Below are 114,112 nucleotides of genomic sequence, written 5' to 3'. Positions count from 1 at the left end.
TACATGTCAAGCAAAAGGAACCCATGTGAAGAAGCCCCGTATGGGCCGTGTGGTCGCGGCCTCGGCCGTGCTGATCAGCAGCGGCGCCATCGTGTTCGTTCCCGCGTCGGCGGCCTCGGCCACCGAGGCCGACTGCGACGGCATTGCCGTCATCGGCCGCTTCAGGGCTGTCGAGTCCGGAGCCTCGTTCGACTTCAGGGGCCGCCGGGTCGAGTTGCAGAACGAGTCGGCGCTCGACCGCTACAGCCGCGCGGAGATCAAGTCCGGCCGCAAGGCCGGCGACCGGCTGTGGGTCGACCGCAGCTTCCACTCGTTCCCCAACACCAAGGGCATCGTCAGCGACCAGCAGGCGAAGAGCGAGGGCTGGAAGATGTGCGGTCCCTACACCGGCAGCCGCACGCAGTCCGTCTTCAACTCCAACTTCGCCGCGCGCGCCTGTGCCGAGATCGAGGGCGTCACCAAGTGCGGCAAGTGGTACGTGGACTGACGTGTCCCGGCGGCAGGACATCTGAGCGGTGCCCCGCCGTGTGACCGCGCCCGGCAAGGCCGTCGCCCCTCCCCCTGTGGACGGGCGGCGGCCTTGCCGGCTGTGCGGGCGCGTTCGCGACGACCGGACGCCCGCGTGGCGGGCGGCCGGGGCACCGGTGGCCCGCAGGGATCTGCCGTGCGGGCCACCGGGCGAGCGGGAGGTTCGATCAGGCCCAGGGGCTGACCGCCGTGAAGGAACTGTCGGCGCGGAAGGTGGCGTTGTCCTGGTAGGGGTCGATGCGCAGCTCGTAGTTGTAGTGGCGGATGTAGCGGCCGGGGTAGTTGTACGACTCCAGGCCGACCGAGCCGGCGACCGAGCCGGGCCGGGCGCAGTAGGTGGCGTCCTTGTTGAAGAGCTGTGTGCCGTTGCTCGCGTCGAAGCGGACCCGGTAGTCGGCGTGGCGCAGGTAGCGGCCGGACGAGTCACGGAACGAGTAGCACTTGGAATCGGCCAGGCCGGGGACGATCGTGAAGGTGGCGCTCTGCTTGACCGCCGTCGTGCTGGAGGACGTCACCGGATCGAGGTAGCCGAGGCTGTCGGACCGCACGACGGCGTAGCGGCCGGGGAAGTTGACGGACTGGAGCGAGCGGGTGGTGTTCGTCGGCAGGGCGACGCCGCCGGAGACCGGGTCGATGCTGCTCAGGGTGGGGACGACCTTCTTGATCAGGCCGTCGGCGTCGAACTCCATCTTGTCGATGGTGGTTTCGCGGTGGGTGCCGTCGCCGCCGGGGATGGCGAAGCGGTGGTAGGCGATGTACCAGTCGTCGGTGCCCGGTACCTGCACCACTGAGTGGTGTCCGGGGCCCTTGATGCCGAGCGAGAGGTCCTTCTCCAGGATCACGCCGCGCTTGGTCCAGGGACCGGTGGGCGAGGAGCCGGTGGCGTAGGCGACCCGGTAGTTCTCGTCCCGGGTGTCGTTCTCCGACCACATCAAGTAGTAGGTGCCCTTGCGCTTGATGACGAAGGTGCCCTCGCGGTAGCCGCTGGGGGTGATGTTGGTGACCTTGGAGGCGTCGAAGGAGACCATGTCGGCGTTGAGGGGGGCGACGTACGCCTGGCCGTTCCCCCAGTAGAGATACGACTGCCCGTCGTCGTCGGTGAAGACGGCCGGGTCGATCATCTGGCCCGAGTAGTCACCGGCCTTCAGCAGCGGCTTGCCCAGCGCGTCCTTGAACGGGCCGGTCGGCGAGTCGGAGACCGCGACACCGATGTTGCCGTTGGCGCAGAAGTAGAAGTAGTACTTGCCGTTCTTCTCCTCGATCGTGGGCGCCCACGCCTTGTTGTCGGCCCAGCTGACGTCCGGTCCCAGGTCGAGGATGACACCGTGGTCGGTCCAGTGGACCAGGTCCTTGGACGAGTACGCCTTGAACTGCGTACCGCTCCAGTTCGCGAAGCCGTCGGTGGTCGGGTAGATGTAATACGTGTCGCCGAAGCGGACGATGTTCGGGTCGGCGGTGAGCCCCGGCAGGACCGGGCTCCTCATGACCAGCGCCTCCACCGTCCAGGTGCGCTTCGTTCCGTCGGAGCCGGTCACCTCGTACGTGACGGGCCTGGTGAAGTCGCGCGGGGTGCCGGAGGCGGGGCTGATGGACGAGCCGTCGGCGAGGGTGAACTGCGGGGCGAGCGCGGTGAGGTCGGTCCCTTCGACCAGCGGGAGGGTGATCTTGCTGTTGGCGTCGTCGATGATGGCGTCGGTCTTCAGCGCGGGATGGGTGACCTTCGCGATGCCCGTGGTGTTGCCGCTGATGTCGAGGACCTCTGCGGGCGCCAGCGCGCGGTTGTAGACCCGGAAGTCCCGGATCTTGCCCTTGAAGAGCTTGTCACTGGTGAAGACCGACTTGCCCACGTAGTTGGCGGTGGTGGTGCCGGACCCGATGGAACCGGGGGTGACGGTGACCGACGTGTTGCGGGCCACCTCCACTCCGTCCCTGTAGAGGACGCCCGTGTTTCCGGTCTGGGTGTAGGTGACGTGCTTCCAGACCCCGCGCTGCAACGTGCCGCCCGCCTGGGTGTTCTGCTCGGTGGACGGGCCCCCGGAGGCGATGGCGGTCCGGAACGAGTTACCGGTGGTGAAGAGGTACCCGTTGCCGCTGCCGTTGCTGGTGTTGCCGAAGCCGTAGATGAAGTACGGCGTGGTCTGGGCGGGGTCGATCTGCACGTCCATCGAGACGGTGATCGCGTTCATGCCGCTCATGATGTTGTCCGGCACCTTGACATAGGTGCCCGACCCGTCGAACGTGAGCCCTTCTCCGGCCCCCGACCAGCCCGCGGTGCCGTTGACGATTCCGTTTCGGCCGTTGCCCGAGGAGTCCACCGCCACGGTGCCCGAGGTGGCGTCGAGTTTGTACCAGAGGGCCAGGCCGTCCGTGATCTCCGCCGCCTGGGCGGGTACGGCCAGCCCGGCGAAGCCCCCCAGGAGCGAGGCGGCGGCCACGAAGGCCAGAGCGCCCGGCAGGAATCTCCGGCGACCGCGAGGTCTCACGCTGTGCATGGGTTCACATCCCTGAAGAAGGCATCGCTGTGGCAGGGTGCGCGAGGACTCGGCCGAGGTGCTGCCGTTCGGCCCGCATGACATCGCGTTGGCGAGTTTGTTGGGGGACACGATCAACGTCAATAGTTTTCGAACAATGTCCGACATGCCGAACAGTTCGCTTTCGCTTTCTTGCAACCGCGCGCCTGAGGAGCAGTGGCAGATCATCGCCGTCTGACGATCCCGGCGCCACCTCCCGACAACGGGCTGCCGCCCGCACCCGCGACATCAACGCCCGGCTGCGCATCCCCCGCCGGACTGGTCCGGCGTGCGGGCGGCGAGCGGATACCTCCGTGCGCCTCGTCTCCGGACGCGCTCGGGGGACGTCCGGCCGCGCTCCGGCGATGGGCCGGCCACGGCCCGGAAGTCGATGAACATGCCCTCTGTCCACTCGCGCCGTGGCCCCCGTCCTTCGGGAGTGTCGTCGCCGGCGTCCGCCCGGCGGGTGGAAAAGGATTCGGGGCGAGGAGTAAACGCGGTGCGCCGCCGCGGGTGTTCAGCGGTGTCGCAGTCGGCAGGGCATCTGCCGACGTTACGTGGTTGCCAGGGGATGGTGGTCGAGTATGTGGGAATCGATCGTGGTCGCGGGGTTGGCCGCTACGGTCAGAATCGCCGTCCAGGTGGTGGCCTGGCGGCGGGAGCTGACGCGAGAACGTGAACGTCGCCGGCTGATTCTTGCTGCGTTGCGCCTGGCGGGACACGGTGTCCGGCTCGAGGAACGCCGCCCGGACGGCGGCGTTCTGACCGTGCGGGGCGAGGGCCTCGCCGCGTCCCGCGGGCAGGAAGGGGAAGAGGGATGAGCGCTGGGACGGGCGGTGCCCGCTTCGACGCGCAGGAGCCCGCACCGGCCGGTGGTGAGGAGTCAGGGCAGGACGGACGCCTTCCCGTCGACTTCGCGTCGTTCTTCACAGACCACCGCCCGGCCCTGCTGGCCCGGGCGGTGATGCTGTGCGGCAACCGTCAGGACGCGGAGGACGCCGTCCAGGACGCCTTCCTCGCGGCGCTGGAGAACTGGGGCCGGGTCAGCGGCTACGACCAGCCCAACGCGTGGGTGAGTCTGGTGATGCGGAGAAAGCTGTGGCGCGCCCTGCGTCTACGCCTCAGGGCCAAGCGCGCGGCGTTGGACGTGGCCGTACCCAGTCAGGCGCTGCCGGACGAGACGGCGCAGGCCCGCCGGGTGCTGACCGCGATGGCCGCACTGCCGCCGCGTCAGCGGATGGTGCTGGTCATGTACAGCCTCTACGCCATGACCCATCAGGAGATCGCCGACGACCTGAACATCGCCGCCTCCACGGCACGGGTGAACCTGCACAAGGGGCGCGCCAATCTCCGGCGCATGCTCGGCCTCGGCCCGGATACCGACCCTCTGCGGGACGTGCTGCTGCTGGCTGTCGGCGACCGGCCGCCGAAGGAGCGGCTCGCCGCGGCCCTCGACGCCACCGAGTCCTGGCTGTGCTCTGCCTTCGAGGCGGAGGAACAGGCGCCGTCGCAGGCCCGAACGGACCTCGCAGGCCGACACCGCCGAGGCACGGGGCGCAGGTGACAGCGAACAAAACGGCGACCACCACAGTGCGCGCCCTCCTCGGCTGCGCCCTGCTGGGCGGCGTCCATCTGCTCGGCCTCGCCGTGCTGGCCGCCCAGCTCCTGCTGCTCGTAGCCATCCTGACCACAGACAGCTGGCAGGTCGCCGTACCGGGCTCCTTCACCCTGGCCGCCGTCTGCACCCTGGGTTACGGACTGCTCTCCGGGAAGTCCGCCGACGTGCCCGAAGGCCCCCGCATCGTGCTCACCGCGCAGCAGCAGCCCGAGCTGTGGGCCTTGATCCGGCAACTCGCGGACGAACTGGACACAGCCCCACCCGCGACACTGCGCCTGGCCGACACCGTGAACGCCTGCGCCGGTGAGCGCAGCAGGCTGTGGGGTCTCTTCCCCGGCCCTCGCACCCTGGACCTCGGCCTGCCTCTGCTCATCGGTCTCACCGGGGACCAGCTACGCGCCGTCCTGTGCCACGAACTGGGCCACTACGCGGGCCGGCACACCGCGTTGGCCGCCGTCAGTCATCGCGGCAGTGTCGCTCTGGAACGCACGATCCGCCATCTGGAGGTCCTGGCGACCGACCAGCTCAGCGTCACACCTCCGCCGCGACTGCTGCTCAGGATCCTCAGGGCCTACAACGGCCTGTACCTGCGCCTGACGTTGTCCGTCCGGCGCGGCCAGGAGCTCGAAGCGGACGCCGCGGCGGCGCGGATGACGGGACCACACACGCTGGCGCAGGCCTTGCTGACGGTGCACAACCTGGTGCCGCTCTGGAACGAGACCACCGGGAACCGGGCCCGGTCGCAGGGGCCGTCGGCGCCGGCACCGGCGTCAACGACCGGAGGAGACGATGTCCGTTCCCTGTCGCCGCCGTCGCTTCCCGAGGGCGTCTTCCGGGACTTCGCGCACCGGATCGCCGAGCCGGCCGGGCGGCCCTTCGCGGACGGCAGGGGTCTCTCGGCACTCGACGACCCCTCCCATGACGGGCTCGGCAGTCACCCGCCGCTGACGGTCCGGCTGGCGGCCCTGCGCCGCGACGACGAGCCCGTCGACGCCCACCCAGCGAGCCTGAGCGCGCACCCTCGTGCCGCGAGTCTTGTGCGAAACCTCCCCGAGGCGGCCGAGGCATTGCAGCGCGCCATGAGCCCGCTCCGCGGAGCGCCCCCTGGGCAGGCCGGACAGGCCGGCGCCACCGTAGCGGTGCCACCGCCTCGGCTGGACAGGGCGGTGGTGCGGTTCCGGGTCAAGGTCATGCTGGTCGGCTGGTTCCTGATCCTGGCGGCGAGCGCTGTCGTCCACAGCGTCGTCTCCCCGCCCCGCACCGATCCGCCGCCCATCAACCCGCCACCCGCCACGCACCACGTCCCGCCCGCGGTGCCACCCCCGCCGCTGACCTTTCCGACGTTCACCCTCCCCCCGCTCCCGTCGCCCGGCCGGCTCACCACTTCGCCGCTCGTACCGCTGAAGTAGCCGGAGCCCGTTCCGGATGATCAGCCGCGGCCGAGAGCCGCTGTCGCTACCGACCCAGGTCCGCGGCGGCGCCCGCGGTCTCTGCGTGCCGCGCCTCGACCGCGCCGATCACCCGCTGCCGGGCCAGCCGCCGGGCCTGCCTCAGCTTCGCGTCGGCCAGCAGCAGGGGCGCGTACCAGATCCAGCCCCACGCGCTGTAGGAAACGGTCCCGCTCAGCACCAGCGCCCTGTTGGTGGCGACGACCAGGACGAAGGCGGCGGCGTACGCGGCCACCCGGTAGCGGACCAGGAGCCGGAGCGGGGCCCGCCACGGGCCGGCCAGCAGTTCCAGCGCGGCCGCCACCTCGGCGGCCCGCAGGTCCTCGGGATGGGCGGACGCCCGGCCCCCCTTCTCCAGCGCTTCGGCGACCTCGGCGCTGTGGGAGGTCAGAGCCGCCCGCTCCGCCCGCACGGAGGCCGTCCTCTCCCGTAGTTCCTGCCAGTACCCCCGCCCGGCGCGCCCGAGCGCGTCCTCCACCTGTGCAGCCTCGGGCGACCCCGGCGGAGCCAGCACGGCGATCCGCTCCTTCAGCGAGCCCGCCCGAGCGCTGCGCCCCGGGTACGTCCACGCGTCGGCCCGCAGGCACAGCTCCAGGTAGGACACGAGCAGTCCGAGGTCGTCGGGCCACTCGGCGAGTCCGGCCCTGTAGGCCTTCTCCGCCTCGGCGTCGTGGTCGTCCTCGTCCTCCGCCGCGTGAGCGAGGCCTAGCCACCGGTAGAGCACCGGATCGGGTCCGAGTTCCACCAGGCCGGATTGGCCAACTTCCGGACCTTCGTGAACCCGCCCACCGCGAAGAGTTCCTCGCAGTGGGCGGCGTATTCCTCGTGTGTCATGCTTCCCGCCCCAGTCGATCAGTAGGGCCACTTTCTGCCACACGAACCCGCTGGTCAAGGCGGTTCAGCGGGCACCCGGTCGTGAGACGGGCGTGAGCCGGAGCACCGTGGACCGCGCAACCGGGCACTCGCTGAACGGGACAACCGGGTCAGCCGATCCGCGCGACGGACTTCCCCGTCGGAGTGAAGGACTCGCCCGCTCAGGAGCACGTGAACGAGCCCCGGGCCGACGGTGACCGAGCATTTCAGCGAGCGGGTTTCGTGCTGTCGAATGCTCAGTCGGCAACGCTGTACGCGCTGTTGCGCGTGTGGGATGATCGGACTCATGATCGAAGCTCCAGCACGGAAGGGCGACCTCCGCCCCGCCCGATGACGTGGCCGGACGAGGCCGTGGCCGACGGCACCGCCACGACACTCGCCCACCCTTCCCGTATCGCGCTCTTCGAGGCGATACGCGCCGACCGCACCGGCCCCGTCGCCACCCGGCTGCTCCGGCTCGCACACGGCGACACCCCCGTCGTCCGCAGGGAGGCCTTGGACCTCCTACACAGCCTGGCCCGCGAACGGCCCTGGCCAGAGGCGGTCGACGCCGCTGTGGCCCGGCTCAGCGACCCCGACGAGGAAGTACGGCGCCGAGCCGCGTACCTCTTCGGCTACCGCGGGGAGCCCGGCCTGGTTCTCGCGGCCCTCGTCGAACCAACCGACCCTGCCGTGCGCGCCGATCCGGTCGTGCGCACCGTCCTGGCCAGGGCGCTCGGCCCGGCCGCCGCCCACCTGACCGGCGACGACCTCGCGCCGGTCCGCTTCCTCGCGCACCTGGAGACGCTGCGGGCAGCGCCACCCCCGCGGTGGCGCTCCCTGGACGCCGCACTCCTCGACGACGCCCGGGAGGCCGCGCGCCACCTGGACGACATCGGGCACCTCTGGGGCGCGGCCCTGTGCGCACTCGGGCGCGAGCACGACACGTACGCCCTCGTGGCCCGCCTCCTCGCCGACCCGGCCACCCGCGACATCGGCGCCGACCTGGCCCGTGAGGCGTGCCACGACTGGCGGGTCGCCCCGGTCAGGCTGCTGCCGCTGCTCGTCCACCACCACAGCCAGGGGACCACCCCCGCTCTTGATGCGGCGCTCGCGACGGCCTCGATCTCCGAGGCGGCGGTGCGGACTCACGGAGTCCTCCTCGCCGGACTCCCCTGCACGCCGACCGCGAGGGCCCGCCGGATCCCTTCCACCGCGACGTCGTACGACAGCGCATCCGCCGCCGCACTCCTCGCCGCCAGGCCTGTGGGCATCACCCGCCTCGCTCACGCCTGCGAGATCTTCGAGGCCCTGCTGGACGCCGGCCCGCTGACCTTCCGTCAGGCGGCCCAGCTCTACAACCTGACGTTCCATCGCCCCTGCCGCTCACAGGCGGAGTGCGCCCCGCTGTGGCTCCGGCACGCCGGTCCCTCCGCACTGCCCCGGCTGCTCGCCCTCGTGACACCCCACCTGGCCGACTACGCGTTCGGCGAGTACTACCTGGCGGGCCTCGCCCGGATGGGCGGCCACGCGCGGCCCGCGCTGCCGGCCGTGACGGCCCTGATCGACAGACGTACCCGCATCCCTGTCAACGACTCCACCCGCGACGCCGAGATGAGGCTGGACGAAAACCTTCTGGCCGCCGCTCGCAGCGCCCGCCGAGCGATCCTGGCGCACACCGGCCCACCGCTTCCCGCCCGGCTGTCTCCCCCGTAGACCGACCGCGTTCGTCGGAGCCCTGGTTCGGCAGCCCGCAGCCGACGACCACCCATCGGGGGGAGGCTGCGCGGAGGCCGTTCGTCACGGAGCCGGATGAACTCCTCGCTCGAACCGGTTCGGGGCTGCCGCGAGGCGCGGGGGGCTGTCCCACCTGAATCGGAGCGCCTCCCCCGACAGCGGGAGAATCCGCGCGATCCTCGGCCCTCGCCGATGCTCCTTGCGTCGGGGGTATTGCTGCGGGATTTCCCCGGTGTTAGCTTCCTGCGAACCGATTCGATGGAGTGATCCTTCCGACGACCCGAGCCAGCCCCTCCCCCCACCCGTTGCCATGCCGGGCACCGACCCCGTTCTCCGGGCACACCCCTCCCCCCTCCGGATGCCCGATGTCGAACCGATTCGATGTCGCGTGTCCCCGGATCCTCCTCACCGGCCCGGCATACGGCCCGGCAGTCACGGGCCGGGCCCGGGCCGACCGGGAGCCGTAACTCACAGGATCGAGGACGCAGTCCATGTCATCCGCGTCATCCGCCGACAGTTCAGCCCGCCGCCGGGCCTCCGCCGCCGCGGCCCTGGCCCTCGGCGCGGGCCTGCTGGCCGCACCGGCCGTCCCCGCGCAGGCGGCCGACACACCCCGGCCCACGGCCCGCTACACCTTCAACGAGGACGACCTCACCTCCGGAAAGATCACCGACAGTTCCGGCAACGGCCTGACGGCGAGTCTGGTCAACGGCTCCACCGCACGGTCCGTCGAAGGAACGGACGGCGGCAAGGCGCTCGCCCTGCCCGGCGGGGCGCCCGCCTCCGACGGCGCCTACGTGCGCCTGCCCCGGGAAGTGGTCGGCGACGCGACCGACCTGACGGTGTCCGCCCGCGTGAAGTGGGGCGACGACACATCGTCCTGGCAGCGGATCTTCGACCTGGGATCCGGCACCACGAAGTACCTCTTCACCACCCCGTCCAACAACGGCGGCGTGCTGCGCACCGCCGTGACGACGGGCGGAGGCGGCGCGGAGTCCCAGGTCTCCGGATACGCGGCGCTCCCCGCCGGCGCCTGGCGCACCGTCACGGTCACCCTCGACACCGCCGCCGGACAGGTCACCACCTACCTCGACGGCGTGGCGGTCTCGTCCTCGGCGACGACCGTCAAGGCCCGAGACCTGCTGGACGCCTCGGCCACGGCCGCCGGCTACATCGGAAAGTCCTTCTACCCGGATCCGCTCCTCAAGGGCGTGATCGACGACTTCACGGTGTGGCACTCGGCGCTCAGCGCCGAGCAGGTGGCGGGTGTGGTCGGCGACGTCCCCACCCTTCAGGCCCTGTCGAGGACGTCCTTCGAGGTGCGGACCACCACCGGAACGGCCCCGTCCCTCCCCTCAGCGGTCCGCTCCACCTACTCCGACGGCTACGACCGCGACACCCCGATCGTCTGGGACGCCATACCCTCGGACGCGTACGCCCGGCCCGGCACGTTCACGACGGCAGGCACGGCGGCCGGGCGCCGGGTGACGGCGACCGTCACCGTGGTCCGCGAAGGCGAACTCACCGTCGACCTCGGCTCGGACACCGGCGCCTTCCACGGCGGCGCCTCCGGCACCCTCTACGGCGTGTACGGACCCGACGTCCCCACCAACAACCTCATCGAGGGCATGGGTCTGCGCACCGTCTCCACCAAGGCGCAGGACGGTCCCCAGCATCCGGGAGCCGACGCCCTGGAGGTGGTCGGACCCCTGGCCGACTCCACCGACGGTGACGTGTACATCTACATGACCGACATCCACCGCGGGTTCCCGTACGAGTGGCCGGGCGCCACCCCGGCGGAGAAGGTCAAGCTGTACGAGGAGAAGATCGCCAAGCAGGTCGACCAGGTGCTGCGCCTGCCGAAGCGGTATCAGGACAACATCGTCTTCGTGCCGTTCAACGAGCCCGAGGGCAACATGTTCGGCACCGGTGAGTGGAGTTACGACAAGGTCAGCTGGCTGAACTCCCCCGACGCCTTCTTCGCCGCCTGGGACTCCGCGTACCAGCTCATCAAGGGCAGGATGCCCGACGCCCGCATCGCCGGCCCCAACACCAGCATCCTGTACGACCAGGTGAAGGGCTTCCTCACGCACACCCTCGCCGCCGGCACCCTCCCGGACGTGATCACCTGGCACGAACTGAGCCACCCGGAGGCCGTGCGCGTCGGCGTCACCAAGTACCGGACGTGGGAGAAGGACCTGTTCAGCGGAACCAGCCGTGAGGGCACCGAACTCCCCGTCAACATCAACGAGTACGCCTTCAACTACCACACCTCCGTCCCGGGCCAGATGATCCAGTGGGTCTCCGCGATCGAGGAGTCCAAGGTGGACGCCGACATCGCGTACTGGAACATCGACGGCAACCTCTCCGACTCCGCCGTCCAGTCCAACCGCGGCAACGGCCAGTGGTGGCTTCTGCACTCCTACGCCTCCATGAGCGGACACACCGTCACGGTCAGCCCGCCGTTCCCCGGCCAGAACTACACCATGCAGGGCGTTGCCACCTTCGACGAGAAGAAGAAGCAGGCCCGACTGCTCTTCGGCGGCTCCACCGGCAAGGGCCACATCACCTTCGCGGGCATTCCGAAGAAGGTCTTCGGCAAGAGCGTCCACGCCTGGATCCGCGAGATCGAGTGGAGCGGGCAGGTCGGCGACAGCCCCGGCCCGAAGCTGCTCGCGGAGACGAATCTCGCGGTCGGCGCCGACGGCACCGTATCCGCCGACTTCGGCGAGGGCACACTGCCGGCGCTCAAGGAGTCCTCGGCCTACGAGATCGTCCTCAGCCCGGCCGGGAAGGCGAAGGCCACACAGTCCGCGCCCGTGCGCTGGCAGGGCTCGTACGAGGCCGAGGACGCCGCGCACACCGGCTCCGGCTACTCGAAGAAGGGCCCCGAGGGCTCCACGAGCGACGTGTCGAAGTTCTACACGTCCGGCGGCTACGACGTGGGCGGCCTGCGCACCGGCTCGGACGTCACGCTCGACTTCACCGTGGACGTGCCCGAAGACGGCAGCTACGACCTGAGCGTCTTCGCCAACTCCCTCAACACCTTCGACAAGGTCCGGGAGCAGGGTCCCACCAACGTGTTCCTGCGGGTGGACGGCACAGCCGTCAGCGAGCAGGAGCTGCACCTGCCGCTCGGCTACAAGTGGGTGGTGTGGGACCACAGCGACACCGAGGTCAGGCTCACCAAGGGCAAGCACACCCTGACGCTCGCCGCGAAGAGCCTCGACGGCAGGCGCGCCACCCAGGGCGACGCCATCGTGGACCGGCTGACCCTGTCCCTGCCGGACGCCTCCGCCCGCACACAGGTGTACGAGGGTGAACTGGCCTGGCTCGGCGGCGGATCGCGCCCCGTCTACGACCTGCCCGAGCGGGCCGCCACCGGCTCGGGCGCCGCACGGCTGCCGAAGAAGGGAACCGCCACCTTCTGGGTCTACTCCCCCGCCGACCGCGAGGCGACCCTCACGATCGACGTCCTCGCCGGCACGGACGGCCGCGTCTCCGTCAACGGCCAGGACGTCCTGCGTCTGGGCAAGCGCAGGAACAGCGCCGCCGTCTCCCTCTCCGGCGGCGTCAACAAGGTGACGGTGACCGGCGGTTCGGGCAACACCCTGGTCGACCGCCTCACGGTCACCCCGACCGAGGGCGCTCTCAGGACGCGCACGTACGAGGCCCGCGACGCCGCGCTCACCGGCTCGGCCACCCTCAGTCCCCTCTCCCTGGCCACCGACGGCACCGCGATCAGCGGCATCGGCGGCGACCCGGGCAACGGCAACACCGCCACGTTCACCGTCACCGCGGACAAGGCGGGCCTGCACGCACTGCGCATCCGCTACTCCAACCCCGAACAGTCCCCGGCCACCCACTACAACCCGGACCCGCTCGCCCGTCACGCCGACCTCACCGTCAACGGCGGCGAGACCCGGCGGATCTTCTTCCCGCACACCTTCCACCAGAACAACTTCTGGGAGCTGACCGTCCCCGTCCAGCTCAAGAAGGGACCGAACACACTCACCTTCCGCTCCGAGGAACTCCCGAACTTCGACGGCACCACCTACGCCTCGGACACCTTCCCCGGCGTGCTGCTCCGTTCCCGGTACGCGCCGTTGATCGACCGGATCGCCGTCGCGCCGTATGCGAAAGAGGTGCGATGAGAGGAGCGGCGTAGCGGCAAGGCGACGCGTGCGATCGCCGGGCGGCGGGGCGACGCCCCCCGCCCCGCCCCGCCGCCCGCCGGATCGCGCCGACCGCGTCGCTGATGCCGTCGGCAGGCGCCCGGGGCCGTCAGTCCGCCGGACCGACGGCCCCGGGCGCTTCGGCGTGCGAAAGTCCCCTCCGGTACGAGCGACGGCTCGACCGCATGGCCGCCGGACGGGACGACCCGGCGCTGCCCTCATCCCGCCACGTCTGCACGCTCGGGACCACGACCGCGGTGTCAGTGTGCTGACGTATTCTTCCCGCCACTGCTCACCGACCTGGAGGACCAAGAGAATTGTCTGGCCTGTCTGCTTTTCCGCTGCCCTTTCATGCTTCTCGTTCCCTGTCGTACGCGACACCTCGAACGCTGCGAGAACTCGAGATGATGCGGTGCAGCGCGCTCATTCGGGCCAAGCCTGAGTGGTTCAACAAGTTGAACGACGCCGGCATCGTCGCCAGATGGACTCAGGAGGCGGTCGCCCAGGGCCTCACCGAGGCGCAGGTTCACTACGTGCTTGCCGAACTCCGGCATTACGCCGCACTGCGGGACGGACGAACCGGCGTCGAGGTGTCCGCCGTCGACGGGGTGTGGCAGTCGGACGCGCTGGTCGACGACAAGCTGAGGTCCCGGCTGCGCGAAGCGGTTCAGGTGCTGGAGCAGGTCCCCGAGGCGGAACAGGACTGGCATCCCGGCTCCGACGGTCAGGTACTGGATCTCGTGCATCCCTCACTGTTCTGCCTGGTGCGGGAAGTGAGCGGGGCGCACGAGAGGGCCTGGGAGAACCCGACGGACCGCTACTCGGCGTACGAGTTCTCGGAGAAGTTCCAGTGGCTGCCCACGGACGTGGACATAAGTGACGACGGTGATGTCTCCTTCCGGTCGTACGTCAACAACGTCCACCCCGAAACGCATCGCGAACTGGCCGCCGTCCTGCCGGACTTGTTCGCGCGCCTGCGGCCCCTGTTCGAGAACGTGCTCACCGATCTACGTCACCCGCGGCCCCCGCGGATCGACGTCGACCCCTACGGGTGGTACGACTCGCAGCCGGAATACCCGGACCGGTCCTCCTACAGCGATGACACGTCGTACGCGGAAGCCCGCCAGGCGTGGGAAGAGGCCCAGGACGCATGGTGGGAGAACCGTCGCCCGGTCGTCCCGGACGCGCCGGCCTTCACCGCGCCCGAGTCACCCGACGAATCCGCCCGGGTCGACCTGCGCGGCCGGCGTCTTCAGGTCATCGTCAAGCTAGCCACCATTCACCTCACTCCGGACAAGCCCGCATACCCGGGCGGTTCCTGGCATGTCGAGGGGATGATGAACGAGCGGATCGTCTCGACCGGCATCTACTACTGGGACAGTGAGAACATCACCGAGAGCCGGCTCGCTTTCCGGGCGGTTCTCGACGATCCCCACTACGAACAGAACGACGACAACGGCCTTCGCGAGGTCTACGGCCTGGAGGACGAAGACGCGCTGAACCAGACGCTGGGATCGACGTCGACGCCGGCGGGCCGCTGTCTGGCGTTCCCGAACATCCTGCAACACCGCGTCGGCCCGTTCGGCCTCACGGACCCCACGCGCCCGGGATACCGCAAGATTCTCGCGTTCTTCCTGGTCGACCCGTCACAGACCATCGTCTCGACATCCGATGTGCCGCCGCAACAGCCGTGGTCCGACACCTCGACCATGACACTCGAGCAGGCCGAGGACTTCCGCGAACAACTCATGCGGGAGCGCAAGTTCTTCGTCGACGAACACAACGAGCAGCTCTACGAACGAGAATTCTCCCTCTGCGAGCACTGACCGCGTCCCCTCGGCATTGAGGGCCGGACGGAACGCGACGATACTGGCGCCCACAGGGGATCGAGGGAGAACACATGAGCCAGGTCGTCACCGGGACCATGGTGCGCGTCGAGAACGTCCACAAGTCGTACGGCCAGGGGGCCGCCGCCGTCCATGCCCTGCGCGGTGTGTCGTTCGACATCCCGCGCGGGGAGATCGTCGCCCTCAAGGGGCGGTCGGGCTCCGGGAAGACCACTCTGCTGAACATCGTCGGAGGGCTCGACACGCCGGACGGGGGGCGCGTCACCGTGGACGGCCTCGATCTGTCGGAGCTCGGCGAGGACGGCCTGCTGGCACTGCGCCGGGACCGGATCGGTTTCGTGTTCCAGTCCTTCGGCCTCATCCCGATCCTGACGGCGGCGGAGAACGTGGGTGTGCCGATGCGCATGCGCCGGGCCGGCGTACGGGAGCGTGAGGAGCGGGTCGAGCTGCTGCTGTCCCTGGTGGGCCTCGCCGACCACGCGGCCCAGCGGCCCGGCGAGCTCTCCGGTGGCCAGCAGCAGCGGGTCGCCATCGCCCGGGCGCTGGCCAACAACCCCTCGTTGCTGATCGCCGACGAGCCCACCGGCCAGCTGGACGCGGAGACCGGCCATGCGGTGATGGAGCTGCTGCGGGCGGTCGTGCGCAGCGAGCAGGTCACCGCTCTGGTGGCCACGCACGACGCGACGCTGCTCGGCCTGGCCGACCGGGTGCTGGAACTGCGCGACGGGGAGATACGGGACGCGACGAGGGAGCAGGCCGAGCCGTCACCTGTCACGTGACGGGTTGACCGCTGTCGTCCCGCCGCCGCCGGCGCGGTGCTGTGGCGAGCCGCCGGCGTCCGCTGTCCGGTCACGACCGGCGATCAGCTGTGCCCGCTGTCGTCCGGCCATACGGTGATGTGGTCCTCCTCCAGGTCCAGCGCCACCCGGTCGCGCATGCCGAGGGTCCTCGTGTACTCGGCGGGCAACTGGAGGCGGCCGGCCCGGTCGAGCATCGCGTACTCGCGGGCCACCAGCGTCTCGTGGCCGGTGGTCTCGTCGACCTCGCTGCGGCGCAGGACCTCCGTGGAGGTGCGGCCGTCGCGGATGGCGACCGTGCGGCGGACCTCGGTGGCCACGGCGCGGTCGTGGGTGACGATGACGATCGTGGTGCCCAGCTCCTCGTTGGCCGTGCGGAACGCGGCGAAGATCTGCTCGGCGGTGTGGGAGTCCAGCTCGCCGGTGGGTTCGTCGGCGAGCAGTACCGCCGGGTCGCAGGCGAGGGCCACGGCGATCGCGACGCGCTGCTGCTGGCCGCCGGACATCTCCTGCGGGCGGCGGTCCCGGCAGTCGGCGACCTGGAGCAACTCCAGCAGCGCCAGGGCACGTTCGGCGTGGGCCCGGGAGCGGCGCCGCCCGCCCGCCAGCTGGAGGGGCAGGGCCACGTTCTGGGCCGCGGTGAGATACGGGAGCAGGTTGCGGGAGGTCTGCTGCCAGATGAAGCCGACCACCTTGCGCCGGTAGTGCAGGCGGTCCTTCCCGGTCATGGCCAGCAGGTCGTGGCCGGCCACCCGGGCCACCCCGGCGGTCGGGGTGTCCAGGCCGGCCAGGATGTTCATGAGGGTGGACTTGCCGCTGCCCGAGGCGCCGACCAGGGCCATGAGTTCGCCCTCGCGGACCAGCAGGTCGAGACCCTGGAGGGCCTGCACCTCCATGCCGTCCGCCGAGAAGATACGCACCAGACGGTCGCAGGTGATGAGGGCGTCGTGGCCGTAGGCGGGCCGATCGCGGGTGGCGGTCGCCTTGTCGGTCAGTTCGGCGAGGGTGGGATTCGTCGTCATCGGGCTCCTTGGTCGAGGGGGCCGCGGCCCGCCGGGTGCGCGCGCCGGGCAGCCGCGTGGCGGCGACGGCCGGCGCAGTGGCGGCCCGGGCCGCCGGGTCCGCGGGGGTCGGGCGCCGGGGCCCCGCGGACCCCGGCCGGACGCGGGGCTCGGGGCCGCCGGGTCCGACCGGCGTCCCGGGCCGGGGGCGCCTGGTACCTCGAGGCCCGGCGCCGCGGTCGCCGGGCTCCGTGGCCGTGGCCGTGGCCGGGGCCGCCGGAGACGGGGTGGGGCGCCCTTCTCACCTGGTGTCACCCGCTCTCAACTCCCGCACCGCTCCTCTCCTCCCCGCCCACCACGCCTGTACGCCGGCGATGCTTACCGTCAGCGCCACCACGCTCAGCGTCGGCACCGTCAGCGACCAGGGGTCGGGGTACAGCGGGATCTGCTCCAGGGGAGCGGCCGAGGGCGGTAGGGCGACCGCGGTCAGATCCATGCCCGGGGCGAGCAGGCGGATCGCGCACCAGCCGGTCAGGACCCCGCCTGCCGCGGCGAGCGCGGCCTGGGGCAGGGACTCCAGGACGAGCAGGCGGCGGCCCTGCGCACGGGTGAGGCCCATGGTGCGGAGGCGGGCGAGCAGCGCGACGCGTTCGGGCGCGGCGCGCAGGAGTGACAGGAGCAGTGTGAGCACGGCGTAGCCGGCGCCTGCCGCCACCGCGGCCGTGTAGAGGTGCTCCGCTCCGGACTGGAGGGGCGAGTCGATGTAGCGGGCCCTCTCGTCGGCGCGGAGCCGGACCGACACCTCGCCGCCGGCTGCCTGGCGCAGGGCGCGGCCGTCCGCTTCCGGGCCTGTCACCAGCAGCGTCGTCGGCTTGGCCGGCGTGGCGCCCAGGCCTGCGCGGTCCACCACCAGGAAGTCGGCGCCCGGCACGGCCGGAGTGGCGTCCCGGACGAGGACGATGCGGACGGTGACGCTGCTGCCGTCCTCCATGGTGACGGGGAACGGGGACGAGCCGTGGGCGTCCGCCACACGTGGGGAGGCCACGGCGGGCAGCACGGCGCCGGCCCCCGAGTCGCCCCGGCCCTTCTCGATCGCCGCTTCGGAGAAGGCGCCGAGCCCCGTCCGCCTCGTCAGCTCCGCATAGCCGCCGGGATCCACGCCCACCACCGGCACGGCCTGGCGCCCGTCGTCCGGCTTCGCCCGGTACGCGATGCTCACCGCGGCCACGTCCCGCACGCCGGGGACCCGGCGCACCCGGTCGGCCAGCTTGGCGGGCAGGGGATCGACGGTCGACTCCACCCGGGCGTCGGCCCCGACGGTGAGGAGCGCCGCGTGGTCCCTGGTCGCGCCGATGCCGGCCAGGACCGAGCCGCCGAACGAGGCCGTGGTCAGTGCGGTGAGCAGGGCGAGCAGCGGCAGCACGGCGGACGCGGAACCGCGGCCGGCCCGGGCCAGCGCCAGATGGCCCACCACCCCGCGCAGCCGCCCGGCCGGGCCTGCCAGGCCGCGCAGCGGTAGGGGGTAGAGGCGGACCAGCAGCAGCGCGGCGATCACTCCCACCAGCACGGGTGCCGCCGAGATCAGCTGATCGCCGGACCCGCCGGACGTTCCCTGCCGGCGCAGGGTCACCACCGCGCCGACGGCCACCGCCACCAGCGTCAGCTCCGCGACCGTGCGCCGCCGGGACGGTCGTACGGACGTCACGTCCTCGCGGAGGGCGGGGATGCGGACGAGCCGGTGGGCGGCCGCCGCGCGCAGGGGGAGGGCGGCGCAGGCGAACACGGTGACCGCGAGAGCGGCCAGTACGGCGGGCAGGGCCCGGGCTCCGGGAAGGGCCCGCATCGCCACGGCCAGGCCGAGCGCCCCGGCCGGGACGGCGACCACCGCCGTCTCCGCGAGCAGGCGGGCGGCGAGGCCGGGCAGCGAGGCGCCGCGGGCGCGCAGCAGGGCCAGTTCGGTGCGGCGGCGGTCGGCGGCCAGGCCGCCCGCCAGCGCCAGGACGACGGCGGCGACCGTACCGCCGCCGAACGCCGCGACCGCGACCAGCGGCAAGACGCCGGCGTGCAGGCGGGTGTAGGTGGTGAGCACGTCGTCGAGGCCGGTGTCGGCGTCCGTGAGGGGGTCGGTGGCCGTGCGTATCTGCTGGAGGCCGGGGCCCGACACCAGGGCGGCGAGCGCGGACTGGAACGCGCCCAGGTCACGGTGGCGCAGGGTGTGCGGGTCTGGGGCCAGCCGCCAGTAGCGGTAGGGCCGCCCTTCGGTGCCCAGCAGCGCAGGTGCGGCCTCGGGCGGCAGCAGCAGGGCGCCGAGCCAGTACCGGGGCGACTCGGGGTCGACGGGCGCCACCCGCATCAGGACGGGTGTGCGCAGCAGGGTGTCCGTCGCCCAGTAGGCGCCTTCCCGGTGGCGCGGTTCGACGATGCCGGTGATCCGGACGGCGAGGGCGTCCCGGCCCGCGCCGGGGACGTGCAGGACCGACCCCACCTTGATGCGCAGGCTCTTGGCGGTTTCCGCGGTGACCGCCGCCTCGACCTCGGGCGTCGCCGCGGTGATCGTGGCGGACGCGCGGGGTGGACGGCCCTCGCTCAGCCGGGCGTGGTCGGCCAGGCCGGCCTGCGCGACGAGGGCGACCCGGGCGGGCAGCCCGCTCGGCCGGGGCAGCCAGGGCTCGGGGACCGCCTGGTTGACGGAGGTGACCACGCCGTACGACGACTGGCCGGGGTCGGGGACGAAGGGGCGCCGGACCGTGCCGAGGATGCTGTCGTAGTAGCGCTTCACGGTGGCCGGGCGCAGTGCCTGCTCGCGTTGTTCCTGCGGCAGGTTCGGCAGCGGCGTCGGGGCGGACAGCGTGACGACGCTGCGGAAGTGGGGCACCTGTTCGACGGAGTGGCGCAGGCCCGCGTCCTCGTACCGCTCCAGTGCGCGCGGGAACGCGGCGGCCAGGGAGGCGGTCACCGCCACCAGCAGCGCGAGGGCGAGGGCGGCGCCGGGGGCGGACCGCAGACGGGTGCGGACCCACGGGGCGGCGGCACGCGTCGCACGTCTGAACGGGATCACCATGTTCACTCCCCCTCCCGCAGTACCTGCACAGGATCGGCCTGTCGCACCGCCAGCAGCGCCACGACGACGACCGGGACGGCGGCCACGGCCGCCACCAGGGCGGCCACCCGCAGCGGCGGCAGTACCACGAACAGATCCGGCACGGGGCGGGTGGCCTCGCCGGTCAGGACGATGAGCGGCAGCACCGCACGGGTCAGGGCGAGGCCAAGGCCGGTGCCCACGGCCAGCGCCAGCGCGACCAGGACGCTCTGCTCGCCGGCGACGGCACGGGCCAGCCGGCCACGCGGGGCGCCCAGGGCACGCAGGACCGCGAACTCGGCGTTCCGTTCCCGCAGCGCCCCGGCCGCACTCACCGCGAACCCGAGCGCGGCCAGCACCGCCGCCGCGGCGGCCGCCGCGGTGAACGCGGCCTCAGGGCCCGCGCCGAACGGATCGTCGCGCAGTTCGGCGGCGATCTCGTCGCGCACGACGATCTGCTCGGGATCGAGGTCGGGCCGGGCGCGCAGGGCGGCGGCGACGTCCGCGCCGTCCGAGGGCGAGTCCGGCCGCAGCCACCACTCGGTCGGAGCGAGGGCGAGCCCGTAGCGCGCCTGGAGGACCCGGTTCACGGCGGGCAGATCGACGAGCAGGGCACCGCCGTCGCCTTCTCCCTCTCCTCCCTGTGCCGTCGGCAGCTGCCGTACGGCGCGCACGATCCGCACGGGCACGTTCTGCCCCTCCACGGCGATGTCCATCGTCTGACCGGGGCGGGCGCCGGCGGAGGCGAGGAAGCGGTCGGTGGCGAGGGCGGCCACCGCGGTGGTCCTGGGCTGTGTCACCTGCATGCGCAGCGTCAGTGACGGGCTGAGCCAGGGCTGACCGGCCGGGACGTAGCCCGTGCCGTACACCGCGGTCGGGTGTGCGGCGGGGCGGACGGCCGGGCGGGTCGGCGCGGTTCCGGCATCGGCGGAGGCCTGTCCGTCGGTGCCGGAGACCGCGGTCCAGGGCGCCGCCGGCAGGGGCACCCGCTGTGCCGTGCCGGCGGCGGTCGTCGCGGTCAGGGCGTCGAGGGTCAGGGTGTGCTGTTCCGCTCGGTTCGACGGTACGGGCAGCACGAGTTGTACTGCGGTGAGTGTCAACGGTCCGTGGCCGCTGGGCAGTTCGACCGACAGTGTGTGCGGGCGCGCGTCGGCGGGGAGGCTGCCGGACGGCAGCGGGTAGGGGACGCCGTGGTCGTCCTCCAGCGTCTGGGTCACGGTCGCCGCGCTCTGCGTGCCCCGCACCGAACTGAGCAGGGTCGCCGTCAGCGTCAGCCGGGTCGCCCCGGCGGGTACGCGTGCGCCCGCCGACTCACCCTCCGGGCCCAGCCCCGCCAGCAGCCCCTTCATCGGGGCGGGCGCCAGGTCGGGGCGCATCAGGACGGTGTCCGCCGCGTGCGCGGTGTCCAGCGCCAGCACCGTCGCCGCGCGGTCGCCGGGCAGCGGCAGCGTCGTCCGCACGGCGGGGGCGGCTTCGCCCACATGGGGCACGGCAGCGTACTCCTGGGTGAGGCCGAGCTCGCCGCCGCCGGTGCCCAGGATGCGTACCGGCGCGCCTGCCGCGAAGTCGGCCTGGTCGTCCTGTGAGCGCCCCCAGGAGGAGCCCTGGCCGATCGCCAGCACACCGAGCGCGACGGCCAGCACGAGCAGCAGTACGGGGCCGGCGCCCTGCCCCGGTCGGCGGCTGAGCTGCCAGCCGGCCAGCGCCGCGGCCAGCCCCCGCCCGCCCGTCGCCCGGCGTTCGGCGAGGCGGGCGACCGGCGGCAGCAGACGCAGGGTCAGGACGGCGCCGGCCAGCAGCGCGAGGGCGGGTGCGGTGACTAGCAGCGGGTCGATGCCCAGGGCGCCGGCCGTGTTTGCGCTCACCGCGCCCGACGTACGGCGGCCCAGTTGCCAGAAGGCGACCCCGGCCACCGCCACCAGCCCCAGATCCGCCCCGGCCCGCAGCCAGGCGGGCAGGGCGCGGGCGCGCAACGTGCGGAATCCGGTGGACGCGACGGCCGGCAGGGTCACCGCCAGCGCGCACCCGAGGGCCACGGCGGCCGCTGTCAGCCACACCGCGAGCCGTCCGCCGGCCGGTGCGTCGAGCTCCAGTCCGATCCGGGCCAGCGCCCCGTGCCCGGCGAGCAGCCGGGTCAGCGGGCCCGCCAGCAGCGGGGCGATCAGCAGCGCGGGGCCGGCCAGCAGCAGCGCCTCCAGGGCGGCGAGGCGGGCGAGGGCGGCGCGGGAGGCGCCGCGGGCGCGCAACAGCCGGGTCTCGGCGGTGCGTTCGGCGGCGAGCAGTCGGGCCACGAGCACCAGCGCGCAGGCCGCGAGCAGGGCGAGCTGGAGGGCGACGATCAGGAGGGTGGAGCGGGAGACCAGCAGGGAGCGCTCGACGCGGTCGAGGACCTCGGGGAGAGCGGTGCTCGCGGTCGTCCCGTCTTCGCCGCCGTCCCTGGTGCGCAGCTTGAGCAGGGCGGCCGGCCCGGTGCGCGCGGAGGTGCGCAGGGCGTCGACGCGGTCGGCGGTGAGGTGGCCGAAGTCGGCGGAGGCGACCCACGCGGACGGTCCCTCGCTCACCCGGCCGCCGGTGACGACGGAGGGCGCCGTCAGCAGGGGGCCGTAGGTGGTGAAGTCGGAGGTCCGTCGTACGCCCCGGCCGCCGAGTTCGTCCGTCAGCCAGTAGAGGGAGACCGGGTCGGTGGGCCGGTACACACCGGTGACGGCGATCCGTACGGGCGGCCCGCCGAGCCGGTCGGTGACGGTGAGTTGGGCGCCCGGCGCCAGCCGAAGCCGCCGTGCGGCGGTCTCGGGCAGCGCCACCTCGACGTCCCGCGTGCCCGCGCGCGGGGGCCGTCCTTCGCTGAACCGCACCTGGGTGGAGTCGAGCGTCGCGAAGTGCGTGAGGTCCGGCTTGTCGCCGGGCCGGGCGGCCGCCGTGCTGGTGGTCGCGGGCAGGGCGTACGGGCCGGAGCGCGCCAGCGTCCGCACGGTCACCGGCAGCCCGTCGAAGGTACGGCGGGCTCCGTCGCGCACGGCGGTGTCGGCGGCCCGGCGGTCGTCGGCCGCCACCTCGGCCGTGACGACCAGCGCGGCGTCGGCGGCGTTGCGCGGCCCGGCCAGCGAGTGGCGCAGGGCCGCGTCGCCGATCGCGGCCGAATAGGCGGCCAGGGCCGCCAGCACGGACGTGGTGAGCAGGACGGTGACGAGCGCGGCGGTGATCAGCGTCCGATGCGCGCGTGCCCTCGCCAGGACAAACGCGGCCCGCCCCGGGCGCACCCCGAAACGCCCCCCGTAAGTCGCCACCCGGCTCCCCCAAGCCTCCGTTGACATCACCGAACAGATCTTTCGCGCATTCTCCTGCGCGGATCACGCGTTCTCGCGGTACGCGCGTGGTTACAGGGCGCCCTTCTTCGCGCCGGAGAACGCGGCGAACGCGCCGATGCCGAGGAACAGGAAGGTCATCGCGTCGGCCGTCTCGCTCCAGCCCTCGGTCAGCACGTCGAAGTGCTCGGTGAACAGCGAGGTCGCGGAGACGCCGAGTTCGTCGGCGCCGATCATCGCGATGCCGATGAGCTGGCCGAGGTAGACCGCGCCCAGCGACAACAGGGCACTGAGCACGGGCAGCACCGGGTTGGTGCCACCGATCCTGCCCGCCGCGAAGCCGATGACGAAACCCACACCGACGGCCGCATAGCCGATCTCGTACTCCGTCGCGCCGACGATCGCACCGTAGATCCCGGCGGAGACCAGAGCCACGGCGACGGCGACGACCAGGCCCAGGGCGAGGTTGTTGCGGGCCGGCGCGGCCGGGACCGGGGGCGGCAGAGTCGCACCGGGCTGCTGGGCGAAGGGATTGCCGTCGGTGGGCTGCGGAGCGCCCGGCGCGCCGACGGGAGGCTGCTGGGCGAACGGGTTGCCCTCGGACGGCGGTGGAACTGACTGGGTCATGACAGGATCCCCCCACGGGACTGATGCGACAAGTGGTGTGATGTGTGCGCACGAATGTGCGACAGGACGCCGAAGACTAGCAGGCCCGGTGACCGTCTTCCTCGGGGATTACACGGGGGATTCCGGGAGTGGCCAGACCGGCTGACGAGCTCGCGCCGGGTGAGTGGTGGCGTGTCGAACCCCTTCACATGACCTGTCGCGGGGGTCCCGTGCTTGCCTCGCCGCCCCGGGCGGAGACGGGAGCCGTCGGACAAGCTCTAGCATCTGCGCATGCCCTCACGTCGCAGACATGACAAATTAGCCGGCCTGCCGCGCGATCCCCGAGCCGACCAGTATCCGATGCCGACCGTGCCGTTCGGCTGGTACGCGGTGTTGCGCAGCCGCGAGTTGCGGCCGGGCAAGGTCGTCAGCCTGCACTACTTCGGGCGGGCGCTCATCGCCTTCCGTGGAGCCGACGGCCGGGCAGCCGTACGGGACGCGCACTGCCCGCACTACGGCGCGCATCTCGGCGCGGGCGGGAAGGTCGTGGACGGCACGGTGGAGTGCCCGTTCCACGGGTGGCGATTCGGTGCCGACGGCCGGTGCGTCGAGGCCCCGTTCGCGGTGCGCACCCCCAAGGTCTCCCTCGCCGGGTTCCCGGTCCGCGAGCACAGCGGGCTCGTCTTCGTCCACGCCGGGCCGGGAGAGCCGTCGTGGGAGGTGCCGGAGATCCCCGAGACGGGATCGAAGGAGTTCGCCGCGCCCATCGACGACACCTGCCGGGCACGCGTCCACGTCCAGGAGATGCGCGAGAACATCGTCGACGAGTCCCACTTCCACTTCATCCACGGCCAGAGCGAACCCCCCGTCCAGGACTGGCGGGAGGACGGCCCGTTCGCCGAGGCCCGCGGCCGGATCTCCCGCCGTGTCCTCGGCCGGGTCATCGACAACACCTTCGACGCGTTCATGTACGGGCCCGGCGTCATGGTGGTTCGTACCCACGGCCCCGTGCTGTCGGTGACCGCCGTCGCCCTCAGTACCCCCGTCGACGACCGCACCAGCGAACTGCGGATGCTGTACTACATCCGCAAACCGGCCCGGCTGCCGTTTCTGACCCCCCTGGCCAAGCTCGTCTTCCGCATGGCGGCCCTGGGCGAGGTGCGCGAGGAGGTCGGGATCTGGGACCACAAGATCCACCAGGCACGCCCCGTGCTGCTTCCGCACGAGAAGGGCATCAAGGCGCTGCGCCGCTGGTACGCGCAGTTCTATCCGGCCGACTGACAGATCGGTCGATCGGTCCTGGCCGATGCCGAGCCGGGCGTCGTGAGGTCACCGGCTGTGGGCGGTGGGGTGGTGTGGTTCGTACAGCGGGAGCTCGGCGCCGCTGGGGAGTCGGATCGCGGCCAGTCTGCCCCAGCGCTGTTCGCTGACCGGCCCGATGATCTCGACGCCCTGCGCGCGGAATCCGCTGAGCTGGGAGTCGAGGTCGTCGCACATCAGGAAGAACCCGTGCCGGGGCGGGCCGTCCGTCGGGTGAACGGCCACCTCGGCCGGGGGCAGCCTGAAGACGAGCCAGCCGCCGCCCGCGTCGACGCCGGGCAAGTCGAGGACGTCACGGATGAAGTCCCGGTCCGCCTCGGCGTCCTGGCTGTAGAGGATGACGTGCGCACCACTGATCATGGCCGGCTCCTGCCCGTCGACGTGCTGTCGGTCGCGTCCTCCGACATCCTGCGCTCTCGGACGCGAGAGGCCTTCGACCGCACAGGACGACACGACGGTCGTCCCGCTTCCGGGCGCAGCTCCTGGACCCGGTCAACTCGGGCTCCCGGACCCGGTGGACTCCCCCGTACCGCGCCGTACCGCGCCCCTCGCGCCCCGGCCGTCGGCCGACGACGTCGACATCCGGCTGGTGCGGTTCACCCGCCGCAGCGCGACTCTGGAACCATCCCGGCCTTGTTGACGTGCAGACATGAGGAGCGCCTGGGATGCCGTCCCGGGGCGGGGCATCACTGCACAGGCCGACGGATGGATGCGGGTACGGACCACATGGATGCAATCCACGATGACGTGGTGGAGTTCGCACTACTGCTGACACGTCTGAAAGAGCGCACGGACCGCAGCTACGCGGCGCTGGCCCGCCGTCTCGGCATGAATGCCTCCACGCTGCACCGCTACTGCTCCGGAGAGGCGGTTCCTCTGGACTTCACGAGGATCGAGCGGTTCGCCGCACTCAGCGGAGCCTCCCCCGAGGAACGGGTTGAGTTGCACCGCCGGTGGATCCTGGCAGTCGCGGCACGGCAACGATCACGCCTTTCCGACGGCCGGCGGCCATCGACGCGCAGCGACCCCGCCGACGCGGCCGCTGCGACCGCATCCGTGAGCCACGACGGCCAGGCGGACCAGGCGGACCAGGGAGCCGAGCCCACCTCGTCGGCCGACCCGCGCCCGGACTCGCCCCGACGAGCCGACCGGCGGGGCGAGTCCGGGCGTCCTCGACGGCGGTTCGTGCGATCGGCGGTGCCGGCGGCCTCGCTCGCCGTCGCGTTCGCCGTCGCGTTCGCCGTCCTCACGGCATCCGCCGGCGGGCCCCCCTTCGGCCGCGATGAGCAGTCGGACTCCGCCCGCACCACGCCGAAGCCCTCGGCGCCGGCCGCGCACAGCGGCGGCAGCCCGCAGAAGAACAAGGGGGGCAGGGTTCCGCCGCCGGCCCCGCTCACCTGGACGGCCGACTCCCAGCTCTGGCAGCTCGATTGCGACCATGACTACGTCATCGCCAAGCCGCCGGAGCAGGTCCCGCCGCCGCCGACTCCAGCCGACGCCGCGGTGTGGGCCACGTCCCAGGGGGCGGTGCACGGGCGCACCACCAATCTGCGGATCTCGGTGCAGGGACGCGGCGCCGCCGCCGTCGTCCTGGAGGCACTGCATGTGCGTGTGGTCGACCGCACCATCCCCGCCGACCGCTCGGGCTCCGCCTATTCCATGTACGAAGGATGCGGCGCCATCCTCGTTCCCCGCTATTTCGCCGTGAACCTCGACGCGCCCCGCCCCCTGGCCCGTTCGATGCCCGGCAAGGACCCGGACCGACCGGCCCCGGCGATCGGCTTCCCCTACCAGGTGTCCCTACGGGATCCGGAGGTCCTGCTGGTCGCCGCACGCACCGAGTCCTGCACCTGCGACTGGTACCTCGAGCTGGCCTGGTCCTCACAGGGCCGAACCGGCACGACGCGCATCGACGACCACGGCCGCCCGTTCCGCACCACCGGCATCAAGGGGCTACCGCACTACTGGTACCGCAAGCCCCACGGCTGGGTCCCCATGAGCTGACCGTCCATCACGGCATGGCGGTGGCGAGCGACTGACGACGCAACAGGCGCACAGCCCGCCGTCCGCCGGCAGGACCGGCGGCCGTGCCCCCTGGGAACCTTCAGGCAGCCCTGCCCGTGGCCCGGCGGGCGCGGTCACGCGCGCCCGCCGGGCGTTCCTGCAGACTCAGCACGTGGGGCTGCTGGAGATCCTTATCCCGTTGACGACCGCGGAGTTGGCGAACACGGTCGAGTGATTCGGCGGAAGGCAGATGGAGCCTCCGCCCTGGAGCCGCAGATACACCACGTCGTCGTTCCGGGTGTTCATGACCCCGTAGTGCGGCCGGGGTGTGACGGCCTGATAGCCGCTGGTGACGTCCTTGTACTTCGACAGCGGCGTGCCGGCGAGCAAGGCGTCGTTGTCCACGTAGAAGCAGACCCATGGGTACGGGCACCCCTGGGTGGGTGACTCCGCGTGCGCTGCGGATGCGCCGGTCACGGACATGGCCACGACGGCCATGCCGACCCCCGCGAAAGCGGCGATCTTCCGGACGATGGACTTCATCAAAACCTCCAACAACTCGGCACTACGTACGAATCTGTCCACGCGTGTACGGGTCGTGCACGCCCCTGACCGACGGGGGGAGCAGCCCCGTAGGGAGGTCTCACCTCGACATGATGAAGTCCAGGGCGAATCCGGAGGCAGTCGTCCAGTAGGTGACGAGCTGGCCGTCGTCCGCGTACAACGTGGGGGCGGGCATGGGGACGTCGATCGGCCGGCCCGCGGTGCTGCCGATCTTACGGCCCTGGAGGCCGAGGGTGATGCTCTTCGCCTCGTACTCGTCCCGGGCGCCACCGCTGACGAGCAGGGCGGCGTAGGCCTCTTCACCCGGAGCGAGGGTCACGGGGACGCCCGGGTCCGGGTCGCTCTCCTCGATCACGGGAACCGTGGTCCGGGCGTCGGCGCCGAGCCGCACCAGCGGGTGGCGGTAGAGGTTGCACTTCTTGTCGCCGGCGTTCTGGACGATCAGGAGGAGGTGCCTCGCCTCCTGGCTGTCCGCGGGCTCCTTGACGGCGGAGACCCCGAGAACGTCCTGGGAGCAGGCGGCGACGGCGCCCTTGCCGCCGACTGTCCGGGGCACGGTGGCGGAGGCCTGTACCGACACACCACACCCGAGAGCCAGGACGAGGCCGGCGGCCACGGCCACGCGGCGGCCCCTGAAGGACTTCACGTTCATCTGCGTGCTCCTCTTCGTTCGTTCGCTACGAGGTCGCACGTGCCCACGGTCCGGCACCTCGGATCACCTCGGATCGAGGTGGGTGCCGGTCGGCACCGCCACACCACGCCGTCTCCGGACCCGAAGAGAACGGGCGTTCCCGGGACCAGGCGGGGCGGGGTGGTGCTGTCGGACCGTCGGGCCACGAGGCTGTCGGGCTGTCCGCCGTTTCAGCCGGTGCGACAGCCACAGCCTCGGATGCCCCCTGGGCCTGGGACAACAGCCGCCGCCACCCTGCAACGGTGGGCCGATCCCACCCCCGGTCACCTGCGCGAACAAGAAAGCCTGGGATGCCCGTCCGGGATGCGGATGTCGCGCGGAACCGGCCGAACCCCCGTGCGTGAGGACGCCGGGCGGGCGGAGTCGGGATGTCCTTGATCAGTCGATGGATGATCACTCCGGCGGCCCGAGTCGGGTGGTCAGCGTGCGGGAGTCAGTTCTGCCTCCTGCTGCGGCTGTTCCTCCACCTGCGCCTCAGCCCCGCCGAACCATGCGACCGCGACCGCGCCTGCCACCGCAAGGACGAACCCGAGCATCGCCATCCAGGCGAGACCAGGCCGTGAGGCGTCGCCGAGCCACAGCACGCCGATCGCGCCGGGCAGCACGGTCTCGCCGACGACCAGGGCCGCCGTGGCCCCGTTGACCGAACCGATCTGCAACGCGACGGTGTGCAGGTACATCCCCCCTACGCCGGCCGTCACGATCGCGTACAGGGCAGGATCCGTCAGCATGGCGGCCGGATCGAAGGGAGCGACGCCGTTCAGGACGCGGACGCCCACGCCGAGCGCGCCGAAACCGAGTCCCGACAGCAGGCCGGCGAGGATCGCGGCGCGGGGACCGACGAGGCGTACCGCAAGCGTGCCGCCCGCCATCAGAGCAAGCGAGATCGCCAGAAGCCACCAGTGCGTGGCGATCGGGGTGCCGTGTCCGCTGCCCTCCTCCCCCGCCGCGGTCGCTAGCAGGACGAGCGCCGCGCAGACCACGCCGATGGACGTCCACTCGGCGCGAGTCAGCCGGACCTGGAGGAGCCGGACGCTCAGCACGGCGGTGATGATCAGGTTGGCGCTGATCACGGTCTGCGAGAGGAACAGCGGCAGCAGCCGAGCAGCCAGTGCGCCGAGCGCGAAGCCCACGAAGTCCAGGACCGTACCGACGATGAACTCCCAGGTCATCGCGGCCTTCGCGGTCGAGGACAGACTGGGTCCCCCGTACTGGGTGCGGGCCGTGGTGGCCGCGTCGCTCCGCGCGGACCTGCGGGACCCGACGGCTTGCAGGACCGAGCCCGTGCCGTAACAGACGGACGCCGCAACGGCCGTCACCAAGCCGATCAACACGATTCGCTCCGTTCCTGATGCGCACCGACTCGGCGCCATCTCGGTTGACCAGACGGCATACGGCCACGGAGCGTTGCCTCGCCGTCGACTTCGACGCCCGCGAACGGAGGGCCGGTGCGCCGGATGGAGTGCTGGGCAGTGCGCCGCACGCCCGCCCCGTTCTCTCCCCCGCCGGCGCGCGACCGGCTGACCCGATCCCCCCTGTCCACGTCATGGCTGCTCTGTGTTCGTGGCTGCCGTGCGGTCACCGGACTGCGGTCTCGTCTGAGCGGGGAGGTGAAGGGGAGCGGCCGGTGTGTCGGAGGTGTAGGCGTCGGCGTCGAAGCGGCGCAGGCGGCGCACGAGGCGTCCGGTGGACCACGGCCAGGCGAAGGTGTTCTGCCCGGTGGCCGTGAAGTAGTAGCTGTCGCAGCCGCCCGTGTTGTAGACCGTGCCGGCGAGCGCCTCCTGAACGGCGCTGTTGTGCGCGGCCTGTGCGGCCGGCCGGACGTGCAGGACGCGGCGACCGCCTTGGTCGAGGTGGGCCAACGCGGCGATGAGGTAGGTCAGCTGGGCTTCGAGAACCGTGATCGCGGAGGTGGAGCCTCCGAGCAGGTTGGGGCCCAGCAGCAGGAAGAGGTTGGGAAAACCGCTCACGGTGGTGCCCAGGTACGCCTGCGGTGCACCGCCCCACGCCTCGTGGAGCGTCTGACCGTGCGCGCCGTGCAGGGTCGTGGCCAGTGGCAGCTCACCGACGTGGAAGCCGGTGGCCTCGATGATCACGTCGGTGCGGACGGTGGTGCCGTCGGCACCCATGACCTTGTTTCCGCGTACGGCGCTTACGGCGGTGGGATGCAGGTGCACGTGCGGCTGGGACAGGGCCCGGTAGAAGGTGCTCGACGTCAGCAGACGCTTGCAGCCCAGCCGGTACGGGGGTGTCAGGTGACCGCGTAACTGTCCGTCACGGACCGCGAGGCGTAGGTGTGCGCGGGCACCGGCCTCGAGGAGGCGGGCGGCCTGCGGATGGCGGAAGGCGTAACCGAAGCCCTCCTGCAAGGTGTACTGACCGGCGCGCAGGACGCTGCGCGCGCCGGGGACGTGGTCCACCAGCCGGTTGAGTACCGCGGGTACCGGCAGATCGGGTTTGGGCAGCACCCACTGAGCTGTGCGTTGAAAGAGGTTCACGGCCGCGGTCCGTGACTCGATGGCGGGGACGATCTGGACGGCGGAGGCACCGCCGCCCACCACGGTCACCCGCCGCCCGGTGAGATCGACGCCGTGGTCCCACCGTGCGGAGTGGAACACGGGACCGTCGAAGTCCTCGATCCCGGGAACCTCCAGGCGGCGCGGGACGTGCCATGGGCCGGTGGCCAGGACCAGTACCGCCGCGCGGTAGGGCCCTTCGCTGGTCTCCAGCAGCCAGCGGCCGGCCGCACCGTCCCATCGCGCGCCCAGCACCTGGACGCCACAGCGCAGCAGTTCGCCGAGACGGTACCGCTCGGCCGTCTCCCGCAGATAGGCGAGAATCTCCCGCTGCCCGGCGAAGACCCTGCTCCACCCCGCGTTCGGGGTGAAGGAGTAGCTGTAGAGAGTCGAGGGCACGTCGCAGGCGCAGCCCGGGTAGGTGTTGTCGCGCCAGGTGCCGCCGAGTTGTGTCGCCTTCTCCAGAACGAGGACGTCGTCAAACCCTGCCTCGCGAAGCCGTACGGCGGCCCCGATCCCGGAGATGCCCGCTCCCACGACCACGGCCCGCACGTCCCTGACAGGCCGCGCCCCCTGCGTCGGAATCACAGGGAGGCTCCAGCCGGGCAACGGGCGCACAGACAACGGACCCCGCCGAGTTCGCGCAGCGCCGTTCGGCGGGCGGGATCGCACAACGGCGTATGAGATCCCTCTACTTGGGCGGCAGTGCCGGACGGAGAGTAGGTCGGGGACGAGGCCCGCCTGAGTCGCGTGATCACCTATCGCCAACGATCACGACGCCACATCGTCACCGCACCCGATCAAACAGGTTTCCCTGCGCTTTCACGCCGTCGGGCTCCGGCCGGGCCCGGAGCCCACCGATGCCGAGCACGAGGGACTCACGGTTCCCGCGCACAAGACAGTGGACGCGGAAGACGACGGGTGGGCGTCAGGGCCGCATGTCTTCCAGGTCCTCGAGGAGGCTGGAGTTCCTCGGCCGGCGGGATGTCGAGGTCGGGGCCCCCGGCTGCGGGTGACGGACGACGCCGGAACCCGGCAGATGCTTCACGAACAGCTGAGTGACCACGTGTTTGCACCGGTGCCGATCGGGTGGATGCGGTTGCCCCCGGCGCCGAGACCGCCGGGGGTGACGCGGGCGCCGGAGCTGGCCGGGCCGGACAGCAGCAGCCGCAGCGGCCCGCGCGTCACGTCGGCGAAGGCGGGGGCGGGGTGACTGCGGAGGGTGAAGCCGAGATGGCCGGTGTAGAAGTCGATGGCTTCCTGGACGTCGTCGACGAGGTAGCGGACACCGGCGAACGGACTGGGTGTGTTCACTGCTTCACCTCCTGTGGCGTGGCGACGAGCAGAGGCACCAGGTAGCGGATGCGGGTGTCGATCTCTGCCGCCGTGCGGACGAATGCGGGGTGGCCGGCGGGGCCGGACCCGGTGGTCGCCGTGGGGTCGGGGATGCTCCAGTGGACCAGCCCCGACCGGCCTGCGCCGAACTCGGGGCAGACCTCTCGGACCTTGTCGCACAGGCTGATCACGTAGTCGAACCGGCGGCCGAGCAGCGTCTCCAGGTGGCGTGGACGCTGCCCCGAGATGTCGACGCCGTGCTGCTCGCGCAGAACCTGTACGGCGTCGCCATGGATACCGGGTCTGGGGTGGCTGCCGGCGCTGGTCACGTCGACCTGACCGTCGGTGCGGTGGCGCAGCAGCGCCTCGGCGATCGGTGAGCGGGCGCTGTTGCCGGTGCAGGCGAACAGGACGGCGGGCCGTCTCGCCGTACGCGTCGGGGAGCGCGGCAGCGGTGACGGGACGGGGGCGAGACGCAGCGCCGGGTGCAGGGCGCCACCGGCGTCGGCGAGCCCATGGGCACATCGCTCCAGGTCCAGGTGGTAGTAGCTGTCGCGGGCGTCGAAACTGCTGCGGCGGGCGGTGACGAGCCCTGCGCCGCGCAGCAGCCGCAGATGGTAGGAGACCAGGTTCTGCGGCTGGCCGACCCGTTGCACCAGCTCGCGGACCCGGTAGTCGCTCGCGGCCAGTTCGGCCAGCAGCTTCCACCGCAGCGGGTGGGCGGCCAGCCGCAAGAACGCGGGGGCCGCAGCCTCAGAAGGCCTCATGAATCCAAAATACATCAAACCCCGTTGATGTACCTTGCTGCCCGGGAGTTCCCGCCCCTCCAAGCCGGAAGACGGAGGCACGTCATGAACCAGCCCACCGGGCCCGCGTCACCTCACCTCCAGCGGCGGCTCGGCGTCGCGGACGCCGTCCTCATCGGACTGGGCTCGATGATCGGCGCGGGCATCTTCGCGGCGCTCGCCCCGGCCGCCCGCGCGGCCGGTTCCGGACTGCTGGTCGCGCTGGCGGTGGCCGCTGCGGTGGCGTACTGCAACGCCACGTCCTCCGCCCGGCTGGCCGCCCGCTACCCGGCCTCCGGCGGCACCTACGTCTACGGCCGCGAACGCCTCGGCGACTTCTGGGGCTACCTGGCCGGCTGGGCCTTCGTGATCGGCAAGACCGCCTCCTGTGCGGCGATGGCACTGACCGTCGGTTCGTACGTGTGGCCCGAGCACGCCCACGCGGTGGCGGCCGCCGCGGTGGTGGCGCTCACCGCCGTGAACTACGCCGGGATCCAGAAGTCCGCGTGGCTGACCCGGGCCGTCGTCGCCGTCGTGCTGACGGTGCTGGCAGCGGTCGTGGTCGCCTGCCTCACCTCGTCGGCGGCGAACGCGGGCCGGCTGGACGTCGACGCCGACGCCACCCTCACCGGCGTACTTCAGGCCGCGGGTCTGCTGTTCTTCGCCTTCGCCGGGTACGCCCGCATCGCCACGCTCGGCGAGGAAGTCCGCGATCCGGCGCGCACGATCCCCCGTGCCGTCCCGCTCGCCCTCGGCATCACGCTGGTCGTCTACGCGGCCGTGGCGGTCGCCGTCCTCACGGTGCTCGGCCCCCGTGGGCTGGGCGAGGCGACCGCGCCGCTCTCGGACGCGGTGCGGGCCGCGGGGGCGGACCGGCTGGCGCCCGTCGTCCGGGGCGGGGCGGCCGTCGCCGCACTCGGGTCCCTGCTCGCCCTGATCCTGGGCGTCTCCCGCACCACCCTGGCGATGGCCCGGGACCGGCACCTGCCCCATGTCCTGGCCGCCGTTCATCCGCGCTTCCAGGTGCCGCACCGCGCCGAACTGCTGGTGGGCGCCGTCGTCGTGGTGCTGGCCGCCACCACCGACGTACGCGGCGCGATCGGCTTCTCCTCCTTCGGCGTCCTCGTCTACTACGCCGTGGCCAACGCCTCGGCCTGGACGCTCACAGCGGACGAGAACCGCCCCGCGCGCATCGTCCCCGCAGCCGGCCTGGCCGGCTGCCTGCTGCTCGCCTTCACCCTGCCCGCCGCGTCCATCGCGTGGGGAAGCACGGTCATCGCCGCAGGCATCGCCGCCTACGGAACACGCCGGGCCATCACCGCGCGCCGGGCGTCCTGAACCGCGCGGCACGAGGGCAGGACAGTGAGACCCGGGCCTCAGCACACCGTCCCGGCCGCCCGAGCCCATGACGGAAGCGGCGACCCCGCTGTCCGCAGCCCACCGACGCGGTCGTCCCGCCGCTTCGTCGTTCGCGCTCCCCGGGGAACCCGCCGACCGGTGGTGCCCCATCCGGGTGTGGCTTGCTTGACCAGCCGGGGCGTCGACCGCAGAGTCGGAATGCGGCGCCGCAGCACCGCCAACCCTGCCGACCGGCCCGCCCCGTCCACGGGCACCAGGAGGCCCTGACATCCGGGAGCGGCTGATCCGATGGTCCTCGACCTGGTGGTGATCGGTACCGCCGTCACCCTGGGGCCCCTGCACAACAGCGCCTTCATCCTGCTGCTCTCCTCGCGGCGCGGCGTTCGCCAGGGACTGGCGTTCCTGTTGTCGTGGCTGGCCAACCTGATCGTGGTGATCACCTGCGTTCTGCTGCTGACCGGCGCTCAGCCCCCGGCCCGTCACAGCGCGCCCTCGACCGCCGTGCTCGCCGCGAAGGTCGCCCTCGGCCTGGCGCTGGTCCTCTACGGCGCACACCGGCACCGCCGACCGCCCCGCCCGCACGGCCCGCCGCGCTGGACCGCCCGGATCGACAACGCGTCGCCGGCCGCGGCGGCCGGACTGGCGTGGATGCTGCAGCCCTGGGCGCTGGTCGGCGCCGGCGCCGCGACCGCCGTCGACGCGGACCTCTCCACCCTCGCCGACTGGCTCGCGCTGACCGCCTATTGCCTGCTCGCCACCCTCAGCCTCATCGTCATGGAGATGTACGCGGTCCGGGCTCCCACGGTCGCGAACGCCCGGTTGAACGCCCTGCGCAGCTGGCTCGCGCAGCACCAGGAGCAGCTGATCGTCACGCTCACCCTGCTGACGGGCCTGTGGCTGACGGCCCGGAGCATCGCCGAACTGGTCGCCTGACCGGGGCAGGCGATGCCCGGTGCGGGGCCGGCCGAGGAATGCGCCGGACCCCGCCGGGCCTCATGGATACCGCCGGCAGCATCCGTGAGACACCGCTGGCGGCGTCCGTGAACCTGGGCCTAATTCCCGCAAGATCGCTGAAGAAACCAGGCTGACCAGCCGTATGTTCTTCGATTCGCCGGGCACGAGGACCATCGGAGGTTGATAACTATGGTTCCCCTGCTTCTCGTTCTTCTGCTGGCTCTGATCCTGTTCGGCGCGGGTTTCGCGCTGAAGGCACTGTGGTGGATCGCCGTCATCGTGCTGGTCGTCTGGCTGCTGGGCTTCGTCATGCGCAGCGCGGACACCGGCGGCCGCAAGGGCCGCTGGTATCGCTGGTAGTCACCGACACGACCACCTGCCTGTGGGCCCCGGGAACACCCGGGGCCCACAGGCATGATCCGCCCCAGGGCGTCCCTTCGGGCAACCGATGTGACCCCACGCCGCCGGGCACGAGACCTCAGGCACGTCGGTCAACGGAGGTCCGGCCGCTGGACGGACTCGGGGGTGACGCCCGTGGCGTCCGTGCCGTCCACGTCGTCGGCCCTCGGCTGTGGCGCGGGCCCGAGGCGCGGCGCGGCGGGTTCGGGCAGGCCGCGGAAGATCAGCCAGCTCAGCAGGGGCATCACGGCGAGAGGCGCCAGGGCGGTCTGCAGCGACGTGGCGTCGGCGAGGCTGCCGATGACGGGGCCGGCCAGGCCGCCGGTGCTGACGGTCAGGCCGAGGGTGATCCCGCTGGCCGTGCCGACCCGCGAGGGCAGGTAGTCCTGACCGAGCGTCACCTGCAGTGAGAAGGGCACGTACAGGCTTGCCGAGGTCAGCGCCAGGAACAGGTAGACGACCGGGCCCGGCACCCACACCACGCCCGCGACGGCCGCGACGGCGACCAGGTACGACCGGCGCGAGACCGACACCCGGTCCCGGCGGCTCGCCAGAAATCCGCCCAGCACCGAGCCGAGCGCACTGCCGAGGTAGAGCACGGTCAGGGCCGCGGTGCCGACGGCCGTACCGCCGCCCAGGCGCTGGCGGGCGTAGAGCGAGATGAAGGTGCTCAGACCGACGAACGCGATCGAGCGGAAGACCACGGCCAGTGACAGCTTCACGAAGGAGGCGAGGTCGTCGCTTCCGGCCGGTCCCGTCGTACCCGGTCCGGGTGCCTGCTTCCGCTGCAGGGCGCGCACCACGGGCAGGCACAGTGCGGCGCCGGCCAGGGCCGGCAGCACCAGCAGCGGCGTCCAGCGCAGTCCCCCGGTGGCCACCACGGCGGCGACCAGGAGCGGGGCCGACGCGAAGCCGACGTTGCCGCCGGTGGAGAACCAGCCCATGGCCCGGTGACTGCCCTGGCCGGCGATTCGGGCGACCCGGGCGGACTCCGGGTGATAGGCGGCCACACCGACCCCCGAGACGGCGACGCACACGAGCGTGAGCGGGTAGGAACCGCTCAGTCCGCTCAGCGCGACGCCGACACCGCCGAGCAGCGTGCCGACCGGCAACAGCCAGGGCATCGCCCAACGGTCGGTGAGCGCGCCGAACACCGGCTGCGCCACCGAGGACAGCAACGAGGCGGCCAGCACGATGCCCGAGGCGACCGCGTAGGTGTAGGAACGCTCGGCGACGAAGAACGGCACCAAGGACGCCACGGCGCCCTGATAGACGTCGACGCAGGCGTGCCCGACGGACAGCAGAGTGATCGATGTGTTCCTTCGCACCCCGCCATCGTCCGGACCCCCTCCCGTGTCGCGCTTCCGATAACCTGCCGGATGATGCCGAACATCCGCCATGAGCCGATCGCTCCGACCCGCACCCAGCGGCTGGCCCCCGGCGGCGCGATCGACGCCCATCGGCACGACGACCACCAGATCGTCTACGCCGGCCGCGGAGTGCTGGCCGTGACGACGGGCGCGGGCTCCTGGGTCGCCCCCGGCAACCGCGCCATCTGGGTGCCGGCCGGCGTCGACCATGCCCACCGGGCCCACGGCGAACTCGAACTGCATCTGATGGGGCTGCCCGCCACCGACAACCCGCTCGGCCTCGACACACCGACCGTGCTGGCCGTCGGCCCGCTGCTGCGTGAACTGATCATCGCCTACACCCACGCACCCGACGACGACAGCCCCGAACGGGCCCGGCTGCGCGCGGTACTGATCGACCGGTTGCGGACGTCCCCCCAGGAGCCGCTGCATCTGCCCACACCGGCCGCGCCCCTGTTGCGCACGCTGTGCGACGTCCTGCGGGCCGACCCGGCCGACTCCAGCACGCTCGCCGAGCTGGGCAGCCGGGTCGGCGCAAGTGACCGCACGCTGTCCCGGCTGTTCCGCAGCGACCTCGGCATGACCTTCCCCCAGTGGCGCACCCAGTTGAGGCTTCAGCACGCCCTGGTCCTGCTCGCCGAGAAGGAACCGGTGACCGCGGTGGCCCACCGGTGCGGCTGGTCCTCGGCCAGCGCCTTCATCGACGTCTTCCGGCGCACCTTCGGCCACACACCGGGCTCCCGTCCGAAACGCTGACCGACGACCCGCCCCGCCCCGCTCCGGCCTCGGCCGCCCACGCTGGTACACATGGGTGATGGCAGGCGACGACTCCAGTGGTTTTCAGGCAGGGCAGTCGGGACTGATCGTGCGGGTCCCCGAGGCGGAGCCCGTCGTCCGAGCGTGGCGTGAGCGGCTGGACCCCTCGGCCCGGGCGGGCGTTCCGGCCCATGTCACCGTCCTCTTCCCGTTCCTCGACGAGAGCAGCGTCGACGACGGTGTGTGTGCTGCCGTCGCGGAAGTGATCGGGCGTCACCGGCCCTTCGAGGTCCGGTTCGAGCGCTGCGGGCGATTCCCGGGGAGTTTGTACCTCGTCCCCGAGCCGGGCATCCCCTTCGTTCGGCTCACCGAGGCGATCGCGGACCGGTGGCCGCAGCATCCGCCGTTCGGCGGGCGGTTCGACGAGGTCGTCCCGCATCTCACCATCGCCCAGGGGCAGGACGACGCCGTGCTGGAGGAGGTCGAGGCCGGCCTGCGCGACCGGCTCCCCGTCACCGGACGCGTGTCGTCGGTCGACCTGATGGTCCACGACGGAACAGGCTGGCGGCACCGGGCGTCGTTCGCGCTCCGGTGATCCCTGCCGCCGGCCGCCGATCAGCCTCCGGCCTGCCGGGCCCCGGTGCGGGCGAGGGGGCGGTCGGCGCCGGGTTCGTCAGTCCCGCGCCGTGCGGTGCGGCGTACGGATGGCGTCGATGATGCGGGTCCAGTTGTCGCCGCCGTGGCCGTCGTCGATCGCACGGCGGTAGTGAGCCTGCACCGCCAGGGGTAGCGCGAGGTCGAGACCGAGCGACGTACTGGTCTCGACGATGTGGTCCGACGTCGCGCCCATCATGGTGACTGTGCTGAGGTCACCGGGATGCTCTCCGGCGTCCAGCGCGGTGCCGGGGGTGGCTTCACCGGCCCGCAGGATGGCGCCGATCGTGTCGGTGAAGGACAACAGCTCCGGCAGTGCTTCCGCGGCCTTCATCCCTGCGGTACCCAGCATGGCGGTGGCATGCATCAGTGCCGACAACGTGGTGAGGAACACCGCGAGCTGGGCTTGGTACATCATCTGGGCGAGACCCGGATCCGCGCCCAGATACCTCGCCGTGCCGAGCGGGGCCAACGCCGCCCCGTGACGCTCCATCACTTCGCCGGCCCCACTGTAGAAGACGGACGCGGCGTCGGTGCCGACCATCGGCGCGGGGACCATGACACCGCCGGTGAGGAAGGCGGCGTGGTGTCCCGCTGCCCAGGCGGCCGCCCGGCGCGTGCGGTCCGGCGTGTCCGAGCTCAGGTTGACCAGAGTCCGGCCGGCGAGTGACGCGGTGGCGCCGTCGAGGACGTCGTACATCGCCTGGTAGTCGGTGAGACTCAGGATCACGAGGTCGCTCGCTTCGACCGCTTCGGCGGGCGTCGGGGCGAGCCTCGCGCCGTCGGCGACGACGCCGTCGGCCCGGCCGGCGGTGCGGTTCCAGACGGTGACCGGGTGGCCGGCGGCGAGGAGGGTGCGGGTCATGGCCTGGCCCATCGGGCCCAGTCCGATCACGGTGACAGCGCTGTTCAGCCTGGTGGAGTGGTGCTGTTGTTCGTTCACCCCTCCATGCTCGAACAGCGTCACTAGTCTCGGAAGTACCCACTATTTTCTGCGGTACTTACCTCTATGTAAGGGTGATCAGTGATGGCCAGGACGCCCAGAAGCGGGCCCTATATCTGTGGTATCGACGCCGCGCTCGATGTGGTCAGCGGCAAGTGGAAGGGGCTGATCCTCTGGGAGCTCGACGCCCATCGCGTACGGCGCTTCTCCGAGCTCCGTCGCGCTCTGCACGGGGTGAGCGAGAAGATGCTGACCCAGCATCTGCGGGAGATGGAGAACGACGGACTCGTGCACCGGGAGGTCTACGCCGAGGTCCCACCACGGGTGGAGTACTCCCTGACCGAGCACGGCCACACCCTGAACCAGGCGCTCGAGCCGCTCGGCGCCTGGGGCGGTGAGCGGTTACGTCGCGGGGGCTTCGAGGTGTTCGACGCCGTGGAGTCCTCGGGCGGCTGAGGACGACGGAACGTGCCCACACCCCGCCTGCCGAGCACGGACGCTCTCCCCCGAGCGTCCGTGCTCGGCACGGGGAAGAGCGTGGAGGCGTGCCGTCGCCCCTGGCAGACTGTCGCCATGACGGAGGAGGAACTCGGGACGGTGCAACGGGAGCTCGCCACGGCTCGCGCGGAACGCGACGTGCTGCGACGAGAACTCGGCGACCTGAGAGCCCGGCTGTGCATCAAACTCGGCATCGGCCGGGAGGGTCCGATCCGGGACGAGGTCACCGCACTCGGCGTTGCCACCGACGCCGAGATCGTCGGCGAGGTGCAGCGCCTCCAGGACGAGCTGGCGAGCTTCAGGTCGACGGAGGAAGCCGAGGAGCGGCGATGGTCGGGTATCGATGCCCTGATCACGGAGAACCGCCGGATTCACGCGATCCAGGCCATCCGCTCCGAGTTCGGAACGAGCCTGCACCTGGCCGTGGAACTGCTCAACGAGCGATACACCCGACTACGACGCAGACACCCCGACCGCTTCGGCAAGAGCGCTGACACTTACTGGGAGGGGTTCCACTCCTTCTGACGGCTGACCACCATCACCACAGGACTCGACGTCAGCCGCCCCGGGGACATCGAAAGGCCGCCGACCGGTTGGGTACTGAACCCGCCGTGCCGCGAGGCCGACGGGTAGGACGGCTTGCTCGCGCCCTTCTCGACCCACGCCGCGCACTCCCGGTCGTGGCGATGGCTGACGACGCTGCTGATGCCGGTCGGGTCGCCGGCCTTCCACCGGGTGATCCTCGCCGCCTCCGGCAACGGGTCACCCTGGCCCTTTTTCGACGTACAGACCGTGGACGACGGCGCACCAACCGTGGTTGCACACCTGCATGCCGAGGACGCGGGAGCAGGATGCTGCGCGGCAGTGAGACCGCTCACACCGGTGACAGCCGGGCGCCGGCGGGTGCGGTGGGGGAAGCGCCGAAGTCCCCGGTAGGTCAACGGCGTCCGACAACGCCGGGTGCTGCTTCTCCGTGGGGCCCGGTGCCCGAGCCGCGGCCTTGCCCATACGACGCCGACAACCGCGGCGTTGATTTGCCCGTCCTCTCCGGGGAAGCGGCCAATCGCCCCCTCGAAGACCTGGTTGTCCGTTGTCATCTGCTCGTCACCCGCAATCAACCGGTACGTCGCCGGGCGATCCGTATGGTCGCCCCTCCCGATACCGCTTTTTCCTGAGATGTAAGGAGGTACGCACCCATGGGGCGTCCCGAGAGACCGGTCGACCCCGAGGCCGGCCCCGTCCAACGACTCGCGTACGAGCTGCGGGAGGTGCGGCGGATCGCGGGCGGCCCTTCGTACCGGAGCATGGCCGAGACGGCCGGCTTCTCCGCGACGACGCTGTCCCAGGCGGCGGCGGGCGAGCGGCTGCCGTCCCTCGCCGTGGTCCAGGGGTACGTACGGGCCTGCGGAGGAGACCCCGCCGAGTGGGCGGGCCGGTGGCAGGACGCGGAGGCGCAGACGGAGAGCGCCCGGGCCACCGCACCCACCCGCGTCGAAGAACCGGCGCCCTACCGGGGCCTGACCCGGTTCGAGCCGGACGACCGGCACCTGTTCTTCGGCCGTGACCGCGTACTGGAGCAGCTCGCGGAGCTGGTCTGCGACAACCGGCTCGCGGTACTGTTCGGGCCGTCCGGCAGCGGCAAGTCCTCCCTGCTGCGGGCCGGGCTGATCCCCCGGCTGCGGGAGACGATCGCCGGGCGGGCCGATCCGGCGGTGCTGCGCATCCTCACTCCGGGGCCGCGTCCGGCCACCACCTACGGGCATCTGCTGACGCCCGGCACGGGGGAACCGGAGGGCTGGGTCGTGGTGGACCAGTTCGAGGAGGTCTTCACCCTCTGCCGGGACGACGCCGAGCGCGCCCGCTTCATCGACCTGCTGCTCGCCGCGCGCGACCCCGGAAGCAATTTGCGTGTCCTGATCGCCGTACGCGCCGATTTCTACGCGCGTTGCGCCGAGCACCGTGGCCTCGCCGACGCCCTGGGCCGGTCCGGGCTGCTGCTCGGACCCATGACGGCGGAGGAACTGCGCGAGGCGGTGGTGCGGCCGGCGCAGACGGCCGGACTGATCGTCGAACGTGAACTGACCGCACGGATCGTCGACGACGTCCTCGACCGGCCCGGCGCCCTGCCGATGCTGTCCCACGCCCTGCTGGAGACCTGGCACCGCCGCAGGGGCCGTCTGCTGACCCTCGCCGCCTACCGGGCGGCCGGCGGGGTGAGCGGGGCCATCGCGGCCACGGCCGAGGCGGTGTACGGCGAGCTCTCTGCCGACCAGGCCGCCGCGGCCCGGCACGTGCTGCTGCGCATGGTCGAACCGGGCCAGGGCACTGCGGACACCCGCCGCCCGCTCAGCCGGTCCGAGCTGGCCGGGTGGGCCGAGCCGCAGGTGCCCGGGGTGGTGGAGCGGCTGGCCCGCGCCCGTCTGGTCACCGCGGACGAGGACGGCGTGCATCTCGCTCACGAGGCACTGCTGACCGGCTGGCCCCGGCTGCACGGGTGGATCGAGGCGGATCGCGAACGGCTGCGCCTGCATCGGCGCCTCGCCGAGGCCGCGGACGTGTGGCTGGAAAACGACCGCTGCCCGGGCACCCTGTACCGGGGCGCCAACCTGGCCCGGGCCGAGGAGCTGTTCACGGATCCGGCCCGGGACGCCGCCCTGACGGCGACCGAGCGGGCGTTTCTGCTGTCCGCGCGGGACGTCCGGGCGGCCGATCGCAGGGCCGCCGCCCGCACCACCCGCCGGGCCCGGCTGCTGACCTGCGCGCTGTCCGCCGTGCTCACCGTGGCGCTGGTGATCGGGGCCGCCGTCTGGCGGGAGCACGCCGACAACGAACGGCGACGCAGCGCGGACGCGGCCCGCCGCGTCGCCGAGACCGCAGACGCGCTGCGCACCACCGACCCGCGCACCGCGCTCCTGCTGGGGGTCGCCGCCTGGCGCACCGCCCGCCTCCCCGAAACCCGCCGCTCCCTTCTGGGATCCCTCACCCAGCACGCGTCGGACACGTTCACCGACCCGGCGCCGGGCGACGACCGGAGCCGTCTGCTCACCGGCTCAGGCCGCACCCTCCTCAGCGCCGACGACACCACCTGGCGGACCTGGAGCGTGTCCGCGCACCGCCCTACCGCCCAGGGGCGGCTCCCGGCCGGCGCCAGGGTGACGGCCGCCTCCCCCGACGGCCGTGTCCTCGCCGTCGCCACGGACGCCGGCACACGTCTCTGGAACGCCGGCACCGGACACTGGGCCGGCGCTCCGCAGCCGCTCGGAGGGGAGGTCACGGTCACGTTCACCGCCGACGGCCACAGCTACCTCACGCACGAGGACGACCGGGTCGGCTTGCGGTCGGTGGCCGACGGCAGGGTGCGCTTCGAGCGCCGAACGACCGTCTTCACGGAACCGGCCGCGAGCGCCGACGGCTCCCTCCTCGCCGTGTGCCCGGCGGACGGACGAGGACCCCAGGTGTGGGACACCGTCCGGCACCGAGCCGTACCCGGCCGATGGGAGCGAACCCGCGGCGTCTGCGGCGCGGGGCCGGGCGCCCTGGCCCTCGGCCCGGGCGACCGGCTGACCACGGTCACCGGCACCGCGGTCACCGTCTGGGACACCCGCACCGGCCGCGGCCTGGCAAGCGTGGACGACCCCGGGGTGACCCACGCCTCGCTCAGCGGCGACGGCGCCTTCCTCGCCACGGCCGACCGCACCGAGCTCCGCGTCTGGCGGTTGTCCTCGCCCGCCGCTCCGGTCTTCCGCCATCCCCTGGACAACGAACACCTCGACGGAGTCCTCGCCTGGGACTCCCGCCGTCCCGACCTGCGCTACATCGAGGGCGCCACGGTCCACACCCTCGCCCTGGGTGAGGCCGTCACACGGTCCTGGCGAGAGACACCCGTGGACGCCGTGGCGCTGAGCCCGGACGGCCGCACCTATGTCACCGCCCAGCGTCTCGGCCGCCGGTACGTACTGCGCCTGCACAGCACCACCGGCGACCGCTCGCCCCGGGCCCTGCCCCCGCTGTCCCTGCCCGTCTCCCGCGACCCGGCCGAGCCCGTCGTGCCACAGGACACGCTGCCGCTGCTGGCGTTCAGTCCGGACGGCACGGCTCTCGCCTACGGCGTCTCCGCTCCGGGCCGCAGCGCCACCGCGCAGCCGGTGCGGATCTGGGACCTGCGTCGCGGCCGCGTCGCGACGACGCTGAACCTGCCCGGAGACGCGCTGGTCGGAATCGCGCTCGGCCCGGCCGGCCGCACCCTGCAGACAGCCCGCAGCAGCTTGGCGGCCGCGCTGACAGGTGAAATCTGGGATACCGCCACCCATCGCACGACGGCGACGCTGCCGCCCGGGACGGGCGCCCACCTGGCCGTGCGACCCGACGGCCGGCTGCTGGTCGCCGACAACCGGACGGTCTCACTCCCCTCGGCCCGCAGCACCATGATCGACCTCGTGCGGGGCGGCGTGGCGGGAGCCGTCGCCTTCTCACCCGACGGTTCTCTGTTCGCCGCCGGCGACCTGACCGGTCGCGTCACCCTCTGGGACGGTGGGCTGCGCCACCGTACCGGCGCGCTGCGCAACGTCTTCCCCGCGCCGCTGGGCGACACCGCCGAGGCCGTCCAGGCCCTCGCGGTCAGCCCCGACGGTCACACGCTCGCCGTCGGCGGCGACTCAGGCACTCTGCAGCTGTGGGACACCTCCACCCGCCAGCCCCTCGGTGAGCCCCTCACCACCCCCGGGGACGCCATCAGTTCCCTCGCCTTCTCGCCCGACGGCACCACCCTCTACGCCGCCGCCCCCCACGTCCCGCTCCAGCGGTACTCCGTGGACCCGGACCGCGCCGTCCGGACCGTGTGCGCGCGGGCGGGCAGGGAACTGACGGCGGGCGAGTGGCAGGCATACGCGGCGGGGCTGGAACACCGCAGCGTGTGCCCGGAGCACGGGTGAGTCGAGACCTGCGCGCGGCTGACCGGACGGTGCGCGGCCGTTGATCGGTCCCGCGTTGATTCGCCTGGTGAGAGCCCGTTGATTCACCCGGCGGAAGGGGGTGGCTGATCAACTACGGGCCGCCGAATGTGGGGGTCAGGCCGGTCACCGCAGCGGTGCCGGTCACCGACTACAGAAGGACGTCATGCGAAACGCAACGCATCGCACACGGCGCGCGGTCGCCCTGGGACTCGCGACCGCCGCCCTCGGCTCCGCCCTCACGCTCGCCGGCTCGGGCGCTGCCACGGCCCAGCCCATTCCGCCGTCGGGACCCTCGCAGAGCAACAACGGCGGTGGCCCCTCGGGCGTGTCCGGCAGTGTGACCCACCCCGACCCGGAGCCGCACGACATGGTCCAGGGAACCGACTTCTGGCGGGACATGGGCTGGCCGAACTGGCACAACATCGGCAACCAGCACTGGTTCACCGGCGCCTCGTGGGTGGACCCCGCCAGACGCACACAGGTGCGGGAGATCGTCTACACGGGAGGCCAGTACCAGGACCGGGACGGCCGGCTGCGGGCGTTCCTGAACGCCGGACTCGCCGGGACCTCCGCCCGGGGCTACACGGGGACGTTCCAGGAGTACAACACGACCGTCTACGTCACCCCGGCGAACGGCGCCGCTCCTCGACGCGACGCCCGTCGGGTCGTCCGGGCGATCAACACAGGAGACGTGTGGTGGACGAACGACCACTACAGCACCTTCCACTACATGGGCCGGCCCTGAGGGCTGATCCCCTGGCGGGCCGCATGAGCCACGCCCGCGGAGAGGCCGCCCTCGAAGCCCTCGAGGGCGGCCCCCTCACGTGGTGCCGCGCGGTGCGCATCAGCTGACCACCGCCGGCCGGCTGCTCAGACCCGCGAGGAGCCGGCGTCTTCGTGCACGGGGCCCGCCCGGGCGTCCCCGCCGTCAGTGAGGTGGCTCGGAGGGGAGGGGGTCGGAGGTCGGGGTGCCGCGTTCGGCCCTGGCCGCGTCGGCGAGGGCCGCGGCAGCTGCTTCCGCGGCCTGTGCCGCGTCGTCGGCGGCCTGCGCGGCCATGTCGTCCCCGGGCTTCTCGCGGGTGGCCGGTGACGGCGGCAGCACTTCGCTGAAGGCGCGGGACACACCCTGGAGTGCGGAGGTGATCTCACTGGGGATCACCCAGAAGTTGTTGCCCGAACCCTGCGCGAGCTGGGGCAGCGTCTGGAGGTACTGGTAGGCGAGCAGCTTGGGGTCGGGGTCGTTGCGATGCACGGCCTGGAACACCTCGTCGATGGCCCGGGACTGCCCTTCGGCCTGGAGGATCGCGGCGGTGCGGTTGCCCTCCGCGCGCAGGACGGCGGCCTGCTTGTCGCCTTCGGCGGTGAGTATCTGTGACTGGCGCTGCCCCTCGGCCCCGAGAATCGCGGCCCGCTTGTCCCGCTCGGCCCGCATCTGCTTCTGCATCGCGTCCTTGATGCTCTGCGGGGGGTCGATGGCCTTGATCTCCACGCGGTTGACTCTCAGCCCCCATTTCCCGGTGGCCTCGTCCAGCACGCCTCGGAGCTGGCTGTTGATGGTGTCCCGTGAGGTGAGCGTCTTCTCCAGGTCCATGGATCCGACGACGTTGCGCAGCGTGGTGACGGTGAGCTGCTCGACCGCCTGGAGGAAGTTCGCGATCTCGTAGAAGGCCGCTCGTGGATCCGTGACCTGGAAGTAGAGGACGGTGTCGATCTCGACGACCAGGTTGTCCTCGGTGATGACCGGTTGCGGCTTGAAGGAGACGACCTGTTCCCGCAGGTCGATCACCCCGTGCACGCGGTCGATGTACGGGATGACGAAGTTGAGGCCGGGATTCAGGGTCCGGAGGTAGCGGCCGAGCCGTTCGACGTTGCGGGCGCGTGCCTGGGGCACGATGCGCACCGCCCGCACCACGGTGAAGACCGCGAAGAGGGCGACGAGCAGGCCGGCAATCAAGAACGCCGAGGTTTCCATGGTTTCAGTCCCGGGGGTAGACGATCGCGGTGGCTCCGTTGATCTCTATGACGTCGACGGTTCTTCCGGCGGGGATCACCAGCGTTTCGTCGTAGGCGCGGGCCGTCCATTCGTCGCCGTCGATACGGACCCTGCCGCCCCGGTCCGTCACGTCCGAGACGACGAAGGCGGCCTTGCCGATCAGGGCGTCCACGCCGAACCGTGCCACTTGCGGCTGGAGCACGTGGCGCAGCGCGATGGGACGTACGAACAGCACCGTGGCCGCGGCGACCACGGTGAACACCACGAACTGGAACGGCAGCGGCAGCCCGACCGCCGCGGAACCCGCTGTGACCAGCGCGGCCGCACTCAGCATGCCGAGCGCCGCGGTCAGCGTGAAGATCTCCACCACAGCCAGAACCGCTGCGATGATCAACCAGATCAGCCATGGATCCATGACGTGCCTCTTCTGACCGGTGCGGACATGAAAGGGCTGGACTCTCACCATTGGACCCGAAACGGGACAGCTCAGATACCCCTGGGTACGCAATCCCTGCGATCCGTCGGAGGTGAGCCGCCCGTGACGCGCCCGGATCGACCGCTTCACACCTATTACAGGGGTTCTACCCATCCAGGGAACATCACTCCGCTATTGCCGCTTTTCGGTAAGGGACGCGGTCACGGTCAGCCGGTGGCCCGATTTTCCGCGTCGGCTCCGAAACGGGTGACCCGTGCGCGCCGGGGCGTGGCACCGGGCCCCGCTTCGGGCCGGACGGGACAGGGCGGTGCAGGGCGGGCGGTGGATCACACCGGCGGACTCTTCGGTAACGTGAGGTCATGAGCCATCCGCACCCCGAACTCAAAGCCGCCCCGCCGTTGCCCGAAGGCGGGCTGAGGGTCACCGCCTTGGGCGGCTTGGGCGAAATCGGTCGCAACATGACCGTCTTCGAGCACGCCGGCAAGCTGTTGATCGTCGACTGCGGTGTGCTGTTCCCCGAGGAGACCCAGCCCGGCGTCGACGTGATCCTGCCGGACTTCACCTCGATCCGTGACCGCCTGGACGACATCGTGGGCATCGTGCTCACCCACGGCCACGAAGACCACATCGGCGGCGTGCCGTACCTGCTGCGCGAGCGGCGCGACATCCCCGTCGTCGGTTCCAAGCTGACGCTTGCCTTCCTGGAGGCCAAGCTCAAGGAGCACGGCATCCGGCCGCGCACGGTACGGGTGCGGGAGGGCGACCGGCGGCGCTTCGGCCCCTTCGACTGCGAGTTCGTCGCGGTCAACCACTCCATCCCGGACAGTCTCGCCGTCGCGATCCGCACCGGCGCCGGGATGGTGCTGCACACCGGCGACTTCAAGATGGACCAGTTCCCCCTCGACGACCGGATCACGGACCTGCGCGCCTTCGCCCGCCTCGGCGAGGAGGGCGTGGACCTGTTCCTCACCGACTCCACCAACGCCGAGGTCCCCGGCTTCACCACCTCCGAGCGTGAGCTGAACCCCGCGATCGAGCAGGTCATGCGCACCGCGCCGCGCCGCGTCATCGTCTCCAGCTTCGCCAGCCATGTGCACCGCATCCAGCAGGTCCTGGACGCCGCACACCAGCACGGCCGCAAGGTGGCCTTCGTGGGCCGGTCGATGGTCCGCAACATGGGCATCGCCCGCGACCTGGGCTATCTGAAGGTCCCGTCCGGTCTGGTCGTGAACGCCAAGGAGCTGGAGAAGCTCCCGGACCACAAGATCACCCTGGTGTGCACCGGCTCCCAGGGCGAGCCGATGGCCGCACTGTCGCGGATGGCCAACCGCGACCACGCAATCCGCATCGGCAAGGGCGACACCGTCCTGCTCGCCAGCTCCCTCATCCCCGGCAACGAGAACGCCATCTACCGGGTGATCAACGGGCTCACCCGGTGGGGCGCCCACGTCGTCCACAAGGGCAACGCCAAGGTGCACGTCTCCGGACACGCCAGCGCCGGCGAACTCGTCTACTGCTACAACATCGTCAAGCCCCGCAACGTCATGCCCGTGCACGGTGAGTGGCGCCATCTGCGGGCCAACGCCGATCTCGCCATCCGCACCGGCGTCGACCCGGACCGCGTCGTCATCGCGGAGGACGGCGTCGTCGTCGACCTCGTGGACGGCCGTGCCTCGATCACCGGCAAGGTGCCCGCCGGGAACGTCTACGTGGACGGCATGGAAGTCGGCGGCGCGACCGAGGCGTCCCTCAAGGACCGGGTCACGCTCGCCCAGGAGGGCGTCATCACGGTCGTCGCCATCGTCGACGCCGACACCGGCGCCCTCGCCGAGGTTCCCGACTTCCTGGCCCGGGGCTTCGTCCACGACGACGCCACCTTCGAGCCGGTCATCCCCGTCATCGAGAAGACGCTGGCCAACGCAGCTCAGGAAGGCGTCGGCGACGCCCACCAGCTCGAACAGCTCATCGCCCGCGCCGTGGCCAACTGGGCCTTCCGCACGCACCGCCGCAGGCCGCTGATCATCCCCGTCATCATCGACGCCTGATCGGACCCGCCACCCCGGTTCCCCCGCTCCCCCGCCGGAGCGGGGCATCCGTCGCCGTACCGACCGCGGCGCACCGCGGCCCGTCGACGCTTTCGGGCGGGTCGCCACCGGCCCGGGCCGCCTCGCCAGAACGCCAGAACTTCAGAACGTCACAATCCCGAAAGGTGAACGGATGGGCCTGCGCTTCGAGGAGATCGACTGGCGACCGACGCCCATCGGCGAGATCAGTCTGCGGCGCCGCCGCCACCCGGTCTCGGGCGACGACGTGTACGAGGTGAAGCTCGGCGATGAGTTCCTGATGTCCAGTCTCTTCACCGCCGGCGAGATCGCGCTCACGGAACTCGGACTGGCCGAGCTGCCGGACGCCGACGGACCCGAACTGGACGTCGCGGTCGGCGGACTCGGGCTCGGCTACACCGCCCAGGCGGCCCTGGACGATCCCCGCGTCCGCTCGCTGACCGTCATCGAAGCGCTCCCCGAGGTCATCGACTGGCACCGGCGGCGCCTCGTGCCCCTCGGAGCGCGGCTGACCTCGGACGCCCGCTGCCGCCTGACGCACGGCGACTTCTTCGCTCTGGCCGCCGACCCCCGCGGCCTGGACCCCGAGGCCCCGGGCCGTCGCTTCGACGCCATCCTGCTGGACGTCGACCACTCCCCACGCCATGTGCTCCACCCACGCCACGCGGCCCTCTACCGGCCCGCGGGGCTCCGCGCCCTGGCCGCACACCTCCGTCCCGGCGGGGTGTTCGCCCTGTGGTCGAACGATCCGCCCGACGAGCCGTTCATGTCCGCGCTCTCGGAGGTCTTCGCCCACACGGCGGCTCAGGTCGTCGTCTTCGACAACGCCCGGCAGGACGGCACGTCGACCAACACGGTCTACGTGGCCCGCACATCGCCCGGCACACCGCCTGCCGGCAAGGTCCCTTCCGGATAATCCGCCTCGGAACCAGTTGCCCTACCCTGGCAGGCATGACCGCCATGGCGCCCGCACGCAGCGAACCGGACCTGTCGTTCCTCCTCGACCACACCAGCCACGTCCTGCGCAGCAAGATGTCGGCCGCTCTCGCCGAGATCGGCCTGACCTCCCGGATGCACTGCGTGCTCGTCCACGCCCTCGAGGAGGAGCGCACCCAGGCCCAGCTCGCCGACATCGGCGACATGGACAAGACGACGATGGTGGTGACGGTGGACGCCCTGGAGGCGGCGGGCCTGGCCGAGCGCCGCCCTTCCCGCACGGACCGGCGGGCCCGGATCATCGCCGTGACCGACGACGGCGCGCGCATCGCCCGGCAGAGTCAGGAGATCGTCGACCGTGTGCACCGCGACGCCTTGGCCACGCTGGCCGACGAGGAGAGGGAGGCTCTTCTGCGCGCCCTGAAGCACCTGGTCGACGACGGTCTGGCGGACCCCGTCGAGGCCCCGCGCACCGCCCGCCGGGCGCGCCAGGCCAGGTGAGCGGCCCGGCGAGGCCAATGCAGGACCGAAAAAGATAGTCTGCAACAAAACTATCTGCTACGGTCTCTCCTGTCGCACCGACTGACAGGAGAGACCCATGTCCACCGCATCCGGCCCCGCCCGCTTACCCGCCACAGCGCCCTCACGCAGGCTCGCCCTCGCCGTCGTCGCCTCCGGGATGCTGATGGTCGTCCTCGACGGCTCCATCGTCACCGTGGCGATGCCGGCCGTCCAGGACGACCTGGGGTTCACCCCCGGCGGCCTCAGCTGGGTCGTGAACGCCTACCTCATCGCGTTCGGCAGCCTGCTCCTGCTGGCGGGCCGGCTCGGAGACCTGATCGGCCGCAGGCGCATGTTCCTGGCCGGCACCGCCGTCTTCACCGCCGCCTCACTGCTGGCCGGCGCGGCAATCTCCCCCGCGACGCTGATAGCCGCCCGCTTCCTCCAGGGCATCGGCAGCGCCATGGCCTCCGCCGTCAGCCTGGGCATCCTCGTGACGCTGTTCACCGAGCCCCGGGAGCGCGCCAGGGCCATCGCCGTCTTCAGCTTCACCGGCGCGGCCGGCGCATCCCTCGGGCAGACCCTGGGCGGCGTCCTCACCGATGCGCTCGACTGGCACTGGATCTTCTTCGTCAACCTGCCGATCGGCGTCGCCGTGCTCGCGGTCGCCGTACGCGTCCTGCCCGGCGACGCCGGTCCGGGCCTCAAGGCGGGCGCTGACGTGTTCGGCACGGTTCTGGTCACCACCGGTCTGATGCTCGGCATCTACACCGTCGTCAAGGTGGAGGAGTACGGCTGGTCCTCGGGCCGCACCCTCGGCTTCGGCGCCCTCGCCGCCCTGCTGCTCGCCGCGTTCCTCGCCCGTCAGGCCACCGCCGAGAACCCCCTGATGCCGCTGCGGATCTTCCGCTCGCGCAGCGTCTCGGCCGCCAATCTGGTCCAGATCCTGATGGTCGCCGCGCTCTTCTCCTTCCAGATCCTCGTCGCCCTGTACCTGCAGAAGGTGCTCGGATACGGCGCCGCCGAGACCGGCCTCGCGATGCTCCCGGCGGCCGCCGTCATCGGCGCCGTCTCCCTGGGCGTCTCCGCCCGCCTCAACGCCCGCTTCGGTGAGCGCAACGTCCTGCTGGCGGGCATCGCGCTCCTCATCGGCGTCCTCGGCCTTCTCGCCCGCGTCCCCGTGCGGGCCGGTTACGCCGTCGACCTCCTGCCCGCCATGCTGCTCGCCGCGGGCTTCGGCCTCGCACTGCCGGCGTTGACCGTCCTGGCCATGTCCGGCGCCGACGAGGAGGACGCCGGTCTCGCGTCCGGCCTGTTCAACACCACCCAGCAGATCGGCATGGCCCTGGGCGTCGCGGTCCTGTCCACCCTGGCCGCCTCCCGCACCCGGAGCCTCACGGCAGGCGGGCGGACCACGGCCGAGGCGCTGACCGGCGGCTACCGGCTCGCGTTCGCGGTGGGAGCGGGGCTCCTCGTCGCCGCCTTCGCCCTCGCGTTCACGATGCTGCGCCGCTCCGGGCCGCAGGCCGCCGCGGAGCCGGTCGCCGGCACACCGGCTCCCGCCCACGCGGCAGGCGCCTGACCACTCACCCGTCACCACCCCCTCCCCGAAAGGCCGATCCCCATGAGCGACCACTCCGCCGGACAGACCACCACCGACCCCACCGGCCCCACCGCCACGAACACCGAAACCACCGCGAACGACGGCCCGGCCCCCCGAGCGCTCACCCCTCAGGAGCTCTCGCATCTGTTGACGCAACAGCAGTTCGGGGTGCTCGCGAGCGTCAGGAGCACCGGCCACCCGCACCTGTCGACCGTCCTCTACGACTGGGACGCCGAGGAGCGCGTGCTGCGCGTCTCCTCGACCGCCGACCGGCTCAAGGTCCGCCAACTGCGCCGCGACCCGCGCACCTCGCTGCACGTGAGCGGCCCGGACGTGTGGTCGTTCGCCGTGGCCGAGGGCGAGGCCCGGATCGTCGACCCCGCCGACGAAGCGGCGCCCGGCGAGCAGCCGCTCGCCGACCGGCGCGTGACCATCGTGATCCGGGTGTCCCGCCTGTACGGGACCGCCCTGGACATTTAATCTTCGCGCAGATAGTCTGTGGACACATCATCTTCGAGGAGGCACCCATGTGGGAGTACGAACACGCCGTCGAGACCAGCGCCACCCCCGAGGCGATCTGGCGGCTCTGGGCCGACGTCGACGACTGGGGTGCCTGGAACGCCGAGATCGAGAAGATCGAGATGAACGGCCCGTTCGCGGCGGGCACCCGGATCACGATGACACCGCCCGGGGACGACCCGATCGTGCTGCACATCGCCGAAGTCCGGCAGGACGAACTGTTCGTCGACGAAGCCCGCTTCGACGACCTGCTGTTCCGCACGACGCACCGGATCGACCCGATCGACCGCGACCGGGTCCGAGTCGTGTACCGAATGGAGATCACCGGCCCCGGGGCCGAAGAGGCCGGCGCCCACATCGGGCCGGGGATCACCGCCGACTGGCCCGACACCATGGCCTCGCTGGTCGAACTGGCACTGCGCTGATGCCGCTCCGCCCCGAGGACAGCCCGGGACTGCTGCTCTGGCACGCCACACTGCGCTGGCAGCGCGACATCGCCACAGCGCTCGCCCCCCTCGAGCTCACCCATGTCCAGTTCGTGCTGCTCGCCTGCACCTGGTGGCTCAACTCCCAGGGCGAGCACCCCAACCAGATGGCTCTGGCCCGGCAGGCGGGCACCGACGTCAAGATGACATCCCAGGTCCTGCGCGCCCTGGAGCACAAGGGGCTCATCGAGCGCGAGACCGACCCTGCCGACACGCGAGCCAAGCGACTGCGCGTCACCGACACCGGCGCCGAACTGGCCCCCCGCGCGATCGCGGCCGTCGAGCTCGCCGACGCGCGGTTCTTCGAGCCGGTGCCCGTCGACGACGCGGTGGATCTGCTCCGCCGGCTGGCCCGTCCGCACCCCGGAAACGCCGACGCCTGACCCGCGGGACACCGGATGCGAGCCGGACCTGCGCAGGGGGAAAATCCTTCGCGGGCCCGCCTCCCCCGCGCCCCTTGACCACGTGAGGACACGCTCGCGCGGACTTCGGGTGAGACGCGCACCGTGCGACCGGTGCGGGTCTCATCCACCGCGCGGAGCGGTCATTCGTTCTCCGTCATGATTTTGTGCGCCTCGTGGCGCACGTCAGCGCTCGCGTGTTCGCGCAACCGGCGCAGCAGCGACCGCCATCGGTCGGGCCAACGGAGCGCGCTGCCGGTTCCCTTCACGAGGCCGACCGCCAGCAGACCCGTGACGGCGCCGCCGTCGCGGGCGAACCGGTCGGCCGCGTCCAGCAGAGTACCGACGCGCCACGGAAGGGCGCGCGACGCCGAGGACGCCCACAACCGGTCCGCCATGTGCACGGCGACGGTCACACCAGCGCCGTCGAGGGCGTCCGCGAGGCGCTGCAGCCGTTCCAGCAGAGCGGCCGGCCCCACGGCGTGATCGACCGAATCGACCAACAGGAGGGCTCGTTCAGTGACCAACAGGTGTTCCGGCGCGAGCTGTTCGGCGACCGCTTCCAGAGACTCGGCGTGCGCGCCGTCGACATGGCCGAAGGCCGTCAGGGTCCGCAGCCGCTGCAGCGCCGGCAGGTCCCGGCCTTCCCGCGCCTGACAGCCGCCCTGCGCCGTGTGCATCGCCGCCATCAACTCGGCCACCGCACCGTGATACATGCTTCCCGGCGCGCCGCCGCCCACGGGATGCGGCACCCCGGAGACCGCCAGATCGCGCAGCACCCACGCGGCGGACTGCCAGTGCGCACGCTCACCGAGATCGCAGACGGTACGGGAGATACGCGCGGCCAGTTCGGGTGAGTAGCGGCACCACACCCCCATGCGGCGAAGGAGGCCGTAGCCGCCCGCGAAACCCTCCGTGCGGGCCAGCGCGGCGTCGTACACCGCGACGATCACCGCGGCGTAGGCACGACGCTGCGTCTCGGCCAGCTCCCACGGATCGACGGCCAGGAGGGCTTCGTGTACGGCGCTTGAATCGCCGCGCCTGACGTCGTCGAGCAGGCGCCAGGCCTCCGGCTCGCCGAGCAGCGGCGGCAGTGCGCGCACGACGGCTGCGCGCACGTCGGGGTGGCGATCGGGAGCGTGGAAGGCGTTCGCCAGCAGGGACACCGCCCGCCGGGGCGGCAGGAACCTCGCGGCGAGCCGTACGGCCTCCTTGCGGGCGGTCACCTTCACGGGCCGCTCCCCCGTGAGCAACGCGTCCAGCGCCAGGGCGAGTTCGGACGGGGCGGTGAAGCGGGCGGCGCGGGCCGCCGCGTACACGGCGACCCTGGCACGGTCACCGTCCGCCTGCTCCAGCAGCGCCGGCAGGACGGCGTGGGGCCGGTCGGTCCAGGGCAGCGCGCCGAGCGCCGCCTCGGCGACGACCACCTCCGGGTGGTCCTTGTGCGCGAGCGCCAGAGCGCGCCCGAACTCGGGCACCGGGGCCGCGTCCCGGATGAGGGCGGCGCGCTCGTCGAGCGGAAGCGAGTCGTCCGCGACCGCCTCCTGGACCAGCCCGACCGCCGTCCGCTGCTGGCGCGGCAGCCAGCGGTCGCTGTCGCCGAGGTCCGGCAGGGGGCGCCGGGCCCCGTTCACCAGGAAGCGGCCGTACGGCGGCGGCGCGTCGAGCAGGGGGTCCAGCAGGTCCGTGCGCCGCCGGGTGAGCACCCGCCGCACGGACGTCAGGACGACCGACGACGGCTCGAGCGCGACGATCCTGGCGACCCGTTCGTCGCGGGTTGCCGGTGCGGCCAGCCACAGTCGCGCCGCCGCCCGGAACGTCGCGTCGTCACCGCGTTCCAGGGCCGCGGCCAGCCTCTCCTGCACCTCGGGCATCCGCCGGGCACGCGGTCCCAGTGCGGTGACCAGACCCAGCAGCAGCCGGTGGTCGGCCCGCCCGGCTCCGGCGTCGAGCCAGGGGCGCAGAGCCTCGAGCACCTGGTGTTCCTGGCCCCGCCGCAGGACACGGTGCAGCGGACCGAGGTCGGGGACGCCGACGCGGCCCGCGACGCGTCCCAGGACGCCCAGCGCCCAGTCCCGCAGGTCCGTCGCCGCGGCCTCGGCGTGCGCGACGAGCACACGTACGGCGAGGGTGCGCACCGCCGTGAGGGTGTCGGCCCACGTGTCCCGTGCCTCCAGCGCGCCGGTGGCGATCGCGTCCAGCAGCGGGGCGTCGTCGGAGCGGAAGAGCCGTGGGTGCGTCCCGGCGAGTGCGCCGAGCGCCTCGGCGCGTACCGGGTCCCGGTCGTTGCGCAGACGCCGGGCCGCCGTGGTCAGCAGCTCGGTGACCGCCTCCCGGCTGCCGTCCCGGGCGGCGCAGCCCACGAACAGCCGCCAGGCGATGGCCCGTTCGTCGGCATCGGACCGCCCGATTCCGGAGAGCAGCGCGGGACGGGCCTCGTCGATCGGGCCGTGGGCGAGGATGTCCAGCTCCTCGAACCAGTAGTCGTTGCCGTCGAACTCGGCTGCGGCCCGCCGGACTTCCGCCCAGCGGCGCTCACGCGGCAGCAGGCCGAGGACGCTCAGCGCCGGGTCCCGGCCGGTCGCCTCGTCGGCGACCGCGTCGACGAGCGCGGCACGCCGGCCGGGCGCGATCGCCTTCACCAGCGCGGTGAAGTGACCGTCGCGGACGAGCCAGTGACGGCCGAGCGCCGTCAGTGACGAGGGTGCGGCCGCCCGTGCGAGCCTGTGCAGCACCCCGGGCGGCGGTATCGGCTCGTGGCGCTGTCGACGGCGATCGGGAGAGGTGATCCAGCGGATCACACGATCGGCGTCGGCGGTCACCAGCGGGCCCAGCCCCCGATTGAGCGCGGGCGGCAGACTGCCGGGGCCCTGCCGCTCCAGTAGGGTCATCACCCGCTCGGGGCGCAGCGGCGCGAGTGCCGCGACCGTGGTGGCGTGCCGGCGCCACCACTCGTCCCGCTGCTCTCCGCCGTCCCGGCCCGCCAGGGTCCGCTCCGCGTGATCCAGTACCGGGCCTGGATGCCGGCAGGCCAGTCGAGTCCAGTCGTCGACGGCATGGGCAAGGCCGGGCAGCTCCCGTGCCACGAAGGGGGCGGAGCAGGCCGGAAGCAGCCGTCCGGCTTCGGCGTCGCCCCACTGCGCGCGCATGCGCCCCACCAGTCGCTCGGCCAGTGCGCGACGGTCTCCGTGGGCGATCAGACGGGCCAGACGCCGGCGCAGCACGGCCGGTGCGTCGGCGTACGCCTCTTCCACCGCCTCGTCCGGTACGGGCAGGTCCCGAGCGCCCCGCCGGGCGTAACCGGCGACGATCGGGTCAGGGTCGGCCAACCGCTCTGCGAGGAACCTCGCGTCCCGTCCGACCAGGGCCGCCAACACCGCCAGCCGCCGCTCGTACGGCCCACGCCCGTCCAGCTCGGACAGAAGGGGGGCGAGTGTCCCGCCGTCCGCCAGCCTGCGTGCGGTGCGCGCCGTCAGGGTCAGGCGTGCGGGGAACGGCAGCGGTTCGAGGGCAGACAGCAGGTGCTCCGCGGAGTTCGGCATCCGCCGATTGTGCCCGGCGGTATCCGCTCATGCGATCGAACAGGCGTCGTGACACCGTCGGCGCACCCCCCGTGCCGATATCCACTTGCGCGATCTCGTCGCCCGGGTCAACGTCACCTGACACTTGACACCTGACGAAGGCGTAGAAGATGACCACGCAGACCCATCCCGTCGACCACGAGCTCATCCGGGCGGCAGCGCAGGTCGCGCGCACCCGCTGCCGGGGCGACAACCACACCGTGGCCGCCGCGGCCCGCGACCGCGACGGCCGGATCATCACCGCGGTGAACGCTTACCACTTCACCGGAGGCCCCTGCGCCGAGCTCGTCCTCATCGGCACGGCAGCCGGCCAGGGCGTCTACGAGCTGGAGACGATCGTCGCCGTGGGCGACCGCGAGCGAGGAGTCATCCCGCCGTGCGGCCGGTGCCGACAGGCCCTCCTCGACTACTTCCCCGGCCTGAAGGTCATCGTGGGCAATGACGACCGCGCCCGAACCGTCCCCATCACCGACCTGCTGCCCGAGACCTACGTCTGGGCCGACCACCAGCTCGAAGAGGAGTGAGCCGCGGCTCCGTCGTCGGCCCTCGGCCTGGAGAGGCCGTTGCCCCGTCGGGAGTGGGCGCAGCGCCCGTCGCCACACTCCCGCTCGACATGCGGGCGGGCGCCTGCCGGGTCATCTTGGGGGGAGGGGCGGCACGCCGTCGCCGTCACCTCCACGCCTGGAGGCACCATGCAGTACGACCCAACGGATGCCCAGAAGAACGCCTTTGAAGAGTTCGAGGAGAACGAGGCCGATCCCCGCAGACTCGACGGGCACATGGGCGGCATCCGGGAATCCGCCCGGGTGAGACCGACGGACAACGGGTGGGGTGGGCCCGACCCGAGCGACCACATCCGCTGCCTGTCCTGCCCGTGCCCCGACTTCCAGGCCGGCGGCCCGCTCGGGAAATGCAAACGCAGCAGCTGCCACCACCCGATCAGCGACCACGACCTGCCCACCTGAGAGCCTCCTCGGCAACCCTGTCCCGCCGTCGCGGACTTGGGGAAGCGCCGTCATCGCGGCGCCTGTGTGCGCAGGGCTTCGACGCACCGGTCGAGAATCGGGGCCAGGCTCTCCGGAGCCGGCCGGCCGCCCCGTCATCTCCGGGCCCGCCGACCGGACGGACGCCGCCGACGACGCCCACGGCAGCGGGTTCCTGCGTGCCCGGCGTCATCGGCGGGAGCGAACCGGCCGGCCACCTATGCGGCCGGCCCGCCGTCGCCGTCCGGTCAGGCGTAGGTCTCGAACTCCGCCACCTTCGGGGTGGCGCTCGAGCCGGTGATCTCGAAGGTGACCTTCTTCAGCGAGGTGGAGGTGAAGGACACCGCGCTCGCTCCGCTGCCCGAGGTCAGCACCGCGCCGGTGTCGCCGTTGAGCACCCGCCAGGAACCGATGTTGCCGGTGGCTCCCGCGGCCTCCCGAAGGACGACCTTGGAAACGGCGGTCGTCGAGCCCCACTTGACCGAGACGGATCCGGTCGAGCCGGCCGGCGACCAGTAGGTGCTCGTGTCACCGTCGCGGACGTTGCCGTAGCTGGTGCCGGACGCCTTGCTGGAGCCGTCGGCGGCGGCGCCGAGGCTCAGGTTGGCGCCGGCCGGCGTGGATGTCGCGGTGGGCGTCGGCGCCGGCGTGGGATTCGAGGTGGCGGTCGCGGTGGCGGTGGGCGTCGACGCGGCGCAGTTGCCGTCCGACACCTTGAGGCCCGTGTTGGCGCCCGCCGTCGCGGTCACGATCGACGGCACGCAGGACGCGGCGTCGAGACGGTAGGCGTAGGGGATGCCGACGGTCGTGTTCGACGTCGGGTTCGGCCCCGCGGGGTTGTTGTCCTCACCCGGCGGCGTCCAGGTCACGTTGTCGAAGATGTTGCCGCTGACCTGCCAGTATCCCGGCAGGTCGGTGTAGAAGGTGCCGAGGACGTCCTTGGAGTCCTTGAAGTAGTTGTTGTCGACCTTGGCCTTGCCGCCGGCCCGGGGATTGATGCCCGACTCGTTCAGCCTGACGTAGTGGTTGTTGTAGATGTGGGCGGTGGCCCCGCGCAGCAGGGGCGTACGGGAGTCGATGTTCTCGTACCGGTTGTGGTGGAAGGTGACCGGCCCGTTGCCGAGGTCGCTGTCGCCGGAGCCGACGAGACCGCCGCGCCCGGAGTTGCGCAGGACGCTGTAGGACAGGGTCACGTACCGGGTGTCGTCCTTCATGTCGAACAGGGCGTCGAAGCCCGCCGACTCACCGCCGGATGCGGTCAGCGTGGTGTGGTCGACCCAGACGTTGTGCACGTCGCGCTCCATGCCGATGGCGTCGCCGCCGTTGGAGGTGGGCGAGCCGGACTTCTTCACGTTCTGGACGGTCACGTTCTGCACGATGATGTTGCTCGACTGGCGGAGGTGAATGCCGATCTGGTCGAACACGGCTCCGCTGCCGACGCCGACGAGGGTGACGTTGCTGACGCCCTTCAGCTCGATCACTCCGGCCGCGGTGTTGCAGCTGCCGCCCGACACCTTCGCCGTGTTGCCGACGGTGATCGTCCCCTCGACCTGGATGACGAGGGGGGTACTGCTGGCGGCCCGGCTGCACAGGGCCTGGTGGATCTGGGTGCCGGTGGTGGCCCTGACCGTCGTGCCCCCGGCGCCGCCGGTCGTGCCGCCGTTCTGGGTGGCGAACCCGGTCGCGCCGGCGCCGGCCGCCGAGGCGGTGGGCATCGACAGGACCATGCCTGTCGCCGCCGCCAGGGCCAGCGTGCCGAGCGCCGCGGAGAGTCGCAGAGCGACTGGCTTTCTCATTCTCGCCTCGTCTTTCGTCGTCGAGTACCGGGGATGCCGCGCACGTCCGTGCCCGGCGCCGAGGGCCGTCGAGGTCACCTGAATGACATGCTCATGCCATTTCGCATCACAGCGGCCCCTTTCGGCTCGCCGCGGATGTCGCGCACGCCCACCCCGAAAGGGCGGTGACGTTGCTGCGGTACGGGCGGACGGTGTTGCTGCGGTACGGGTGGACGGGTGTTACTGCGGTACGGGCGTACGGTGTTGCCGGGCGACCTCGGCGCCGGCGCCGAGGTCGCCCGGCGAGCGACGCCGTCGGGGCGCGGGTCGGCGTACGCATGCCATGGCGACCCGGGCGGGACGCCGCCGGAGGCAGGAACGACCGGGGTGACGGAGCTGGAGAACTCCCCGCGATCCATGGCGCACGGGCCCGCCACCACGGCCCCGGCGCGAGCACGATGCGTCTGCGGCCCGGAGCACGGCCCGGAGTGCGCCCAGCCGTTCCGACGCGGCGGCATCCCGGTGCGGTCAGCCCGGGTCAGCCTCGCGCCGGATCGATTGCGGCGCGCGGCATGCCCCACGGCTGACACTGCGGACCGCTCGCCCGGCACGGTCAGGCGAGCCGGGAAAGCGCTTTCTCTCCGCGAGGATAGGGCGGCCTGTCATGGGTGACAAGTATGTGAACAACGATCGGTCACCAGAAAATCGCCGCTGCTCTCGAGACGTGAGCACTTCCCCAGATCACATGGCACAGAAGGGAAAGTCCGACAGCCCCCTCACCAAGCGACTCGCATGACGCGTTCGCATGCATGAACAATGTGTCGGTGGCGCCCTGGCGGACTCCGGGCGTGATGCGGGCCCCGCACGAGCGTGCGGGGCCCGCATCGGGGGCGTGGTGCGCTCAGGGGCAGCTGAGGCGCGTGTCGCCCGCGTCCGTGGTGCAGGTGTCCGTCTGGGGGCCTCCGTTGGCGGTGTCGTTGCCGGCCACGTTGTCGACCGTGTTCAGGTTGTCGGTGCCGGAGTTGCCGATGAGATTGTCGTTGCCGGGGCCCGCGGTGAGGGTGTCGTTGCCGAAGCCGCCGTCGAGGCGGTCGTTGCCGTATCCGCCGTGGACGATGTCGTTGCCGCTGCCCGCGTCGACGGTGTCGTCGCCGCCGAGGGCGCAGATCACGTCGTTGCCGAAGGTGCCGGTGATGGTGTCGTTGCCGCTGGTGCCGACGCGGGTGCAGCCGCGCGCGTTGTCGACCGTGGTGATCGCCGTGGCGGTGTTGTCGCCGGCGTTCGGGTCGCTCTGGGCGGCACCGACGGTGGCCCGGTCGGTGAGCGTGCCGGTGGCGCGCGGCTCGACGGCGACCGTCACCGTGGCGACGGATCCGGGGGCGAGGGCGCCGAGGGAGCAGCTCGCGGTGGTGGCGGTGGTGGTGCAGGTGCCGGAGCCGGTGGTCGCCGAGACGACCGAGACGGCGACGCCGCTGAGCGTGTCGGACAGGGAGACGCCGGTGGCGGAGGCGATGGTGCTGTTGTTGGTCACCCGCACGGTGTAGGTGGCCCGGTCACCGATGCTGACCGTGGTGGGACCGGACTTCGTCACCGACAGGTCCACGCCGGCCGGTGGCGGCGATGAGCCACCGCCCTCGAAGCGGGCCAGGGCGAAGTCGTTGTCCGGGCCGCCCCCGCCGGCGGCGACGATCTTGCCGTCCGTCTGCAGGGCCACGCCGCGGGCGGCGTCGTTGCCGCCGAAGTCCGCGGTCGCCAGGCCGCCGGTGCCGAAGCCGGTGTCCTGGCTGCCGTCGGGGTTGTAGCGCAGGACGGCGAGATCGCCGCCGGGTCCGTTGCTTCCGGCGACGACGATCCGGCCGTCGCTCAGCTGCAGCCTTACGTCCGCTGCGCCGCCGCCGGGTGTGATCACCCTGCCGTTGCCGTCGAAGCTCGTGTCCAGGGCGCCGTTCGGGAGGTAGCGGGCCAGGGCGAACCTGGCGCCGCTCCCGCCGGCGGCGACGATCTTCCCGTCGGGCTGGAGCGCGATTCCTTCCACGGCCTCGTAGTCGCCGAAGTCCGTGCGGACGATGCCGTCGCCGTCGAAGCTCGTGTCCACGCCGCCGTCGGCGTTGAAGCGCATCAGCGCGAAGTCGAACCTGGTCGAGCCGACTTGGCCGCCGACGACGATCTTGCCGTCCGGCTGCAGCGCCAGGGCCCGGCCGTCACCGCCCTCCTGCGGAACCGGGCCCGCCGGGTTGGCGGTCACCGTGCCGTCGCCCCCGAACGTGGTGTCCGGGGTGCCGTCGCCGGTGAGGCGGAGCACCGCCATGCGCCCCCCGGCAGAGCCCGCCGCGACGATCCTGCCGGCCGGGTCGATGGCCACGTCGAGGGCCTCGGTAGGGCCGTCGAAGTCGGCGAAGACCCGGCCGTCGCCGCTGAAGGAGCCGTCCAGGGTGCCGTCGGGGTTGTAGCGCGCCACCACGAACCAGCAACAGTCCTCGTACTCCCGCCAGCTGCTGCCCACCACCACGATCTTGCCGTCGGCCTGCAGCGCCACGGCGTGTGCCTCGCTCCACTGGAGGCTCGGGCTCATGTTGTTGACGGCGGTCGTCACCGTGCCGTCACCGCCGAAGCCGGTGTCGGGGGTGCCGTCCGGGTTGTGGCGGGTCAGCGCGAAGCGGCTCTCCACCGCCGATTCGTCGACGGAGGCACCGACGGAGACGATCTTTCCGTCGGGCTGCACCGCCACGTCGTCGGCGCGATCGTCGTCGGCGATGCCGGTGAGCACCTTGCCGTCACCGCTGAAGGTGGTATCCAGGCCGCCGGGGGCCGCGGCTGCGGTGCCGGGAAGAGTGAGGACCAGGGCCAGGACGGTCGCCACGACGGTCCCGGCCGGGGCCGGGAAAGACCGGCGGCCACCGTGTCGCTGCCGCGCAGGTCGTACATGTGGTGTGAACATGCGCGACAGCCTTCCGCCGTGCGCACTGTCCGACCGCCACCACGAGCGGCGTTGCCCTCACCGGACGTACGAATCCATCCGAGCGGGTGAGGAGAGACGTGGGGGTACGGCGGCTCTGTTCCTCGTGTGCGACCCGGACGGCCGTGGGCCACGTGCTGACCCGCCGGGGACCCCAGCCGCGCGAGGAGGTGGGGCGGTGGCCGGCGTCGCTGCGTGTTCACACCGGGGGATGGCGGGACCGGGCGCCGCCCGTGACACCGGGCGCCGCCCGGTGTCACGGGCGGCGCCCGGTCCCGTCGGGCTATTCGACCTTGGCCCAGTCGAGCGTGCGCTCCACCGCCTTCTTCCAGCCCGCGTATCCTTCCGCACGCTGGTCCTCGGACCACTGGGGCTCCCAGCGCCTGGACTCCTGCCAGTGGGTGCGCAGTTCGTCGGTGTCGCGCCAGAATCCGGTGGCCAGGCCCGCCGCGTAGGCCGCGCCGAGCGCCGTGGTCTCGGCGACGACCGGACGGCTGACCGGCACTCCGAGGACGTCGGCCTGGATCTGCATGCACAGGTCGTTGGCCGTGACGCCGCCGTCCACCTTCAGCACGTCCAGATGGACTCCGGAGTCCTGCTCCATGGCCTCGACGACGTCGCGGCTCTGGTAGCAGATGGACTCCAGGGTCGCCCGGGCCAGGTGACCGTTGTCGTTGTACCGGGCCAGACCGACGATCGCGCCGCGGGCGTCGGAGCGCCAGTACGGAGCGAACAGGCCCGAGAAGGCGGGAACGAAGTACATCCCGCCGTTGTCCTCGACGGTGCGTGCCAGCGCCTCGCTCTCCGCCGCGTCCTTGATGATCTTCATCTGGTCGCGCAGCCACTGCACCGCGGACCCGGTGACGGCGATGGAGCCCTCCAGGGCGTAGACCGCCGGGCTGTCGCCGAACTGGTACGCCACGGTCGTGAGCAGACCGTGCTGCGAACGGACCAGCTCGGTACCGGTGTTGAGGACCAGGAAGTTGCCCGTGCCGTAGGTGTTCTTGGCTTCGCCGGGCGCGTAGCAGACCTGCCCCACGGTGGCCGCCTGCTGGTCGCCGAGCACCCCGGCGATGGGGATGGCGGCGCGGAGCGGCCGGGAGGTGCGGGTCACGCCGAACGCCTCGCGGTGGGAGGACGGGTTGATGGTGGGCAGCATCCGCCGGGGGATGTCGAAGAAGCCCAGCAGCTCGTCGTCCCAGTCGAGGGTCTCCAGGTCCATCAGCATGGTGCGGCTGGCGTTGGTCACGTCGGTGGCGTGGACACCGCCGTCGGGGCCGCCGGTCAGGTTCCACAGAACCCAGGCGTCCGTGTTGCCGAAGAGGGCGTGGCCCGCTTCCGCGGCCTCGCGGACGCCGTCGACGTTCTCCAGAATCCACTGGATCTTGCCGCCGGAGAAGTAGGTCGCCGGCGGCAGCCCCGCCTTGCGGCGGATGACGTCGCCCCTGCCGGAGCGTTCCAGGGCCGCCGCGATGGAGTCGGTGCGGGTGTCCTGCCAGACGATGGCGTTGTAGTAGGGACGTCCGCTGCGCGGGTCCCACACCACGGTGGTCTCGCGCTGGTTGGTGATGCCGATGGCGGCCAGGTCCTCGGGTGAGAGGTTGCCGTGCCGCAGCGCGTTCTGGATCACCGAGTTGGTGCGCTCCCAGATCTCCACCGGGTCGTGTTCGACCCAACCCGAGCGCGGGAGGATCTGGGCGTGCTCCAGCTGGTGCTTCGCCACCTCGTTGCCGGAGTGGTCGAAGATCATGAAACGGGTGCTGGTGGTGCCTTGGTCCACCGCGCCCACGAAGTCAGCCATGAGTTGCCGCCTCTGCTGTGGGGGTCATTCCTCGGGGGCCGGAACGCGGCCGGGAGGCTCCGGTTCCGCCGTCGGCAGGAACCGGCCGATGAGGGCCTTGTAGAGTCCGGCGCCGAGCAGGCCGCCGACCAGGGGGCCGATGATCGGCACCCAGAAGTAGAGGTTCCCGTACTGATCTCGCCATGCTGTGCCGTAGCCCGTGAAGAAGCTGGCCAGTCGGGGCCCGAAGTCGCGGGCCGGGTTGATCGCGTACCCCGCGTTGGTGCCCCACGCCATGCCGATGGCCACGACGATCAGACCGACGATGAACGGGGCCAGGTTGGCGCCGGGCGGCGTGTTCAGCAGGTCCGTGACGGCCAGGATCAGCAGGAGCAGGATCGCGGTGCCGATGACCTGGTCGCGGAACGCGCCCCACTCGTGGACCGGCAGGTTCGGATTGCCGTTGGCGGGGAGCGTGGAGAACACGCCCTGCGTCTTGATGGTGTGCCCGGGGTCGGCCTTCGCCAGTGCCTCGGTGTAGTTCCACCGCACGATGAGGGCCGCCACGAAGGCGCCGGCGGTCTGGGCCAGCGCGTAGGGAGCCACCTTGCTCCACGGGAAACCCTTGAACGCGGCCAGGGCGACCGTCACCGCGGGATTGAGATGGGCGCCGCTCAGTCGCGCCGCGACGTAGACGCCCAGGGTGACGCCGAGGCCCCAGGCCCAGGCGATGCTGTCGTGGTTTCCCAGTCCTCCCGGCGGCGTCGTGAGCGCTCCGCCGGCGACCACCTGGGCCACCACGCCACAGCCGAAGAGGATGAGAATCATGGTGCCCACGAACTCGGCCGCCACTTCGCCGACCAATCCGTGCATTTTCAATCGCTCAGCCATGGAAGCCCGCTTCCCGCCGGCGCGGAGCCGGCACGTCGACTGCTCGAGCTCTCCCGCACAACAGCATAGGGCGATCATGGACTAAACGCACAAATCGGTCCCGGCGCGGAATCACACAGCGGGCTGTGGTGGTCGCGCCCGGATCCCGGGCTGACTAGCCGCGCCCCGGCCGTGTCCCGGCACTCCGGTGCGCCGGACGTCCCGCACCGCCCGGACGTCCCGGAAATGCAGGCCCCCTGACCGAGTGCTGCAATGGCTGGAGAGCACCGTCCCTCGACCCGAGCGCGAGCGACCGACGCCGCAGCGGGACACGGCCGGGGCCGGACCCACCGCTGAGGAGTGGCCATGCACCAGGACGTCGCGGACATGGGGCCCGTCGACTATCTGATCGTCGAGTTCCCCGGAAGCCGCATGACGGGCGAGGGCATGCCCCTGCTCGTCGACTTGGTCGAGGACGGCGTCATCCGCATCCTCGACCTCGTCTTCATCCAGAAGGGCGCCGACGGATCGGTCGCCGTGCTGGAATTCAGGGAACTCGGTGACCGGGCCGAACTGACGGTGTTCGAGGGAGCCTCCTCCGGCCTGCTCGACCAGGGCGACCTGGACGAGGCCGGCGCCGCGCTGGAGCCCGGGAACTCCGCGGCCGTGATCGTGTACGAGAACCTCTGGGCCGCTCCCCTGGCTCGTGCGCTACGGCGTGGTGGCGCCGAGATGGTGGCCGGGGGCCGCATCCCCGTGGACGCCCTGCTGGCGTCGCTGGACGCCACCGAACCGGTGCGTCCTTCCGGCGGAGCCGTGACCGCCCCCTGACACCGCGACCACCCGCGCCCCCGCGGCGCGTCCTCACGACTTCGCACGGACCAGGGAGACGAGTGACATGCCAGGACTTCTTCGCGGTGTGGCCCGCACCGCCGTGATCGCGGGAACGGCCACGGCCGTGTCCAACCGGGTCTCGAGGCGGCAGGCGGGCCGGTGGGCCGAGCAGGACAGCGCCCGCCAGGACGTCGACCAGCAGGCCCCCGCACCCGCACCCGCACCCGCTGCCCCGCAGTCGCACGCCGACGACATGACCGCCAAGATCGACCAGCTCAGGCAGCTCGCCGACCTCAAGGCTCAAGGAGTCCTCACCGAGGAGGAGTTCGCGGCGCAGAAGCGTCGGCTCCTCGGCTGACCCGGGCCGGAAGGCCGTGGGCCGAACCGACGGCCATGGCGCGCGCTCCGGCGGCGGGCGACCGCCCGCCGGCACGACTGGGCCGACCGGGACCGGGCACCCGCCTTCCGGCGGGCGAACCTCCTCCCCCGGTCGGCCCAAGACCGCTCCCCACGACGCGCCCCCGCGCGACCGCGGTGCTTGGGTGAATGTCTGACCCCGGGCCGGTGAGACGAGCCCCGGAAGACCCGGCCGCGCAGTGGAGGAGACAGTCATCGTGAGTCCGACCGAGGGTGCGCCCCGTGACGTGATCCCCACCCACCTGCTCAAAGGCCAGAAGGCACTCGTCACCGGCGCGAACTCCGGGATCGGCCTGGCGACCGCGGTCGCGCTGGGCCGGGCCGGAGCCGACGTGGTCGTGAACTACGTGGCCGGCCGGGAAGATGCCGACAAGGTGGTGGAGGAGATCAGGTCCTTCGGGGTGCGGGCGGCGGCCTACCAGGCGGACGTCTCCGACGAGGACCAGGTCGTCGCCATGACGAACCGGATGGTCGAGGAGTTCGGCACGATCGACATCCTCGTGGCCAACGCCGGGATGCAACGGGACGCCGCGTTCACCGAGATGACGCTCGCGCAGTGGCACAAGGTCCTCGAGGTCAACCTGACCGGACAGTTCCTGTGCGCTCGGGAGGCGACGAAGGAGTTCCTGCGCCGCGGAGTCGTCCCCGAGGTGTCGCGCGCCGCTGGCAAGATCATCTGCATGAGCTCCGTGCACCAGGTCATCCCGTGGGCCGGGCACGTCAACTACGCCGCCTCCAAAGGCGGTGTGCAGATGATGATGGAGACCCTCGCCCAGGAACTCGCGCCGAAGAAGATCCGCGTGAACGCCGTTGCCCCGGGGGCCGTCAGGACACCCATCAACCGGAGCGCCTGGGAGACCCCCGAGGCCCGCGAGGACCTGCTGCGGCTGATCCCCTACGGCCGTGTCGGCGACCCCGAGGACATCGCCCACGCCGTCGTCGGCCTCGCCTCCGACCTCATGGACTACGTGGTGGGCACCACGCTCTTCGTGGACGGCGGGATGACCCTCTTCCCCGGCTTCGCGACCGGCGGCTGACACCACACACAGCGCGCGACGCCTCCCGAACGGAATCAGATGCACAGCACGCTGCAGGCACTGGCGGACGCCCCGGCGCAACTGCTCCCGGCCAGGTCCCTGATGGCCTTCACCCTCGCCTCCCACATCGTCCTCGTCCCGCTGGGCGTGGCGCTGCCGCTGATCACGCTCGTCCTGCACGGCTACGGCCTGCGCCGCGGGGACCGGACGGCGCTGCTGCTCGCCCGCCGGTGGTCGGCGGTGATGGCGGTCCAGTTCGCGATCGGGGTGGTCACCGGCACCGTGCTCTCCTTCGAGTTCGGCCTGCTGTGGCCGGGTCTCATGGGCAGGTGGGGCGACGTCTTCGGGATCGGCTTCGGCGTCGAGGCGTGGGCCTTCTTCCTGGAGGCCGTCCTCATCGCGATCTACCTCTACGGCTGGCGGCGGCTGCCCGCCCGGACCCACTTCCTGCTCGCCCTGCCGCTGCCGGCCGCGGCCCTGCTCGGCGCCTTCGGCATCCTGGCCGCCAACTCCTGGATGAACACCCCGCGCGGCTTCCGCCTGGACTCCGCGGGAAACCCGGTCGACGTGAAGATCTGGAAGGCGGTCTTCACCCCCATGTTCGGCCCGCAGTACTGGCACTTCGTGGTGGCGATGCTCGTGACGGCCGGCTACGTGGTGGCCGGCGTCTACGCCGCCGGATGGCTGCGCGGCCGCCGGGACCGGTACCACCGCCTCGGTTTCACCGTCCCCTTCACGGTCGCGGCGGCGCTGACGCCGGTTCAGTTCGTCCTGGGCGACTCGATCGCCCGGAAGGTCTTCCACGAACAGCCCGTGAAGTTCGCCGCCATGGAGATCGTCTGGACGACTGGCGCCCACATGCCGGAGTACCTGTTCGGCCGCCTCCACCCGGACGGAAGCATCTCCGGCGGCATCAGGATCCCGCAGCTCGACTCCGTCCTCGCCGGCTTCAGCACCGACACCCGGGTCACCGGACTGACCTCCGTGCCCGCGAACGCACGGCCGACGGCCACTCAGGCGACCATCGCCCACTGGGCTTTCGACATCATGGTCGGCATCGGCTCCCTGCTGGTGGTACTCGCCCTGTGGTACGCCCTGGTCTGGCTGCGCCGGCGTCGGCTGCCCGCCTCGGCGTGGTTCTACCGGTGCGCGGCGGTGGCCGGCGTCGCCTCCGTCGTCGCCGTCGAGAGCGGCTGGATCACCACCGAGGTGGGCCGCCAGCCGTGGATCGTCTACGAGAACATGCGCGTCGCCGAAGCCGTCACGTCGACCCGTTCCACCAGCCTGTGGATCATGTTCGCCCTGGTCGTCGTGGTGTACGTGTGCGTCTTCGCGTCCTTCCTCGCCGTCCTGCTGACGATGCGCACCCGCTGGCGGCTGGCCGACGAGGAGGACGGCCGGACCGGCAGAGCCGGCTCACCGCGGCAGACGCCGGAGTCGGGCCTCCCCTACGGGCCGCGCCCCGCGGTGCCGTCCGGCGCGCCGCCCCCGGAGGACCAGCCGTGATCGCGGACGTCGTCGCCGTCGTCCTGCTCCTCGCGGTGGCCGCCTACGCCTGCGCCGGCGGGACCGACTACGGGGCCGGGTTCTGGGACCTGCTCGCGGGCGGAGCGCGCCGCGGCAGGCGACCGCGATGGCTGATCGACCATGCGATGGCTCCGGTGTGGGAGGTCAACAACGTGTGGCTGGTCTTCGTCCTGGTCATCATGTGGACGGGCTTTCCCGTCCTGTTCCAGCGCCTCTGCCAGTCGATGTGGCTGCCGCTGGCGCTGGCAGCCGTCGGCATCGTGCTGCGCGGCGCCGGGTTCGCGCTGCGCAAACCCGCGCAGCGACTGGCCGGACGGCGCCTGTACGGCGCGGTGTTCGCCGTCTCCTCCCTCGTGACGCCGTTCTTCCTCGGCGTCGCGGCGGGCGGGGTGGCGTCGGGCCGGGTGACGGCGGAGGCCGACCCGTCCGCGCACGCCTGGGCGCATCCCACGCCGGTGCTGTTCGGTCTGCTGGCCGTGACGACCACCGCGCTGCTGGGCGCGGTGTTCCTCGCCGCGGACGCCCGCCGCTTCGACGCGCCCGACCTGGCCGGCTACTTCCGGCGACGGGCTCTGGCGGCGCTGGGCTGCGTCGCCGTCCTCGCCGTCAGCACCCTCGCGACCACCCGTGACGACGCCCCTCACGTATGGCACGGGCTGACGCACGGGGCGGGACTCGTGTTCGTGGCGGCCGCAGCCGTGAGCACCCTGGCCACCGTCTGGCTGCTCGTGCGCGGCGCCTCCCCCGGCGCCTGGTCGCGGGGCTCGGCGGTTGTCGTGGTGGCGTCCGCGGTGATCGCCTGGGGTATGGCGCAGCGCCCGTACCTCGTCCCGACGACCCTGACCGTCTCCGAGGGGGCGGGGGCGGACAGCACGCTGCGCTGGCTCGGCCTGGTCACCCTCGTCGCCGTGGTTCTGGTCGTGCCCGCCGTCGTCCTCCTCTACCGGCTCGACACCCGTGGGGAGTTGGAAAGCCTCACCGACGCCGATCTGCGCCGCGGCGCCGCTGACGAGGGCTGAGCCCCGCACGGCGGCCGGCCGCCCGGCCGCCACCCGTGCGGCCGGGCGGTGGGGCGCGGTGAGCGAATGAGGGGGCGACGGTGGTCGGTACGAGCAGGTGCGTCACGCGCGGTTGAGCGCGGCGTCCAGGGTGATGGCCGCGTCGATGAGCGCGAGATGGGTGAACGCCTGTGGGAAGTTGCCCAGTTGGCGGCCCGTCGGGTCGATCTCCTCCGAGTACAGGCCCAGATGGTTCGCGTACCCCATCATCTTCTCGAACACGAGCCGCGCCTTCTCGGTGCGTCCGGCTCGCGCCAGGGCGTCGACGTACATGAAGGTGCACAACGAGAACGTGCCCTCGGAGCCGCGCAGACCGTCGGGTGAGGCTTCGGGGTTGTAGCGGTAGACCAGGCTGTCGCTGACCAGTTCCTCCTCCACGGCATCGAGGGTGGCGGACCACAGGGGATCGTCGGGGGTGATGAACCCGACCGTCGCCATGCGCAGCAGCGAGGAGTCGAGCACGTCACTGCCGTAGTGCTGGACGAAGGCCCGACGTCCCTCGTGCCACCCCTTGGCCATGACCTGCTCGTAGCAGTCGTCCCGTGCGCCGCGCCAGCGTTCGACGCCGGCCGGCCGGCCGTTGGACTCGGCGAGCCGCAGAGCGCGGTCGAAGGCCACCCAGGACATCACACGGCCGTAGGTGAAGTTCTCGCGGCCGCCTCGGGTCTCCCACAGGCCCTCCTCCGCCTGGTCCCAGTGGTCGACCAGCCAGTCGAGGTCGGTGAGCAGCGCCCGCCATCCCCGGTGTCCCACCTGCAGACCGTGCCGGTGCGCGAAGTAGATGCTGTCGAGCGCCTCACCGTAGATGTCCAGCTGGAGTTGCGTGGCGGCGCCGTTGCCGATGCGCACCGGCGCGGAACCGGCATAGCCCTCCCAGTGGTCGAGCGTCGCCTCGGCCAGGTCACAGGATCCGTCCACCGCGTACATGATGTTTAGCGGACCGGTGTCACCGTCCTTGCCCGCGTGTTCTCCGACCCGGTTTGCGAGCCACTGGATGAACGCCCGGGCCTCGTCGGTGAAGCCCAGCCCGAGCAAGGCGTACACCGAGAACGAGGCGTCGCGGATCCAGGTGAAGCGGTAGTCCCAGTTGCGCTCGCCCCCCAGTTGCTCCGGGAGCGCGGCCGTCGGTGCGGCCACCACCGCGCCGGTCGGCGCGTAGGTCATCAGCTTCAGCGTGATCGCGGAACGCTCCACGGTCTCGCGCCAGCGCCCCGTGTAGCGCGACTGGTGGAGCCAGGAACGCCAGAACGCGACCGTCTCGTCGAAGAGCCGGCTGTACTCGGCGAGGCGCATCTCCCGGGGCGGCCCGTCGGCGGACCGTTCCAGGACCAGCCCCCGCTCCTGGCCCGCCTCCAGGGTCAGGGTGAAGTGCAGGGCGTCCCGCCGGTCGGTGAGCAGATCCAGCAGCCGCTCGTCGTCGGGCTCACGGACGGGGTGCACCGTGAGCTCCGTGCCGTCCTCCGCGACGAACACCGCCCCGTGCTCGCTGAGGTGCAGCCGGTGGCTCTTGCGCCCGTAGTCGAACCGCGGCTCGACCTCGACGTCGAACATCATCCTGCCGCGCACGCAGCGGACCATGCGCACGAGCCGGTGACTCCCGGTGACCGACGGGCCGGTCACGGGCATGAAGTCGATCACCTCACCGGTGCCAGCCTCGGTCATGAACCGGGTGACCAGGATCGCCGTGTCGGGGAGGTACAACTGCTTGGTCGCGTAGGCCCGGTGCCGGGGCCGGATCGTGCAGTGTCCGCCCCTGTCCTTGTCCAGCAGCGCGCCGAACACACTGGGCGAGTCGAATCTCGGGACGCAGAACCAGTCGACGCTGCCGTCGGTGGTCACCAGCGCCGCGGTCTGCAGGTCCCCGATGAGGCCGTGGTTCTCGATCAGTGGGTAGTCGTCCATCAGGGGCGCCTCCCGGTGCGCGATTCACCCGATTGCCCCTTGCAACAGAGTAAGCCGAGCCCTGGCAATCGGCGCGCGGGTCGTCGGCCGGGCCTGCGGTCCCACCTGCGCCGACGCCGCCGGTCTCACCTGCGCGGCCGCCGCCGGTCGGGCACCGTGGACCGGCGGCAACCGCGTCCGCGCTACCTGAGGTATGCCGCGAGCGGGAGGTTCTGCCGCCGTACGTCACCGGCGACCAGTCCGGCGATCTGCTGGGCGCCGTAGGTCTCGAAGTGGGTGTGGTCGTTGCAGAAGAACGCCCCCAGCGGACCCGACCCGTAGTCGCCGTTGTTGGGGCAGAAACGGAGACTGTTGTAACGCGCGACGCTGAGCGTGTGCAGGTCGACGACCGGCGACCCGGTGGCGGACCCCGCGGCGAGGATCTCGGGGACGAAACCGCGGTTCTTGGTGGCCGTGCTGCCCGAGCAGGTGATGGCGGCGACCGGGGTGAGCAGCACCGGGTGCGCGCCCCGGGCCAGGGCGGCCTTCGCCATCATGGTCGTCAACTGCTGGTACCGCGCCCGCCCGACGTGCCGTGGGCAGGTCGAGGAGGAGTCGTTGATGCCGAACTGGATGAACAGGTAGTCGCCGGCCTTCATCCCGGTGCTCGCGTTGAGCATCGCCTGCCAGCGTGACGCGTACGTGCCGGACGTGAGCCGGCACTCGCCGTCGGAGCCCTTGGTGGCGCTCACGTTCCCTTCGTACAGCCAGGTCTGGATGCTGCGTCCGCCGACGGCCTGGTTCTTCACGGTGACGCCGCTGGTGAACAGGGCGGCGAACTGACTGCCCCAGCCGACCGGACAGCGGGCGGCACTCGGGTTGGCCATGGTGGAGTCACCGGCGAGCCACACGGTGACCGGGGCGGCCGCCGCTCGCTCGGCGGAGGCATGGGAGGCGCCGGTGCAGCCGGCGGCGGCTCTGTCGGCCGCCGAGGCGGTGTGGACGCCGAAGCTCGACAGGGCGACCACCAGTGCGGTCGTGACGAGTGTCCGAAGGTTCTTCATCGGGTTCCTCTCCGGGGACGGGCGCTCGCGCGCGTCGGTCGACGCAGGAACGCGGCCAGGGGCAGGCCCTGCTCGCGGATGCTCCGGAGCACCAGCGCGCCGACCTGGGTCGCGCCGTTCGCATCCCCTCAGTGTCATGATCATGACAAACAGGGCGGCACCGGCCTGCCTCGTGCCCGGCAGGGACAGCCCACGCCTGCTGCTCCGGCCGCGCTCAGGGCCAGAAAGGTACGGTGTTGAACGCTCACGGACGACTCCTTGTTCGTGGGGGGTGCGGTGCAGGGACGTATGCCTTGCGGGGATCCGGGGATCCCGGCGGTGCACCGGAGGAGAGGCCGATGAGGCGACGGACGTCGGTCGGGTATGAGCGGGGTGGACTGGGAACGTTCCCACAGCGTCGGATAACAGAAAGAGTCGCGACCGAGCGCCCGTCTGTCAATCGTTGCGACCCACATCGCTCCGAACCCGCGGGGCGGGTCGATCAGTCGGGAACGTGACCGATTCCGGCACTCATGCCGGCGATCGTATGAGCCGTGATCCCCGGATGCGGGCCGTCGGCGAAGCGCGCCGCCACCGAACGGACATGCTCCTGGGCCGCGTGGGCGAGACCGTCGTACACGGCGACACAGACCTCCCGAGCCCGGGACCGGGGCCAGTCGGCCGGCAGCAGATCGACGGGCAGCAGCGGGTCCAGCACCGGGAAGTGGCGATAGGCGCTCATCACCTCGGTGCGTGCGCGCACCGCGTCGGCCCCGGTGACGTCACCCGCGCCGATACGGGGCAGCACCCCGCTCCACCGCTCGACGAAGATCTCGTACTGCTCGGCGATGCCGGTCAGATCCCACGCCTCGACGGCATTGCGGTTGGCCTCCGTCTCGAGGTCCACCTGGCGGGCTCGGAACACGCTCATGGCCCCGAGCGCCAGGTCGGCGAGCTCGACACGCCCCTCGGGGGTCAGGGGATGCGGCGACGCCCAGACCGCGTCGTACAGGGACGCGAATCCCCGCCAGCGCAGCGCGGTGCGCAACGCGCGCCGCCGCGTGCTCTCCTGCTCCGGCACGGAGAGTTCTGACATTCGCATGCCCGATCGGAGCACCGAACGATACATCCCCCGCTCGCCCGGCGCGCCGCCGCAGCCCGGTTCCCCTGACAGCTGCGGCCAGGCGTTCTCCTCATCTGCGGCCAGGTGACGTGCAGCTCCGGGCTGGAAGCGCCGCGGGCAGGCTGCGGTGGGGTCCGGAAGCCGGGGGCGGGTGGCCGCCGGGACGGTGTGTCAGAGCACGGCGAGCCGGCCCACCAGCAGCTCCACCCTCTGCCCGGTCTCCCCCGGCGGCAGCCGTCCCGCCCGGGTCAGGGTCGCGATGCCGTGCAGGGACGCCCAGAACACCTCGGTGAACAGTCCCGGGTGGACGCCGTCCCCGGCGACCTCGCCGAGGCACTCCAGCAGGGCGGCGAAGGCGTCCTTGAGAGGTTCCGGGGTGTCCTCCTGCGCGTACGCCAGGCCGCCGTCGAGCTGGAACAGGGCGTCGTAGACCGCCGGGTTGCGGGCGGCGAAGTCGAGGTAGCCGCGGGCCAGGGCGGTGACCCGGGCGTGCGGGCCCTCCGCGGCGGCGGCGGAGGTCGCCGCCCGCAGCGCCGCGGCCAGCTCGGTGGCGCCCTCGAGGGCGACGGCGCCGATGATCTCGCGTTTGCCGCGGAAGTGGCTGTAGAGGACGGGCTGGCTGTACTCGATGCGCTCGGCGAGCCGACGGGTGGTGACCGCGTCCCAGCCCTGCCGCTCGGCGAGTTCGCGGGCTGTCGCCACGATGAGGCGCTCGCGCGCCGCCCGTTCCCGCTCCTTGCGTTCCTGTACCGACATGCGTCGATGCTAGCACCACTAGACAATCGAGCGGCAGCAGTACTAGCGTTGCCCCATCATCTAGCGCCGCTAGATTCCTGGAGGGGTCATCATGCTCAACGCACTCGAGGTGTTCACCACCGTGGTCGTCGGCCTGATGGTGGGGGTGGAGTTCTCCGTCGCCTTCGTCATCAACCCGATCCTCAACGCACTCCCCGAGGACAGCGCCCAACTCGGCCACGCCCACGGGGGCCGAATGCTCGGCGCGGTCATGCCGGTCTGGTACATCGGCTCGCTCGTCCTCGCCGCGGTCTGGGCCGCCGCCGGACGGCATCACGCGGGCGCCGGTCTCGTCGTCACCGCCGCCGGACTGCTGATCCTCAGCGTGGTCATGTCGATCCTGCTGCTCGTCCCGATCAACAACCGGAACAAGGCGTGGACCCCCGAGAACCGGCCCGCCGACTGGAAGGAGCAACTCAACCGCTGGAACCGCTTCCACTACGTCCGCGTCGCCGTCCTCATCGCGGCCTTCGCCCTCCTCGTCGCCGCCCTCACCTGATGCCGAAGTCGCCTGCGGCACCCGGCAGTCGCCAGCCGGCAACCGAAAAGCCGTCCGCCGAACGCGGCGGGCGGTTCACATCCCACGACCGCGATCCCGACGAAGGCCCTCGAGGAGAAGAACCGTGCCGCTGAAGAAGATCAACACCGTCCTGACCGCCGTCTTCGTGCTGTTCATCCTCTGGTTCGGGACGGAGTTCATCCTGAGCCCGGAGACGACGGCTACGGGCTTCGGCCTGCCGAGCCGGCCGTCGGGCGACTTCGACGGTGACGGCTTCCTGGTCGTCAAGGGAATCCGCGACGTCGTCCTGGCCCTGGTACTGGGCATCCTGCTGGTGACGGGCCACCGCAGGGCGCTGGGCTGGGTGTTGCTGGTGGAGTCCCTCGCCGCGTTCGGCGACATGGCCACCGTGCTGGCCCACCACGGCTCCGTGGCCACCGCGCTCGGCGTCCACGGCCTCACCGCGACACTGATGGTGGTCAACGGCCTGCTGATGGCGCGCGAGACCCGCACGACCGCGGCCCCCGCGGCAACACCCGCTCCGCAGCCCGTCTGACGCCGTATCGGCCCGTGCCGGTATGTGCCTGCCGGCGCCCGTCGGGAAGGCGAGGCGGACGATTTCCTGCGAGTGCGCGGTGACCTGGTCCCGTCGGTCCGGGGCGGCGTCGCGTGGCCTGCCCCGAACGGCCGCCCGGAAATGGACGAGGGCAAGGAACTCTCTCCTTGCCCTTCTCAACGTATAGCGCACCGGGGGGCTTGCGGCAAGGCCCGGGTGATGCCGCAAAATCGTCGGCCGAAGCCACAACCTGCGGAAATGAGGCCACTTACGTGCGTGTGTTGTCGACGTACCGGGGACGCGATGACGTCGGACCAGCGGTGGGAACGGTGCGGCCGCCGAGAGCGTCCGCGCCGGCGAAGCGATCGGACGGTGCGGTGCGACGGGACACGACTGCTGCGGAGGCAAGGCGATGAACGGGCCGTACGTGTGGAATCTTCACGACGTCGACGAGAAGCAGGTCGCGGCCGTCGGCGGCAAGGGTGCGAACCTCGGCGGGCTGTCGCGGATCGACGGTGTCCGGGTGCCGGCCGGCTTCTGCGTGACGACGGACGCCTTCCGGCAGATCATGGCGCAGGCGCCGTCGATGGACGATCGGCTCGACGAGTTGTCGCGTGTGGACCCGGAGGACGGGGAGGCGATCCGCACGCTGAGTGCGGAGATCCGCCGGACCATCGAAGAGGTCGTCGTTCCGGGCGAATCGGCGAAGGCGATCGCCGGGGCGCTCGCCGAGCTGGGCGAGGGGACCGCCTGCGCCGTTCGCTCCAGCGCGACGGCGGAGGACCTTCCGACGGCGTCCTTCGCCGGCCAGCAGGACACGTATCTGAACGTCGTGGGGCCGGCGGCGGTTCTCCGCCACGTCAGCCGGTGCTGGGCCTCGCTGTTCACCGAGCGCGCCGTGGTGTACCGCCGGCGCAACGGCATCGACCACCGCACGGTGCACATGGCCGTGGTCGTGCAGCAGATGGTGTTCCCCGAGGCGTCCGGCATCCTGTTCACGGCCGACCCCGTCACCGGCAACCGCAAGGTCGCCACCGTGGACGCCGGCTTCGGCCTCGGCGAGGCGCTGGTCTCCGGCCTGGTGAACCCGGACGTCTTCAGGGTGCGGGACGGCGAAGTCGTCGCCAGGACGATCGCCGCCAAGCACCGGGCCCTGCACGCCCTGCCGGACGGCGGTACACGAGAGGTGGCCGTCGACCCGCAGCGGCAGGAGCAGCCGGCGCTGACGGATGCGCAGGCGGTGCGGCTCGTCGGGATCGGGCGGCGGATCGAGGCGCACTTCGGCAGCCCGCAGGACATCGAATGGTGCCTGGTCGACGGCGACTTCCGGATCGTCCAGAGCCGGCCGATCACGACGCTGTTCCCCATCCCCGTCCGGGAGACCGGCGACCGGGAGAACCACGTCTACGTCTCCGTCGGTCATGGGCAGATGATGACCGACGCCATGAAGCCCCTGGGGCTGTCCATGTGGCGGCTGACGGCCATGGTGCCGATGCACGAGGCAGGGGGGCGGCTGTTCGTCGACGTCACCCCGCGTCTGGCCTCGCCCGCGAGCCGCGCCGGGCTCCTGGACGTCATCGGGAGGGGCGATCCGCTGACCAGGGACGCGCTGGAGACCGTCCTCGAGCGCGACGGCTTCGTGGCGTCGCTCCCGGACACGGCACCCGGCGGACCACCGGTCGGTGGTGAGTTCGACCCGACCGAGACCGATCCAACCGTGGTCGCCGAGCTGATCGGCCGCAGCGAGGCGTCCGTCGCAGCCCTGGAGCGCGACATCCGCACGAAGAGCGGGCCGGAACTGTTCGACTTCCTGTCGGAGGCCTTCGAGGAGCACAAGCGCGTCCTGAGCGACCCGCTGAACATCCGGGCGATCATGGTGGCGATGGAGGGCACCTGGTGGCTCAACGACAGGCTGCGGGAGTGGCTGGGCGAGAAGAACGCGGCCGACACGCTCACACTCTCCGCCCCCGACAACATCACGTCGGAGATGGGACTGGCGCTGCTCGACGTCGCCGACGTGATCCGCCCGTATCCCGAGGTGGTGGCGTTCCTGCAGGACGTCCGGGACGAGAACTTCCTCGATGGGCTGGCCCACATCGCGGGCGGGGCCGAGGCGCGCGACGCCATCGAGGCGTACCTCGACCGGTACGGCATGCGCTGCGTCGGCGAGATCGACATCACGCGACCGCGCTGGCGCGAGCGCCCCACCACGCTCGTGCCCGTGATCCTCGACAACGTCAGGAACATCGAGCCCGGAGCCGCCGGGCGGCGCTTCGAGGAGGGCCGGCAGAAGGCGCGGAAGAAGGCGGCCGAGGTGCTGTCACGCTTGCGGGCCCTGCCGGACGGTGACCGCAAGGCCGACGAGACAGAGCGGATGATCGACCAGGTCCGAGCCTTCGTCGGATACCGGGAGTACCCCAAGTACGGCATCATCAGCCGCTACTTCCTCTACAAGCAGGCTCTTCTGAGGGAGGCCGGACGCCTCGTACGGGCCGGTGTGCTCGCCGCGGAGGAGGACGTCTTCTATCTCACGTTTGAGGAGTTCCACCACGTCTCGCGCTCGAACCAGGTGGACGAACAGCTCGTCCGGCAGCGCAAGGACGCTTTCCGGTCGTACCGCGCGCTGACGCCGCCCCGGGTCCTCACCTCGGACGGCGAGGCCCTCACCGGGGCGTACCGACGCGACGACGTGCCGGCCGGCGCCCTGGCCGGCCTCCCGGTCTCGGCCGGGATCGTCGAGGGAAGGGCCCGCGTCGTCCTCGACATGGCGGAGGCCGATCTCGAGACGGGCGACATCCTGGTCACCACGTACACCGATCCCAGCTGGTCGCCGCTCTTCGTCGGGATCACGGGCCTCGTGACGGAGGTGGGCGGGCTGATGACCCACGGCGCGGTGATCGCCCGGGAGTACGGACTGCCGGCCGTCGTGGGCGTGGAACAGGCCACGCGGCTGATCCGGGACGGGCAGCGGATCCGCGTGCACGCGACCGACGGGTACGTCGAGATCCTGTCCTGACCGATCGGACGTCCCCGGTGGCCTCGGTCGACGCGCGCGGGACCACAGGGGGACGCGCCGTCCAGGGGCCTACGACACGCCGTCGAGCGGGCGGAGGAAGCGGCGTTCGTACCGCCTGATGCAGCGTGTTCGGCGAGCCAGTTCGAAGGCCTCCTGGCACCCCGGATCGGACACGCTGTCCGTGCGGTACCGCTCGTACGCGGCGAGGCTGGGAAACGAGAAGAGGGCGTACGCGATGTCGCTGTCGCCCTCACTCGGCAGGAAGTAGCCGTGGTGCGTCCCGCCGAAGCGGTTGACCAGCCCGACCCAGCGGCGGCCGTATTCCTCGAAGTCCTCCACCTTGTCGGCGTCGATCTCGTAGGTCAGATGAACGGTGATCATGTCACCATCATGCAGCGGGACGCGACGGGGCCGGAAGTCCGCTCGCCGGCACCTTGCGTGGCGCAGGCGAGGGAAATCGGGTCGACAGGCGGCTGGGGACGGCGCAGGGTTCGCCTATGTCCGCCTCTCCCTTTTTCCGCTCGCAGGCCGGCTGCCGGAGCCGCCCGGCGACCACTGCCGACGCCCGGGAAATCCACCGCCTGGTCGCCGCGTGCGAACACCGGCTGCACGACCGTGCCACGACCGACGCCGACGGCATCGCCGCCGATCTCCGTCAGCCGGGTCTGGATCTCGCGTACGACACGGTGCTCATGCACGACGACGGCGGCCGGTTGGCCGGCTGGGCGTGGGTGCGGGGGCGACGGTCCACGGTCGATGTCCACCCCGACCACCTGGGCCGGGGACTCGGCCGGTCGCTGCTCGCCTGGGCCGAGGCCCGGGCCCGCCGCAGGGGCGGCGATCGACTCGCCCAGACCGTCTCGGACAGCGATCGGGCGGCCGTCGCGCTGCTCCGGTCGAGCGGATACTCCCCACTGGTCACGGAGTGGCTCCTGGAGATCGCGATGCCCGAGGAGCCGGTGGTGCCCGAGCCGCCCGAAGGGATCCTGGTCCGGCCGTTCCGGCCCGGCGACGGGCACGCGGTGCACCGGCTCGCCGAGGACGCGTTCGACGAGTGGCAGCAACGGCGGCAGTCCTACGAGGAGTGGGCCCTGCACACCGTCGGGCGCGCGACGTTCGAGCCGGCTGCGTCGCCGATCGCCTTCGCGGGCGACCGGATGGTCGGCGCGGTGCTGTCGCTGAACGGCCCGGGCGGGGACGAAGGATATGTCGAGCGTGTCGCCGTACGGCACGACCACCGCAACCGGGGGATCGCGCGCATGCTGCTGCGGGAGGCGTTCCGCGCCTTCTACGTCAACGGGATGCGGACCTGCACGTTGTGGACCCATTCGGACACCGGAGCGCTGTCGCTGTACAAGCGGATCGGCATGACGGTCCGGCGCAGTTCCACGGTCTACAGCAAGGAGCTCGCCCCCGGAACGACGGGAGACTGAGCGGACGCCTCGCCTTTCCCGGACGTACCGCCCGAGTGAGTCCGCTCGGCGGGAGACAGGACAATACCCGGCATGAACCCGTTACCCACGCTGTCCGCCACGGAGATCCGCACGGACCGCCTCCGGCTGCGCACCGCGCACGACGGCGACATCGACGCCTTCATCGAGCTCCTGACCGATCCGCAGGTCAGGGCCCACCTCGGCGGCCCACGGCCCCGGAGCACCGTCGAGCAGTACTTCGACGCGAACGGCATCGGCGCCGTCGCCGCCAGGCCCGGCACCTTTGTCGTCGCCGACAGGGAATCCGACCGCTGCGTCGGGACGCTCGTGCTCGACCGCCGCTCCCCCGACCTTCCCGGGCACGTCACCGAGGAAGGCGCGGAGCTGGAGCTGAGCTACGTTCTCCGGCGCGGCAGTTGGGGTGCGGGGCTGGCTCTCGAGGCCGGCGCGGCCGCGTTGCGGGTCGCGGCCGGCGAACTGCCCGACCAGCCGGTCCTGATCGTGACGCAGACCGCCAACGAACGTTCGCTTCGGCTCGCCGCCCGTCTCGGTTTCCAGCGCGTCGGCACCTTCGAGGCGTACGACGCGGAACAGACCCTCGCCGTCGCTCCCCTGCACGCGTTCAAGGCGCCGGAACCGGTCCAGGGGTAGGACGGGCGCGGGGGTCCTGGTGTGCTCGCCTCCGGCGGAGTCCGGGGATCGCCGTCCGTGCGGGAGAGGAGTGCGTCCCCGGAGCGGGGTGCCGGATACTTTCGGGATGGACGAAGCAACGGCCTCCTGGGCCAACACCACCCACGACTGGGCCCGCACCGTGGATCTGGACCATCTCGCCCGGATTCGCCGAGAGCCGCGGACCTTTGCCCCTGGCGGTCCCGCGCACCTCGTCCTCGAAGTCGTCGCCTACGCCGCCGACGAGGCGTCCCATCGGGCGGGCGGCCGGTGCCTCGTCACACTGCACCGCGACGGCTCCGTGTCCGTGGCCGACGACGGGCGAGGCACTGACACCCGGGTCGACGCCCACGGTCGGGCGGTGAAGAAGCCGGTGATGGCGTCGAAGGACCTGCGGTTCTTCGACTTCCCGGACGCGCAGCGGCTTCCGGACGGCCATCCGCGTCGCGGGATGTCCGTAGTGGCGGCGCTCAGTGAGTGGCTGGTTCACACCAACCGCCGTCACCACGGTGCCTGGACCCGGCGCTACGAGCACGGCGTCCCCGTGAGTGACCTGGACCCGCTCGATGCCGACGGCACCACCGGGACGCTCGTCCGTTTCCTGCCGCTCACCTCACTGCGCACCCAAGGGCCGCCGGCCGCGGACGATCTGACGCGGTGGTGCGCGCACTGGCCCGACCTGACGGTTCGCCTCAAGGACGAACGCGACCTGGCCCCATGACCCGGGCGAGATCCGACGCCGTCGGGGCCGCTATGCCTGTTCCACCTCGCGACGGTCGTTCGTCGTCCTCGGCCGGTCGACCGGAGTCACGCGGTTGACACGGTGCACGGCCGGCACGCAGAGGTTGAGCACGGTCGCAGCGGCGATCATCGCCGCGCATGCCAGCAGCACCGTCCGCGCGTCGAAGGAGTGGACCGCAAGGGCGGTGACGAGGTAGCCGACGGGGATGGCCAGACGTTCCCCGATCCCGTTGAACGCGATCAGCCGGCCCTGTTCCGCCTGTGGCACATGCTGCTGGAACGCGGTGGTCCACGTGACGACGGCGACGTCGAGTCCGATTCCGGCCAGCAGGGCGGCCACCAGCACGAGCGGCAGCGGCAGCCCCCGGGCCATGGCCGCCAGGGGGAGCACGAGCGCACCGCCGGTGGCGACCGCGACCATGAGCAGTCGGTACGGCTTCCAGCGCAGGCATACGACGGTTCCCGCCAGCAGCCCGGAGGCGAAGGCCGCCTGGATCAGACCCCAGTCGCGCGCCCCCGCGTACTGCGACGCGGCGACGAGGGGGCCGAGAAGCTGGAAACCCGCCAGCCACGCCGCGACGAGGACGGTGCCCGCGGCCGTATAGGTCCACAACCAGGTGCGCGACCAGAAGCTCGTCCAGCCGGCCCGCAGATCCGCCAGCGCGCCGGCGGATGTGGTGAGCGGGGCGTCCAGACGCAGACCGAGCAGCAGGACGGCCGCCGCGGCGAACGTGAACGCGTCCCAGGCCAGCGCCCATGCCGCGCCGCTTGCGGCGACGACGAACCCTCCGACGACGGGGGCCAGTACCTTGACCGCGTTGGTCGGCAGTCTGAGCAACGCGTTGGCCTGTTGCAGATGCTCCGCGGGCACGATCTGCGCGACGGCGCCCTGCCCGGCCGGCCCGGTGAACGAGGCCGCGGCACCCGCCACGAAGCCGCAGGCCGCGATCGAGGCCGTCGTCGCATGCCCCGTGGCCACCGACACGGCCAGCACTCCCTGGGCGCCCGCAGCCAGCAGATTGCCGAGAAAGAGCAGCCGGCTTCGGGACAGACGGTCCGCGAAGACGCCCCCGGCCACCAGGAACACGATCATGGGGACGGTGTTCGTGGCGAGCACGAGGCCGAGGGAACCCGCTCCCCCACCCTGCTCGATCACGGAGTAGGCCAGGGCGAGGGGCGCCATCGCGGAGCCGGTCGCCGAGATGAGCTGGGCCGAGAGGAACCGCCGGAAAGGCGCGATCCCCCACGGCGTGCTGCTGGTCGTCGGTGACTCCGCGGCGGACTCCATGATCTCTCCTGTGGTGGGCGCGGTGAGCACCCTAGCCCAGCGGTCCACGGCCCGAAGTCCCCGGCGGGCGTGGGCTGATGACACTCCGTGCGAAGGCGGCCGAGCCCCCTGTTACGGTGGGCCGATGGCATCGGTCAAGGAATTCCAAGTCACCTTCGACTGCGCGAATCCCGAGCGGGTCGCCCGCTTTTGGTGCGAGGTGCTGGGGTACGTCCTGCCCGCGCCGCCCGGGGAGTTCGCCACCTGGGACGACTTCAACCGCTCACTGCCGGCCGCGGAGCGGGGTGCGTGGGCCGCGTGCGAGGACCCCTCGGGTGTCGGTCCGCGGCTGTTCTTCCAGCGTGTTCCCGAAGGCAGGGTCGTGAAGAACCGGGTGCATCTCGACGTGCGTGTCGGCACCGGGCTCGTGGGTGAGGAGCGCCTGGCCAGGCTCGAGGCGGAGTGCGCACGGCTGGTCGCGCTCGGCGCGGTACACGGACGGCTCCTGCCCGCCGACGAGGACAACGAGTCGTGCCTCCCTATGCAGGACGTCGAGGGCAACGAGTTCTGTCTCGACTGAGCCTCCTGCGGACGGCGGGGCGGGGAACCGCGGGCGGGCCGTCTGGGCGGGCGGGGCCCGGCGGGGGCGCGGATGAGCGTGTCAGCCCTCGTGGCCCTGGGCGCGCAGGATCTCCTCGATGCGGGTGCGGTGGGCCGTCTCCCACATGTCGAGGGTCTCGCCCGCCTCCTCGGCGAGCTTGGCGCGGGCCGCGGTGAGCGTGTCCTGCGTGCGGGCGAAGGGGACGATCACGATGCCTTCCTCGTCGGCGACGACGATGTCACCGGGGCGCACGGCGACTCCGGCGCAGCGCACCGGGGCGTTGAGCGGCTCGACCGCCTTCTTGCTGCCGGGGAAGGGGATCACCCCTCGGGCGAACACGGGGAAGCCCATCTCCCTGACCTCCCCCAGATCACGGATGAGCCCGTCGGCGACGAAGGCCGCCACACCCCGCCGCTGCGCGACGGCGCACACGTTGCCCCCGGCCAGCGCGTAGTCCAGGTCGCCCGACTCGACGACGATGACGGCGCCGCGTTCCGCTCGGTGGATGGCCGCGTGCAGCATGAGGTTGTCGCCCGGCGGGCATCGCACGGTGAACGCCGGCCCGGCCACGCGGGGCACCGGCGACCACAGCGGACGTATGCCCGTGCCCATGACCTGCTCGCGGCCGAGGACGTCCGCAAGGGTCGTGACCGAGATCTCCGCGAACGCGGCGGCCGCTCCTGTCGTGTCCGTCATGTGTCTCCCCCTCGTGGTGGACGGGCCCGCGCTGTCCGGGCCCGTCCGTTTCTACACGACGGGTGCCCCGTCCGTGCGGACGGGGCACCCGGGAGATCGATCTCCAGGCCTGTTCCAAGGCCCTGTCCGGTGAGCGGCGGTGACGGTGGTCCGTCGCCGTGGCAGACCACGGTGTGGCGGATCGGCTACCGGGTGACCACGTTGAACACCGGGTAGGTCCGCGGCTGCACGTCGTGGAGACCCAGTTCCTGCAGGATCGGCAGGAGGGTCTTGCCGAACTCCCGGAACGCCTCCTCCGACTCCCAGACGTCCACGACGAGCCAGCCGCCGTCCATGGGGGCGGACGTGTGCGAGATGAGCCCGGCCACCGGCCAGTCGGCGGGGCTCCTGACCGGGCCGGGGCGGCCGGCCACCTTGTCCGCGCTCTGCTCGTACTGGGCCTGGGTCATCCCCGGCATCTCGAGAACCACGACGATGGCCATGCTGACGTCCCTTGCGGTGAGGCGACGAGGTGCGAAGTCCTCCGCCCAGTTGACCAGCCTGCCGGACCGCCCGCCTGCGGGCTGGGCCGGACAGGTTACGCGGGGCCGCCCGGCTCAGCCTGTGGCGCCCGGCCCTCCACCAGCCGCCGGGTCCCCTCACCCGGCCGCCGCCGGCCGACCGGCCCCGGCGGAGAACCGGGCGGTCGGCCGATTCGACCGCGCCGGTCCCGTTCACGGCCCGGCGAAAGCGGGTACTCGGAGCCGGCCTCCCCATCGGACACGGGCAGGGCGATCGCCACCGTTCGTCACCCCCGGAAACCCCCGTTCCTCACTCGTCACAAGCCCCGCCGCTCGCGGCTCGGCAGCCAACCGCTCCCCAAGGGGAAGCCATGATCATCCTGGGTGTCATCCTGCTCGTCATCGGTCTCGTCGCCGGCATCGCCTTCCTGTGGACCATCGGAGTCATCCTGGTCGTCGTGGGAGCGGTGCTGTGGGTTCTCGGCGCGATGGGACACGCCGTCGCCGGGCGGCGTCACTACTGGTGACCCGGGACCTCGGGGACGCGCCGCACGCCGCTCCCCTCGGTTTACCGCACGCAAGGAGAGGCCCGCTGTGGGCATCACCGCGGGCCGGGTCTCTCCTCGGCCTGTCTGCGCCGACTGCCGTGCCAGTCCAGTATCAGCACCGTGGCGTCGTCCCTGAGGTTGCCGTGGCAGGCCTCGAGCACCGCGGCGGTCAGGCGCCGGACTGCTTCCCGTGGGTGCAGGTCGCGGGTCTCGTGGACGATCGAGGTCAGGTCGGCGGCCGCGGCGCCGCGCTCCTGCATGCCGTCGGTGAGCAGGACCAAGCGGTCCCCGGGAAGCAGGTGTAGCTCTTGGAGGCGGTAGGAGGTGGGCGCGGCCACACCGAACGGCAGGTTGACGGCGAGTTTCAGCTCTTCGACGGTGCCGTCGCGCAGCAGCAGCGGCCGGGGATGGCCGGCGTTGACCAGCTCGCACAGTCCGGTGTCGAGTTCGACGCACAGCAGCTGTCCGGTGGCCAGACCGCGGCTGTGGCTCAGCAGGGCCTGATGCGCGTGGTTGGCCTGTTTCAGCGCGTCACAGCCGCTGCGGCGCGCCCGTCGCAGCGCGCCGATGAGCAAGGTGGCCAGCAGAGCCGAGTTCGTGTCGTGGCCCATGGCGTCGGTGATGGACAGGTGGAGGGTGTCGCGGTCGAGCGTGTAGTCGTAGGTGTCGCCACCGATGTCGTCGGCCGGGACCAGCCCGGCGGCGAGGGTGAACTGCTCCGCCTCGCAGCAGGGGGCGGAGGGCAGCAGCTGGTGCTGGATCTCCGCGGCCAGGCTCGTCTCGGTGGTGCGCCGGCCCAGGTGGTAGAGATCGGTGAAGCGGCGGTCCGTGACGATGATGTAGGCCAGCGCGTGGGCCGCGTCGCGCACCTGCCGGAGCACGGTGTCGTCGACGGACTGCAGCGTCACCTCCAGGACGCCGATGCAGTCGCCGCGGTTGGTGACCGGCGTGATGACCCGCCGTCCGTCCTGCCCGGCCGGTTCCACATGCTGGCGTTGGCTGCGCAGAACACTGTCGTAGACGCTGCCCAGCAGGTCCGTCGGCTCGTCGTGGTCCGCGACGTCGGCATCGGCCGCGGCGAGGCGCACCAGCCGCTGGCCGACCAGGTCGACGAACAGGAAGGACACCCGCTCCGCTCCGAACCGCTTCTGCAGGTCGTGCGCCACCACGTCCACGGACTCACCGGGCGGCGCCGCCTCCGCAGCGGCCAGCAATTCGCCCAGTTCAAGATCTCCACCCTCCACAGCAACCTCCCATCGGCTGCCGCATCTTCTTCCCCGGATCTCCGCAACGTCACCTGCTGCGCCTCTTCCCGCCTGGTCAAGACGGCAGGCCGGGCCCGTGCGACAGCCCCCGTTCCCCGAATCCTGGCAGGATGGCGGCCATGGAACGTGTGCTGGGAATCGGTGGATATTTCCTGCGGGCCGCAGACCCCGCGGCCTTGGGTGCGTGGTACCGCGAATGTCTGGGTCTGGACGCCGACGAGCACGGTCTGTGGCGTCAGCAGAGCGGTCCGACGGTGTTCGCGACGTTCGACTCCGGGACCGACTACTTCGGGTCCCGCACCCAGCAGTCCATGCTGAACTTCCGGGTGCGCGACCTCGACGCGATGCTCGCGCAGCTGCGTGCCCTGGGAGCGGACGTGACCGAGGAGACGCAGGACATGGAGGGGGTCGGCCGGTTCGGCTGGGTGGTCGATCCCGAGGGCAATCGGGTCGAGCTGTGGCAGCCTGCCTGACCGGGCCGCGAGGCGCGGCGAGTTGATCCGTGCGTAGGGTTCCCTCTTCGCGCGCCAGGCAGAACGCCTGAGCGGCCCGCGTCCGCACGCACACGGGCGGCCCGGGCTCCCGGCTCACGGCGTTCCGGGCCCCGGCCGGACCGTTCGCAGGCGTGGGGCCTCGTCGTCGGGGGCGTCCGGGGAGGGGAAGTGGAACGGCACCCCCAGGAGGTCGGCCAGGGCCCGGCCCGCCGCGGCGGCTGCCGCGCCCGGAGCGGGCCCGCCACGGCGGTGGTGGACGATGGCCAGATCGGCTTCCCCGCGCGGGTCGTCGTCCAGGACCGCGACCAGCACCACGAACCAGTCGTGGACGGTGTCGCCGTCCCACAGGGCCTCGACCGCCACCACCCGGCCCGGCAGCGACGCGGCGCGGGCAGCGAGTGAAGGGGTGTCGAGTGGATCGGGTGACCGGTACCGCACGCGGTCGCCGAGGGCCGCGTAGCGCGCGTGGACGACCTTCTCCGCCTCCCGCAGATCCAGTTCCAGCGGTCGCAGGGCCTCCCGGACGACCTTGATCGCCATCACCCGGCGATCGCGCAGCACCTCGGCGTCGACCTCCCGGCGGGTCCCTTCCTCCAGATAGGCCCACCAGCCGCTCATCGGGCCACCGGGCCGGATCCTCTGCCGTGCCTCATGGGCCGAACGATACGGCAGCACTCCGCCGGCGAGTCGTCCCGGTGCGAGGTCCGTTGCCGTCAGGCGGTGCTGAGCATGCCTTCCCGCAGGCGGGCCAGGAGACGGGAGATCAGCCGGGAGACGTGCATCTGGGAGACGCCGAGGCGTTCGCCGATCTGGGCCTGGGTGAGCTCCTCGACGAACCGCCAGTGGATGATCCTGCGGTCGCGTTCGTCGAGTTCGGCGATCATCGGGGCGAGCGCGTGGAAGTCCTCGATCAGGCCCAGGGCGGCGTCCTCGTCGCCGATGAAGTCCGCCAGCGCCGCCTCGCCGTCCTCGCTGCCGTTGATCGCCGCGTCGAGGGAGGCCGACGTGTAGCCGTTGGAGGCCAGTTGGGCCTCGACGACCTCGTCCTCGGGCAGGCTCATCAGCTCGGCGAGCTCCTTGGTGGTGGGCGTACGACCGAGGCGGCTGCGCAGTTCCTCCTTGGCGCGGGCGAGTTGGACGCGGGCCTCCTGCAGCCGGCGCGGCACATGGACGGCCCACGTGGTGTCCCGGAAGAACCGCTTGATCTCACCCACGATGTACGGCACCGCGAACGAGGTGAACTCGACCTCACGGGTCAGCTCGAACCGGTCGATCGCCTTGATCAGACCGATCATGCCGACCTGGACGATGTCCTCCATCTCCTCCGGCCCCCGACTGCGGAACCGGCCGGCCGCGAACCGGACCAGAGACATGTTCATCTCGATCAGCGTGTTCCGCGCGTACTGGTACTCCGGCGTCCCCTCCTCCAGCACCGCGAGCTGGTCGAAGAACAACTTCGACAACTTCCGCGCGTCCCTCGGCGCGACCTTGGAAGGGTCTGCGATCTCCGGTACGTCCACCGTCTGTCCAGCGGTCTGCACGGTCGTCGTCGCCGGCATGTGCCCTCCCCATCGATCGGTTTCCGGTCGCCGGTCCGTCGTCCGGCACTGACGCGTGTACCCCCGACGTCGACCGGCATTCCTGTTACTTCCGTCAGTTGCCGCCCGGCTCCCCGTGACTTCGTACGACTTCCTTCACCTTGGCGACCGCGAACCCCCAACCCTGTTCGACCGTCGGCTTGGCCGGCACCGCGATCTCGTCGGGATTGGTGAGGACGTCCAGAAGGACCGGTCCCGGACTGTGGAAGGCACGCCGTACGGCGCCGTCCAGGTCGGCCGGGTCGGTCACCCGGATGCCGGTGATGCCCATGGCTTCCGCCACGGCGGCGAAGTCCGGGTTGTCGAGCACGGTGCCGAACTCGGGCAGACCGGCCTGTTCCTGTTCGAGTTTCACCATGCCCAGCCGGCGGTTGTCGAAGACGACGAGTTTGACGGGAAGGCGATACGTCTTCAGGGTCATCAGATCGCCGAGCAGCATGCTGAGTCCGCCGTCGCCGCAGAACGCCACCACCTGGCGCTCACGGTCCAGGCACTGGGCGCCGAGCGCCTGGGGCATGGCGTTGGCCATCGAGCCGAGGTTGTAGGAGCCGATGAGGCGTCGTCCGCCGCGCATCTCGACGAAGCGCGAGAGCCACACCGTGGCCATGCCGGTGTCGGAGGTGAAGACGGCGTCGTCGGCGGCGATCCGGTCGACCGCGGCGGCCAGCGCCTCGGGGCGGATGTCGTGGGCACGGTTGTCCAGCGCGGACCGGACGCGTCCGAGGACACCCTTGTCGTGGGACGGGTCGGCGAGCCGGGCCTGCCCCGCGCGCCAGTGGTCGAAGCGTTCGCGCGCCTTCTCCAGATGCGAGCGCTCGCGTGCTCCGTCCGACCCGGCGGGCGCGGCGGTGAGGTGGTCCAGGAGGTCGCGCACACCGGCGCCGGTGTCCCCCACGAGTCCGACGTCGACCGGTACGCGGCGTCCGATGTGCGTGGCCTCGGTGTCGATCTGGACGACGGTCCGGCCCTCGGGATACCAGTCCCGGTAGGGGAAGTCCGTGCCGAGCAGCAGGAGTGTGTCCGCGTCCTGGAGGGCCGCCGCGGCTGCGGGATTGCCGATCAGTCCCGTCTGGCCGACCTGGAAGGGGTTGTCGTCGCCCTCGAAGCCCGCCTTGGCCTTCAGGGTGAGCACCATGGGCGCGGCCAGCCGGTCGGCGAGGGTGAGGACGTCTTCGCGGGCGGCCCGGGCGCCTTCGCCGACGAGGAGGGTGACCCGTTCGGAGCGGTCGAGGAGTTCGGCGGCGCGGCGCACGGCCGCCGCGTCGGGGCGGCTCACCGGAGCGTTCAGGGAGAAGCGGGCCGGCCGGTCGGAGGGCAGCTGCTGCTCGCCCAGGTCTCCCGGCACGGTGAGGACGGCGACGCCCTTGCGGCCGAGTGCGTGACGCACCGCCGTCTCCAGCATCCGGGGAAGCTGGTCGGGGGAGGTGATGGTCGCGCGGAAGACGGCCACGTCGCTGAAGAGGGCGTCGTTGTCGACTTCCTGGAAGTAGTCGCTGCCGAGTTCGGCGAGCGGTACCTGACCGGCGATCGCCAGGACCGGCGCGTGACTCTTCGCCGCGTCGTACAGCCCGTTGAGGAGGTGGACGGAGCCGGGTCCGACCGTGCCCATGCACACGCCGAGCGTGCCGGTGAGCTGTGACTGGGCGCTCGCGGCGAACGCGGCCGCCTCCTCGTGGCGGCAGCCGACCCACTCGAGGCCGTCGGTGGTGCGGATGGTGTCGGTGAGGGGGTTGAGGGCGTCTCCCACGACGCCGAACACCTGGCGCACGCCGAGCTCGCTCAGCGCGTCGACGATGACGCGGGCAACGGTACGGGTCATGTGGGTCCTCCGGTTCAGACGGTGAAGCGGTCGGGGTCGGCGGCCCGCCAGTCGGCCGCCCAGGAGTCGGGCGGTTCGGCGAGGAGCTGCCCGGGCGCAAGCCACTCGTACAACTCCTCGTAGGAGCGCTCGGTGCAGGGGTCGACGCGCCGACGGAGCATGTGGGGGCGCAGTTGCGCGGGGTCGGTGACCCCCATGGACGCCATGATCTGCAGCGCGCCGGCCACGGTCGCCTCCTGGAAGCGCCGCACGCGCGCCGTCTTGTCGGGGACGTCGAGGGCTCGGGCGCGGCGGGGGTCCTGGGTGGTGACGCCGGTGGGGCAGGTGTTGGTGTGGCATCGCTGGGCCTGGATGCAGCCGACGGCGAACATCATCGCGCGGGCGGCGTTGCCGTAGTCGGCGCCCTGCACCAGGCGTTTGACCAGGTCGGCGCCGGTGGCGATCTTGCCGCTCGCTCCGATCCGCACCTGGTCGCGCAGGCCCGCGCCGACGAGGGCGTTGTGCACGGTGAGCAGGCCTTCGGTGAGCGGTGTGCCCACGTGGTCGGCGAACTCCAGCGGCGCCGCGCCGGTGCCGCCCTCGGCGCCGTCCACCACGATGAAGTCGGGCGCCGTGCCCTCCTCCAGCATGGCCTTGCAGACGGCCAGGAACTGCCGGCGGGAGCCCACGCACAGCTTGAAGCCGGCCGGCTTGCCGCCGGACAACTCGCGCATGCGGGCGATGAAGCGCACGAGTTCACGGGGCGTGGAGAACACCCGGTGGTACGGCGGTGAGACGACCGTCCGTCCCTCGGGCACGTCCCGGACCCGGGCGATCTCGGCGTTCACCTTGGCTCCCGGCAGGACTCCGCCGATGCCGGGCTTCGCGCCCTGCGACAGTTTCAGCGAGACGCACTTGACGTGGTCGTGCGCGGCCTTGTCGGCGAACTCGGCGGCGTCGAAGTCACCCTTCTCGGTTCGGCAGCCGAAGTAGCCGGTGCCGATCTCCCAGACGAGGTCGCCTCCCGGGCGGAGGTGGTGTGCGGAGAGTCCGCCCTCACCGGTGTCGTGGGCGAAGCCCCCGGCGGCTGCGCCCCCGTTTAGTGCGAGGACCGCGTTCGCGGACAGTGAGCCGAAGCTCATCGCCGAGACGTTCAGCAGTGCCATGTCGTAGGGCCGGCCGCAGTGTGGACCACCGATCCGCACGCGTGGCGGGGTCTCCGGCACCGGGCACGGGGTCATCGACGGGACCAGGAACTCGTGACCGGGCTGGTACACGTCCCGTTCGGTGCCGAACGGCTCCTCCGCGTCGGTGCCCTTGGCGCGCTCGTAGACGATGCTGCGCACGTCCCGGTCGAAGGGGCGTCCGTCGTAGTTCCGCTCGATGAAGTACTGCTGCAACTCCGGGCGGATGCGCTCCAGGAGGAAGCGGGCGTGGCCGAGGACGGGGTAGTTGCGCAGCACCGAGTGCCGGCGCTGCAGCAGGTCCCGGGCTCCCAGCGCACCCACCAGGGTGAGCGGTAGGGCGGCGAACCACCAGGCGGGCGAGACCCCGACCGCCGCGGCCACGGCTCCGAGGGCGGTCAACAGGGTCAGAACGACGATTCCCACGCGTATCACACCAGGCGCATTGCCCGGATGTCGCCCGTCATGCGCGACAGCCGCGCACGGGACGATCTCCGTCGCGGCCGGAACGGGTGGGTCGGTGATCGGGGGCCGGACATGCCATCAGGTCCCGGAGCAGGAAGCGCTCCGGGACCTGATGGCCGTGCGAGGGTCAGGCGGGGGTGATGTTCTCCGCCTGCGGGCCCTTCTGGCCCTGGGTGATGTCGAAGGTGACCGCCTGGCCTTCCTGGAGCTCACGGAAGCCGGAGGCGTTGATGTTGGAGTAGTGGGCGAAGACGTCCGGTCCGCCGCCGTCCTGGGCGATGAAGCCGAAGCCCTTTTCGGCGTTGAACCACTTCACAGTTCCGCTGGCCATGCTGGTGCCTTCCAGTCAATGTCGGGCACCGCACCGCGCGGCCCCGGAGGTGATCGCCTTGGTCCGGCACTGCACAGCAAAACGCCCGCGCGCAGCGCGGGCAGGTACTGCCAACCACGACATCTGGGAGCGACGCTACACGGTGACAGCGGCCGCCACCAGAGAGCAACGGCCATGATCCGTCGTCAAGTTCTGCGATTCTCCGGGCTCCGGGCTCCTCGCCGGCCCGGCTCACGGGCCGCGGCGCCCGTGGTCACCGCGGTGTGTCGTCACCCGTGACGCTTCGCGCGAGTGCCTCGGCGACGGCGGTGAGGTCGGTGCGGATCCTGCGCTCGTGCGGCAGCAGGTCCCGCTGCCTGCCGACGACCGACACGACGGCCCGGATGTGGGCGTTCCCGTCGCGCACGGGTACGGCGTACTCGGTCACGCCGTGTTCGAACTCACCGTGCGCCGCGACGACGCCGCGCCGGCGGTCGCGGTCGTTGGCGGCGGCGACCTCCTCGGCGGAGTGGGCCGCGTTCGGGCCGCCGACGCCGATCAGTTCGTAGTCGTCGAGCAGCGCGGTGATGTCCTCGGCGGTGTGGTCGAGGAGGAGGGCGCGGCCGGCGCCGGTGCACCAGCACGGGGTGACGAGAGCCGTCCGGCTCTGCCACTCCTGGGACGCGCCCGCGGCGGATTCGGCGCGCAGCAGCCGGACCTGGACGCCGTCACGGACGGAGAGCCGGGCGCCGGCGCCGTGCTCGACGGCGAGGCGGCGCAGGAGGGGGCGGCTGCGGCGGAGCAGGCCGGGGTGCAGGGACGCGGCGGTGGCGAAGAACGCGTCCCCGGCGCGCAGCGTCGAGTCGTCGAGGCGTGCGAGGAAGCCCTTGTCGCACAGATCCTGCGTGGTGCGTGACGCCTTGCTGCGCTCGACGCCGACCTCGTCGGCGAGCCTGCTGACGTTGAAGCCGGTACGGCCGGACGCTTCGCGGTCCAGGACGGTGTTGACCATGCGCAGGGCCATCCGCAGCGAGGCGGCCGTTCCCGGGCCCTGCTGTCGGGGTGCGGGACCGTTCGTCGTCACCTTCGCACCCTACAACCGCTTTCAGCCTTCCTGGTGCAGGGCGAAGACCCGGGCCGGGAAGCCGGAGCCGCCCCGCGGTTTGGGCCAGGTGGCGACGATCAGCGCGCCCGCCTCCGGCACCCGGTCGAGGTGGGCCATCAGCTCGATCTGCCACCGGTCCCGTTGCAGGACGTACCGCTCCAGGCTGAAGTCGCCCGCGGAGGTGGCCAGTCCGGGGTCGGTGTCGGTCTGCTCGTGCCCGATCGCGGTGACGCGGGCCTCCTCGAAGAGGTGGCGCAGCACCTCGGCGGACCAGCCCGGGTAGTGGCTCACACCCGCCTCGTCCTTGTTGGCCATGGCGGCCGGGTCCGGCCAGCGGCGGCCCCAGCCGGTGCGCAGCGCGACGAACGCCCCTTCCGGGACGCGGCCGTGGCGGGCCTCCCAGGCCGCCACGTCGTCCAGGGTCGGTACGGCGTCCGGGTCCGCCGAGACGCGCTCGGTGATGTCGAGGACGACGAGCGGCAGGATCATCTCGTCGACGGGTATGTCGTCCAGGGACCGTGCGCCGGCCACGAAGTGGACGGGCGGGTCGACGTGGGTGCCCCACTGCCCGACGATCGTGTACAGGTGCACGGTGAAGCCGTCGCCGCGGGACATGTCGAAGGGCGTCTCCCGCTGCTCGTCCGGGAAGGCGGGGAAGTGCGGCTGACCGGGGTGGAAGGCGTGGGTGAGGTCGGTGCGGACCGTCTTGCCGATCAGTTCCCGGTGCAGGGCCCACAGCGGCGGTTCGACGGCGGCGTTGGTGTGCTGCGTCATGCGTGCTCGTCCTCTTTCTCGGCGATGTCCGACGGTCCGGCCGGGCTCGACCGGCTCGGCGGGTCCGGCCGGACGGGTGACCGCGCGTGCCTGGGCGGTGATGGTGACGGTGACGGGTCAGGCGCGGGAGACGAGGTCCAGCGGGGCGGAGAGCTCGATCACCGGGATCTCCCAGGGGTGGGCGTCGGTGAGGCGGGCGAGGACGCGCGCCAGGTCGTCGTCGGTCGTCGCGGCGTCGACGTAGGTGGTGACGGCGAGCGTCGGGGACAGGAACCTGCCGCCGACCGAGCCGAGCGCGGGGCGGGCGCCGGGCCGGACGGTGAACCCCTCGGCGCCGAACGCCACCTCGAAGACGTCGCCGTAGGCGCCGAAGTCACCGAGTTCAGGCGAGGTCTCCAGGATCCGCAGCAGCGCGGCGAAGGAATCGTCGGCGCGCAGCGTCCCGAGGTCGCCCTCCGCGCAGGCGGTCAGCGTCGCCGTCGCGACCGGCCAGTACACCTTGATCGTCCGTACCGTCCGGCGGCGGACGGACGTCCGGGCGGTCTCCCGGTCCGGTCCGGCGGCGTGCGGCGTGATCGTCGTGGTGGCCATGAACGTCCTCCCTCGGCTTCGGCGGCGGCTGATGCAAGGATAGTAGGCGTGCATTAATTGCACGACAAGATGCAGATACCGCACACATCATGATCGACTGGGGGCGGCGGTACAGTGCGGACCGACGATCACGGGGACGACGCTCCGCGCGGGCGCGCGTCGGCAGGGCGGAGGAGCACGTGGACTCGAGCGTGACGAAGGGGCTCGACGCCCTGGCCGCGCTGGCCCGCGCCACGGACGACGGAGGGCGGCACGGCCCCGCCGTGACCGTCTCGGAGCTGGCCCGTCGGATGGACCGCGACCGCAGCCAGCTGTCCCGCATGCTCACCGCCATGACGGCGGAGGAGTTCGCCGTCCGCGACGACGTCTCGGGCGGCTTCGCACCGCATTGGCGGCTCTACGCGACGGCGCGCGACCTCACGGCCCACCGCCTGCGCACGGACGGTCTCACCGCCCTGGAGGGCATGGCCGCCGAGACCGGTGAGAGCTGCTACCTCGGGGTCCTGGTGGGCGACACCACCGTCACCGTCGCCGAGCGGGTGCCCCCCGGCAGCCGCCAGCTCGGCTCGTGGATCGGCCGCCCCTTCCCGGCCTACTGCAGCGACTGCGGCCAGGCCCTGCTGAGCGACGCCGACGACGAGGAGGTGGCCGCGGTCTTCGCCCGCACGGAGTTCGTCCGCCACGGCCCCAACACGCCGACCGGCCTGGACGACTTCCTCAGCCGGCTGGAGGCGACGCGCCGACGCGGCTACTCCATCGTCGACGAGGAGGCCGAACCCCTTCTGTACTCCGTCGCCGTCCCGGTCCGAGACTTCGGCGACGAGGTCGTCGCCGCCGTCCAGGTCGTCGGACCGCGGCGACGCCTCCAGCCGAGGACCGAGGAGTGCGTGACAGCGGCCCTGCGCTGGGCGGGCCACCTGGAGACGGCCCTGCGCGGGGCCTGAACGCACCCCCACGCGCGGCGCACGTCCCGCAGCGGCGCAGGTCCCGCACGTCGCGGGCTCCCGCTCGACCGGGGAACGCACGCCTGCACCCACCCCGTCTACTGCGCTCGCAGCAGACGCAAGTGTCTACGAACGGCCAACGACGGGAGAGCGCGGAACTGCGAGCGTGAGGGTGGGCCGAGATCGCCGGCCCGATCGTGTGACGCTCCGCTCGAAAGGCTCGTCGATGTCCCCTCTTGCCCGCTGGTGCCATCGGCACCGGCTCGCCGTGGTCCTGGCCTGGGTGGGCCTGCTGGTCGCCCTGGGAGCCGGGGTCGGTGCGGCCGGCAGCGCGTTCGGCAACAGCCCCACCTCACAGGACACCGACTCGGCGAAGGCGACGGCCCTGCTGCAACAGGCAGCCAACAGCGCGGCGGGCAAGAGCGGACGGGTGGTCTGGCAGTTGAGCGGCGGCGGCCGGGTCACCGAGCCCGCCACCGAGCAGACCATGACCGACACGCTGAAGGAGATCGCCGACGCGCCGGGCGTCGCCTCGGTGAGCAGCCCCTACACGCCGGTCGGCAAGGGGCAGATCAGCAGGGACGGCAGGACCGCCTACGCAACGGTCGCCTTCGACCAGGAGGTGGCCGACGCCCAGATCGACCACGTGAAGGACCTCGCCGCCGAGCCGGCCTCGGGGAGCCTGCACATCGCGCTCAACGGGCAGGCGTTCACCGTCAACCCGAAGCCGAACCCGGTCGCCGACGCCATGGGCATCATCCTCGCCTTCATCGTGCTGCTGTTCGTCTTCAGGGCGGTGTGGGTGGCGGCGCTGCCCATCATCACGGCCGTCGTGGGCGTCGGCACCTCCGCGGTGGCGGTGATCCTGCTCAGCCACGTCATCACCCTCTCCGACACCACACTGACCCTCGGCTCGCTGATCGGCCTCGGCGTGGGCATCGACTACGCCCTGTTCATCGTCAACCGGCACCGCGCCAACCTGACGGCGGGCATGACCGTCCCCGAGTCGATCGCCAAGTCGCTCGACACGTCGGGCCGCGCCGTGCTGTTCGCCGGTCTGACCGTCGTCGTCGCGCTGCTCGGCATGCTCACCCTGAACGTCGGCATCATCAACGGCATGGCCATCGGCGCCGCCGTCACCGTCGTCCTGACCGTGCTGGCCGCCGTCACCCTGCTGCCCGCACTGCTCGGCATGATCGGACTGCGCGTCCTCGGCCGCGGGGAACGCCGGGGACTCACCGGGGAGGCACGGCGGCGGTCCTCCCGGCGGCCGGGTCTGTGGGCCCGGTGGGCCGAGCAGGTCCAGGCCCGACCCAGGACGCTGGCCCTGGTCGCCCTCGCCGTGCTGGTAGCGCTCGCCTTCCCCACGCTTTCGCTGCGCCTCGGCGCGTCCGACGACGGCAACCTCCCGACCGCCTCGACGAACCGCCAGGCCTACGACATGATCGCGGAAGGGTTCGGGCCGGGCTTCAACGGGCCGCTCGTCCTCGCCGTGCAGACCTCCGACGCCGCCGACAAGGCGGCCGCGGCGAAGCTGGTCACCGCGCTCGAGAAGGCCGACGGCGTCGCCAGTGCCTCCGCGGCCCCGATGCGGGAGGGGCAGAGGGTCGGGGTGATCTCCGTCGTCCCGACCACCTCGCCCCAGTCCGCGGCCACCTCCGACCTGATCCACCGTCTGCGCGACAAGGTGATCCCGCCGGCCGAGCGGGGCACGTCCATGAAGGTCTACGTGGGCGGTGTCACCGCGAGCAACGACGACTTCGCCTCGGTGCTGATGTCCAAACTCCCGCTGTTCGTGCTGGTGATCGCCGCACTCGGCTTCCTGCTGCTGACGATCGCCTTCCGCAGCCTGCTCATCCCTGCCGTGGGCGCGGTGCTCAACATCCTCAGCATCGGGGTGGCCTTCGGCGCGATCGTCGTGGTCTTCCAGTACGGCTTCGGCGCGGGGGCCCTCGGCCTCGGTGCGGGCGGACCGATCGAGTCGTTCGTGCCGATCCTGGTCGTCGGCATCATGTTCGGCCTGTCGATGGACTACCAGGTCTTCCTGGTCAGCCGGATGCGCGAGGAATGGGCCCACACCGGCGACAGCCGCCGGGCGGTCCGGGTCGGCCAAGCCGAGACCGGCAAGGTGATCGCCGTCGCCGCCACCATCATGGTCTGCGTCTTCGGCTCCTTCGTCTTCGGCGGCATGCGGGTCATCGCCGAGTTCGGCGTCAGCCTCGCGGTGGCCGTCGCCGTCGACGCCCTGCTGATCCGCATGGTCCTCGTGCCCGCGCTCATGCACCTGTGCGGACGCGCCAACTGGTGGCTGCCCCGCCGCCTGGACAGGGCCCTCCCCCACGTGTCCGTCGAAGGCCCCGCGGACGAGCCGGCGCGGGAGCCGCTCCCGGTGCGCGAGCCGCAGACCGCGGGCGTGGCCGAATAAGGCCGTCCGACACGGCGGACCGACGGACCGACGGACCGACGGACCGACGACGAACGCGCGGGCCGGCCGGGCGGGCGGGGCGACCCGTCCTTCGGCCGGCCCGCGCTGCTTAGAGTGAGGAAATGGACGTGAGTATGGTGTGGCGCCAGTGGCTCGCCCGTCATGACCGTGTGCGCGACGCGCTCCCGGCAGTGCCGCTGATCGTGGTGGCCACGGCGGCGACCGCCGTCGGCGATTCCTCCTGGCACGAGCCGCGCTGGCAGGAGGCGGTGTGGACGGCGCTGTCCTGCCTGCCCCTGGTCGTCCGCAGCCGGTGGCCGCTGCCCGTCGCCCTCGTCACGCTGGCGACCGGACTCACCCTGATGGCCCTCGCCCCGAGCGCCGACAGGATCCCCGGGGCCGGCCTCGTCGCCCTGTACACCCTCGCCGTGCTCGGCAGCCGGCGCACCGCGTGGACCGTCGGCATCGTCGCGGCCGTGGCGATCACCGGGGTCCACGCCGGCTCTCACACGGAGTCCCTGGTGGGCGGGGCCGCCCTGCTGCGGTTCGACTTCGCGATCGCCGCCACCGCGCTGGGCCGCGCCGTCCGCAACCGCCGCGACCACCTCGCCGAGGCCAGGGAACGCGCGGCACGCGCCGAAAGCACGCAGGAGGAAGAAGCCAGGCGCCGCGTCGCCGAGGAACGGGTGCGCATCGCCCGCGATCTGCACGACGTCGTCGCCCATCACATCACCCTGGTCAACGCCCAGGCGGGAGTGGCCCACCACCTCATGCGCGCCAACCCCGACCAGGCGTACGAGGCGTTGGCCCACATCAAGGACAACAGTCGCGCCGCGCTCGACGAACTGCGGGCCACCGTGGGCCTGTTGCGCCAGATCGACGACGCCCCCGGCACCCGGGCCCCCATCCCCCGGCTCGCCGATCTCGACACCCTCGCCGCGGGGTTCCACGCGAGCGGGCTGCGCGTACGGGTGTCCCGCACCGGCACGCCCGCGCCGCAGGCCCCCGCGACCGAGCTGACCGCCTACCGCATCGTCCAGGAAGCGCTCACCAACACACACAAGCACGCGTCCGCCACACTGGCCGCCGTGACGCTGGAGTACGGCCCGCACACGCTCCGGGTCACCGTGACCGACGACGGACGACCCGGCGCGCCCGCGGCCGCGGGCACCGGCCACGGGCTGATCGGCATGCGGGAGCGCGCCACCGCCATCGGCGGGACCGTCACCGCGGGCCCCCGGCCCGAAGGCGGCTTCCAGGTCGTCGCCGACCTGCCGCTCACCCTGGCCCCCGCAACAGTCTGACGACCCGTGAGGACACCCCGCCCATGACGATCCGCGTTCTGCTCGCCGACGACCAGGCCCTGCTGCGGGGCACCTTCCGGCTGCTCCTCGACGCACAGCCGGACATGGAGGTCGTCGCCGAGGCGTCCAACGGCCGCGAGGCGGCACTGCTGGCGCGCAGCGAACGCGCCGACGTCGTGGTCATGGACATCCGGATGCCCGAGGTCGACGGCATCGAGGCGACCCGGCTGATCGGCCGGGACGAGGACATGGCCGGCGTCAAGGTCCTCGTCCTGACCACCTTCGAGGAGGACGAACTCGTCGTGGACGCGCTCCGGGCCGGCGCCAGCGGCTTCCTCGGCAAGGGCATCGAGCCTGACCAGCTCCTCGACGCCGTCCGCCTCGTCGCCGCCGGCGAGGCGTTGCTCTCCCCCACGGCCACCAAGGGCCTCATCGCGCGGGTCCTCTCCCACCCCTCCCCCGGTGACCTCGTGGACCCCGCGCGGCTGGCCGCGCTGACTCCCCGGGAACGCGAGGTGACGGCATTGGTCGCGACCGGCCTGTCCAACGACGAGATCGCCGAACGACTCTTCGTCACCCCGGTCACCGCGAAGACGCACGCCAACCGCGCGATGACCAAACTGGGCGCCCGCGACCGCGCCCAGCTGGTCGTCATCGCCTACGAGACCGGTCTGGTCCACGCCGGCGAAGCGCAGCGCTGACGCGGACCCGGGCGGCCCCGGGGTGAGCGCTGCGCCCTCGGCGCGGTGGGTCAGGCGTCGGAGCGGGCGGGGAGCCGCCAGCCCGGGCGCGGGAAGTGGCAGGTGTAGCCGTCGGGGTAGCGCTCCAGGTAGTCCTGGTGCTCGGGCTCGGCCTCCCAGAAGGGCCCGACCGGCTCCACCTCGGTGACGACCTTGCCCGGCCACAGTCCGGAGGCGTCCACATCGGCGATGGTGTCCTCGGCGATCCGCTTCTGCTCGTCGTCCACGTAGTAGATCGCCGAGCGGTAGCTGAGCCCGATGTCGTTGCCCTGGCGGTTTTCGGTGCTCGGGTCGTGGATCTGGAAGAAGAGCTCCAGGACGGTCCGGAAGTCGGTCTTCTCGGGGTCGAAGAGGATCTCGATGGCCTCCGCGTGGGTGCCGTGGTTGCGGTAGGTCGCGTTCGGCACGTCACCCCCGGTGTAGCCGACCCGGGTCGCGGTCACGCCCGGGAGCCGACGGATCAAGTCCTGCATTCCCCAGAAGCATCCGCCCGCCAGAACGGCCCTCTGCGTCTGCGCTGCCATGTCGGTTCCTTCTCCTCTCCGCCCCGGCCGCTCGCGCTGCGCGCTCGCCCACCGTCGGCGTCCCACCTTGGTGGATACGACAGCACGTGGAAGTCCCGGATAATTCCGCGCCCGCGGCGTCCGCCCCGCCCCGAAGGCCCCGCTCCCCGACCGCCCGTCTTCCCCCAAGACACGGCAAAACCTTCGCGGGGGTCGATCCTTTGACCTTGCCTTGAGTATCCGGTGATCATTCTGTGGCCGGCCGCCGCCTAAGGTCACTCCGGGCCCGGCAACCTTGCGGCCCCGCCGGCCAGGCCGTAGGCACCTCCGCTTCGCGCGCACCCGTTCCCGGTCCCCCACCCAGTTCCGGCGCACCATGCATGTCACTCTCGAGGACTTCGATGCGTCTCCCGTCCCATGCCGCCAAGCTGCTCGCCGTCGCGGCGCTCCCGCTGGCCCTGGCTGCCTGTTCCTCCTCCACGTCCGAGGACTCCGCCGCCGGTCCGGCCACGTCCACCGCGCCGTCGAAGGCCGCCGACCCCAACGCCGGTCTGCTGACGGGGACCCAACTGAAGAAGGCGCTCGCACCCGCCTCGTACTTCCCCTCCGGCTTCGCCCCCGACGCCGGTCTCGCCCGCGACACCGGCGACACCTACCAGGCGCCGGCCACGAAGAGCGCCGCCAAGCCGCACTGCGCCGATCTCGCGGCCACCAGCTGGATCAGCCTCACCGGTGTCGAGGGCGTGTCGTTCGCGCAGAGCTCCCACGTCAACAAGAACACGTCCGCCGAACTCGACCAGGAGATCGACGTCTACCGCGGCACCACGGGTGCGGACGTGCTCAAGGACCTGGCAGCCGTCGTCGCCGCCTGCCCGAGCTACACGGACTCCGACACCCACAGCAAGGTGAAGGTCACCGGCGCCGCCACGGCCGGACTCGGGGACGAGGCGTACACCATCACTCTCACCAGCGGCGCCTGGGAGACCGGCACCACGTTGATCGCCTCCCGCACCGGCACGGCCGTCGTCAGCGTGCTGTCCACGGACGGCGCGGACAACGGCGCGGCGAGCGCGAAGAAGCTCGCGGCACACGTGCTGGCCTCACTGAAGGCCTAGGTCGTGTCTGCAGGACGTCGACCGCCGCTCCGCTAGGACGGACGGCGGCCGGCGGTGGCGTCGCCCGGTGGGTCGGCGAGGGCGATACGGGCCGTGATGCGCTTGCCGACCGGCTCCTGCTCGACGAAGAGGTGCGCGGTGACGGCCTTGACGATCTCGAGGCCGTGCTGGCCGATCCTGTCCGGGTCGGCGGGCCGGGCCATGGGAACGGTGGGGTCGTTGTCCCACACGGCGACGTCCACACTGTCGGCGGTGAGACGCAGCTCCATCAGAACGGGGCCGGGGGCGTACTTGCGGGCGTTGGTGACCAGTTCGCTGACCACCAGCTGGATGATGTCCCGCACACGGTCGGACACGCGCAGCCGATGGTCGACGCGGGCCCGGTCGAGGAACGCGAGGGCGTGGTGACGGGCGTCGGCGATGCAGCCGTCGGCGCCGCCCATCGCGTAGGCGGTGCGCATGAGGTGCTGTCGCGGCCCGGTACAGCCGTCTCCGTCGGCATGCGATTCCACTCGTCTCGCCCTCACTCCCCCGTTACACGTGCGCCGGTACCCGCGATGTCTCTCGACATGCCTGTCACAGGAGTGTCGTCCGACACACCCGCCCGAAGCGGCCTCGGAGGGCTCGGGCCCACGGGGACGGGATTCCCGCGCGGGGGTGTGCGGGAACCCCGTTCAGCCGCGCGCGGGTGTGCGGGCGAGCCGCCCGGACCGACCGGAACGGGGTCGCCCGGTGGTCAACGAGGCGGGGGGACGAGCCCCGTCTCGTATGCCGTGATGACCAGTTGGACCCGGTCCCGGGCGCCCAGTTTCATGAGCAGCCGTGACACGTGGGACTTGGCGGTGGCCGTCGAGATGAAGAGGTCCTCGGCTATCTCGGTGTTCGACCGGCCGCGTCCGACCAGGGTCAGCACCTCCCGTTCGCGCTCGGTGATGCCCTCGACCGGGCGCGGAGGCTGCTCCGTCGCACGGGCGGGGCGCCTGACGAATTCCGCTATGAGACGGCGCGTCACCCCCGGCGCGATCAGGGCGTCGCCGGCCGCGACCACGCGGATCGCCGCGAGGATGTCGTCCAACCCCATGTCCTTGACCAGGAAGCCGCTCGCGCCGGCCCGGAGCGCCCCGTACACGTGGTCGTCCTCGTCGAAGGTGGTCAGAACCAGGACGCGGGTGGTCGCCGGACCGGCGGTGATCAGGCGGGTGGCCTCGATACCGTCCATGCCGGGCATCCGGATGTCCATGACGACGATGTCGGGGTCGGTGTCCTCGACCAGGCGGACGGCTTCCGCGCCGGTGGCGGCCTCGCCCACGACCTCGAGGTCGGGGTGGTCGGCCATGAGCACGCGCAGACCGGACCGCACCAGCGGCTGGTCGTCGGCGAGCACCACCCGGACGGTCATCGAGTGGCCGCCGCAGCTTCGGCGGGCGCGGGCAGCGGCAGTCGGGCGGCCACCCGGAAGCCGCCCTCGGGGCGCGGCCCGACGCTGAGCCGGCCGTGCAGGAGACCGACGCGTTCCCGCATCCCGATGATCCCGAAGCCGTGGACCGGATCGTCGCCGGTTGTGCCGCGTCCGTCGTCGACGATTTCCACGAGCAGCTCCGTGTCCGCGTAGTCGATGGACACGTGGCAGCGCCGAGTGCCCGCGTGGCGGACCACGTTGGTCAGCGCCTCCTGCACGATGCGGTAGGCCGACAGGTCGACGTCGGGCGGCACGTGACATCGCCGCCCGGTGCGGCGCACCTCGACGCTCACCCCGGCGTCCGCGGTCGCGGCCGCCAGCCGTTCGACGTCCGCGAGTCCGGACGGGGGCGAGAGCGGTGACTCCTGTGCGGCGGACTCGCCCCGGTCGGTCCTTCGCAGCGACACCAGGGTGCGCCGGAGGCCCGACAGTGTCTCCCTGCTGGTGGCCTCGATGACGCTCAGAGCCTCGCGCGCCTGCGCCGGCTGGGTCAGGATGACCCTGCTGCCGACGCCCGCCTGAATGGCGATGACGCCGATGCTGTGCGCCACCATGTCGTGCAACTCCCTTGCGATCCGCAGACGTTCAGCAGTCACCGCCTCGGCCACCTCCTGCGAGCGCAGCGCCGCCGCGTGCTCGCGGCGCTCGCGGCTGAGCAGGCCGGCCATGCAGGACGCGACCGCGGCCAGCAGGGCGATCAGCAGGTTGACGGCCACGGCGTCCCCGTGGGTGAAGCCGCCGATCACCAGGAACTGCACGGCCAAGGAGGCGCCCACGGCGACCCCCGCGTGCCCTCGCGGACAGGTCGCGACGATGAAGCCCAGCACCATGTCGACCGCCACAAACCCGAGGAACTGGCCCTGGTACGCCGCTGACAGGTCGTCGCCTACGGGGCTCGGCGGACCCAGCACCACGGCGGTGGACCCCACGACCGCCATGGCCAGAGCCGCCGACGGCCTGCGGCGGACCACGCCGACGAGCAGGCTCGCGGCCAGCAGCGCCCCCGCGCCGTGGACCGTGCCGGACGCCTGCGGCGCGACCCCCACCAGCAGAACCACCGTGAGGAGGTACAGGGCGCCGCCCGCCCAGGCCACGCCTGTCGTCCTCGTCATCGGCGGCCCTCCGTCCCGGGAGCGGCACCGCGGTGTGCGACGCGCACGGGCGCGGGCAAGGGCACGCGCACGGGCAGCGAAGTGATCGTCTCGGGGTTCACATCGCGAGACTAACCGGACGCCGCCGACGGGGCATCAGCCCGGGGACGTACGCCCACGGGCGAACCCCGGCCGCACGATTGCCGACCGAGGCCCCATGCCCGGAGGGGAGTTGTCCCGGCAGTGTGGCTGTCGTGATCGAAGTCAGTGAACTCACCAAGTGCTACGGCGGCAGGACGGCCGTCGACCATCTCTCCTTCACCGTGCGACCGGGCCGGGTCACCGGATTCCTCGGCCCCAACGGAGCCGGCAAGTCCACCACCCTGCGGATGATCCTGGGTCTGGACGCCCCCACCGCCGGCGCCGCCACCGTCGGCGGCATCCCTTTCCGCCGTCACCCGCGCGGACTGTGGCACGTCGGGGCCCTCCTCGACGCCGGCCAGGTGCACGGCGGACGCAGCGCGGCCGCCCATCTGTCCGCTCTGGCCCGCAGCAACGGCATCCCGCGCCGCCGGGTCGACGAGGTGCTGGGGGAGGCGGGGCTGGCCGAGGTGGCGCACCGCCGCGTCGGAGGGTTCTCCCTCGGCATGAAGCAGCGGCTTGGCATCGCGGCCGCCCTGCTCGGCGACCCGCCCGTGCTCATGTTCGACGAGCCGGTCAACGGCATGGATCTGGAAGGCGTGCTCTGGGTACGCCGCCTCTTCCGTCGGCTGGCCGCGGAGGGCCGCACGGTCTTCCTGTCCAGTCATCTGATGTCCGAGATGGAGAACACCGCCGACCATCTGGTCGTCGTCGGCCGGGGCCGCCTCCTCGCGGCCGAGCCGCTACGGGACTTCGCGGCTCGCGGCGCCCGACGCAGCGTCGTGGTCGTCACCCCTCAGGCCGTCAAGCTGACGGCCGTGCTCACCGCGGCGGGCGCTTCGGTCGAGCCGGACGGCCCGGCGGACGCCGGGAAGCTCTCCGTGCGGGGCCTCCCGGCCGACCGCGTCGGAGAGCTCGCCTTCGACAACCGTGTCCGCGTGGACGAACTGACCACCCGCACCGCCTCGCTCGAGACGGCTTTCATGGAACTGACCGCCGACAGCGTCGAATACCCGGCAGGACAACCCCGATGACGACGACCGAGATGACCGCACCCGCTTCCGAGCCCCCGACGGCCTCGGCCACGCGCCTCTCCGTGCCGCCCGCCCGCTTCCGCGACCTCGTGGCCGCCGAGTGGATCAAGGCGCGGTCCCTGCGTTCCACCCCGTGGACGCTCGCCCTCACCGTCCTGTTCGTCCTCGGGTCCGCCGCCGTCGCCACCTGGTCGGACGCGGCCGCGCTCTCCGGACCTGCCGCCTTCCTCCCCTTCGACGCCTACCCCCCGGCCGGTTACTGGACGCTGATCCTGGTCGCCGGCAGCATGGGCACCCTCACCGTCGTGAGCGAGTACGGCAGCGGTCTGATCCGCACCACCACCGTGGCCGTCCCCGCCCGGGGCTCGGTCGTGCTGGCGAAGGCCGTCGTCACCGCCGCGCTGTGGACGGCGGTCGGCACGGCCGCCTCCACCGGTTCCTTCCTGGTCTCCCAGGCCATTCTGGACGGGCACCACGCCGGCGTTCCGATCACCCACCCCGGGGTGTTCCGGGCGCTGGCGGCGTCCGCGCTGCTGGCCCCGGTCAGCGCGCTGGTCGGTCTGGGCCTCGGCGTTCTGCTCCGGCACGCCGCCGGGACCATGGTCACCTGTGTCTTCGTGCTGCTGATGCTGCCCCTCATGTTCTCGGAGAGCAGCCGTTGGTCGGCGGACGTCAGACACGCGCTGGTGGCGTCCGCCTGGAAGCGCCTGGTCCAGAACTGGGGACCGGGCCCCGATTCCCTCGGCTACACCGCCACGGTCACCGGCTCCTGGATCGTCTACACGCTCTGGCCGCTGGTCACCGTCGCGCTCGCCGTGCTCGTCGTCAGGCGTCGCGACGTGTGAGCGCGTCTCCGCCAGGGCGCCCCGCGCCTGTGGGGCACCCTGCGCGGGCCCCGCCTATCCACCCGAGAGCCGTGCCATCAGCGCCACTCCCTCCTCGGTGAGCTTGACGTACACACCTCCGTCCGACGTGGCGACCCGGGTGAACTCACCGTCGTGCCACCAGAACACCGCGGGGCTCAACGCGCCCGGGAACTTCTCGTGCCCCACGGCGGCGAACCGGGCCATGAGGTTCAGTGAGGGGAGCACGTCACTGTCGCGAATGACGTGGAAGGCGAGTTGGTGGCGGTGCGGCAGTGCGACCAGTACGCCGTCCGGCGTCGGTGTGTCCTTGCTGTGCCGGCGTACGACCTCGTCGAGGAGCAGGGCGAGGCTCGCGACGAAGTACGAGTCGCCCATCAGCACGTCGAAGCGGGCGCCGCTCTTGTCCTTGACCTTCTCGTGCTTGTCGACGCGGACGTCCCGCAGGTTCTGGAACGCCCGCTCGCGCAGTGCCGTGAGGTCGCCCAGGTCGGCGAGGTCGTCCGCCGTCAGCATGTCGACGGTCTCCGGGAGGTCGAGTGCCAGCACCTCCAGCAGGCCCGGTACCGACGGGGGGCCGTAACCGAACGCCTTGAGAAGCCTGGGCTCGCCGGGAATGAACCGGGGGTGCAGCCGGGTCAGCACCTGTTCGCGCGGCAGCGCCTTGAGGGCCTGCCGTCCGTCCAGCGAACGTACGACGCGGTCGACGTGCTGGTCCACGAGCGTCCGCCAGCGACGAGGTCCGCTGCTGTCGTTGTGGCAGGCGGCCGCGAGGTTCGTGAGGCCGAACCGCCAGCCCGCGCCCGTGGTCACGCGTCCCGACTCGACGGTCACCTCGATTCCGCGCTCCGCGAAGGCGTCACGGACGAAGACCCGCAACCGGGCGGCCTCCGCCTCGGACAGGTACGTGAACTCCGGGTCGCGTGGCTGGTCCACGCCGTCACGACGCTCTCCACGTCCGAACATGCCCACAGGATCTCCCTCGCATCGAGGACGCGGATCATAACGACGGCAGGTAAGAACCCCTTCTCACGGTGTCCGCCATCGGCGGACGCCCCTTAACCCGACGCCGGCGAGGGGCCGTTCGCCGGCCGCTACCGCGTGGCGGGGCCGGCTGCGAGCAAGGCGGGAGTGGCGACGTCGTCGATGACGCGGGCGGTGAGCCGGTCGCGGTGACTCGCGGCCACCGAGGTGCCGAGAACGGCGACGCCGAGTCCCCGGGCGGCGAGATCGGCGATGGCGTGGCTGCGCGTGCTCGACCAGCGCGAGTTCGCCCACCCCGCCCGCTGAACCCTTCCCTTGTTGCACCACACGCCTGGTGCGCCCGATCACCAGGGCGTCCCGGCCTGTCACTCGCTCGGTGACTCCTGGCCGGCCAGGAACTCGTACTCCCACGGTCGTGGTCCCACGCCGTCCTGCCAGCGCAGGAGTTCTCGACCGTCCACGCAGACGATGCCGCACTGCCCGGCGTACTCGAGCGCGGGACCGGTGAAGTCGCTCGTGGTCACCACGACGGCGACATCGGCCCCGTGAACGGTGTAACACGTGCCGCCGAACCGCTGCATGTCCTGGGAGCCGACGCGGTTGCCGTCGCTGTAGCGCTTGCACTGGACGACGACCAGGCGTCCGTCCGGCGTCCTCGCCACGACGTCCGCGCCCAGGTCGCCGGCGCCGCCCACGACGTCGACGTCCCGGCAGCCGTCCCGTCGGCACAGGTCGGCTATCGCCTGCTCGAACTCGTCGGGGTCCAGGGCCTCGTAGGCGGTCTCCTCCGTCTCGACGGCCACCTCGTCCACGGCGTCCACGGGGGCGAAGGGGTCGACGAGGAGGAGGGTCCGTTCCGTGCCGTCTCGACCGGCAGGGGGCTCGGCCGCACAGCCGGGCTCGGGCGCAGGGGCGGGGGACGGGGCGTCGAGGACCTCGACCGCCGTCATCGTGGCCTCGTCCAGGGCTGCCGCGGCGCGGCGCGCCAGCCTGGCCGCCGATATCCTGCGCCCGCGACGGCAACCCGCCACGACGGCGCCGGCTGCCACGAGCGCGAGCGCGACGGCCCACGCGGGACGGCGTTCGGCGGCCGCCGCAGCCGTGCGGGCGACCGTGCCCACCAGGGTCAGCAGCACCGCCAGAAGGACGAAGTACAGCGCCGTCGCCCGGAGTTCGAACCGGCGGGGGCGGCGCACGGGACGCGGAGCACGTACGGGTACGGCCATGGTGATGCTTCCTCCCCGAGGACGTCACTGAAGATCAAAAGCCGTCTTCCCAGGTACGGACGGTTTACGGATGCTTCTGCCGGGTGTCGGCGATCTCACCTGCCCGTAGTGCCGTGGTGCGGTGCAGCCCGGTGAAGTCCGGCGCCGTGCACACTCCCCCGGGGGTCGGCCACGCGGTAATCCGTCCCGCCGAACCGGGTCCCCTCGTAGGCTGCGACCATGCAGCAATCCGAGATCATGCAGCGAGTCGTCGGCATCCTCACCGAAGCGATCGAGATGCGGCGACAGGCCCGCGAGAACCCGGACGCCAAGGCCGCACTGACGGGGTCCATCTCCGCGCTCCTCGCCGAGACCCTGCCCGAGATCAAGCTGCCCGCCGACGCCACCGCCCAGGAGACCACGGCCATCATCACGGAGGCGCTGGGGCCGGCCATCGTCGCTCTTTCCACCTGCTTCTCCTACGCCTTCGTGCACCTGGCCGAGGTCCACGACGAGGGAAACACCGACACCTCGACCGCTGACGTCCTGCGGTCGCTGTCCCTCCAGTTCGCACGGCGGGACGGCGCCTGAACCCGACGTCGTGCCGGCTGAACCCGGGGGCGCCTGTTCGGCGCCCTCCGGCCTCCCATCCTGAGAGTCCCCTCGTGATCGAAGCGTCCGTCGCGGCCGTACCCGGGCTGCTCGTCTCCTTCCTGGTCCTCGCCGCCGTCGTGGCGGTTCCCACCGCACTGGTGGCGAAGGCCCTCGGCAGGCCCTGGCCGCTGCGCACCGCCCTGGCAGTCCACCTGGCCGGCGTCCTGGCGGTGACACTGCTGCCCGGTGACGCCGGCCTGCAGGGGTGGCAGTGCGACACGGGAGCGCCCTCGCACCTGTTCACGTCGGAGAGTTCCCTGCTGAACGTCGCCCTTTTCGCACCGGCGGGGTTCCTGGCCGTCCAGCTGTTCCGGCGGCCTGTCACGGTGGCTGCCGCAGGGGCCGTCCTGAGTGCGGCGGTCGAACTGACGCAGTCGGCCGCGCCATTGGGCCGGTCGTGCAGCGTGACCGATCTCGCGGCGAACGCGACGGGGGCCGTGGCCGGCTCCCTGGTCGGGACGCTGTGGCTCTGCCTGCGACACACTCCCCCGCACCGACCGCTGCGCGATCTCCTGGGAGGTGTCGCCCTCGCCGCGGCCGGCGCCATGGCGGTGACGACGGTCTTCCACAGCCGTGTCACCGGAGTGAACATCGTGGCCCTCGACGAGCAGCGACACGACTTCGCTGAATCCTCCGTCCAGGCCGACGAGTGGCTCACCTCCGCGGCGGAGGGCATCTACGGCAGCGGCACCGAGGTCACCGGTTCCGCCACGGAGAAGAACGGTGCCCGGCTGAAGATCACCGTGGACACGAACCGCGGCAGCGTCTCGGGGTGGTGGCCCGACAAGGAACTGGTCAGCGCCTCGTCGTCGAACCGGCGTGGTGGAGCAGGGCCTCTCAGCGAGAAGCAGGTCGTGGAAGCGGCCGACGAGTTCGCGCTTCGGTGGGTTCCGCGGTACGCCGCAGGGCGCGAGCGGACGATCCGTTCCGTCGGGGACGGCCCCACCCGGATCTACCGGGTGACCTACCGGCGTCCTCCGGTGGGTGGGACGACTCCCGTGCGCCTCGCCCTCACCGTGGACGTCACCGCCGGTGCCGGCACCCGTACCGGTACCGAGGCCAGGGTCACCGGGTTCTCCGTCGGCAGGGCCGAAGGGCCCGTCCCGTCGGGCCGGCCGTGAGTCAGCAGGCGTCGTACTTCCAGGCGTCGCCCTCCAACGTCCACGGCTGTGCCTTCTGGTCGAACTTCGGCAGCCCCGTCACCTTGTAACCGGCACGCCCCGTCCTGCCGGAGACCTCGGCCCGCACGTCACTCACCGTATGGTCCTCGCCGTAGTCGGCCGACGCCTTCTTCACGACCTCGGCGTACGCGGTCTTGGTGATCTCCTTCGCGCAGCGCGCGGACAGCATGCCGTACGCGGTGTCCGCGTCGCCGGCGAAGTAGGAGGCGGTGTAGACGGCAACGGCCGCCTTCAGGTCGTCGCCCTCGTGCTCCGCGGGAACGCTGATGGTGGGCTCGGCGACGGGCGTGCCCGAGTCGCTCGCCACCGGGGCGTCGTCGTCGGACGAGGAGCAGGCGGTGAGCGCGGCGAGAAGCAGGGCCGCGGTGACGATGGTGGCGCGGATGCGCATGGTGTCCCCCCTGGACGTGAAGCTTGCGCAGGAATGGTGCCATGGCCGACATGGCGGAAGACCCCGCCGGGAGGATTTCGCGGGGCCCTGTGACCAGGCTGCTGCTCAGATGTGACAGTCGGGCGGACCCCGGCGGTGCTCAGCACGCGGGGACGACCGTGATCAGGGCCCTCACGACGGTGAGCTTCACCCGGTCCTCCTAGCGCATGTGGTCGGTGTGCCGACCCGTGCGTTGCCTGTCAGCCCGCTCGGCCCGGTCGCGACGGCGGCGACTTCGCCCACGGCGCCCGCCTCCCCGGACGTAGGCTTCGCCCAGCACTGACATGACGGGGGCGGAGCACATGACGGATGGGACAGCACCGAGGTGGGGGTCGGCCCTCGATTCGGTCGTGGTGTACGCGCAGGGCGCCGTCTGCCGCCGCCTGGCCCGCGGCAGTGTGCCGCCGGGCGGCCGGGTCCGCGTGACCGGTCTCCCACGCGTGCTGGACGCCGGATCCCTGCGCGTCCGTGTCACCGGCGGCGAGGGTTCACGCGTCATCGAGGCACGCGTGGAGGTCGAGGCGGAGCCGCTCGGCGCCACCGTGCCCGACGCCTTGCGCAGCGAGGTGGAGGCGCTGCGCGAGGAGTGCGCGGCGGCGCAGGCCCGCCATGACCGGCAGGTGCGACTGATCGACGAGGTCAGGGCTCTGCGTCCGGTCCCGCCCGCCCGCAGGCGGGACGACCCGCACCGCCGCACCCCGGTCGACGCGTGGCTGGAACTCGCCGACTTCGTCGACGAACGGCTCACCGGACTGCACTCCCGTCTCGCCGAGCTGGAGAAGGCGCTGGGCCGGGCCGAGCACGCCCTCGCGGTCGCCGCCGACCGGCTGGAACGCGCCTCCAGCGACGCCCCGCCCGCCCACGTGCGGACCACGGTCTCCGTGCTGGTGACCTTCGACGGCGCCGGGGACGCGGAGGAGGAAGTGGAGTTGGAGTACGCGGTGCCCGGCGCGGTCTGGGCGCCGGCCTACCGGCTCACGCACCGTCAGGGCGAGAGCAGCGGACGCCTGGTGCTGCGCGCCTCCATCGCTCAGCGCACCGGCGAGGACTGGACCGGCGTCCAGCTCGCCCTGGCCACCGCCGATCTCGGGCGCCGTACCGATCTGCCCCGGCTCCGCTCGCTGCGCATCGGACGCCGCCAGCCGGACCCGATCCCGTCCGGCTGGCGCGAACCGCCGTCGGGTCTGGCCGATTTGTTCGCCGGGTACGACGCGGCCGGTCGGCGCCCCGACGCGACCCACGCCGGCGGCGTCGGGGGCCGTCCTGTGCCCGTGACGGCGGCTGGCACTCCCGCCCCTGCTCCCCTGCCGCCGATGCCGATGCCGACGGCACCGCAGGGTTACGGCCAGCCGCTCGCCGCGCCGCCCCCGCCGGCATACGGCGCACCGCCCCCGGCCCCGATGCCCGGCGGTACCCACCCGCAGGCTTTCGGCGGCGAAGGCACCGCACAGCAGGCCTCCCGCCCGGGCGGCGGGAGTCGCTCCCCCGCCGCGCGGGCCGCCATGGCTCCCCCGGCGATGCCCGCGGCCCCCGGTCGGGCCGCGCCGCCTCGGCCTTCGGTACCCGCACCGGCGGTCCCCGGTCACGCCGGGCCGCCGCGGCCGAGCGGATCCGAACTCGACTACACGGCTCTCGTCCTGTGCGGACCCGACGAACCGCGTGCTCGCCGCGGCCGGCTGTTCCCCGACGTTCCCTTCGACCCGACGGCGGCCGAGTACCGCCGCCGGGCCGAGAGCGTGGCGGCGCTGGCGCTGCCCGCACACGCCGTGCGGCCCCGCGAGTCGGCGGGTTCGTTCGACCACCGCTTCGACGCCGTCGCCCGGGCCGACATCCCGTCCGACGGCACCTGGCACACCGTCACCGTCGGTGAGATCTGGGTCGGTCTGCGCACCGAGTACCTCTGTGTGCCGTCCGTGGAGCAGACCGTGTACGCGACGCTGGCCCTCTCCAACGCCACCGACCAGGCTCTGCTGGCGGGCCCCGTGGAGATCACCGCCGGCGACGACTTCCTGCTGACCGCGGCCCTGCCCACCCTCGCGCCCGGCGGTGTGTGCCGGGTGGGGCTGGGGCAGGCCGAGGGCGTCCGGGTGACCCGCCGCACGAATCTGCACGAGTCGACCTCGGGGCTGCGCAACACCACCACCGTGCTCGACCACCGCGTCCACGTGGAGCTGGCCAACCGGCTCGCCGAGCCGGTCACCGTGGAGGTCCGCGAACGGGTTCCGGTCTCCTCCGATCCGGACGTCCGGATCGAGGAACGAGCCGACTGGACCGCGCCCCACCCGGACACCGACACCGAACCCCACACGCCCGGCACCCGCGTCTGGCGGGTCGAGCTGCCCGCCGGCGCCACCACCGCCCTCGACGGCGGCTACGAGATCCGCATCCCCTCCGCCAAGACCTTGGCCGGCGGCAACCGCAGGAGCTGACGCACCATGTCCACGGCACCCGAGCCGATCCCCCTGCCCGTCACGGCCGTCACCTGTCTGGAGGACCGCGCCCACGTCGAGCGCACCGCCGTCCTCGACCTCGAGGCCGGCATCCAGCGGCTGCGTCTGGGCCCGGTGAGCGCGCTGGCCGTCGACCGCACGCTGCACGCCGAGCTCAGCGCCGACGCCCCGGCGACCGTGCTCGACGCCCGGATCGTCCGGGTCTGGAGCCCGCGCGGGCCCCGGCCCACCGACGACGACACCGCCCTGCGGCACCGCGTGCACGCCCTCGAAGAGGAA

At 71.9% G+C, this 114,112-nt stretch carries 100 protein-coding genes and 2 pseudogenes (1 of these 102 cut by a window edge); 54 read left to right on the top strand and 48 right to left on the bottom strand.

Going from position 1 to position 114,112, the window contains the following annotated elements:
• Nucleotides 1-25: 25 nt before the first annotated feature.
• Entirely contained in the window at nt 26-487 is a 462-nt protein-coding gene (locus QF032_RS38000) for a hypothetical protein (RefSeq protein WP_306955702.1), read from the top strand.
• Between the two features lie 208 nt (nt 488-695).
• Here the strand turns inward: QF032_RS38000 and QF032_RS40960 are convergent, their stop codons facing one another.
• Nucleotides 696-1,076: an AbfB domain-containing protein gene (locus QF032_RS40960; RefSeq protein ID WP_307060523.1), complete on the bottom strand. Its 381-nt coding sequence runs from the start codon at nt 1,074-1,076 to the stop codon at nt 696-698.
• 72 nt (nt 1,077-1,148) lie between these two features.
• A pseudogene (locus QF032_RS37990) lies at nt 1,149-2,933 on the bottom strand (family 43 glycosylhydrolase); the annotation flags it as partial.
• Nucleotides 2,934-3,057: 124 nt separating this feature from the next.
• Between QF032_RS37990 and QF032_RS37985 the strand changes: the two are divergent.
• The 4 genes from QF032_RS37985 to QF032_RS37970 all read left to right on the top strand — a co-directional run bounded on the left by QF032_RS37985 (nt 3,058) and on the right by QF032_RS37970 (nt 6,065).
• A complete protein-coding gene (locus tag QF032_RS37985; RefSeq protein WP_307059666.1) occupies nt 3,058-3,237 on the top strand; it encodes a hypothetical protein in 180 nt (59 codons plus the stop codon).
• 385 nt (nt 3,238-3,622) lie between these two features.
• The gene (locus QF032_RS37980; protein WP_306955698.1) at nt 3,623-3,859 is read left to right on the top strand and encodes a hypothetical protein; all 237 of its coding nucleotides are present in this window, start codon (nt 3,623-3,625) and stop codon (nt 3,857-3,859) included.
• Nucleotides 3,856-4,602, top strand: a complete 747-nt coding sequence (locus tag QF032_RS37975) for an RNA polymerase sigma factor (protein WP_307059664.1) — start codon at nt 3,856-3,858, stop codon at nt 4,600-4,602. The genes QF032_RS37980 and QF032_RS37975 overlap by 4 nt, the downstream gene beginning before the upstream one ends.
• Nucleotides 4,599-6,065, top strand: coding sequence for a M48 family metallopeptidase (locus QF032_RS37970; protein WP_307059662.1), 1,467 nt, complete (start codon nt 4,599-4,601; stop codon nt 6,063-6,065). Before QF032_RS37975 ends, QF032_RS37970 begins: the two co-directional genes overlap by 4 nt.
• A gap of 46 nt (nt 6,066-6,111) precedes the next feature.
• Here QF032_RS37970 and QF032_RS37965 read toward each other — a convergent pair whose 3' ends face one another.
• On the bottom strand, nt 6,112-6,849 hold the full coding sequence (locus tag QF032_RS37965; RefSeq protein ID WP_307059660.1) for a hypothetical protein: 738 nt from the start codon (nt 6,847-6,849) through the stop codon (nt 6,112-6,114).
• Between the two features lie 458 nt (nt 6,850-7,307).
• Here QF032_RS37965 and QF032_RS37960 point away from each other — a divergent pair, with 458 nt between their 5' ends.
• The 4 genes from QF032_RS37960 to QF032_RS37945 all read left to right on the top strand — a co-directional run bounded on the left by QF032_RS37960 (nt 7,308) and on the right by QF032_RS37945 (nt 15,494).
• Nucleotides 7,308-8,672 (top strand): hypothetical protein, encoded by a 1,365-nt coding sequence (locus QF032_RS37960; RefSeq protein ID WP_307059658.1) that lies wholly within the window; start codon nt 7,308-7,310, stop codon nt 8,670-8,672.
• Between the two features lie 512 nt (nt 8,673-9,184).
• Nucleotides 9,185-12,847, top strand: coding sequence for a LamG-like jellyroll fold domain-containing protein (locus tag QF032_RS37955; protein ID WP_307059656.1), 3,663 nt, complete (start codon nt 9,185-9,187; stop codon nt 12,845-12,847).
• 338 nt (nt 12,848-13,185) lie between these two features.
• Nucleotides 13,186-14,694, top strand: coding sequence for a DUF4246 domain-containing protein (locus QF032_RS37950; RefSeq protein WP_307049127.1), 1,509 nt, complete (start codon nt 13,186-13,188; stop codon nt 14,692-14,694).
• A gap of 74 nt (nt 14,695-14,768) precedes the next feature.
• Nucleotides 14,769-15,494, top strand: coding sequence for an ABC transporter ATP-binding protein (locus QF032_RS37945; RefSeq protein ID WP_307049125.1), 726 nt, complete (start codon nt 14,769-14,771; stop codon nt 15,492-15,494).
• Between the two features lie 83 nt (nt 15,495-15,577).
• Here QF032_RS37945 and QF032_RS37940 read toward each other — a convergent pair whose 3' ends face one another.
• From QF032_RS37940 to QF032_RS37925, 4 genes are all read right to left on the bottom strand, one after another.
• Nucleotides 15,578-16,534 carry an ABC transporter ATP-binding protein gene (locus tag QF032_RS37940; protein ID WP_307049123.1) on the bottom strand — a complete coding sequence of 319 codons (957 nt, stop codon included), beginning with the start codon at nt 16,532-16,534 and terminating at the stop codon, nt 15,578-15,580.
• Between the two features lie 280 nt (nt 16,535-16,814).
• The gene (locus QF032_RS37935; RefSeq protein WP_307049120.1) at nt 16,815-19,574 is read right to left on the bottom strand and encodes an FtsX-like permease family protein; all 2,760 of its coding nucleotides are present in this window, start codon (nt 19,572-19,574) and stop codon (nt 16,815-16,817) included.
• Between the two features lie 2 nt (nt 19,575-19,576).
• On the bottom strand, nt 19,577-22,879 hold the full coding sequence (locus tag QF032_RS37930) for an ABC transporter permease (protein ID WP_307049117.1): 3,303 nt from the start codon (nt 22,877-22,879) through the stop codon (nt 19,577-19,579).
• 90 nt (nt 22,880-22,969) lie between these two features.
• Nucleotides 22,970-23,524 (bottom strand): hypothetical protein, encoded by a 555-nt coding sequence (locus QF032_RS37925; protein ID WP_307049115.1) that lies wholly within the window; start codon nt 23,522-23,524, stop codon nt 22,970-22,972.
• A 339-nt stretch (nt 23,525-23,863) separates the two neighbouring features.
• Here QF032_RS37925 and QF032_RS37920 point away from each other — a divergent pair, with 339 nt between their 5' ends.
• Entirely contained in the window at nt 23,864-24,784 is a 921-nt protein-coding gene (locus QF032_RS37920) for a Rieske 2Fe-2S domain-containing protein (RefSeq protein WP_307049113.1), read from the top strand.
• A gap of 48 nt (nt 24,785-24,832) precedes the next feature.
• On the opposite strand, the gene QF032_RS37915 is transcribed toward QF032_RS37920, so the two are convergent.
• A complete protein-coding gene (locus QF032_RS37915) occupies nt 24,833-25,183 on the bottom strand; it encodes a VOC family protein (RefSeq protein WP_307049112.1) in 351 nt (116 codons plus the stop codon).
• 390 nt (nt 25,184-25,573) lie between these two features.
• Between QF032_RS37915 and QF032_RS37910 the strand changes: the two genes are divergently transcribed.
• The gene (locus QF032_RS37910) at nt 25,574-26,827 is read left to right on the top strand and encodes a helix-turn-helix domain-containing protein (protein WP_373430435.1); all 1,254 of its coding nucleotides are present in this window, start codon (nt 25,574-25,576) and stop codon (nt 26,825-26,827) included.
• Nucleotides 26,828-26,992: 165 nt separating this feature from the next.
• Here QF032_RS37910 and QF032_RS37905 read toward each other — a convergent pair whose 3' ends face one another.
• From QF032_RS37905 to QF032_RS37880, 6 genes are all read right to left on the bottom strand, one after another.
• Nucleotides 26,993-27,370 carry a hypothetical protein gene (locus QF032_RS37905; RefSeq protein ID WP_306955675.1) on the bottom strand — a complete coding sequence of 126 codons (378 nt, stop codon included), beginning with the start codon at nt 27,368-27,370 and terminating at the stop codon, nt 26,993-26,995.
• A gap of 100 nt (nt 27,371-27,470) precedes the next feature.
• Complete coding sequence (locus QF032_RS37900) at nt 27,471-28,043, bottom strand: DUF4232 domain-containing protein (RefSeq protein WP_307049108.1); 573 nt, start codon at nt 28,041-28,043, stop codon at nt 27,471-27,473.
• Nucleotides 28,044-28,501: 458 nt separating this feature from the next.
• A complete protein-coding gene (locus QF032_RS37895; RefSeq protein ID WP_307049106.1) occupies nt 28,502-29,416 on the bottom strand; it encodes a hypothetical protein in 915 nt (304 codons plus the stop codon).
• Nucleotides 29,417-29,626: 210 nt separating this feature from the next.
• Entirely contained in the window at nt 29,627-31,186 is a 1,560-nt protein-coding gene (locus QF032_RS37890; protein ID WP_307059654.1) for a flavin-containing monooxygenase, read from the bottom strand.
• A gap of 456 nt (nt 31,187-31,642) precedes the next feature.
• A complete protein-coding gene (locus QF032_RS37885; protein ID WP_307059652.1) occupies nt 31,643-31,912 on the bottom strand; it encodes a VOC family protein in 270 nt (89 codons plus the stop codon).
• Nucleotides 31,909-32,700 carry an arsenate reductase/protein-tyrosine-phosphatase family protein gene (locus QF032_RS37880; protein ID WP_307049100.1) on the bottom strand — a complete coding sequence of 264 codons (792 nt, stop codon included), beginning with the start codon at nt 32,698-32,700 and terminating at the stop codon, nt 31,909-31,911. The genes QF032_RS37885 and QF032_RS37880 overlap by 4 nt, the downstream gene beginning before the upstream one ends.
• Before the next feature lie 84 nt (nt 32,701-32,784).
• Between QF032_RS37880 and QF032_RS37875 the strand changes: the two genes are divergently transcribed.
• From QF032_RS37875 to QF032_RS37865, 3 genes are all read left to right on the top strand, one after another.
• A complete protein-coding gene (locus QF032_RS37875) occupies nt 32,785-34,056 on the top strand; it encodes an APC family permease (RefSeq protein ID WP_307059650.1) in 1,272 nt (423 codons plus the stop codon).
• Nucleotides 34,057-34,365: 309 nt separating this feature from the next.
• A complete protein-coding gene (locus QF032_RS37870; RefSeq protein WP_307059648.1) occupies nt 34,366-35,010 on the top strand; it encodes a GAP family protein in 645 nt (214 codons plus the stop codon).
• Between the two features lie 210 nt (nt 35,011-35,220).
• Nucleotides 35,221-35,391, top strand: coding sequence for a DUF5670 family protein (locus tag QF032_RS37865; protein ID WP_030933194.1), 171 nt, complete (start codon nt 35,221-35,223; stop codon nt 35,389-35,391).
• A gap of 131 nt (nt 35,392-35,522) precedes the next feature.
• Here the strand turns inward: QF032_RS37865 and QF032_RS37860 are convergent, their stop codons facing one another.
• On the bottom strand, nt 35,523-36,758 hold the full coding sequence (locus QF032_RS37860; RefSeq protein WP_307049088.1) for an MFS transporter: 1,236 nt from the start codon (nt 36,756-36,758) through the stop codon (nt 35,523-35,525).
• Nucleotides 36,759-36,812: 54 nt separating this feature from the next.
• Between QF032_RS37860 and QF032_RS37855 the strand changes: the two genes are divergently transcribed.
• Nucleotides 36,813-37,556, top strand: coding sequence for an AraC family transcriptional regulator (locus QF032_RS37855; protein ID WP_307060521.1), 744 nt, complete (start codon nt 36,813-36,815; stop codon nt 37,554-37,556).
• A gap of 58 nt (nt 37,557-37,614) precedes the next feature.
• A complete protein-coding gene (locus tag QF032_RS37850; RefSeq protein WP_307049086.1) occupies nt 37,615-38,151 on the top strand; it encodes a 2'-5' RNA ligase family protein in 537 nt (178 codons plus the stop codon).
• A 78-nt stretch (nt 38,152-38,229) separates the two neighbouring features.
• On the opposite strand, the gene QF032_RS37845 is transcribed toward QF032_RS37850, so the two are convergent.
• Complete coding sequence (locus QF032_RS37845) at nt 38,230-39,153, bottom strand: NAD(P)-dependent oxidoreductase (RefSeq protein ID WP_307049083.1); 924 nt, start codon at nt 39,151-39,153, stop codon at nt 38,230-38,232.
• Nucleotides 39,154-39,237: 84 nt separating this feature from the next.
• On the opposite strand from QF032_RS37845, the gene QF032_RS37840 reads away from it, so the two are divergent.
• The 4 genes from QF032_RS37840 to QF032_RS37825 all read left to right on the top strand — a co-directional run bounded on the left by QF032_RS37840 (nt 39,238) and on the right by QF032_RS37825 (nt 45,348).
• On the top strand, nt 39,238-39,609 hold the full coding sequence (locus QF032_RS37840; RefSeq protein WP_307049081.1) for a winged helix-turn-helix transcriptional regulator: 372 nt from the start codon (nt 39,238-39,240) through the stop codon (nt 39,607-39,609).
• A 117-nt stretch (nt 39,610-39,726) separates the two neighbouring features.
• The gene (locus QF032_RS37835) at nt 39,727-40,176 is read left to right on the top strand and encodes a hypothetical protein (RefSeq protein WP_307049079.1); all 450 of its coding nucleotides are present in this window, start codon (nt 39,727-39,729) and stop codon (nt 40,174-40,176) included.
• A 671-nt stretch (nt 40,177-40,847) separates the two neighbouring features.
• Entirely contained in the window at nt 40,848-44,582 is a 3,735-nt protein-coding gene (locus QF032_RS37830) for an nSTAND1 domain-containing NTPase (protein ID WP_307049077.1), read from the top strand.
• 184 nt (nt 44,583-44,766) lie between these two features.
• Nucleotides 44,767-45,348 carry a hypothetical protein gene (locus tag QF032_RS37825; protein ID WP_307049075.1) on the top strand — a complete coding sequence of 194 codons (582 nt, stop codon included), beginning with the start codon at nt 44,767-44,769 and terminating at the stop codon, nt 45,346-45,348.
• 183 nt (nt 45,349-45,531) lie between these two features.
• Here the strand turns inward: QF032_RS37825 and QF032_RS37820 are convergent, their stop codons facing one another.
• Both QF032_RS37820 and QF032_RS37815 read right to left on the bottom strand, forming a co-directional pair.
• Entirely contained in the window at nt 45,532-46,575 is a 1,044-nt protein-coding gene (locus QF032_RS37820) for an SPFH domain-containing protein (RefSeq protein ID WP_307049073.1), read from the bottom strand.
• A gap of 4 nt (nt 46,576-46,579) precedes the next feature.
• The gene (locus QF032_RS37815; protein ID WP_306955654.1) at nt 46,580-47,011 is read right to left on the bottom strand and encodes an NfeD family protein; all 432 of its coding nucleotides are present in this window, start codon (nt 47,009-47,011) and stop codon (nt 46,580-46,582) included.
• A 380-nt stretch (nt 47,012-47,391) separates the two neighbouring features.
• Between QF032_RS37815 and QF032_RS37810 the strand changes: the two genes are divergently transcribed.
• The 7 genes from QF032_RS37810 (at nt 47,392) to QF032_RS37780 (ending at nt 53,522) form a co-directional block, all read left to right on the top strand.
• Nucleotides 47,392-49,077 (top strand): ribonuclease J, encoded by a 1,686-nt coding sequence (locus QF032_RS37810; protein WP_307049071.1) that lies wholly within the window; start codon nt 47,392-47,394, stop codon nt 49,075-49,077.
• A 172-nt stretch (nt 49,078-49,249) separates the two neighbouring features.
• On the top strand, nt 49,250-50,011 hold the full coding sequence (locus QF032_RS37805) for a spermidine synthase (protein ID WP_307059646.1): 762 nt from the start codon (nt 49,250-49,252) through the stop codon (nt 50,009-50,011).
• A 35-nt stretch (nt 50,012-50,046) separates the two neighbouring features.
• Nucleotides 50,047-50,532, top strand: a complete 486-nt coding sequence (locus QF032_RS37800; RefSeq protein ID WP_307049067.1) for a MarR family winged helix-turn-helix transcriptional regulator — start codon at nt 50,047-50,049, stop codon at nt 50,530-50,532.
• A 97-nt stretch (nt 50,533-50,629) separates the two neighbouring features.
• Nucleotides 50,630-52,114 carry an MFS transporter gene (locus QF032_RS37795; RefSeq protein WP_307059644.1) on the top strand — a complete coding sequence of 495 codons (1,485 nt, stop codon included), beginning with the start codon at nt 50,630-50,632 and terminating at the stop codon, nt 52,112-52,114.
• Nucleotides 52,115-52,156: 42 nt separating this feature from the next.
• On the top strand, nt 52,157-52,615 hold the full coding sequence (locus tag QF032_RS37790) for a pyridoxamine 5'-phosphate oxidase family protein (RefSeq protein ID WP_307059642.1): 459 nt from the start codon (nt 52,157-52,159) through the stop codon (nt 52,613-52,615).
• 47 nt (nt 52,616-52,662) lie between these two features.
• Nucleotides 52,663-53,079: an SRPBCC family protein gene (locus QF032_RS37785; RefSeq protein ID WP_307049061.1), complete on the top strand. Its 417-nt coding sequence runs from the start codon at nt 52,663-52,665 to the stop codon at nt 53,077-53,079.
• Entirely contained in the window at nt 53,079-53,522 is a 444-nt protein-coding gene (locus QF032_RS37780) for a MarR family winged helix-turn-helix transcriptional regulator (protein ID WP_307059640.1), read from the top strand. The genes QF032_RS37785 and QF032_RS37780 overlap by 1 nt, the downstream gene beginning before the upstream one ends.
• A gap of 161 nt (nt 53,523-53,683) precedes the next feature.
• On the opposite strand, the gene QF032_RS37775 is transcribed toward QF032_RS37780, so the two are convergent.
• Complete coding sequence (locus QF032_RS37775; RefSeq protein WP_307059638.1) at nt 53,684-57,082, bottom strand: hypothetical protein; 3,399 nt, start codon at nt 57,080-57,082, stop codon at nt 53,684-53,686.
• A 149-nt stretch (nt 57,083-57,231) separates the two neighbouring features.
• Between QF032_RS37775 and QF032_RS37770 the strand changes: the two genes are divergently transcribed.
• Both QF032_RS37770 and QF032_RS37765 read left to right on the top strand, forming a co-directional pair.
• Entirely contained in the window at nt 57,232-57,645 is a 414-nt protein-coding gene (locus tag QF032_RS37770; RefSeq protein WP_307049055.1) for a cytidine deaminase, read from the top strand.
• Nucleotides 57,646-57,813: 168 nt separating this feature from the next.
• Nucleotides 57,814-58,086, top strand: a complete 273-nt coding sequence (locus QF032_RS37765) for a hypothetical protein (RefSeq protein WP_307049053.1) — start codon at nt 57,814-57,816, stop codon at nt 58,084-58,086.
• A gap of 266 nt (nt 58,087-58,352) precedes the next feature.
• Here the strand turns inward: QF032_RS37765 and QF032_RS37760 are convergent, their stop codons facing one another.
• The 4 genes from QF032_RS37760 to QF032_RS37745 all read right to left on the bottom strand — a co-directional run bounded on the left by QF032_RS37760 (nt 58,353) and on the right by QF032_RS37745 (nt 65,506).
• Nucleotides 58,353-59,900 (bottom strand): pectate lyase family protein, encoded by a 1,548-nt coding sequence (locus tag QF032_RS37760; protein ID WP_307059636.1) that lies wholly within the window; start codon nt 59,898-59,900, stop codon nt 58,353-58,355.
• 880 nt (nt 59,901-60,780) lie between these two features.
• Nucleotides 60,781-62,739 carry a calcium-binding protein gene (locus tag QF032_RS37755; protein ID WP_307059634.1) on the bottom strand — a complete coding sequence of 653 codons (1,959 nt, stop codon included), beginning with the start codon at nt 62,737-62,739 and terminating at the stop codon, nt 60,781-60,783.
• 379 nt (nt 62,740-63,118) lie between these two features.
• Nucleotides 63,119-64,636 carry a glycerol kinase GlpK gene (gene glpK, locus QF032_RS37750; RefSeq protein ID WP_307049047.1) on the bottom strand — a complete coding sequence of 506 codons (1,518 nt, stop codon included), beginning with the start codon at nt 64,634-64,636 and terminating at the stop codon, nt 63,119-63,121.
• Nucleotides 64,637-64,660: 24 nt separating this feature from the next.
• Nucleotides 64,661-65,506 carry an MIP/aquaporin family protein gene (locus tag QF032_RS37745; RefSeq protein ID WP_307049045.1) on the bottom strand — a complete coding sequence of 282 codons (846 nt, stop codon included), beginning with the start codon at nt 65,504-65,506 and terminating at the stop codon, nt 64,661-64,663.
• Nucleotides 65,507-65,851: 345 nt separating this feature from the next.
• Between QF032_RS37745 and QF032_RS37740 the strand changes: the two genes are divergently transcribed.
• The 5 genes from QF032_RS37740 to QF032_RS37720 all read left to right on the top strand — a co-directional run bounded on the left by QF032_RS37740 (nt 65,852) and on the right by QF032_RS37720 (nt 70,319).
• On the top strand, nt 65,852-66,316 hold the full coding sequence (locus tag QF032_RS37740) for a DUF6325 family protein (protein WP_307049044.1): 465 nt from the start codon (nt 65,852-65,854) through the stop codon (nt 66,314-66,316).
• A gap of 67 nt (nt 66,317-66,383) precedes the next feature.
• Entirely contained in the window at nt 66,384-66,677 is a 294-nt protein-coding gene (locus QF032_RS37735) for an SHOCT domain-containing protein (protein WP_307059632.1), read from the top strand.
• A gap of 256 nt (nt 66,678-66,933) precedes the next feature.
• The gene (locus tag QF032_RS37730; RefSeq protein WP_307059628.1) at nt 66,934-67,773 is read left to right on the top strand and encodes an SDR family oxidoreductase; all 840 of its coding nucleotides are present in this window, start codon (nt 66,934-66,936) and stop codon (nt 67,771-67,773) included.
• Nucleotides 67,774-67,812: 39 nt separating this feature from the next.
• Nucleotides 67,813-69,279, top strand: coding sequence for a cytochrome ubiquinol oxidase subunit I (locus QF032_RS37725; protein ID WP_307049036.1), 1,467 nt, complete (start codon nt 67,813-67,815; stop codon nt 69,277-69,279).
• Nucleotides 69,276-70,319, top strand: coding sequence for a cytochrome d ubiquinol oxidase subunit II (locus tag QF032_RS37720; protein ID WP_307059626.1), 1,044 nt, complete (start codon nt 69,276-69,278; stop codon nt 70,317-70,319). Before QF032_RS37725 ends, QF032_RS37720 begins: the two co-directional genes overlap by 4 nt.
• 102 nt (nt 70,320-70,421) lie before the next feature.
• On the opposite strand, the gene QF032_RS37715 is transcribed toward QF032_RS37720, so the two are convergent.
• The 4 genes from QF032_RS37715 to QF032_RS37700 all read right to left on the bottom strand — a co-directional run bounded on the left by QF032_RS37715 (nt 70,422) and on the right by QF032_RS37700 (nt 75,161).
• Nucleotides 70,422-72,260: a glycoside hydrolase family 15 protein gene (locus QF032_RS37715; RefSeq protein WP_307059624.1), complete on the bottom strand. Its 1,839-nt coding sequence runs from the start codon at nt 72,258-72,260 to the stop codon at nt 70,422-70,424.
• 182 nt (nt 72,261-72,442) lie between these two features.
• The gene (locus QF032_RS37710) at nt 72,443-73,303 is read right to left on the bottom strand and encodes a GDSL-type esterase/lipase family protein (RefSeq protein WP_307049030.1); all 861 of its coding nucleotides are present in this window, start codon (nt 73,301-73,303) and stop codon (nt 72,443-72,445) included.
• Between the two features lie 481 nt (nt 73,304-73,784).
• Entirely contained in the window at nt 73,785-74,384 is a 600-nt protein-coding gene (locus tag QF032_RS37705; RefSeq protein WP_307049029.1) for a PaaX family transcriptional regulator C-terminal domain-containing protein, read from the bottom strand.
• A gap of 192 nt (nt 74,385-74,576) precedes the next feature.
• Nucleotides 74,577-75,161 (bottom strand): TetR/AcrR family transcriptional regulator, encoded by a 585-nt coding sequence (locus QF032_RS37700; RefSeq protein ID WP_307049026.1) that lies wholly within the window; start codon nt 75,159-75,161, stop codon nt 74,577-74,579.
• 91 nt (nt 75,162-75,252) lie between these two features.
• On the opposite strand from QF032_RS37700, the gene QF032_RS37695 reads away from it, so the two are divergent.
• The 3 genes from QF032_RS37695 to rph all read left to right on the top strand — a co-directional run bounded on the left by QF032_RS37695 (nt 75,253) and on the right by rph (nt 79,271).
• Entirely contained in the window at nt 75,253-75,699 is a 447-nt protein-coding gene (locus QF032_RS37695; protein WP_307049025.1) for a DUF1772 domain-containing protein, read from the top strand.
• Between the two features lie 124 nt (nt 75,700-75,823).
• Entirely contained in the window at nt 75,824-76,255 is a 432-nt protein-coding gene (locus QF032_RS37690; protein WP_307059622.1) for a DUF4267 domain-containing protein, read from the top strand.
• Between the two features lie 412 nt (nt 76,256-76,667).
• The gene (gene rph / locus QF032_RS37685; protein WP_307059620.1) at nt 76,668-79,271 is read left to right on the top strand and encodes a rifamycin-inactivating phosphotransferase; all 2,604 of its coding nucleotides are present in this window, start codon (nt 76,668-76,670) and stop codon (nt 79,269-79,271) included.
• Nucleotides 79,272-79,340: 69 nt separating this feature from the next.
• Here the strand turns inward: rph and QF032_RS37680 are convergent, their stop codons facing one another.
• Nucleotides 79,341-79,652 carry an NIPSNAP family protein gene (locus QF032_RS37680; RefSeq protein ID WP_307059618.1) on the bottom strand — a complete coding sequence of 104 codons (312 nt, stop codon included), beginning with the start codon at nt 79,650-79,652 and terminating at the stop codon, nt 79,341-79,343.
• A gap of 116 nt (nt 79,653-79,768) precedes the next feature.
• Here QF032_RS37680 and QF032_RS37675 point away from each other — a divergent pair, with 116 nt between their 5' ends.
• The 3 genes from QF032_RS37675 to QF032_RS37665 all read left to right on the top strand — a co-directional run bounded on the left by QF032_RS37675 (nt 79,769) and on the right by QF032_RS37665 (nt 82,094).
• Nucleotides 79,769-80,704, top strand: coding sequence for a GNAT family N-acetyltransferase (locus tag QF032_RS37675; protein WP_307059616.1), 936 nt, complete (start codon nt 79,769-79,771; stop codon nt 80,702-80,704).
• 72 nt (nt 80,705-80,776) lie between these two features.
• Nucleotides 80,777-81,355, top strand: coding sequence for a GNAT family N-acetyltransferase (locus QF032_RS37670; protein WP_307049017.1), 579 nt, complete (start codon nt 80,777-80,779; stop codon nt 81,353-81,355).
• Nucleotides 81,356-81,461: 106 nt separating this feature from the next.
• Nucleotides 81,462-82,094, top strand: coding sequence for an ATP-binding protein (locus QF032_RS37665; RefSeq protein ID WP_307059614.1), 633 nt, complete (start codon nt 81,462-81,464; stop codon nt 82,092-82,094).
• A gap of 30 nt (nt 82,095-82,124) precedes the next feature.
• On the opposite strand, the gene QF032_RS37660 is transcribed toward QF032_RS37665, so the two are convergent.
• Nucleotides 82,125-83,402 carry an MFS transporter gene (locus tag QF032_RS37660; RefSeq protein ID WP_307059612.1) on the bottom strand — a complete coding sequence of 426 codons (1,278 nt, stop codon included), beginning with the start codon at nt 83,400-83,402 and terminating at the stop codon, nt 82,125-82,127.
• A 124-nt stretch (nt 83,403-83,526) separates the two neighbouring features.
• Between QF032_RS37660 and QF032_RS37655 the strand changes: the two genes are divergently transcribed.
• A complete protein-coding gene (locus QF032_RS37655) occupies nt 83,527-83,961 on the top strand; it encodes a VOC family protein (RefSeq protein WP_307059610.1) in 435 nt (144 codons plus the stop codon).
• 81 nt (nt 83,962-84,042) lie between these two features.
• Here QF032_RS37655 and QF032_RS37650 read toward each other — a convergent pair whose 3' ends face one another.
• A complete protein-coding gene (locus QF032_RS37650; protein WP_307059609.1) occupies nt 84,043-84,678 on the bottom strand; it encodes an RraA family protein in 636 nt (211 codons plus the stop codon).
• Between the two features lie 185 nt (nt 84,679-84,863).
• Nucleotides 84,864-85,160, bottom strand: a complete 297-nt coding sequence (locus QF032_RS37645) for a hypothetical protein (RefSeq protein WP_307049007.1) — start codon at nt 85,158-85,160, stop codon at nt 84,864-84,866.
• 389 nt (nt 85,161-85,549) lie between these two features.
• On the opposite strand from QF032_RS37645, the gene QF032_RS37640 reads away from it, so the two are divergent.
• Nucleotides 85,550-85,705 (top strand): DUF6131 family protein, encoded by a 156-nt coding sequence (locus tag QF032_RS37640; protein WP_306955606.1) that lies wholly within the window; start codon nt 85,550-85,552, stop codon nt 85,703-85,705.
• Between the two features lie 74 nt (nt 85,706-85,779).
• On the opposite strand, the gene QF032_RS37635 is transcribed toward QF032_RS37640, so the two are convergent.
• Nucleotides 85,780-86,970, bottom strand: coding sequence for a PP2C family protein-serine/threonine phosphatase (locus QF032_RS37635; protein ID WP_307059607.1), 1,191 nt, complete (start codon nt 86,968-86,970; stop codon nt 85,780-85,782).
• Between the two features lie 140 nt (nt 86,971-87,110).
• Between QF032_RS37635 and QF032_RS37630 the strand changes: the two genes are divergently transcribed.
• Nucleotides 87,111-87,464 carry a VOC family protein gene (locus QF032_RS37630; protein WP_307049002.1) on the top strand — a complete coding sequence of 118 codons (354 nt, stop codon included), beginning with the start codon at nt 87,111-87,113 and terminating at the stop codon, nt 87,462-87,464.
• Between the two features lie 114 nt (nt 87,465-87,578).
• Here QF032_RS37630 and QF032_RS37625 read toward each other — a convergent pair whose 3' ends face one another.
• From QF032_RS37625 to QF032_RS37590, 8 genes are all read right to left on the bottom strand, one after another.
• Nucleotides 87,579-88,103, bottom strand: coding sequence for a hypothetical protein (locus QF032_RS37625; protein ID WP_307059605.1), 525 nt, complete (start codon nt 88,101-88,103; stop codon nt 87,579-87,581).
• Between the two features lie 95 nt (nt 88,104-88,198).
• Nucleotides 88,199-89,044, bottom strand: coding sequence for an RNA polymerase sigma factor SigF (locus QF032_RS37620; RefSeq protein ID WP_306955599.1), 846 nt, complete (start codon nt 89,042-89,044; stop codon nt 88,199-88,201).
• A gap of 94 nt (nt 89,045-89,138) precedes the next feature.
• Entirely contained in the window at nt 89,139-90,902 is a 1,764-nt protein-coding gene (locus QF032_RS37615) for a thiamine pyrophosphate-dependent enzyme (protein ID WP_307059603.1), read from the bottom strand.
• Between the two features lie 14 nt (nt 90,903-90,916).
• A complete protein-coding gene (locus tag QF032_RS37610) occupies nt 90,917-92,500 on the bottom strand; it encodes an FMN-binding glutamate synthase family protein (protein WP_307059601.1) in 1,584 nt (527 codons plus the stop codon).
• Between the two features lie 157 nt (nt 92,501-92,657).
• On the bottom strand, nt 92,658-92,861 hold the full coding sequence (locus tag QF032_RS37605) for a cold-shock protein (protein ID WP_037751662.1): 204 nt from the start codon (nt 92,859-92,861) through the stop codon (nt 92,658-92,660).
• A gap of 253 nt (nt 92,862-93,114) precedes the next feature.
• Nucleotides 93,115-93,924 carry an IclR family transcriptional regulator domain-containing protein gene (locus QF032_RS37600; protein WP_307048991.1) on the bottom strand — a complete coding sequence of 270 codons (810 nt, stop codon included), beginning with the start codon at nt 93,922-93,924 and terminating at the stop codon, nt 93,115-93,117.
• Between the two features lie 21 nt (nt 93,925-93,945).
• Nucleotides 93,946-94,719: a cyclase family protein gene (locus QF032_RS37595; RefSeq protein ID WP_307059599.1), complete on the bottom strand. Its 774-nt coding sequence runs from the start codon at nt 94,717-94,719 to the stop codon at nt 93,946-93,948.
• Nucleotides 94,720-94,836: 117 nt separating this feature from the next.
• Nucleotides 94,837-95,310, bottom strand: coding sequence for a hypothetical protein (locus QF032_RS37590; protein ID WP_307059597.1), 474 nt, complete (start codon nt 95,308-95,310; stop codon nt 94,837-94,839).
• Nucleotides 95,311-95,489: 179 nt separating this feature from the next.
• Between QF032_RS37590 and QF032_RS37585 the strand changes: the two genes are divergently transcribed.
• The 4 genes from QF032_RS37585 to QF032_RS37570 all read left to right on the top strand — a co-directional run bounded on the left by QF032_RS37585 (nt 95,490) and on the right by QF032_RS37570 (nt 100,684).
• Nucleotides 95,490-96,254 (top strand): IclR family transcriptional regulator, encoded by a 765-nt coding sequence (locus QF032_RS37585; protein ID WP_307059595.1) that lies wholly within the window; start codon nt 95,490-95,492, stop codon nt 96,252-96,254.
• A 226-nt stretch (nt 96,255-96,480) separates the two neighbouring features.
• Complete coding sequence (locus QF032_RS37580) at nt 96,481-98,679, top strand: MMPL family transporter (RefSeq protein ID WP_307059593.1); 2,199 nt, start codon at nt 96,481-96,483, stop codon at nt 98,677-98,679.
• Between the two features lie 122 nt (nt 98,680-98,801).
• Nucleotides 98,802-99,983, top strand: coding sequence for a sensor histidine kinase (locus tag QF032_RS37575; protein WP_307059591.1), 1,182 nt, complete (start codon nt 98,802-98,804; stop codon nt 99,981-99,983).
• 23 nt (nt 99,984-100,006) lie between these two features.
• Nucleotides 100,007-100,684 carry a response regulator gene (locus QF032_RS37570; RefSeq protein WP_307048979.1) on the top strand — a complete coding sequence of 226 codons (678 nt, stop codon included), beginning with the start codon at nt 100,007-100,009 and terminating at the stop codon, nt 100,682-100,684.
• A 50-nt stretch (nt 100,685-100,734) separates the two neighbouring features.
• Here QF032_RS37570 and msrA read toward each other — a convergent pair whose 3' ends face one another.
• Nucleotides 100,735-101,247, bottom strand: a complete 513-nt coding sequence (gene msrA, locus QF032_RS37565; protein ID WP_307048977.1) for a peptide-methionine (S)-S-oxide reductase MsrA — start codon at nt 101,245-101,247, stop codon at nt 100,735-100,737.
• A 380-nt stretch (nt 101,248-101,627) separates the two neighbouring features.
• On the opposite strand from msrA, the gene QF032_RS37560 reads away from it, so the two are divergent.
• Complete coding sequence (locus tag QF032_RS37560; protein WP_307048975.1) at nt 101,628-102,341, top strand: hypothetical protein; 714 nt, start codon at nt 101,628-101,630, stop codon at nt 102,339-102,341.
• A gap of 32 nt (nt 102,342-102,373) precedes the next feature.
• On the opposite strand, the gene QF032_RS37555 is transcribed toward QF032_RS37560, so the two are convergent.
• From QF032_RS37555 to QF032_RS37545, 3 genes are all read right to left on the bottom strand, one after another.
• A complete protein-coding gene (locus QF032_RS37555) occupies nt 102,374-102,802 on the bottom strand; it encodes an ATP-binding protein (protein WP_307059589.1) in 429 nt (142 codons plus the stop codon).
• A gap of 275 nt (nt 102,803-103,077) precedes the next feature.
• Nucleotides 103,078-103,740, bottom strand: coding sequence for a response regulator (locus QF032_RS37550; RefSeq protein WP_307048971.1), 663 nt, complete (start codon nt 103,738-103,740; stop codon nt 103,078-103,080).
• On the bottom strand, nt 103,737-104,912 hold the full coding sequence (locus QF032_RS37545) for a sensor histidine kinase (RefSeq protein ID WP_307059587.1): 1,176 nt from the start codon (nt 104,910-104,912) through the stop codon (nt 103,737-103,739). The genes QF032_RS37550 and QF032_RS37545 overlap by 4 nt, the downstream gene beginning before the upstream one ends.
• Nucleotides 104,913-105,145: 233 nt before the next feature.
• Here QF032_RS37545 and QF032_RS37540 point away from each other — a divergent pair, with 233 nt between their 5' ends.
• Entirely contained in the window at nt 105,146-106,066 is a 921-nt protein-coding gene (locus QF032_RS37540) for an ATP-binding cassette domain-containing protein (RefSeq protein ID WP_307059585.1), read from the top strand.
• On the top strand, nt 106,063-106,911 hold the full coding sequence (locus QF032_RS37535; RefSeq protein WP_307059583.1) for an ABC transporter permease: 849 nt from the start codon (nt 106,063-106,065) through the stop codon (nt 106,909-106,911). The genes QF032_RS37540 and QF032_RS37535 overlap by 4 nt, the downstream gene beginning before the upstream one ends.
• 54 nt (nt 106,912-106,965) lie before the next feature.
• Here QF032_RS37535 and QF032_RS37530 read toward each other — a convergent pair whose 3' ends face one another.
• From QF032_RS37530 to QF032_RS37520, 3 genes and pseudogenes are all read right to left on the bottom strand, one after another.
• A complete protein-coding gene (locus tag QF032_RS37530) occupies nt 106,966-107,895 on the bottom strand; it encodes a hypothetical protein (protein ID WP_307048962.1) in 930 nt (309 codons plus the stop codon).
• Nucleotides 107,896-108,044: 149 nt separating this feature from the next.
• Nucleotides 108,045-108,170 (bottom strand): annotated as a pseudogene (locus QF032_RS37525) (LysR family transcriptional regulator); the annotation flags it as partial.
• 108 nt (nt 108,171-108,278) lie between these two features.
• The gene (locus QF032_RS37520; RefSeq protein WP_307059581.1) at nt 108,279-109,139 is read right to left on the bottom strand and encodes a restriction endonuclease; all 861 of its coding nucleotides are present in this window, start codon (nt 109,137-109,139) and stop codon (nt 108,279-108,281) included.
• 219 nt (nt 109,140-109,358) lie between these two features.
• Here QF032_RS37520 and QF032_RS37515 point away from each other — a divergent pair, with 219 nt between their 5' ends.
• The gene (locus QF032_RS37515) at nt 109,359-109,709 is read left to right on the top strand and encodes a hypothetical protein (RefSeq protein ID WP_306955567.1); all 351 of its coding nucleotides are present in this window, start codon (nt 109,359-109,361) and stop codon (nt 109,707-109,709) included.
• Nucleotides 109,710-109,783: 74 nt separating this feature from the next.
• Nucleotides 109,784-110,893 carry a VanZ family protein gene (locus tag QF032_RS37510; protein ID WP_307048958.1) on the top strand — a complete coding sequence of 370 codons (1,110 nt, stop codon included), beginning with the start codon at nt 109,784-109,786 and terminating at the stop codon, nt 110,891-110,893.
• A 1-nt stretch (nt 110,894) separates the two neighbouring features.
• On the opposite strand, the gene QF032_RS37505 is transcribed toward QF032_RS37510, so the two are convergent.
• Nucleotides 110,895-111,344 (bottom strand): hypothetical protein, encoded by a 450-nt coding sequence (locus QF032_RS37505; RefSeq protein WP_306955564.1) that lies wholly within the window; start codon nt 111,342-111,344, stop codon nt 110,895-110,897.
• A gap of 341 nt (nt 111,345-111,685) precedes the next feature.
• Here QF032_RS37505 and QF032_RS37500 point away from each other — a divergent pair, with 341 nt between their 5' ends.
• A complete protein-coding gene (locus tag QF032_RS37500; RefSeq protein WP_307059579.1) occupies nt 111,686-113,812 on the top strand; it encodes a DUF4139 domain-containing protein in 2,127 nt (708 codons plus the stop codon).
• A 6-nt stretch (nt 113,813-113,818) separates the two neighbouring features.
• Nucleotides 113,819-114,112 carry the 5' portion of a mucoidy inhibitor MuiA family protein gene (locus QF032_RS37495; RefSeq protein WP_307059577.1) on the top strand. The gene runs 1,275 nt beyond the window's last position, so the window shows 294 of its 1,569 coding nt (coding positions 1-294); its start codon is at nt 113,819-113,821; its stop codon lies beyond the right edge, outside the window.

The organism is Streptomyces achromogenes (assembly GCF_030816715.1).
Lineage (GTDB): Bacteria > Actinomycetota > Actinomycetes > Streptomycetales > Streptomycetaceae > Streptomyces > Streptomyces achromogenes_A.
Note: the sequence above shows the minus strand (reverse complement) of the source record. Positions and strands in the feature narration are given on the sequence as shown.

Excerpts from the sequence above, each read along its gene's own strand:
- QF032_RS37980 (WP_306955698.1), top strand. The coding sequence starts at position 3,623 with ATGTGGGAATCGATCGTGGTCGCGGGGTTGGCCGCTACGGTCAGAATC.
- QF032_RS37975 (WP_307059664.1), top strand. The coding sequence starts at position 3,856 with ATGAGCGCTGGGACGGGCGGTGCCCGCTTCGACGCGCAGGAGCCCGCA.
- QF032_RS37960 (WP_307059658.1), top strand. The coding sequence starts at position 7,308 with ATGACGTGGCCGGACGAGGCCGTGGCCGACGGCACCGCCACGACACTC.
- QF032_RS37955 (WP_307059656.1), top strand. The coding sequence starts at position 9,185 with ATGTCATCCGCGTCATCCGCCGACAGTTCAGCCCGCCGCCGGGCCTCC.
- QF032_RS37945 (WP_307049125.1), top strand. The coding sequence starts at position 14,769 with ATGAGCCAGGTCGTCACCGGGACCATGGTGCGCGTCGAGAACGTCCAC.
- QF032_RS37940 (WP_307049123.1), bottom strand. The coding sequence starts at position 16,534 with ATGACGACGAATCCCACCCTCGCCGAACTGACCGACAAGGCGACCGCC.
- QF032_RS37935 (WP_307049120.1), bottom strand. The coding sequence starts at position 19,574 with ATGGTGATCCCGTTCAGACGTGCGACGCGTGCCGCCGCCCCGTGGGTC.
- QF032_RS37925 (WP_307049115.1), bottom strand. The coding sequence starts at position 23,524 with ATGACCCAGTCAGTTCCACCGCCGTCCGAGGGCAACCCGTTCGCCCAG.
- QF032_RS37920 (WP_307049113.1), top strand. The coding sequence starts at position 23,864 with ATGCCGACCGTGCCGTTCGGCTGGTACGCGGTGTTGCGCAGCCGCGAG.
- QF032_RS37915 (WP_307049112.1), bottom strand. The coding sequence starts at position 25,183 with ATGATCAGTGGTGCGCACGTCATCCTCTACAGCCAGGACGCCGAGGCG.
- QF032_RS37905 (WP_306955675.1), bottom strand. The coding sequence starts at position 27,370 with ATGAAGTCCATCGTCCGGAAGATCGCCGCTTTCGCGGGGGTCGGCATG.
- QF032_RS37900 (WP_307049108.1), bottom strand. The coding sequence starts at position 28,043 with ATGAACGTGAAGTCCTTCAGGGGCCGCCGCGTGGCCGTGGCCGCCGGC.
- QF032_RS37880 (WP_307049100.1), bottom strand. The coding sequence starts at position 32,700 with ATGAGGCCTTCTGAGGCTGCGGCCCCCGCGTTCTTGCGGCTGGCCGCC.
- QF032_RS37875 (WP_307059650.1), top strand. The coding sequence starts at position 32,785 with ATGAACCAGCCCACCGGGCCCGCGTCACCTCACCTCCAGCGGCGGCTC.
- QF032_RS37870 (WP_307059648.1), top strand. The coding sequence starts at position 34,366 with ATGGTCCTCGACCTGGTGGTGATCGGTACCGCCGTCACCCTGGGGCCC.
- QF032_RS37865 (WP_030933194.1), top strand. The coding sequence starts at position 35,221 with ATGGTTCCCCTGCTTCTCGTTCTTCTGCTGGCTCTGATCCTGTTCGGC.
- QF032_RS37855 (WP_307060521.1), top strand. The coding sequence starts at position 36,813 with ATGCCGAACATCCGCCATGAGCCGATCGCTCCGACCCGCACCCAGCGG.
- QF032_RS37850 (WP_307049086.1), top strand. The coding sequence starts at position 37,615 with ATGGCAGGCGACGACTCCAGTGGTTTTCAGGCAGGGCAGTCGGGACTG.
- QF032_RS37840 (WP_307049081.1), top strand. The coding sequence starts at position 39,238 with ATGGCCAGGACGCCCAGAAGCGGGCCCTATATCTGTGGTATCGACGCC.
- QF032_RS37835 (WP_307049079.1), top strand. The coding sequence starts at position 39,727 with ATGACGGAGGAGGAACTCGGGACGGTGCAACGGGAGCTCGCCACGGCT.
- QF032_RS37830 (WP_307049077.1), top strand. The coding sequence starts at position 40,848 with ATGGGGCGTCCCGAGAGACCGGTCGACCCCGAGGCCGGCCCCGTCCAA.
- QF032_RS37825 (WP_307049075.1), top strand. The coding sequence starts at position 44,767 with ATGCGAAACGCAACGCATCGCACACGGCGCGCGGTCGCCCTGGGACTC.
- QF032_RS37820 (WP_307049073.1), bottom strand. The coding sequence starts at position 46,575 with ATGGAAACCTCGGCGTTCTTGATTGCCGGCCTGCTCGTCGCCCTCTTC.
- QF032_RS37815 (WP_306955654.1), bottom strand. The coding sequence starts at position 47,011 with ATGGATCCATGGCTGATCTGGTTGATCATCGCAGCGGTTCTGGCTGTG.
- QF032_RS37810 (WP_307049071.1), top strand. The coding sequence starts at position 47,392 with ATGAGCCATCCGCACCCCGAACTCAAAGCCGCCCCGCCGTTGCCCGAA.
- QF032_RS37805 (WP_307059646.1), top strand. The coding sequence starts at position 49,250 with ATGGGCCTGCGCTTCGAGGAGATCGACTGGCGACCGACGCCCATCGGC.
- QF032_RS37800 (WP_307049067.1), top strand. The coding sequence starts at position 50,047 with ATGACCGCCATGGCGCCCGCACGCAGCGAACCGGACCTGTCGTTCCTC.
- QF032_RS37795 (WP_307059644.1), top strand. The coding sequence starts at position 50,630 with ATGTCCACCGCATCCGGCCCCGCCCGCTTACCCGCCACAGCGCCCTCA.
- QF032_RS37790 (WP_307059642.1), top strand. The coding sequence starts at position 52,157 with ATGAGCGACCACTCCGCCGGACAGACCACCACCGACCCCACCGGCCCC.
- QF032_RS37785 (WP_307049061.1), top strand. The coding sequence starts at position 52,663 with ATGTGGGAGTACGAACACGCCGTCGAGACCAGCGCCACCCCCGAGGCG.
- QF032_RS37780 (WP_307059640.1), top strand. The coding sequence starts at position 53,079 with ATGCCGCTCCGCCCCGAGGACAGCCCGGGACTGCTGCTCTGGCACGCC.
- QF032_RS37775 (WP_307059638.1), bottom strand. The coding sequence starts at position 57,082 with ATGCCGAACTCCGCGGAGCACCTGCTGTCTGCCCTCGAACCGCTGCCG.
- QF032_RS37770 (WP_307049055.1), top strand. The coding sequence starts at position 57,232 with ATGACCACGCAGACCCATCCCGTCGACCACGAGCTCATCCGGGCGGCA.
- QF032_RS37765 (WP_307049053.1), top strand. The coding sequence starts at position 57,814 with ATGCAGTACGACCCAACGGATGCCCAGAAGAACGCCTTTGAAGAGTTC.
- QF032_RS37760 (WP_307059636.1), bottom strand. The coding sequence starts at position 59,900 with ATGAGAAAGCCAGTCGCTCTGCGACTCTCCGCGGCGCTCGGCACGCTG.
- glpK (WP_307049047.1), bottom strand. The coding sequence starts at position 64,636 with ATGGCTGACTTCGTGGGCGCGGTGGACCAAGGCACCACCAGCACCCGT.
- QF032_RS37745 (WP_307049045.1), bottom strand. The coding sequence starts at position 65,506 with ATGGCTGAGCGATTGAAAATGCACGGATTGGTCGGCGAAGTGGCGGCC.
- QF032_RS37740 (WP_307049044.1), top strand. The coding sequence starts at position 65,852 with ATGCACCAGGACGTCGCGGACATGGGGCCCGTCGACTATCTGATCGTC.
- QF032_RS37735 (WP_307059632.1), top strand. The coding sequence starts at position 66,384 with ATGCCAGGACTTCTTCGCGGTGTGGCCCGCACCGCCGTGATCGCGGGA.
- QF032_RS37725 (WP_307049036.1), top strand. The coding sequence starts at position 67,813 with ATGCACAGCACGCTGCAGGCACTGGCGGACGCCCCGGCGCAACTGCTC.
- QF032_RS37715 (WP_307059624.1), bottom strand. The coding sequence starts at position 72,260 with ATGGACGACTACCCACTGATCGAGAACCACGGCCTCATCGGGGACCTG.
- QF032_RS37710 (WP_307049030.1), bottom strand. The coding sequence starts at position 73,303 with ATGAAGAACCTTCGGACACTCGTCACGACCGCACTGGTGGTCGCCCTG.
- QF032_RS37705 (WP_307049029.1), bottom strand. The coding sequence starts at position 74,384 with ATGCGAATGTCAGAACTCTCCGTGCCGGAGCAGGAGAGCACGCGGCGG.
- QF032_RS37700 (WP_307049026.1), bottom strand. The coding sequence starts at position 75,161 with ATGTCGGTACAGGAACGCAAGGAGCGGGAACGGGCGGCGCGCGAGCGC.
- QF032_RS37695 (WP_307049025.1), top strand. The coding sequence starts at position 75,253 with ATGCTCAACGCACTCGAGGTGTTCACCACCGTGGTCGTCGGCCTGATG.
- rph (WP_307059620.1), top strand. The coding sequence starts at position 76,668 with ATGAACGGGCCGTACGTGTGGAATCTTCACGACGTCGACGAGAAGCAG.
- QF032_RS37680 (WP_307059618.1), bottom strand. The coding sequence starts at position 79,652 with ATGATCACCGTTCATCTGACCTACGAGATCGACGCCGACAAGGTGGAG.
- QF032_RS37675 (WP_307059616.1), top strand. The coding sequence starts at position 79,769 with ATGTCCGCCTCTCCCTTTTTCCGCTCGCAGGCCGGCTGCCGGAGCCGC.
- QF032_RS37670 (WP_307049017.1), top strand. The coding sequence starts at position 80,777 with ATGAACCCGTTACCCACGCTGTCCGCCACGGAGATCCGCACGGACCGC.
- QF032_RS37665 (WP_307059614.1), top strand. The coding sequence starts at position 81,462 with ATGGACGAAGCAACGGCCTCCTGGGCCAACACCACCCACGACTGGGCC.
- QF032_RS37660 (WP_307059612.1), bottom strand. The coding sequence starts at position 83,402 with ATGGAGTCCGCCGCGGAGTCACCGACGACCAGCAGCACGCCGTGGGGG.
- QF032_RS37655 (WP_307059610.1), top strand. The coding sequence starts at position 83,527 with ATGGCATCGGTCAAGGAATTCCAAGTCACCTTCGACTGCGCGAATCCC.
- QF032_RS37650 (WP_307059609.1), bottom strand. The coding sequence starts at position 84,678 with ATGACGGACACGACAGGAGCGGCCGCCGCGTTCGCGGAGATCTCGGTC.
- QF032_RS37645 (WP_307049007.1), bottom strand. The coding sequence starts at position 85,160 with ATGGCCATCGTCGTGGTTCTCGAGATGCCGGGGATGACCCAGGCCCAG.
- QF032_RS37640 (WP_306955606.1), top strand. The coding sequence starts at position 85,550 with ATGATCATCCTGGGTGTCATCCTGCTCGTCATCGGTCTCGTCGCCGGC.
- QF032_RS37630 (WP_307049002.1), top strand. The coding sequence starts at position 87,111 with ATGGAACGTGTGCTGGGAATCGGTGGATATTTCCTGCGGGCCGCAGAC.
- QF032_RS37625 (WP_307059605.1), bottom strand. The coding sequence starts at position 88,103 with ATGAGCGGCTGGTGGGCCTATCTGGAGGAAGGGACCCGCCGGGAGGTC.
- QF032_RS37620 (WP_306955599.1), bottom strand. The coding sequence starts at position 89,044 with ATGCCGGCGACGACGACCGTGCAGACCGCTGGACAGACGGTGGACGTA.
- QF032_RS37615 (WP_307059603.1), bottom strand. The coding sequence starts at position 90,902 with ATGACCCGTACCGTTGCCCGCGTCATCGTCGACGCGCTGAGCGAGCTC.
- QF032_RS37605 (WP_037751662.1), bottom strand. The coding sequence starts at position 92,861 with ATGGCCAGCGGAACTGTGAAGTGGTTCAACGCCGAAAAGGGCTTCGGC.
- QF032_RS37595 (WP_307059599.1), bottom strand. The coding sequence starts at position 94,719 with ATGACGCAGCACACCAACGCCGCCGTCGAACCGCCGCTGTGGGCCCTG.
- QF032_RS37590 (WP_307059597.1), bottom strand. The coding sequence starts at position 95,310 with ATGGCCACCACGACGATCACGCCGCACGCCGCCGGACCGGACCGGGAG.
- QF032_RS37580 (WP_307059593.1), top strand. The coding sequence starts at position 96,481 with ATGTCCCCTCTTGCCCGCTGGTGCCATCGGCACCGGCTCGCCGTGGTC.
- QF032_RS37575 (WP_307059591.1), top strand. The coding sequence starts at position 98,802 with ATGGACGTGAGTATGGTGTGGCGCCAGTGGCTCGCCCGTCATGACCGT.
- QF032_RS37570 (WP_307048979.1), top strand. The coding sequence starts at position 100,007 with ATGACGATCCGCGTTCTGCTCGCCGACGACCAGGCCCTGCTGCGGGGC.
- msrA (WP_307048977.1), bottom strand. The coding sequence starts at position 101,247 with ATGGCAGCGCAGACGCAGAGGGCCGTTCTGGCGGGCGGATGCTTCTGG.
- QF032_RS37560 (WP_307048975.1), top strand. The coding sequence starts at position 101,628 with ATGCGTCTCCCGTCCCATGCCGCCAAGCTGCTCGCCGTCGCGGCGCTC.
- QF032_RS37555 (WP_307059589.1), bottom strand. The coding sequence starts at position 102,802 with ATGCGCACCGCCTACGCGATGGGCGGCGCCGACGGCTGCATCGCCGAC.
- QF032_RS37550 (WP_307048971.1), bottom strand. The coding sequence starts at position 103,740 with ATGACCGTCCGGGTGGTGCTCGCCGACGACCAGCCGCTGGTGCGGTCC.
- QF032_RS37545 (WP_307059587.1), bottom strand. The coding sequence starts at position 104,912 with ATGACGAGGACGACAGGCGTGGCCTGGGCGGGCGGCGCCCTGTACCTC.
- QF032_RS37535 (WP_307059583.1), top strand. The coding sequence starts at position 106,063 with ATGACGACGACCGAGATGACCGCACCCGCTTCCGAGCCCCCGACGGCC.
- QF032_RS37530 (WP_307048962.1), bottom strand. The coding sequence starts at position 107,895 with ATGTTCGGACGTGGAGAGCGTCGTGACGGCGTGGACCAGCCACGCGAC.
- QF032_RS37520 (WP_307059581.1), bottom strand. The coding sequence starts at position 109,139 with ATGGCCGTACCCGTACGTGCTCCGCGTCCCGTGCGCCGCCCCCGCCGG.
- QF032_RS37515 (WP_306955567.1), top strand. The coding sequence starts at position 109,359 with ATGCAGCAATCCGAGATCATGCAGCGAGTCGTCGGCATCCTCACCGAA.
- QF032_RS37505 (WP_306955564.1), bottom strand. The coding sequence starts at position 111,344 with ATGCGCATCCGCGCCACCATCGTCACCGCGGCCCTGCTTCTCGCCGCG.
- QF032_RS37500 (WP_307059579.1), top strand. The coding sequence starts at position 111,686 with ATGACGGATGGGACAGCACCGAGGTGGGGGTCGGCCCTCGATTCGGTC.